Here is a 114,491-nt window from a genome sequence, read left to right on the forward strand (position 1 = left end):
GTGGAGGGAGGCCCCGCACCTGGTGGTGTGGGGCCTCGACCTCGTTTTGGTGTTGTCCGGCGGTGTCCTACTCTCCCACATCCTCTCGAATGCAGTACCATCGGCGCTGTGGGTCTTAGCTTCCGGGTTCGGAATGGGACCGGGCGTTTCCCCCACGCTATGACCACCGTAACTCGTTCCCCGAACCGTGTTTGGTTGGGTGGCTTGTTGGGTGTTCCTTTTGTGAACAACTTGTTGTTATTTTATTGTACAGGCCCCTGGTGCCGTCCCGCACCGCGTTGGTGGTGGGGGTGGTCACAGGGTTTCTGTGGTGTTGGGTTTCCAAACGGTTTGTTGTTTGGGAACCACATAGTGAACGCGAGCAGTCTTAGTGTTTATAAGAGTGTGTGTGGTGTAAGTTATCGGCTTATTAGTACCGGTCAGCTTCACGAGTCTTTAGTCCTCGCTTCCACGTCCGGCCTATCAACCCAGTGGTCTAGCTGGGGGCCTCTCACACATAAAGTGTATGGAAATCTCATCTTGAAGTGGGCTTCCCGCTTAGATGCTTTCAGCGGTTATCCCTTCCGAACGTAGCTAATCAGCGATGCACTTGGCAGTACAACTGACACACCAGAGGTTCGTCCGTCCCGGTCCTCTCGTACTAAGGACAGCTCTTCTCAAATTTCCTGCGCGCGCAGCGGATAGGGACCGAACTGTCTCACGACGTTCTAAACCCAGCTCGCGTACCGCTTTAATGGGCGAACAGCCCAACCCTTGGGACCTACTCCAGCCCCAGGATGCGACGAGCCGACATCGAGGTGCCAAACCATGCCGTCGATATGGACTCTTGGGCAAGATCAGCCTGTTATCCCCGAGGTACCTTTTATCCGTTGAGCGACGGCCATTCCACAATGTGCCGCCGGATCACTAGTCCCGACTTTCGTCCCTGCTCGAGGTGTCCCTCTCACAGTCAAGCTCCCTTGTGCACTTACACTCGATACCTGATTGCCAACCAGGCTGAGGGAACCTTTGGGCGCCTCCGTTACTTTTTAGGAGGCAACCGCCCCAGTTAAACTACCCATCAGGCACTGTCCCTGACCCGGATTACGGGCCGAAGTTAGATGTCCAAAGTGACCAGAGTGGTATTTCAACGATGACTCCACCACAACTAGCGTTGCGGTTTCACAGTCTCCCACCTATCCTACACAAGCCACTCCGAACACCAATACCAAACTATAGTAAAGGTCTCGGGGTCTTTCCGTCCTGCTGCGCGTAACGAGCATCTTTACTCGTACTGCAATTTCGCCGAGTTTATGGTTGAGACAGCGGGGAAGTCGTTACTCCATTCGTGCAGGTCGGAACTTACCCGACAAGGAATTTCGCTACCTTAGGATGGTTATAGTTACCACCGCCGTTTACTGGGGCTTAAATTCTCAGCTTCGCACTTGCGTGCTAACCGGTCCTCTTAACCTTCCAGCACCGGGCAGGAGTCAGTCCGTATACATCGTCTTGCGACTTCGCACGGACCTGTGTTTTTAGTAAACAGTCGCTTCCCCCTGGTCTCTGCGGCCCACACCCGCTCACGGACAGCTAGTGTCCTTCACGGGGCAGGCCCCCCTTCTCCCGAAGTTACGGGGGCATTTTGCCGAGTTCCTTAACCATAATTCTCTCGATCGCCTTAGTATTCTCTACCTGATCACCTGTGTCGGTTTGGGGTACGGGCGGTTGGAACCTCACGTCGATGCTTTTCTTGGCAGCATAGGATCACCGAATTCCCCCATGCGGGGGTCCCATCAGATCTCAGAATCGTCATCAAAGACAACACAACGGATTTGCCTATCGTGTTTCCTACATCCTTAGACCGGGACTACCATCGCCCGGCTCGGCTACCTTCCTGCGTCACACCTGTTAATACGTTTACATCCCCAGATCGGGTCCCACGCGCAACAAGACTCCCTGGCCCGAAGGCACGCAGAATCAAGTCTTGGGTGGTTAGTATCACTGGTTCAATAGGGGCGGTTCTTCACCGGTACGGGAATATCAACCCGTTGTCCATCGACTACGCCTGTCGGCCTCGCCTTAGGTCCCGACTTACCCAGGGCAGATTAGCTTGACCCTGGAACCCTTGATCATTCGGCGGACGGGTTTCTCACCCGTCTTTCGCTACTCATGCCTGCATTCTCACTCGTGCAGCCTCCACCACTCGTTCACACGGCGGCTTCAATGGCTGCACGACGCTCCCCTACCACTCCAAACCCCTGAACCAACTTGCGTTGGCTTGGGTAGTGTTTGAAATCCACAACTTCGGCGGTGTACTTGAGCCCCGCTACATTGTCGGCGCGGAATCACTTGACCAGTGAGCTATTACGCACTCTTTTAAGGATGGCTGCTTCTAAGCCAACCTCCTGGTTGTCTAAGCAATCCCACATCCTTTCCCACTTAGCACACGCTTAGGGGCCTTAGTTGGTGGTCTGGGCTGTTTCCCTCTCGACTATGAAGCTTATCCCCCACAGTCTCACTGCTACGCTCTCACTTACCGGCATTCGGAGTTTGGCTGACGTCAGTAACCTTGTAGGGCCCATTAGCCATCCAGTAGCTCTACCTCCAGTAAGAAACACGCAACGCTGCACCTAAATGCATTTCGGGGAGAACCAGCTATCACGAAGTTTGATTGGCCTTTCACCCCTACCCACAGCTCATCCCCTCCATTTTCAACTGAAGTGGGTTCGGTCCTCCACGCGCTCTTACACGCGCTTCAACCTGGCCATGGGTAGATCACTTCGCTTCGGGTCTAGATCACGCCACTACACTCGCCCTATTCAGACTCGCTTTCGCTACGGCTTCCCCACACGGGTTAACCTCGCGACGTAACACTAACTCGCAGGCTCATTCTTCAAAAGGCACGCCATCACCACAACAAGGTGGCTCTGACGGATTGTAAGCACACGGTTTCAGGTACTATTTCACTCCCCTCCCGGGGTACTTTTCACCTTTCCCTCACGGTACTTGTCCGCTATCGGTCATTAGGTAGTATTTAGGCTTATCAGGTGGTCCTGACAGATTCACACGGGATTTCTCGGGCCCCGTGCTACTTGGGATACTCACCAGGGAGTGCACTGCATTTCAGTTACGGGACTCTCACCCTCTACGGTCGGCCATTCAAAACCGTTCACCTATACATGCACCATTCCCCTTCCCAGTCCGGCAGAACTGGATCGGTAAGTCCCACAACCCCGCACCATGCAACGCCCGCCGGCTATCACACATGACACGGTTTAGCCTGATCCGCGTTCGCTCGCCACTACTAACGGAATCACTATTGTTTTCTCTTCCTGTGGGTACTGAGATGTTTCACTTCCCCACGTTCCCTCCACACACCCTATATATTCAGGTGCGGGTCACCACCTCGCCTTGCGACGGGTAGCGGGGTTCCCCCATTCGGACACCCTCGGATCAAAGTTTGGTTATCAACTCCCCGAGGCTTATCGCAGATTCCTACGTCCTTCTTCGGCTCCTAATGCCAAGGCATCCACCGTGCGCCCTTAAAAACTTGACCACACACATGCAGTCAAACTCACAAGAACAACACAAAATGTTGCACTCACAAAATTTTTGTACTTCTATCGAGAGAACCATGAAAACAAACACCAACCACACACACAAGTGCATGCAAGCCGGCATCCAGTTCCAGGTTCATTCATTTTCTCAAAGAAATTGCTTTCTTATAAAAGATGCTCGCGTTCACTATGTAGTTCTCAAACAACAACCCCACCACACACATCCCCACCAACAACACCAAAGTGTCCAAGTCAGCAAGTCCGTTGCGTGCGGGAAACCAGGCACAACCACAAACCCAACCCCACAAAAAAGGGGGAGGGCCTGTTGTTGTTCCAGGACCCAACAGTGTGCCAAACACTACCCACCAGAACACAGCAATCCATGATGAAACGTTCCCCGCAACCCCCAAAAGGATTGCTGTACTAATCTCGGACTGCCCCGTGCCGGCAGGCACCTGTTTCATTGATATTCCACCCTTGAGCAACCCACCGAGAAACAAACGTTCTCGCAATGGATTATTCTCCTCACACCACCGGCAGTCACCATGCGGTGCCTGTTGTGGTGTTTGGTGCTCCTTAGAAAGGAGGTGATCCAGCCGCACCTTCCGGTACGGCTACCTTGTTACGACTTAGTCCCAATCGCCAGTCCCACCTTCGACCACTCCCTCCCTTGCGGGTTGGGCCATGGGCTTCGGGTGTTACCAACTTTCGTGACTTGACGGGCGGTGTGTACAAGGCCCGGGAACGTATTCACCGCAGCGTTGCTGATCTGCGATTACTAGCGACTCCGACTTCATGGGGTCGAGTTGCAGACCCCAATCCGAACTGAGACCGGCTTTTTGGGATTAGCTCCACCTCACAGTATCGCAACCCATTGTACCGGCCATTGTAGCATGCGTGAAGCCCAAGACATAAGGGGCATGATGATTTGACGTCGTCCTCACCTTCCTCCGAGTTGACCCCGGCAGTCTCCTATGAGTCCCCACCATTACGTGCTGGCAACATAGAACGAGGGTTGCGCTCGTTGCGGGACTTAACCCAACATCTCACGACACGAGCTGACGACAACCATGCACCACCTGTAAACCGACCGCAAGCGGGGCACCTGTTTCCAGGTGTTTCCAGTTCATGTCAAGCCTTGGTAAGGTTCTTCGCGTTGCATCGAATTAATCCGCATGCTCCGCCGCTTGTGCGGGCCCCCGTCAATTCCTTTGAGTTTTAGCCTTGCGGCCGTACTCCCCAGGCGGGGCACTTAATGCGTTAGCTACGGCGCGGAAAACGTGGAATGTCCCCCACACCTAGTGCCCAACGTTTACGGCATGGACTACCAGGGTATCTAATCCTGTTCGCTCCCCATGCTTTCGCTCCTCAGCGTCAGTTAATGCCCAGAGACCTGCCTTCGCCATCGGTGTTCCTCCTGATATCTGCGCATTTCACCGCTACACCAGGAATTCCAGTCTCCCCTACATCACTCTAGTCTGCCCGTACCCACCGCAGATCCGGGGTTGAGCCCCGGACTTTCACGGCAGACGCGACAAACCGCCTACGAGCTCTTTACGCCCAATAATTCCGGATAACGCTTGCGCCCTACGTATTACCGCGGCTGCTGGCACGTAGTTAGCCGGCGCTTCTTCTGCAAGTACCCTCAACCAGTCAACGACTGGCCTTGTTCCCTACTGAAAGAGGTTTACAACCCGAAGGCCGTCATCCCTCACGCGGCGTCGCTGCATCAGGCTTGCGCCCATTGTGCAATATTCCCCACTGCTGCCTCCCGTAGGAGTCTGGGCCGTGTCTCAGTCCCAGTGTGGCCGGTCACCCTCTCAGGCCGGCTACCCGTCGTCGCCTTGGTGAGCCATTACCTCACCAACAAGCTGATAGGCCGCGAGTCCATCCAAAACCAATAAATCTTTCAACACAACCCCATGCGGGACCATGTCAATATCCAGTATTAGACCCCGTTTCCAAGGCTTATCCCAGAGTTAAGGGCAGGTTACTCACGTGTTACTCACCCGTTCGCCACTAATCCCCCCGCAAGCGGGGTTCATCGTTCGACTTGCATGTGTTAAGCACGCCGCCAGCGTTCATCCTGAGCCAGGATCAAACTCTCCGTTAATAACTAAACAGACACACACAACCACACCGGAAAAAGATGACAGCTGCGTGCACTAAATTCGAAACCAGCTAAACGATCATGCATCACCACAGGGGCGGCAACACACAACCAAATAACCAATCAAATAAATAAATTGGTATCAATAAAACTTGGCACACTATTGAGTTCTCAAACAACAACTGCATTCAAGTACTTGCCGGCCCTATAACTTCCAGGCGGGTTTTCGTCGCTGCGATGATCTAACTTTATTTCAATGGAAACCATTTTGTCCAATCCACAGCGTGTGTGGCTCGTCACTTCATGTTTTCCATAAACCCGTATTTCATATGAATAAATTCGAATCGAAGAGACGTTTATATTCAATAAATTGTAAGGTTTATTTTGGCTTCTTGCGAGGTGGTGAGCGCTGCTCCTGTTGGGGAGTGGCTCAGCGTTGCGCAAGCAACAGATAGAACAATACACAGATGCCCGCCCCCAATGCAAATCGGGGGCGGGCATCTGCCAAACATCCGGTGAACAGCTAGGCGGAGAGCTCCACCATGGCCAGCGTGCGCTTGCCGCGGCGGACCAGCAGGTACTTCCCGTGGAGCGCGTCGCCGGCACCCAGGACAGCGTCCAGGTCGGTGACCTTGACGTTGTTCACGTAGGCGCCGCCCTCCCCCACCGTGCGCCGGGCTTCGGAATTTGTCTTGGACAGGCCGGCTGCAACCAGCAGCTCGACAATGCCCAGACCGGCGGCCGGGGCCGACGCCTGCGGCAGTTCGCGGGTGGCGGATGCAAGCGTTGCCTCATCCAGTTCGCCGAGGTCGCCCTGGCCGAACAGTGCACCCGACGCTGCGATGACCTTCAACGCGGCATCCACCCCGTGGACCAGAGAGGTCACCTGGAATGCAAGGGTGCGCTGGCCTTCACGTGCCTGCGGCTTCTCGGCAACTGAGACACCAATGGCCTCAATCTGCTCGCGGGAGAGGAAGGTGAAGACCTTCAGGCGGTCCACGACATCGTCATCTGCCGTGTTGAGCCAGAACTGGTACATGTCGAACGGGCTGCACATCTCAGGGTCCAGCCAGATGGCGTTGCCCTCGCTCTTGCCGAACTTGGTGCCGTCGGAGTTGGTGATGAGCGGGGTGCCCAATGCATGGACGGAGGCGCCCTCCACCTTGCGGATCAGGTCGGTGCCGCTGGTCAGGTTGCCCCACTGGTCGGATCCGCCCTGCTGCAGCACGCAGCCGTACTGGCGGAACAGCTCAAGGTAGTCCATGCCCTGCAGGATCTGGTAGCTGAATTCGGCGTAGCTGATGCCCTCGTCGGAGTTCAGCCGTGAGGCCACGATGTCCTTCTTGACCATGGTGCCAACCCGGAAGTGCTTGCCAATGTCGCGCAGGAAATCCAGCACGGACATGGGCTCGGTCCAGTCCAGGTTGTTGACCATGCGTGCGGCGTTCTCACCCTCGAAGGACAGGAAGCGCTGCACCTGGCCCTGCAGGTAGCCGACCCACTCGGTCACGGTTTCCTTGGAGTTCATGGTGCGCTCGGCCGTGGGGCGCGGGTCCCCCACCAGGCCGGTGGAACCGCCCACCAGGCCCAGCGGCTTGTGTCCGGCGAGCTGCATGCGGCGCATGGTCAGCAGCTGGACCAGGTTGCCCAGGTGCAGGCTCGGTGCCGTGGGGTCAAAGCCGCAATAGTACGTGATCGGCTCGCCGGCGAGCAGCTCTTCAAGGGCTGCCTCGTCGGTGGAGACCTTAACCAGGCCTCGCCATTTGAGCTCCTGCCAAACATTGGCGAAGCTGGAGTCGTTCTCGGGGACGCGGAGTTCAGTTTGCAAAGACACACCCCAAAATTACCAGCACGACGGCGTTTCGTCAGATTCCGCCAGCGCGCCGCCTCCCGCTGGGGCTGGGCAGCTGACGACGGCGGGCAACCCACTCAAGGTGGGGTGCCCGCCGTCGTGCAGGTAAAGCCGGGCAACCGGCGGTGCCGTTACCGGACGATGCCCTCGGGCAGCGGCTCGGAGGTGACCAGGCGCAGGCGCCGGGTGGGGCGGGTCATGGCGACGTAGAGGTCGCCCACGCGGCCCCCGGCGCCGGCCAGCAGTGCGACCGGTTCCATGATGATGACACCGTCAAACTCCAGGCCCTTGGCCTCGTGGGGGTCGATCACCACGATGTCCTGTTCCAGGGAGCCGGCGCCGTGGCCGATGCGGGCACCGTAGACCTCGCGCAGCGCGGCCGTGGTTTCCGCCACGAGGGCGAGGGGTGCGATGACGGCCACGAGGCCGCCGCCCACCGCTGCCGTCTCCTCCGGCATGGCTGCCACGACCGCGGCGACCACCCCGTCTGCGCCGACGTGGTCAACGATGGGTTCCCATTCGCCGTCGCGCACGGCCTTGGGTGCCGAGACCACCTGTCCGGCCGCATTGGCCATGCGCACGGCGGCCTCTGCAATCTGGGACGGCGTGCGGTAGTTGACAGTCAGTTCCTCCAGCGTCCAGCGCTCCCCCATGAAGGGGGTCAGCGCCTGCTGCCAGGAGATGGCACCGGCTGCGGAACTGGTCTGGGCGATGTCGCCGACGATGGTGAAGGACTTCACGGGGCAGCGGCGGACAAGCAGGCGCCAGTGCATGGGCGAAAGTTCCTGTGCCTCGTCGACCACCACGTGGCCGTACGCCCAGGTGCGGTCGGTGAGGGCACGCTCGGCGCTGGTCTGCGCCGCGGCCTCCACGACGTTGTAGTCCGCGAGCTGCTCCGCCGTGAGCATCCCGTCCACGCCGGAGTCCTCCAGCTGCTGGTTGACGTTGGCGATGGCCTTTTCGGCATTGGCGAGGTCGCGCTTGCGCTGGGCCTCGGCACTGGCCTGGGCGCGGCCGCCGGTGGCGTCCATCTCGCCGAGGAGTTCGGCAGCCTCGTCCAGCAGGGGGACGTCCGACTCGCTCCACGGCGCTCCGGGTGCGCGCTGCAGCAGGGAGCGCTCCGCCTCAGTGAAGCCGGGGGTCACGGCGGCCAGGATTTCCGGCTTGCTGAACATGTCGTCAATGAGCTTTTGCGGGGTCATGGGCATCCAGCACAGGTTCAGCATGATGCGCACGTCCCGCGAGGAGCGGACGTCCTCGCCCAGGTAGGAGCGGTCGGCGTTGTTGCCGGCCCCGGCAGCCTCGATGTGCTCGCGCAGCTGCTCGGTGAGCTCACGCAGGAGCGTCTTGACAAAGGTGAGGCGCGCCTCGTTGTGCGGCAGGCCCGTGGCCCGCGCCTTGTCCCGGGCGCGGCGCACCTGCCGGACGGTGAGAATCAAACGGGTGCCTTCGACGTCGAGCCTGACATCCTCGCGCGGCAGGCGCTGGCGGTTGGCGACGGCGTTGGCCACCACCTGCGCCATGGCCAGGCGGCCCTTGAGCTCGGCGGTTTCTGCAGTTTCCGGCGCCGTGGCGCGCACGCCCGGGAAGAGGTTGCCGACGCTGGCCATGACCACGCCGGTTTCGCCGAGAGAGGGCAGGACGCGCTCGATGTACTTCATGAAGGCGGTGGACGGGCCCACGAGCAGCACGCCGGCGGCTTGCAGGCGTTCGCGGTGGGTGTAGAGCAGGTAGGCGGCACGGTGGAGGGCCACGGCCGTCTTTCCGGTGCCGGGGCCGCCCTGGACCACCAGTGCCCCGCTCAGTGGCGAGCGGATGATCCTGTCCTGCTCGGACTGGATGGTGCCGACGATGTCGTTCATGCGGCCCGTGCGCTTGGAGTTCAGGGCCGCCAGCAGCGCACCCTCGCCCTGGAGGTGCTCGCCCTCGACCAGCATGGTGTGGTCAAGGACGTCGTCCTCAATGGCTTTTACGGTGCGGCCCTGCAGCATGAGGTGGCGGCGGCGGCGCACGCCCATGCGCTCGAAGGCCGTTGCCTGGTAGAAGGTGCCGGCCTCCGGGGCCCGCCAGTCCACCATGAGCTGTCGCTGGTCCTCCGAGGAGAGGCCGATGCGGCCAATGTAGCGGTCCTGGCCGTCGTCCAGGTCCAGGCGGCCGAACACCAGCTTGTCATCCACCGCGTTCAGCTGGGCGAGCCGGTCCTCGTACAGTGTGGCGAAGGCGTCGCGCTCGGAGCGGTTCTGGTGGGTGCCCATGGACTTTTCCCGGCGCACCCCGCCCAGCTGCTCCACCTTTTCCGCGCGCAGCTCATCCAGCCGTGAGTACAGCCCGTCAACATAGGCGCGTTCTTTGGCCAACTCGTCGTCATACATGCAAGGCTCCTGATACGTAAGGCTCCCGCCAAAAGGCGGACCGTCCATTCTATCCCGGGTGCGCCGCCCGCGGCTGGAGTTTTGCTGTGGGCGTTGCGCCGTGCGGGATGGATGCTTGGGGGCGGGCAGTGTCCGCGGCCTGGCGGCGCAGTGGAATGCTGGCGCGCGGGTGCCCCGATCCAGACCCCCTGCACCTCACGCGGGCAGGCTCGGGACAAGCGGCTAGACGTGCAGCAGTGAGACGATCTCACGGCCGGGCAGGTTTTCCCGTCCCGGCAGGGCATCGATTTCAAGCACGACGCCGATGCCCGCCACCACTGCACCGGTGCGTTCCAGCAGGGTTGCCGCCGCGCCGAGGGTGCCGCCGGTGGCCAGGACGTCGTCAAGAATCAGCACGCGTGTGCCTGCCGGGACGTCCTCCTGGTGGAGTTCCAGGGTGGCCTCGCCGTACTCAAGTGCGTAGCTTTCCGCGTAGACGTCGCGGGGCAGCTTTCCGGCCTTACGGATGGTGATCACACCGGTTCCCGTGGCGTATGCAGCAGCCGCAGCAAGGAGGAAGCCGCGCGCCTCAACCCCGGCAACGGCGTCGAACTTTCCGGCGAACTTGGCGACGATGGAATCGACCACCAGTTTCAGTGCCGGGCCGTCCGCAAAAACAGGGGTTAAATCTTTGAAAACAATGCCCGGCTCCGGGTAGTCCGGCACGGTGGCGCACAAGCGCTCAACAACCGCGGAAACATGCGGATTATTGGCAGTTTCAGGGTTGCTCTCGGAGGGGTTCACGGGGGCGCTTAATGTCTTGTTCACCCCTCCACGGTACATCGACTCCAAAGGGGGCTTTTCCCGCAGCCAAAAAGGTGCTTATATATTCCCCGTGCAACACAACATTTCACTCCCCGGACACGGTGTCCGGCTTGTGCCGCTACGGCGTCGTCACGCGGCAGATCTTTACCCCTACATCGATGTAGACATGTGGGCCGGCATGGCCGCCGACCGTCCCACGTCCAAACGTGCCCTGGAACGGATTTTTGCGGCCAGGATCGCCGATCCCTCCGTCATTGCCTTCGCCGTGGTGGATGAGGAGACCGGCACCGTCGCCGGCACGACCAGCCTCTACGACTACGTGCCCGAGCAGTCGCGCGTGGAGTTGGGCATGACGTTTTTTGGCCGGAACTACTGGGGCCGCAACGTCAATGCCGCCTCAAAACTGGCGCTGCTGACGTTTGCCTTCGAGGAGCTCCTGGTGCACCGGGTGACGCTGCGCTGCGACGTCCGCAACACCCGCAGCGCAGCCGCCATCGTCAAGCTTGGCGCCACGCTGGAAGGCGTGCTTCGTTCCTACCGCTGGGGCCATGACGGCCCCCGCGTGGACAGCAGCGTCTACTCGCTCCTGGAACACGAATGGCCGGCATCCCGTGCCGGGCTGGTGCAGCGCCTCACCCCGGCGGACCTCCTGCCCGAGGTCACCGAGCTGATTGAGTTTTCGGAGCAGCTGGTGCGGGCCGACGCGGAGCACGCACCACTCCCGGCCTGAACTTCGAGACGGTGGGTTCGCCGTCGAGCCAAAACCGCCAAGGGTACTGGTCCGTGCCGCCGGGCCCGCTGATGCCAACCCGGGGACCCGTCCTGACATTCAGGGCGGGTTCATCCGGCAGCGTCACCGTGACTTCCCCGCCGAGGGCAGCGATCCCGTTGTGCTCGCGTGCGAACCCCATGGCCTTGGCCAGCCTCGCCGGTCCCTGCGCCAGTTCATAATCATGTTTTGCTGCGGGCCGCCGGCTTCGTGCGAGCTCGACTCCCCCGACGATTTCCCCCGCCCGCATCAGGCAACCGGAGGACAACCCCTCGGGCCGGCACACCAGGTTGGCGCTGAAGTGCATCCCGTAGCTGAAATACACGTACAGGTGCCCGGGCGGGCCGAACATGACCGAATTGCGTTCGGTCTTCCCGCGGTACGTGTGTGCGCCCGGGTCGGGATCCTCCGAGTCTGCCGGGCCAAGGTAGGCCTCCACCTCTGTCAGGCGCACGACGACGGGACCTTCCGGACTCTCATGCCGCACCAATGCGCCCAGCAAGTAGGGTGCCACCGCCGTGGCGGGGTTTTGCAGCAGCTCAAGAAGGTCGATCGGGGCGGTCATGTTCTCAACATAGCAGGGCGCCTGTTCGGCCCCTTTCCCGGCCCTGCAGGCCTTCGTTGGGAGTAGACTCCGCCCATGGAGCCACCATTCATGAAGGCCGCGTATTTCACCGAACTGGGCGGCCCCGGCGTCATCCGCCACGGTGACCAGCCGCTGCCCGGGCCCGAGGCCGGCACCGTCCTGGTCCGGGTGGCCGCCTCCGCGGTCAACCATGTGGACACTTTTGTCCGCAGCGGCGCCTACGCCACTGAGCTGCGCTTCCCCCAAGTCGTGGGCCGGGACCTGGTGGGGACCGCGGAACTCATTGGCCCGGGTGCGGCCGGACGGTTCTCCCCCGGCGACGCAGTTTGGTCAAACTCGATGGGCTTTGGCGGGCGGCCGGGTGCCGCGGCACAATTCATTGCCGTTCCGGCCGACAGGCTGTACCGCCTGCCGCCCGGCGTGGATCCGGTTCAGGCAGCCGCCGTGCTGCATTCCGGTGCCACCTCCCACCTGGCGCTCCACCGCCACGGCCGGATGTCGTCCGGCCACACTGTTTTTGTTGGCGGCGCCGGAGGTGGCGTGGGCTCTGCCGCCGTCGCCATGGCTGCGCAGGCCGGTGCCAGGGTTATCTGCTCTTCCAGCCGGGCCGACGCCGGACACTGCCTTGCGCTGGGTGCGGACGTTGCGCTGGACTACCGTTCCCCAACGTTCGCCGCCGATTTGCGCGATGCGGTGCAGGCGGTTTCCGGCGGGCGGGGCCTGGACATCCACCTCGAGACGTCGGGGCGGCACCTGCTGGAGCTCGCCGTCGACCTTCTGGGAAGGGGCGGGCGGATCATTGCCATGTCAGGAATTTCCGGCACCGACCCCGTCCCGCTGGGCAAGCTTTACACGCGAGACGGCAGCATCCTGGGCTTCGCGATCAGCAACGCAACGGTGGCCGAGCTGGCCGATGCGGCGTCTGCGGTCAACGCCCTGCTGGCGGGCGGCTTCAGGGCGCGCGGTGTCTCGCCCCGGCCGTTGGCTGGGGCTGCGGCGGCGCATGAGGCGCTGGCGGCGGGCACGGTTCACGGCAAGATCGTGCTGGTGCCGTAGCCGGGGGCCGGCCCTGCCGTGGAAGAATTCAGGCATGGCTGAAGAACTGCAGTTCACTCCCCCGTTTGAGCCCGGCATATTCGATTTCCTGGCGGCACGTGCGGTGCCCGGCGTGGAGGAAGCCGACTCCGCCAACTATTCGAGGACCCTGGCACTGGCGGGCGGGCACGGATGGTTTCATGTCCGGTGGGATGGCCGTTCGCTGTGGCTGGAATCCCGATTGGAAGACCCGTCGGATGCGGATGAGCTGACGGACAGGGTGCGGCACCTGTTCAACCTGGACCACGACCCGGCCGCTGCCGATGCCTCGTTGGCTGCCAACCCGCTGCTGGCCCCGCGCGTAGCGGCCCTGCCGGGAATCAGGCTGCCGGGCTGCGTTGACCCTGCGGAAATACTCATCCGCGCCATGGTCGGGCAGCAGATCACCGTGGCAGCCGCCCGGACCTCGCTGTCCCAGCTGGTGGCGGTCGGCACCCCGAGCCGGGTGCCGCGCGGTTCCCTGAGCCACATGTTCCCCAGGCCGGCCGAGATCGCTGCCCACGGCCGGGACATCCTGCGGGGCCCTCAGCGGCGCATCGACTCCATCGTGGCCGTCGCCGGCATGCTGGCCGACGGTTCCCTGCAGGTCGGTGCCGCCGACAGCCATGAAAGCCTCGCCGAAAAGTTGCTGCCCATCCCCGGCATCGGCCCCTGGACGGTGGGGTACGTGGCCATGCGGGTGCTGGGCGATGGGGACATATTCCTGCCCGGCGACTCGGCGGTGCGCAACGGCTACGGCCTGCTCCGCGGCGACACGCTGGAACGGGCCCGGACCATCAAGGCCGCGGAGCTGTCCCGCATCGGCGGGGCCCTGAAGCCGTGGCGGTCCTATGCCACACTGCACCTGTGGCGTGTCTCCGGGGAAGGGCAGAATGCGGCCGTGATTCGGCGCCAAGTTCCGGCAGCTCTGCCCCTGCCGGCCCAACCGCTACCCCGAACGTACAGTTGATGCCGGTGTCAGGCGCCAACATCGGCACATAGTGTACGTTCGATGCGGGCTACCGGGGCTCCCACCCCTTGGCCCTGAGCGATGCGGCAACCTTGTCCACCACGGCAGGGCGGTCTCCCCGCAGGTCTTCGCGGGAGAGGCGAATTTCCTCCCAGCCCAGGGCCCGGCTCATGTCGAGTCGCCGGATGTCCCGCTGGTACTGGCCCGGCATGTTGTGGTGGGCCCCCTCGTATTGAAGCCCTATCCGGTACTTCCGGTAGGCGCCGTCCGGCCACAGCCGCGGGATGCCCTGCTCACAACTAACGATCACGTTGAGTTCAGGTTCCGGCAGCCCCGCGTCAACGATGGCCAGCCTCATGAACGTCTCCGGCGGCGAGTCCGCCCCGACACGGATCAGTTCCAGGGCCTCCCTCGCCCGCCGCAGCCCTCGCATGCCCGGGTGGCGCCGCACGGCGTCCGCCAGGTCCCCCGCGGTGCAGATGGAGTCCTTGGGATAGGGAAAGTCATATCCGTGGCTGCAGACCAGAAAATCCCCGGCAGCCACCAGGTCGCGCATCGACAGGCACGCTGCCAGGTCAAGCCAGGTCCGAGCCGGGCTCGTCAGCCGGACACCCTCAATTTCGCAGCACTCGCCGGGTGCAAATGAGAGGCGGTGGCCCACCACGTTGACCCGCCTTGGCGCTCCGGCGGCAGTCGGATTGGCCAGATGGATGCGCCAGTCACTCTCAGCCGCGGCTGGCAGCGGAATCCCCCACAGCCGTGCCGCCGACGTGTGGCTCAAGACGGAGAGAGGGCTGGCTTCCGTATAGGCCGCCAATGCCGCAGCCCCCTTCAACGGCACGCCGGCGGGCATCCGAATGCCGCGGGAGACCACAATGAGGTCGCTGGCCCGGGTTCGTCCCCTCGGCACGCCGGCATCGTCGGAGGCCTGGATGCCAAACGACCTCCGGGACAGGTGTTGGGGCAGCTGTTTCCGGCGCATATGCCCATTGTTTCCCGAAAAATGGGTCGTTTTCGGGTTATCCACAGGCGAAGCAGGACGAACGCAATCGAGCGTACATTTAACGACGATGTTCCCACGGAACACCGGCATCAAATGTACGCTCGGCGAATAGCGGCAGCCCGGTTATTGCACCGGGAACGCGGACGGCCACGGCAGCAGCGCCGGCAGCTCCACGGAGTCGGCGGCGGCCTCGGCGCGCAGGGAGCCCATGGTGGGTGTGCGCCCGGACAGCCAGGCGGCGATGTCGGTCAGCATCCCGGAAACGGACACGGTGGTCTCCCCCGCACCCACGGTCAGGGGCGCCAGCCCCAGCGGCAACAGCTTCAATTGCAGCTCCGGGGGCACGCGCGAGCTCAGGAAGCCGATCAGGTACAGGCAGAATTCCTTGGACCAGGTCTCCGGGCCGCGACCCAGGTTGAGGTCGGCCAGGTGAATGACCAGCTCGCGCCAATACGCCAGCCCCACGCCCCGGACGTCGCCGTTGCGGTAGCTGACGGGCAGCTGCCATTGCGCATCGTCGAGCGCGCCCAGCACGGCCAGCGCCCGCGTGAAGGCGGAAGAGATGTAGGCCCGGTGCTCGTCGGCGGTGTGCCCGGCGTTCATCTCGATCGCCTGCGTCCGCCCGCCCTGGCCGCCGTCATAAAAATCGACCAGCTCGCCGCGCAGGGCGTACTCGGCCTGCCGCGCCACGGCATTCGAGACGTGCGCGATGTGGGCCAGCACGTGCCCCCGGGTCCAGCCCGGCAGATCGGTGGGCGCCAGGACGTCGGCGTCGCTGAGGCCTCCCAATTTTGCGCTCACATTGTCCGCAGCAAGCGTGAGCCGCTCCATCAGCTGCGTGTTTGAAATTTCAGTCATGGACTAAGCGTAGCGGCCGCGCGGCCCGCCGCGGGCGAAGCGGGGCATGGGAGGGCTGCGCTGGTGCCGGGAGCTGGCGGCCGGCAAGGGACAGGGCAGTAAGTCCGGCAACGGCGCCAACTGTCCCCGGGCGCAGAAAATGCCCGCACCCTTGGTGGATGCGGGCATTTTCACAGGCCCCATGCGGTTGCCTGGGAGTACGACGCCGGTCAGGCCAGGAAGGTGCGAACCTCGCCCAGCTGCCCCTCAAGGGCCGCCAGCTGCGCCAGGACAGCGGACGGTGCGGTGCCGCCCTGTGCGCTGCGGCTGTTGAGCGAACCTTCCGTGCTCAGCACGGTGCGAACTTCCGGGGTGAGGTGCGCCGAGATGCCGGCGTATTCCTCATCCGTCAGGTCCCACAGTTCCACGCCGCGGGTTTCGGCCACCTTGACGGCCGCCCCGGAGAGCTCGTGTGCGTCACGGAACGGCACGCCCTGGCGGACCAGCCATTCGGCAATGTCTGTGGCCAGTGCGAAGCCCTGCGGTGCCAGCGCCTCCATGCGTTCGGTGTTGAACACCAGCGTGGCCATCATGCCGGAGACTGCGGGCAGCAGGAGCTCAAGGGTGTCGGCCGCGTCAAAGACGGGCTCCTTGTCCTCCTGCAGGTCCCTGTTGTACGCCAGCGGCAGGCCCTTCAGGGTGGCCAGCAGCCCGGTCAGGTCGCCGATGAGGCGCCCGGCCTTGCCGCGGGCCAGCTCGGCCACATCGGGGTTCTTCTTCTGGGGCATGATCGAGGATCCCGTGGAGTAGGAATCGTGCAGGGTGATGAAGGAGAATTCCTTCGTCGCCCACAGGATGACTTCCTCGGAGATCCGGGACAGGTCCACACCGATCATGGCGGCGACCCAGGCAAACTCGGCGAAGACGTCGCGGGAGGCGGTGCCGTCGATCGAGTTCCATGCAGCAGAGTCAAAGCCGAGGTCGGCCGCGACGGCGTTGGGGTCCAGGCCCAGCGAGGAACCCGCCAGGGCGCCTGAACCGTACGGCGAGACCGCTGCACGCTTGTCCCAGTCGACCAGGCGCTGCACATCACGCAGCAGCGCCCAGGCGTGGGCGAGCAGGTGGTGGCTGAGCAGGACCGGCTGCGCGTGCTGCAGGTGCGTGCGTCCGGGCATGGCCACGCCATGGTGCGCCTTGGCCTGTGCCACCAATGCGTCCACGACGGACAGCACGCCGGCGGCGATGATCTTGGCGTGGTCGCGGAGGTACATGCGGCCCAGCGTGGCGATCTGGTCGTTGCGCGAGCGGCCGGCACGGAGCTTGCCGCCCAATGCCGTGCCCGCGCGCTCGATCAGGCCGCGCTCCAGCGAACCGTGCACGTCCTCATCGGACTCCGCCGGCAGGTAGGCGCCGGACTTGACGTCGGCCTCCAACAGGTCAAGCGCTGCGAGCATGCCTTCAAGCTCGGCCGCATCCAGCAGCCCGGCCGTGTTCAGGACGCGGGCATGCGCCTTGGAGCCGGCAATGTCGTACAGCGCCAGCCGCCAGTCAAAATGCGTCGACTTGCTCAATGCCGCCAGGGCATCCGCGGGGCCGCCCTGGAAGCGGCCGCCCCACAGTGCGCCCTCGTTCGTGCCGTGAACCACGTCTGCCATGGTTACAGGCCCTGGACGCGCTGGTCGCGCTGCGAGGCAACCTTGGAGGACATGCCCCACAACTCGATGAAGCCCTTGGCCTGCGACTGGTCGAAGGTGTCGCCGGTGTCGTAGGTGGCCAGGTCGAAGTCGTAGAGGGAGGTCTCGGAGCGGCGGCCGTTCACGATGGCCTGGCCACCGTGCAGGGTCATGCGGATGTCGCCGGAGACGTGCTGCTGGGTGTCTTCGATGAAGGCGTCCAGTGAGCGCTTGAGCGGGGAGAACCACTGGCCGTCGTAGACCAGCTCTGCCCAGCGCTGGCCAACGGTGGCCTTGAAGCGGGCCTGCTCGCGCTCGATCGTGATGTCCTCGAGGTGCTTGTGGGCCGTAATGAGGGCCATGGCGCCGGGGGCTTCGTAGATTTCGCGGCTCTTGATGCCCACGAGGCGGTCTTCCACGACGTCGATGCGGCCTACGCCCTGTGCACCTGCGCGGCGGTTCAGCTCCTGGATGGCCTGCAGCGGGGTGACCTTGACGCCGTCAATGGCGACGGGCACGCCCTGGTGGAAGGAGATGATGACCTCGTCCGGTGCCGGCGGGAATTCCGGGGTGGCCGTGTAGTCGTAGATGTCCTTGGTGGGGGCGTTCCAGATGTCTTCGAGGTAGCCGGTTTCGACGGCGCGTCCCCAGACGTTCTGGTCGATCGAGTACGGGTTCTTCTTCGTGGTCTCGATCGGCAGGTTGTGGGACTCTGCGTAGACGATGGCCTTGTCGCGGGTCAGGGCGAGGTCGCGGACAGGTGCAATGCACTTCAGGTCCGGGCCGAGGGTCTGGATGCCGACTTCGAAGCGGACCTGGTCGTTGCCCTTGCCGGTGCAGCCGTGCGCCACGGTGGTCGCGCCGAATTCGCGGGCGGCCTTGACCAGGTGCTTGACGATCACGGGGCGGGAGATGGCCGAAACCAGCGGGTAGTGGCCCTGGTAGAGGGCGTTGGCCTTCAGGGTGGGCATGGCGTATTCGTTGGCGAATTCGTCGCGGGCGTCGGCCACGTAGGCCTCGACGGCGCCGCAGCCCAGGGCGCGCTGGCGGATGTCCTCGAGCGACTCACCGCCCTGTCCTACGTCAACGGCCACGGCGATGACTTCGGCGCCGGTGGCTTCGCCGATCCAGCCGATGGCTACGGAGGTGTCAAGCCCTCCGGAGTAGGCCAATACAATGCGTTCAGTCACGTTCTTGTCTCCCTGTTTGAGGTCGGTGGTTGAGGACGGTGCGGTGTGTTTGACAACGTTACTCCACAGCATAATGCATGATTATGCATTCATGCTAAAAGATATTCAACGACCCGCCGAGCGCCGCAGAAATCAACCAGGCTGCAGGCACAAAACTGCACCCGCAACCGCCCCTCATGCCGCCCCCGGTACCGCCCAGGCCCCGCCCGAACCACAGCGAAAGTTGGCCCAACCGCCGCCCCATGGGCCAGAATGGACAGTGACATGCGGGGCCCTGCAAAGCCGCAGCCCGGCCCGCACAGGAAACACAATTTCTAAGGGTTGACCATGCACGCCAGCGAAGCCGCGACCACCAATTCCATGCCCGACCTCACCACGGGCGAGCCCCTGCTGCCGAAGCTGGCCAACGTGCCGGCGTTTACGGACTACATGGCCACCGGATGGGGCACCCCCGACCGCACCCCGCCTGTCGTGGCCGGTGCCGCCGCAGCCGCCGGCACCCACCGCGCCCGCCTCTCCGCCGAGTTCCCGGGCCAGGCGCTCATCGTCGGCGCCGGAACTGCCCCCGTCCGCGCCAACGACACCTACTATGACTTCCGCCCCGACTCGGACTTCTACTGGCTGACGGGTGCCTCCATCGAGGCCGCGGTTCTGGTCATGGCCCCCACCGGAGCCGGCCACGACGCCACCCTCTACATCCCCACCCCCTTCTACCCGGGCGACCCCCAGTTCTTCGCCAACGCCGCCCACGGCGAGATGTGGGTGGGTGCGGCCCCCGACTTCTCCGACTGGGCCCAGGCCCTGTCCCTGCCTGTCAGGCCCCTTTCCGAGCTCGACGCCGGAGTGGTTGCGGCCATGCGGGCCGGCGCAGGCGCGCTGGGGGCCGGCCTGCTGGGTGCCGACCTTCGCAGCCGCCACGGGGTCCCGGCGTCAGTGGACCTGGGCCGCGTCCTGGCGACCCTGCGCATGGTCAAGGATGACTGGGAGATTGCCCAGCTGCGCGAAGCCGTGGACCACACGATTGACGGCTTCGCCGCCGTCGTAAAGGAAATCCCGAACGCTGTCCGCGGCGGCGGCGAACGCTGGCTGCAGGGCACCTTTGACCGGCACGCGCGCACGCACGGCAACGGCGTGGGTTACGCCACCATTGTTGGCAGCGGCAAGCACGCCCCCACGCTGCACTGGGTGCGCTGCGACGGGCCGGTGCTCGAGGATGCGGCACTGCTGCTGGACATGGGCGTGGAGGCCAAGAGCTTCTACACGGCCGACGTCACGCGCACCTTCCCCGGCGGGGGCACCTTCACACCCGTCCAGCGCCAGGTCCACGACCTCGTGGAAAAGGCGCACCGTGTCGGCTTGGCAGCCGTTGGCCCGGGCCGGCCGTGGACGGACTTCCACCATGCCTCCATGGAGGTCATCGCCAACGGGCTCAGCGACTGGGGCCTGCTGCCGGTCTCCGTGGACGAAGCCCTCTCCCCCGCCGGCCAGCACCACCGCCGCTACCTGGTGTGCGGCGTTGGCCACCACCTGGGCCTGGACGTGCACGACTGCGCCCAGTCCAGCCATGATGACTACCAGGGTGCACGCATGGCGCCGGGCATGGTCCTCGCCGTAGAGCCGGGCCTGTACTTCCACGAGCACGACCTCACCCTGCCGCCGGAACTGCGCGGGATTGGCTTCCGGCTCGAGGACAACGTGCTCATCACCGACACCGGTTCCGAGGTCATCTCCGACGCACTGCCCATCACTGCCACGGGCATCGAGGAATGGGTGGCCAAGGTCCAGCGCAGCTGACCCAGCCCCAACCATCAACAACCAGCCGCCCGCTGATTGACAACGCAGTTGTTGGACCGATTCCACTGGTTTTGGTCCAACAACTACGTTGCCGATCGCGGAACAGGGTGGGTGGGACTAGGCGCCGGCTCCGGACTCGGCCGCGAATTGCAGGAAACGCTCGGCCACATCGGGGCCGCCTAGTGGTTCGCGGGTGATGACCATGACGGTGTCGTCGCCCGCGATGGTGCCAAGGATGGCCGGCATGACCGAATGGTCGATGGCCAGGGCGAGGAAGTTCGCCGCACCCGGCGGGGTGCGCAGCACGGCAATGTTGGCTGAGCCCTCCGCCGTGACGAGCAGTTCCCCGCACAGCCGGACGAGCCGCGTGTCCAGCAGTTCCTGCGACGATGCGGCGTGGACGCTGCGGTCCCCGCCCTCGCGCGGCAGCGCGTAAATCAGCCCGCCGTCCTTGCCGCGCACCCTCACGGCCCGCAGTTCCACGAGGTCGCGGGAGAGGGTGGCCTGCCCCACGACCAGGCCCTCGTCGGCCAGCAGCGACGCCAGCTCTGCCTGCGACCGCACTGCCCGGCTGGTCAGCAGTGCCTGGACGCGGGCCTGCCGGGCCGTCTTGGTGGCCGGCATGCCGGCGGGAACCTGGGGCTTGGACATGGCTAGGCCCCGGCCTGTCGGCCGGCAGCTGTCTTTTCCACGAGCCACACCATGAGCGCCTTCTGGGCGTGCAGGCGGTTCTCCGCCTCATCCCAAACGACTGACTGCGGGCCGTCGATGACGGAAGCGGAAATCTCGTAGCCACGGTAGGCGGGCAGGCAGTGGAGCACAATGGCATCGGGGGCCGCCTGGGCGAGGGCGGCGTCGTCGAGCGCGTATTCAGTGAAGAGCTCCAGGCGCTGCGCCTTTTCCTCCTCCTGGCCCATGGACACCCAGGTGTCGGTGACCAGCACATCCGCCCCGGCCACGGCCTCGGCGACGTCGGTGGTGATAAGCACGGAGCCACCGGTCTGGGCGGCGCGCTCCTGTGCTGCCTGCACGACGGCGTCCGCCGGCAGGTAGCCCTCGGGGCCCGTGATGCGCACGTGCATGCCGGCCGTGACCCCGGCGAGCAGGTAGGAGTTGGCCATGTTGTTGGCGCTGTCCCCCATGTAGGTCATGACGAGCCCGGCGAGTTCGCCCTTGTGCTCCTTGATGGTGAGCAGGTCCGCGAGCAACTGGCACGGGTGGTAGTCGTCGGAGAGGGCGTTGATGACGGGCACCTTGGAGTTGGCGGCCATCTCCTCCAGCCCGGCCTGGCTGTAGGTGCGCCAGACGATGGTGGAGACCATGCGCTCGAGCACCTTTGCGGTGTCGGAGACGGATTCCTTGTGGCCGATCTGGGCCTCGCCCGGGTTGATGATCAGCGGGTTGCCGCCCAGTGCCGCCACGCCGGCCGAGAAGGAGACGCGGGTGCGTGTGGAGGTCTTGTCAAAAATCACCGCAACGGTCTGCTGGCCGGTGGTGGTTCCGTCAGCGTTGGGCGTTCCGGCGAAGGTGCCCTTGGAGTAGGGGGCCTTTTTCAGTTCGGCGGCAAGTTCCAGGACTTCTGCCTGCTCTGCCGGGCTGAGGTCGGTGTCGACGAGAAAGTGGCGTGTCATCAGGAGCTCTTTTCCGTGGTGGTTTCGGTTGCGGCCGTGGCGGCGGCGTGGTGCGCGGCGGTGGCCGTGGCGATCAGGGCAGGCAGTGCGTCGAGGAAGGATCGCGCCTGCTCAGCCGTGAGGTTCAGCGGCGGGGCCAGGCGGATCGTGTTGGGTCGCGGGGCGTTGATGATGAAGCCGGCGTCGAGGGCGGCGGCAACCACCCCGGCGGCAATGTCCTCGGCGAGGTCAAATCCGACCAGGAGGCCGAACGCGCGGACGTCGGTCACGCCGTCGACCTTGCCCAGGCCCTCCGCGAAGATGGTGCTGACGGTGCGGACGTTTTCCAGCACGTTCTGGGATTCCAGGACATGCAGGGTGGCCAGCGCCGCGGCGGTGGCGACGGGGTTGCCGCCGAACGTGGTGCCGTGCTGCCCCGCGCTGAGCACGGTGGAGGGGCCCTCGCCAAAGGTGATGATGGCTCCGATGGGGAAGCCGCCGCCCAGGCCCTTGGCCAGGGTCATGGCGTCGGGCGTGATGCCGGATTCGATGCCGGCGAACCAGCTGCCGGTGCGGCCGATGCCTGTTTGGACCTCGTCCATGATGAGCAGGGCGCCGTGTTCGCGGGTCAGTTCGCGGGCGGCCTGCAGGTATTCGGCGGAAAGCGGGCGGACGCCTGCCTCGCCCTGGATCGGCTCGATCACCAGCGCGGCGACGGAGCTGTCCATGGCGTCGCGGAGTGCGTTGATGTCGTTGAAGGCGATGTGGCGTACGCCTGCGGGCATGGGCTCGAACGGCTCGCGGTAGGCGGCCTTGGCGGTCATGGCCAGGGCGCCCATGGTGCGGCCGTGGAAGCCGCCTTCCAGGGCGAGGATGGTAGGGCGTTCCTTGCCGCCGTGGCCGCGGGCCAGCTTGAACGCGGCCTCGTTGGCCTCGGTGCCTGAGTTTGCGAAGAACACCTTGGACCCGGCGGGCGCCTGGCTCAGTTCCAGCAGTTTCTCCGCGAGGGCGATCTGCGTGGGGCTCGTGAAGAAGTTGGAGACGTGGCCCAGGGTTGAGAGCTGACTGGCGATGACGGAGGTGACGAAGGGGTGGGCGTGGCCCAGCGCGTTGACGGCGATCCCGCCGAGCAGGTCCAGATATTCCTTGCCGTCCGCGTCCCAGACCAGGGCGCCGGCACCGCGGACCAGAACGCGCTGTGGGCTGCCGAAGACGCCCATGAGGGAATCCTTGTAGCGGGCGAGCCACTGCTCGCCGGTCCCGGTGCCGGTGACGGCGGCGGCGTTGGCGTTGGACAGGTCGGTGGTGGACGGTGCTGCCGGGGTTCCGGCGGGGTGTTCTTCAGTCATCAGTTCTCATCCTCATCGGGGAAAATTTGGGTTCCGTTGCCCTCAAAAGTCATCAATTCCAGCAGCACCGAGTGGGCACTTCGGCCGTCGACGACGGCGGCACGGGCCACACCGCCGTCGACCGCGGCCAGGCAGGCCCCCATCTTCGGGATCATGCCCGCCTCCAGGGACGGCAGCATCTCGCGCAGGGCGCCGGCGCCGAGTTCGCTGAGCAGCGAGGACTTGTCCGGCCAGTTGGCGTAGAGGCCCTCGACGTCGGTCAGGATCACCAGGCGCGAGGCATCCAGGGCAACTGCCAGGGCGGCTGCGGCGGTGTCGGCGTTGACGTTCAGGACGGTGGAGGCGTCTCCCACCTCGGGGGCCACGGTGGAGATGACAGGGATCCGGCCGGCCTCGAGGAGGTCCAGGATGGCGCCGGGGTTCACGCCGACCACCTCACCCACCAGGCCAAGGTCAACGGGCAGCCCGTCCACAATGGTGCCGGTGCGTTCGGCCTGCAGCAGGGCGCCATCCTCACCGGAGAGCCCGACGGCGTAGGGGCCGTGTTCGTTGATCAGGCCCACGAGCTCGCGGCCCACCTGGCCCGTAAGGACCATGCGGACCACGTCCATGGCTTCGGGGGTGGTGACGCGCAGCCCGCCCTTGAACTCGCTCTTGATGTCCAGGCGCTTGAGCATGGCGTTGATCTGCGGCCCGCCGCCATGGACCACCACGGGCTTGATGCCCACGTGGTGCATGAACACGATGTCCTCGGCGAAGGCGCGTCGGAGCTCGTCGTTGATCATGGCGTTGCCGCCGTACTTGACCACCACCACGGTTCCTGCGAACTGCTGGATCCAGGGCAGCGCCTCAATCAGCGTGCCGGCCTTGTCCTGCGCGGTTTCCACCGAAGTCATCATGTTTTCCTCAAGTCCTGTTGTTAGATTGCACCGAAGCGTTTCCAACCCGCTGTGGCGCCTGGCCTGTGCACCACGGCGGTGGAGCCGGAATTTTTGTAGCCCGGCGTAAAGGAGACCCGCAGGCCGCCCGCGGCCGAGGAGTCGGATAGCCGGGTGGAAAATTCCGACTCCGGCGCCCACCGGGCGGACCGGCGTGGGCGTTACGACGAGTAGGCGCTGTTTTCTTCGACGTACGCGTGCGTCAGGTCATTCGTCCAGATCGTCGCGGACGCATCACCTGCGGCGAGGTCGATCTCGACGGTGACTTCGCGGGGTTTCAAGTCCACGAGGTCGCGGGAGTCGCCGATGCCGCCGTTGCGGCAGATCTGGACGCCGTTGATGCTCACGTTGAGCTTGTCCGGGTCGAAGACGGCGTCGGTGGTGCCGACGGAGGCAAGAACCCGGCCCCAGTTGGGGTCGTTGCCGAAGATGGCGGCCTTAAACAGGTTGGAGCGGGCCACGGAGCGGGAGACCACTTCGGCATCGCGTTCACTGTCGGCGTTCAGCGTGGTGATGGCAATGTCGTGGCTGGCGCCCTCGGCGTCGGCAATCAGGGCCCGTGCCAGCTTGGCGCACACCTCGGTGAGTCCTGCGGTGAATTCGGCCATGTCGGGGAACGCCCCGACAGCGCCGGAGGACATGAGCAGGACGGTGTCGTTGGTGGACATGCAGCCGTCGGAATCGGCCCGGTTGAAGGTGACCCGGACGGCGTCGCGCAGGGCAACGTCCAGGGCCTCGGTCTCGACGGCGGCGTCTGTGGTGATGACCACGAGCATGGTGGCCAGGCCGGGGGCGAGCATGCCTGCGCCCTTGGCCATGCCGCCGATGCTGTAACTGATGCCGTCACCGTTCGGGGCGGACGTCCAGGCCGCTTCCTTGGGGACGGTGTCCGTGGTCATGATCGCGGCGGCCGCGGCAGCACCGCCGTCGTGCGCCAGGGCGGCGGCGGCGGCCTCAACACCGGGCAGGATCTTGTCCATGGGCAGCTGCTCGCCGATCAGGCCGGTGGAGCAGACGGCGACGTCAGTGGCGGAGATGCCAAGCTCGTCGGCCACCTTTTCGGCGGTCACATGCGTGTTTTGGAAGCCCTCGGGGCCGGTGCAGGCGTTGGCGCCGCCGGAGTTCAGGACGACGGCGTCCACCCGGCCGTCGCTGAGGACCTGGCGGGACCAGTGGATGGGCGCGGCGGCCACGCGGTTGCTGGTGAAGACTGCCGCGGCGGCCTTGGACGGGCCGTCGTTGATGACGAGGGCCAGGTCCGGGTTGCCGGATGCCTTCAGGCCAGCGGTGACGCCGGCGGCCCGGAAGCCTGCGGGGGTGGTCACGCTCATGGTGCTACTCCTTGAAAGGACAGGCCTGTTGTTTCAGGCAGGCCGAGGGCGATGTTCATTGACTGGACTGCTCCGCCGGCGGTTCCCTTGGTGAGGTTGTCGATGGCGGCGCAGACGACCACGCGGTTCACGTGGGCGTCGTAGGCGATTTGCAAGGCTGCGTGGTTGGAGCCCTGGACGGACTTGGTTGAGGGCCACTGGCCTTCCGGGAGCAGGTGCACAAACGGCTCCTCGGCGTAGGCGTCCTCCCAGATCTCGCGCAGCGCCGCGCCGGGGTCTTCCATGGCGGCGAACTCCGCGGACACCTTGGCGGTGGCGGTGGTCAGGATGCCGCGGCTCATGGGGGCCAGGGTGGGGGTGAAGGAGACCCGGACATCCTTGCCGGATGCGTTGGAGAGGCCCTGCTCAATTTCCGGGGTGTGCCGGTGCAGCCCGCCCACGCCGTAGGGGCTCATGGACCCCATGACCTCGGAACCAATCAGGTTGACCTTGGCGGATTTGCCCGCCCCGGAGGTGCCGGACGCCGCCACGATCACGACGTCGTCGGGCAGCAGTGCGTTTGCCGCAAAGCCGGGCATGAGGGCCAGCAGGGAGCTGGTGGGATAGCAGCCGGGAACAGCGATCCGCTTCGCCCCGCGCAGGCGGTCGCGGTGGCCGGGCAGTTCCGGCAGGCCGTAGGGCCAGGTGCCGGCGTGCTCAGACCCGTAGAACTTCTCCCACGCGGCGGCATCTTCCAGGCGGTGGTCGGCACCTGCGTCGATCACGAGGGTTTCGGCCGGCAGCTGGGCGGCGATGGCCGCGGATGCGCCGTGCGGCAGTGCCAGGAAAACGACGTCGTGCCCGGAAAGGTTCTCAACGGTGGTGTCCACGAGCACGCGGTCGGCGTAGGCGTGCAGGTGGGGCGCCAGGGAACCCAGGCGTTCGCCCGCGTTGCTGTGGGCGGTGATGGCGCCAACGCTGACGTTCGGATGGCTGGCCAGGAGGCGCAGCACCTCTCCCCCGGCATATCCGCTGGCACCTGAGACGGCTACTGAAATTGTCATAAGTCGACTATACAGCAGAATTATTCAGTAGTACCGATATTTATGCATCAATTCGAATTTTGCCGCCCGTTTTCCGTCCTATGATGATCTTGGAGCATGCCACCATCTGTGCCAGCTAAGTGATTGGGAGTTCATCATGACCGAGCAGTGCAACGCAATTGTCGCCGCAACCAAGGGAGGCCCGGACGTCCTGCAGCTTGCGCAGGTGCCCACACCCGTTGCCGGCCCAGGCCAATTGCTGGTCAAGATTGCCGCCGTGGGCGTGAACTTCATTGAAAGCTACCAGCGCGAGGGCATCTACCCCGTGCAGTTCCCGTTCACCCCTGGGGCAGAGGCCGCCGGCACCGTCGTCGCGGTGGGCCCCGGCGTCACGGACCATGCCGTGGGCGACCGCGTTGCCACCGCCGAGGGCATCGGCTGCTACGCCGAGTACGCGATCTTCCCCGCCGACGCCGCACTCCCCGTCCCGGCCGGAGTCCCCCTCGACGTGGCCGCAGCGCTCCCCCTGCAGGGCATGACCGCGCACTACCTCATGAACTCCACCTACCACGTCGAGCCCGGCCAGACGGTGCTGCTGCATGCCGGCGCCGGCGGCGTGGGCCTGCTCCTGACCCAGATGCTCAAGGAGCGCGGGGCCCGCGTCATCACCACCGTCTCCACCGAAGAGAAGGAGGAACTCTCGCGCGTCGCCGGGGCCGACGAGGTTCTGCGCTACGAGAACTTTGCCGATCAGGTCCGCTTTCTCACGGACGGCGAGGGTGTGGATGTGGTGTACGACGGCGTTGGCAAGGAAACCTTCGACGGCTCCCTTGCGTCGCTGCGCACCAGGGGGACGCTCGTGCTCTTTGGTGGCGCATCGGGCCAGGTCCCGCCCTTTGACATCCAGCGACTGAACTCCGGCGGCTCCCTGACCTTGGTGCGCCCCAAGCTCGGCGACTACCTGCTCAACGCACAGGAACGTGTCTGGCGCTCCACCGAGGTGTTCAACGCCGCGGCGGCCGGACACCTCACCGCACGGATCGGCGCACGCTTCCCGCTGTCCGCCGCCGGCGCCGCCCACTCGGCACTCCAGGGCCGGCTCACCACTGGCAAGGTCGTGTTGGAACCGTAGCTGCCTGTGCGGGGCAGCCCGCCCTGCGCGATGCCTCTTTATCGAAGGCCCCCGGTCAGTGACCGGGGGCCTTCGATGCCTGCATTGCTCCGAAGGTTGGTCCTGCTGCCCCGAGGCCGCCGAGCCGTGCAGAATAGCGGCCCTTCAGCGAATTCCCGGGAACCCACGCCCGCAGCGATCGTCAAATGTGTGCACTGCCATGTCACATTGGCCCGCAAAGTGGACATTGGGGGCAGCGGACTGTGATCGTTGTAGGCGCCAAATGCGCGCAACAGGCCCGCATGGCTACGATCCCGCTGCCACGCCCCAGCCCGTGCAGCGGCGCCCAAGGAGCTGCCCCGATTGAAGAAGTCCCCCACCACCATGCTCGCCTGCCTCACCCTGGCGGCGGCCCTGCCGCTCACTGCCTGCGGCAACAGCACCCCCTCCGCCGGCGACGCCAACGCACCGGCGCAAGCCCAGCAGTCTGCCGAGAACACCCCCGCGGCCCAGGGCCAGGTGGCTGCCGTTGAACCTGTTGCCGGAGCAAGCAGCACCCCAACCTCCCCGGTTACCGCATCAGCCTCCGCCACTCCCACCGCCCGGCCGTCGAACGCCCCGGTGTCGGATGAAAAGTCCGTAAACTCCGCCCTTGCCGCCTACAGCGAATACCTCACAGCCTTCATTGGCATCGCCGGACGCGGCGGCACCGATGAGTCCGCGCTGGCAGGGATTGCCCCCGACCTCATCAACGGAGGGGACGCCAGCAGGACGTTCTCAGAGCTGGCGGCCAACGGCAACCACGCCATGGGGACAATGAACTACAAGCTGCTGGATGTCAGCGTGAGCACGCACCAGCCCGAAAGCGGCGGCCCCATGGTCCCGTACGGCCAGGTGGACATGCAGCTTTGCCTGGACAAGACGGAGTTCAGCATCATGACCGCCGATGGCGACACGGAAGAAGCGGACGGGCCCGAGCAGGTTCTTTACAGCTCCCAGGCAGTGTGGGAGGACGGCAAGTGGGTCATCTCCAAGGACTGGTTGGCCAACGGCACCGCCTCGGAGTGCGACGCCACCCAGTGACGGCCGCACGCCGTCGCACACGTCAAGGGTGACGGCCGCACTGGCGCAACAAGAACCGAAGGGAGGGCCCGGCATGGTGCCGGGCCCTCCCTATTTAATGCAGGCTCAGGCGGCGACGCCGTCCTTGCGGTTGCGCAGCCCCCGGCCCAAGGCGCTGGCGGCCGCGCGGACCGCCCCGGCATGGGCCGCAACGATGGGCTGGGCATCAATAAGGCGGCCGTCGGCACCGTAGGAGTCGCGGGGCAGTGTGAGCTCCACGCTGTCGGCCACCACGTCCATGCGGATGAAATCCAGCACCGAGCGCAGTTGCGCAGCGGACATTCCACCGCCGTGGCCGCCGTAGCTGATGATGAACGTGGGCTTGTCCCGCCACTCGTGGAAGAGGTAGTCAATGGCGTTCTTCAGCGACGCCGGGTAGCCGCCGTTGTACTGCGGGGTGAGGAATATGACGGCGTCGGCATCCATGACGATCTCGCTCCATGCCAGGGTGTGGGCCTTCTCGTACTGGCCCAGTGCCGGCATTTTTGGTTCGTCCAGCAGCGGCAGGGCAACATCGGCGAGGTCCACGATGTCCACGCGGGCCTGGGCGGCCCCGGCTATGGGCGGCACAAGCGCTGCGGCGAGCTGGTCGCCGACGCGGACGGGGCGGACGCTGCCCACGATGATTTTGATGAGCGGGCTTTCGGTGGTGGTGCTGTCCATAGCTGTTTCCTTTCAGGCGGAGCGGAGTGGCTGGTGGCGGCTGCGCCGGGTGCTAGCCCCAGATGATCCAGCCAGCGGCAACTGCCGCGGCGACAAGTCCCAGCACGAGGCTGGGCGTGAACGGCTCCTTGCGGCGCAAGTGCAGCACAATCGCCACAACCATGGTTAGTGCCAGGCCGATGGCGGCAACGGGGGTGAGCCATGGCGCAATGCCTGTGGCCGCCGGCAACACCAGGCCAATTGCACCCACCACCTCAACCAGGCCAATCCCCTTGAGCTGGCCGGGCGTGACAAGTTCCACCCACTCCATCTTTTCGCGCACCTGGCCGTGCGGGGTGATGACCTTCATGGTCCCGGCCATGGCAAAGGCTGCGGCAAGCACGGCAGTGACGATCCAAAGGGCAACTAGCATTGTTTCTCCAAACAGAAGGTGACGAGTCGTTTCTGATTGGTGGCAACAATGAATGCGTTCGTATATATTCCGGCGCCGTCCTTGGAGTGGCAGTGCGGCCGCTCACAGGCCAGGCGGGGGCCAGCCTTCCTGGCCGAGTGCTGCCAGCGGTGCCAGGGCGATGAGTCCGCCCGCCCGGGTGGCAAGCCCGGGATCCAGGGCGATGAGATAGTCCGCCTGCAGCTGCCCGACGGCGATATATTCGGCCTCGGCCGTGTCCTCGCTGCCAAGCAGCGCCGCCACCCGCCACGTCTGGGCGCGTGAGACCCTGTCGTTGAGCAGGCGGATGCGCAGGGAGGTGATGTGGTCCAGCAGGTTCCATGCCTCAGCCGCAGGCAGTTCCTCGTTGCGCACGGCCCGGTACATGATGGACAGGCATTGTGAGCGCAGGGCCGACGGCGCCACGAGCTGGTGCCCGGCGGCGATGTCCACGTTGCCGCGGGCCAGCTCGATCGCTGCAGGCGGATCAATGACGAAGCGGGCCATTCCCCCATTATCTGCGACCGGCCGGAGTGCGGCAATGAAAAGGCCGGTTCGGGTGGTCTACCACCCGAACCGGCCCCTCGCACTGCCTATTTAGCCTTGGCGCGCTCCCCCTTGCTTTCTGCGGCGGGCGACCATGAACACGGCCCCGCCTGCCAGCAACATCAGCATGGCCAGCCCGCCGATCCGCAGGACGTTGGCGCCGGTGCTGGCCAGGTCGCCTTCATCGGCAGCCTGCGCGGTGGCGGACGGGTCGGCGGCGGAGTCGGTGGCGGCCGGGCTCGAGGCCGTGGCCGACGGGGCATCCGTCACCTTGGTGCCGCCGTCGCCGTTGCCGGTGCCGTTGTCCGTACCATTGTCAGTGCCGGACCCGTTGTCGGTGCCGTTGTCCGTACCGTTGTCAGTGCCGGACCCGTTGTCGGTGCCGTTGCCGTTGTCGGTGCCGGTTCCATCGCCGTCACCGCCATTGTCGGTTCCGTCGCCGTCACCGCCGTCGCCGTCGCCGTCGCCGCCACCCTGCTCACCCGGTGCAGCATCCAGGAGGACGGCTACCGTGCGGGCGGGAACATTGACGGTTCCGCTCGCGGCATCCCAGGTGGTTTCCTTGACCACGGCATCCGTGCCGTTCTGCTGGACGGGCGCGAGTGCGAAGTCCCGGCCCGCCAGCGTGTCAACGGTCTGGCTGGCGGCCTCGGTGCCGGCGTTGAAGACCACCAGCGCGCCGTCGAGCGCGGGATCCGCGTCTTCGCCCACCAGGTCGTCAATGCTCATGGTGATGAGTCCCGGTGTTGCCTCGGTGCCGCTGCCAGGGAAGGACACCTTCTGCTCGATGAGCTCGGCCGAGCCAAGGCGCAGCAGGTCAATCGAGGAACGCAGGCGCAGCAGGTCCAGCGCACCCGCCTCGGCGGCGGCGATGTCGGCCGGCGCCGGCTTGTTCGCGGGGTTGGCCAGCAGGGGTGCCATGGCTGCCCAGTGGTCGCCGTTGTCGGCCTTGGGCGGCAGGCCGGAGCCAAAGGTCGACTCCTGCCCGGTCCAGTCGATGCGGTTGAACCAGTCACCGGAGTTGTAGCTGTTGCGGTCCAGGGACTTGGAGCGCAACAGTTCTGTTCCAGCGTGCCAGAACGACGGCGTCTGGGCCAGCGTTGCGGTTGCCAGGGACAGGGTGTTCATGCGGACGCGGTCGGCCATGGTGGTCCCGGCCGGCAGCTTGAGCATGCCGATGTCGAACAGTGTTTCGTTGTCATGCGCATCAACGTAGCTGATGATCTCGTCCGGCTGGCTGGCGTAGCCGGCCTTGGCCCCGCGGTAGTCCAGTTCGGATCCCTTGGTGGGGTTGCCGTCGGAGGCCGTCAGCGTGTATTCGGCCAGGTTTCCGGCCAGGCCGAGCTTGACCAGGTCGGTCTGGTGGGCAAGCTCGGCCAGGGCCTGCTCCGGTGTGCCGTTGATCGCGGCACCGTTCGGGTCGGTTGCCAGGCCGGTGCCAAATCCCTGCTGGAACTTGGTGTCGCCTGCCACGGGGCTTCCGCCGTGCACGGCGTCGCGCAGCCTGTCGCTGAAGGTGCCGATGTGGGTTCCGCCCAGTTGGCCCTGGCTTGCCTGTTCAAAGAGCGCGTTGTCCGCGACCTCTCCAAAGTTCCAGCCTTCGCCATACAGCAGGATGGACTTGCCCTCCACGCCGTCCTTTTCAAGGGTCAGCGCGTCCAACGCAGCCCGGACTGCGAGCATGTTGGCCTTGGAGTGGTGCCCCATGAGGTCGAAGCGGAAGCCGTCAACCTTGTACTCGCGAGCCCAGAGGACCACTGAGTCGACCATCAGCTTTTCGGCGGCCTTGTGTTCGGTTGCCACGTTTTCGCAGCAGGTTGAGGTCTGCACCTTTCCATTGGCGTCGAGGCGCTGGTAGTAGCCGGGAACCAGCTTGTCCAGGACGGACTTGTCTGACTGCCCTGAGGCTGCCGTGTGGTTGTACACCTGGTCCAGGACCACCTGGAGGCCGGTTGCGTGCAGGGCACCAACCATTTCGCGGAACTCGGATACCCGGGCACCGCCCTCGGGGTTCACGGCGTAGGAGCCTTCCGGCGCCTGGAAATGGAGCGGGTCGTAGCCCCAGTTGTAGCCGTCAGCGTCGGCGATTGCGCCGGTGCAGGCCTGCTGTTGCTCGGACGCGGGGTCCATGGAGGCGAGGTCGCAGTCCGGAGTTTTCTGGGCTGCGCGGTCCTCCTCAATGGTGGCCAGGTCAAACGTGGGAAGCAGGTGCACGGTGTTGATGCCGGCGTCGGCAAGCTCGCGCAGCTGGGCGGTTCCGGCACTGTCCCGGGTGAAGGCGCGGTAGGTGCCCCGTTCCTCTTCCGGTACCGTGGTGTCGCCGATGGAGAAGTCACGCACGTGCAGTTCGTAGATGGAGCGGTCAACCTGCTTCTCGATTACCGGGGCGGCCGTGGTTGCCCACTGCTCAGGTGCCCAGGCGCGCGAATCCATGTCGACGGCCACCGAACGAAGCGAGTTGGTGGTCAGCGCAACGGAGTAGGGGTCCGTCACCTGGTTGGTTTCCACCTTGCCCGTTGAATGGGCGTAGACGTTGACTTCCCAGAGGTACTGCGCGTTTTCCTCCACCGGACTCGGTGCCGCAGTCCAGGTTCCGGCAGCGCCGTCCCAGGTTGCTTCGGTCCGCACGGGGTCACCCGTTCCGTCGGCAGGCCATGAAAGGAGCGTGGCCCGCTGGGCGGTCGGTGCCCAGAGTGCGAAGCTCGGGGCACCTGCAGTCCAGGCCACCCCCAGCGTCTTGTCGGCGAGGGCACCGGAGTACAGGCTGTCGAGCACGCCGGGGAGCTGCACTCCGGTGTAGGCGCTGAGTGCACCGCCGCTGGTCTGGGCAATCTGCAGCTGTTCCTTCAGCAGATCGGCGGGCGAGCCCGCAGCCTTTTCCTTGCCCACGCCGGCGGGGCGCAACACAATGTAGCCGCTCGCCAGTGTGGGGAATCGTGCCAGCTGCTCCTCGGAGAAGCCGGCAGGGTCGTGGGTCAGTGCCACGGCGTCGCCGCCAGTGACGGCGCCATCCTCCAGTTTCAGGGCGGCTGTTTCGGAATGGAACAGTTGCCAGGAAGCGTCCGCTGCCGGGACAGATCCCAGCAGGGCGGCGGGCCAGGCGAGGGTGTTTTGGTCAACCCACTGTGCCTGCAGCCGGCCGAGGCCGGGCAGCGGCGGATCCGCAACCTCGATGTCAAGGATGTGCGTTTCCAGCGTGTAGCGGAAGTTCACCATCTTGCCGTCGCTGGCGGAGAAGGAGATGTTGTCGCCGCCGGCGGCGCCGCCAACACCGTAGTTTTCATCCCAGCCCTGGCCATGTGTGACCTTGGTCGAGTAGTTTCCGGCAGGGATCTTGTCGGTGGAGAACTCGTAGACGCCGTCGCCGTCGCTGTCCTGCATGGACGTGGCGAAGCAGGCCGGCTTCCAGTCGGCAGAGCAGCCCAGGGCGGCCTGGAAATCACCGGCGAGGGTGACGATCGGGGCCTGGGAGGTGTTCTGCGCCATCTTGGTGGCGGGGTTCCAGAAGAAGGTGACAGGTCCGCCGTCGTGCGTGTAGCTGAGGTTCTTGGCGCCGCCGGAGGAATCTCCTCCGGCGCCATAGGCCAAGTCCCAGGTCCCGTTCATGGCCACCTTGTACTCGTACGCTCCGGCAGGCAGATCGAAGGTGCCGGTGTAGATGCCGTCCTCGTTCTTGCTGAGCTTGGCGGCCTCACAGGCTGGCTGCCAGTCGCCGGCGCAGCCCATGGCGAGGTTGTGGCTGCCGGGCACGGAGACCATGCTGATCTCCGGCTCGGGCGTTTCTGCCACCTCCGTTGTCACGGCAAAGCCCGCGGAACCAAACGTCGACGCGGCACTGTGGTTTCCTGCAGCATCAGTGGTGACTGCGCGGTACTCGACCAGGGTGCCCCGGGCGAGTGCATCGGCGTCATGGAAGACACGGGGCGCGGTGCTCTCGGCGGTGCCCAGCGGCGTCCAGTCGGCGGAGCCGGCCACGCGGTAGGCAAAGCTTGTCTCCGTCCAGGTGTTGGCATCCACCGTTGCACCCACGGCCGTGGCACCGGCCAGTGCGGCACCGGGGGCGGGCAGGGTCACGGCTGTTTCGGAGGCTGCTGCCGGGGCGGTGACGCCCTTGTTGGCCTTGTAGACAACGGCGCCCATGGGCGGCACGGTGACCGTGGCGGCGCCGGAAGCGTCACTGGAGATGGCCGACGTCGTTCCGTACAGCGGGGCGTATTCGGCGCCCTGCGTCAAGGTGGTCAGAGCAACGGACTTCTCCTCCGTGGCATTGTTCAAGGCAACAAGGTATTCCACCTTTTCGTCACGGTCCACGCGGGAGAAGGCGTAGATGCCTGCGCCGTCTTCTGCGTAGCGCTGGATTTGCGCGCCCTGCGCCAGGGCGGGGTTGTCCGCGCGGAGCTTGGCCAGCGCCGCAATGTGCTTGTAGAGGGGTGCGTCGGTGTCGAAACGGTCGGCGGTGCCGTTCACCTCGCCTGTGACGAGGTTCTGCTCCGCGTATTCGGCCACCTGGGTGCCAAAGAGGCTCTGGCGCGAGTTCTTGTCCTTGCCGTCTCCCGTGCCGGCAAAGCCCTGCTCATCTCCGTAGTAGACCACGGGCTGGCCGCGTGTCAGGTACATCAATTCGTGGGCGAGCTCGTCGCGTTCCAGTGGGTTCTGAGTGTTGTTCATGAAGAAGCCCACGCGGCCCATGTCATGGTTGCCCAGGAAAGTGGGCAGCGCTGTCGCGGAGCTCCGCGGCGTGGTGAAGTAGTCGTCGCCTGCGAAGAGGGACTGCAGGCCCCGGGCGGAGTTGCCCGCGGCGTAGCCAACGGCGCCATCCTGGAAGGCAAAGTCAAGGACGGAGTTCATGTCCGTCTTGCGCACGTACGGGGAAAGGATTTTTTGGTCGGCACTGTAGACCTCGCCGAACATGAAGAAGTCGTCCTTGCCCTGCTCATGGGCGTGGTCCAGGACAGCCGTGGTCCACTTTTCCCAGAACTCAAAGTTCACATGCTTGACGGTGTCGATGCGGAACCCGTCGATGCCAAAGTCAACCCAGTCCTTGAAAACGTCGATGAAGCCGTCAACCACCTTGGGGTTTTCGGTCATGATGTCATCAAGGCCGTTGAAGTCGCCGTAGGTTTCGGACTCCCCCGCCCAGGTGGAGTCGCCGCGGTTGTGGTACAGCGTGGCATCGTTCAGCCAGGCGGGCACCTTCAGGTTCTTGTCGGCTTCCTGCACAACAGGGGTGTAGGGGAAGCTGGTTGCCGGATCCATGTCCGGGAAATCCGCGGTTCCGGCGTAGTCCGCCGGATCGAACGCGGCTCCCGCGGCGTCCTTGTAGGGTGCAGTGGCCTTGTCCACGTAGCCGTAGGTGTTTTGTTCGTTGGCGATGACATCGGCCGTGTGGTTGGTGATGATGTCGAAGTAGACCTTGATGCCCTTGGCATGGGCCTCGTCGATGAGGGCCGAGAGTTCCTCGTTCGTGCCAAGGTGCGGGTCGATCTGGGTAAAATCGGTCACCCAGTAGCCGTGGTAGCCGGCGGAGGCGTCGGCGCCCTCGCCCTGGACGGGACGGTTCTTGAAACTCGGGGTCAGCCAGATGGCTGTGGTGCCCAGGCCTTCGATGTAGTTGAGCTTGTCGCGCAGGCCCTGGATGTCGCCGCCGTTGTAGAAGCCCTTGTCGGCCGGGTCGTAGCCGCTCTGCAGGCGGCCTCCGGCGATCCCGGCTTCGTCGTTGGTCGTGTCGCCATTGTTGAACCGGTCGGTCATGACGAAGTAGAAGTTCTCGTCGGCCCCGGCCTGGCGCACGGGCGCCTTCACCAGTGCGTCGTCATCGGCGGTGTATTCCCCGCGCAGGTCCAGCGGCTGGATGCCCACCAGCTTGGTGGTGTCGTTGAAGGTGACCCGGATCCGGCTGTCACCGGCCAGAACCAGCGGGATGTTGTCCTGCCCGTGGCCGTAGGCCTCGTCCCAGGAGTGGTTGACGGCCACCTTGTAATCAAAGGAGCCGGCGGGGAGGGTGAAGTCGGCGGAATAGATGCCGGGCGTTTCTGTCGGCGCCAGGTCGGTGTCGGTGCAGTCCGGCGCCCAGTCGGCCGCACAGCCAAGTTCATCCTGCAGGCTGCCGACGAGGGAAAATGTTCGCCCGTCCGCCGCGTTGGCGCGGTGGGCCGATGCCACCGTAATGGCTGGCGCTAAGAGGGCCGAAGCGGCCAGGGCGCCCGAGATCGCAAGGGCAAGCGATCCGCGGGCGCGCAGATGATGTGTCATCCGTGACTCCAATTGTGATTAGGCGCACAAGGCGCAAGGCAATGCCTGTGACGGTACCAGCGCCGGAAACCTTAATGCAAGCGTTTCCAGTAGATGACGGCAAATTGCCTCCATTGCAGAGTCATGATGTTAATCAACGCTTGGAAGCGCTTACACTACAACTGTGCCCCAAAACACAAAATGGCCCCCACAGGAACTGTTGTTCCCGCGGGGGCCATGCTCGCACCATAAAACCTGCACCTGGCGGGCTGCCACCGGGGAGCAGCACCAGGCATTGTTCCCCGAGCCGGGTTTCACGTCCGGACCGGCTGTTGACAACACCGCCGACGGCGGGGCGGCACCTTCCCGGTGCAGCCCGCCGCTGCTGCCCCGTCCCCGCCGGGCCGTCTCCCGGCCAGGCCTAAACGGTCTGTTCGGCGGCGCCCGGGTGGGCTCCGCCGTCGTGCTCCCGGTCCCGCAGTGCCAGCAAAAGGCTGGCGGCAGTGTCCGGGTCCGGAACGGTGACGGCGAACTGCTTGTCCGCCGTTGTGGTGACGATCAGTCCCGGGCCGGCGCCCATGACCACGGCCGAACGGCCCGGCATGATGCGGTAGCCCCAGCCGCCCCACTCGGAGGGGCGGATCTCGGTGACCTCGACGGCGGCAATGTCCTCGAGCTTGATGCGCTTGAGCGGGATGCGGCCGAGGGTGGAGACGATGCGCAGGCCGCGCCAGTCGACGGTCACCTGCATGTGGGCGATCATGGCCGTGGCGAGGACACTGGCGGACATGGTGACTGCGGTGACCCAGACTGCGGAGAGCTCACCTTCGGCAATGGCCGGAATGAGGATCGCGGCGGTGAGGGCAATGAGTCCGACAGGCAGCCACAGCATGACTTTTGAGGTGATGGCCTGCGACCAGGCACCCGATTCCTGGGCGCCGAGGGGCATCCGTTTCTCATGGCGCGTGGTGGAGAATATGGGCTTCGGCGCGATGAAGTACGGGACGGCACCGAACAGGAAAGAGGCCATAAGTGCTGCGAGCCCCCAGCCCAGGACGGCGTTTTCCGCGCTGCCGGCACGCAGGGTCAGCCCGGCGGAGATCAACCAGACACCGGCGCCCATGCCAGAGACCATGCCGGCAAAGCCCACGGTGCCGCGCAAAAAGGCCGGGCGCAGCGAGGGGACCAAGGAGCAGGCCAGGGCAATGGCGGCGGGAATTCCGGTCAGGAGCAAGGCGATGGACAGTGCGGCACCTTGGCTCATGAATCCGTCGGGGCGGCCCGTGCCGGACCAGTGTGAGGCCAGTTCGGCAGGCAGGCTGTCCCGCCACGCGAGCCACGAGACGACGACTGCCGCCAGCGGGATAAGCCCGGCCAGGCCGGCGGCCAACCTGCGGCCGACACTGGTTTTCTGCTGAATTTCACTCATGCTTGTGCAACTCCCCCAATCAATCGCGCAACGTCTTGCTGGGACATTCCCAGCTTGCGCGCCTCTTCCAATAGTTGTTCTGCCAGTTCAGTGATGCGGACCAGCCCGGGCCCTGCGTCCTGGCGGACAAAGGCGCCACGGCCCTGGCGCATGTCGATGATGCCCTCGTCCCGCAGTTGCTTGTAGGCACGCAGCACGGTGTGCATGTTGACCTGCAGCGCCGTGGCAAGGTCGCGTGCCGGCGGCAGGCGCTCGCCCGGTGCAAGGCTTCCATCCACGACGCCCGCGCGCACCTGGACAGCAATCTGGTCCGCAAGGGACAGGCCCGAGGCTGCATCAACACGAAACAACATGTTTGCAACACTATGCAAACAATGTGCACATTGCAAGTAACAATGGCTCCTCAAGTGGATTGGGTCAGCTGGCACACCTTACGCTCAATCAGGCGCCCCACCCACGTTTAAAAGGGCAGCCGGCCCAACCACCACACACGAAGGATTACAGTGTCCGAGAACTCACCACAGGGCGACGGCAAGACCACCAGGCAACGCCGGGGACCGGGTTTTCGCACCAGGGCCACTGCCTTTCTTCTCGCCATTCTCCTGGGCATCGGCAGTCTGGTCTGCATTGTCAGCCTTAGCAACAACTTGACTGCCAGCTACACCGCAACAGACGGCAAAGTACTCTCTACGGAGACTAAAACGCGATCGCGGATCAACCGCAAACAGCGTCATCGCAAGAAACGCTACTACTCCACCATTGAATACCAACTCAACGGCGTCACACGGACGGACCGGGTCAAAAGTGGCTCGTTGATGAAGGGCATAACCGTTCCTGTCTGGGTACAGGACAACACTGGCGATGTGCATTTTCACAAGCCCAAGCCACCAGAATTTGGGCATTGGCTGCTGGCCTTTGCCATGCCCATCGCCAGCTTGTACTTCCTGCGGATGACCTTCCGCAGGGGACGACTAGTCCGCCAATAGGCCTGCCCGGAACCGAGGCCGGGCCTTTGGCCACCCAGCAGTTATTGCATGCCGGCAAGCTGCTCGACAGCATCACAGAACGCCTGAACACAGGTGGGTCCGCCATGGCCTTCGTCGTCCACAACGGTGAGGGTGCTGCCCGGCCAACGTTGGTGCAGGAGCCACGGCGTGACGGCCGGGCCGCTGACGTCGCGCCGGCCGTGGATGAGGTGGCCGGGAACCCCTTCGAGCTCGTGAATTCGGTCCAGGATCCGTTCCCCGCCAACCAGGAAACCGTCGTTGGACCAGTAGTGGGTGACAAGGAGCGCAAACGTCATGCGGGCGCGTTCGTCGTCGATGTAGCGCCCGCGCATCTGCGGGGCATCCAGGGAGACGTGCCACGATTCCCAGCGGTCCCAGGCCAGGGCAGCAGTTTCGGCGTCCTTGCGGTCCGAACCGGCAAGACGGCGGGCGTACGCCCCGACCAGCCGTTCGCCCTGGACGGCCCCTGAAGCCTCGGCAAACTCATGCCACGCCTCCGGGAAGATCCTCCCCACGCCCTCGGTGATCCAGTCGACCTCGTCGCGGCTGGTGGTGGTGACGGCCATGAGTGCGATCCCTGTGACACGGTGGGGATGGGCCAGGGCATACGCCAGCGCGAGAGTGCTCCCCCACGAGACCCCGGTGACGATCCACCGCGTGATGCCCAGGTGCTCCCGGACTGCCTCAATGTCCTCGATCAGGGTCCGGGTCGTGTTGAGCGGCAGGTTCGGGAGGTCGTCCTGGGCCGCCGGGGTGCTGTGGCCGCAGCCCCGCTGGTCAAGGCCGATGGTCCAGAACCTGTCGGAATCATGACGCTTGCGATAGCCCCCTTTGCCCAGGGAGCCGCCGGGACCGCCATGGAGGTAGAGAACTGGGATGCCGCCGGGGTTTCCCGTGGCCTCCCAGTAGATGCTTGCGTTGGGAACATCCACACGGCCATGGTCAAAAGTCGCGCCATCAAAGGTCATGGCCCAATTCTGCCTGACGGCCCCGGCGCATTTGAATGCCGCCATACCCACACCGGTGATTTCCTGTCCGGCCTGGTTCTAGAGCTTTTCCTCCTGGTACAGCTTCAGGAGCATCGACTGAATCCATGGCGTGTAGGTGATGAGCTCATATTGCTGGCCTGCAGCGTTTCGACGCTCCTCGACGACAACGCCCAACGTTTCGGCCAGCTTCGAAACGGTCCACGCGCCCCGGGTACCTTCAAGGACGCCGATGGCGCGGAGGCGCTCGTTGAGTGCCGTCACCTTGAGCTCCTCATCACCGGCGCGCAGGTGGCCATCCTTCTTCCAGCCGTCCAACAACCTGGTCAAGGTCAGGCTGGCATCGCCCGGGTCGGCGACCGGCGGGATCGCGGGCGGCCGGGCGGGCGGCGGGGGTGCTGCTGCCGGCAGGTGCGTGGGCAGTGGGGGCGCGCCCTGCGGCACCGTCGGCTCTGCTGCCGAATCGGTTGCGGCTGTTGCCAAGTCGGCTCTGCTGGCAAATGGGGACATGACACTGAACACCGGGCCGTTGTTCCAGCGGTTGCCGGCCGCGAAAACCATGAAAAGGTCCTTCGCCCGTGACACCGCCACATTCATCAGCTTGGGATTCGCATCTATGAAACCGGCCTGCGGACTGTTCAGGCCATATGCGGCCGAGAACAGCACGATGGGCCGCTCCGCCCCTTGCAGGCGGTGGGCCGTCCCCACCGTGATTTTCTTCCACAATGCATGTGGCAGCCGGGCTGACTCGCCGGCTGCCTCCACGGCTTTGCGCAACTCAGCGGATATCAGGGATGCCTGGGCGCTGAACGGCGTCACGACGCCTATCAGCGCATCCTCAGGAACCTTTTTGTTGGGCTCGGATTCCTGTGTGTTGTAGATGTCAAAGAAGTGCGCATAGTTCGCAACGATCCAGGCGGCAATCTCCTGCGCTTCACGCAGGTTCTTCCGGCTGGACCCTTCGGTTGAATCAGTGGACCCTGCCACATCCACCCATGAGAACGCCGGGTGCAGGCCTTCAAGCTTGGAGGATCCGGCCGGCCGTCTGGCTTCCAGCATGCCCTCATACAGCAGCGTGTTGCAGAATTCAATAATGCCCGGATGGCAGCGGAAGTGCTCCGAGAGAAACAGCCCCGGGCCACCATTGCCGTAGCTCCAGCTCGAGGCGTGGCTTGCCGCCCGCATCAAACTTGAAGGTTCCGAGCAAGTGGCTCCCCGGCCCTGCAGTTCCTCAAGCCACACTTGCCCGGAAATGCCAACGTCCAGCGCAACTTCCCTGTCGGTTTGCTCGTCAATCGACCACACGGGCGACAGTTGCTTTTCATCGCCCACCACCATGACACGGGATGCCAAGGCAAAACTGGGCAGGCCCAAGGGTGTGTCCACCTGCCCGGCCTCATCCACGATAAGCAGGTCAATGCGGCCAAGGTCAAAGCGGCTTGGCCTGTCCGGACCGGCGTAGAGCCGGAAGTACTTGGGCAATTGATAAACGGTCATGACAAAGCACGGGGTGAGCGCCGCAGCCTGTGACCAGTACCGCCCCATGATCTCCCGGGTGTTGCGCCGCCGTTTGTCTGGCTCAATGAAGTTGTCGGTGAGGAGCCACTGCGCCTCGTAGTAGTGCACCGCAAGCCAAAACTCTGCATAGCGCAGTGTCACATCCAGCAGCTGGTCAAGGCGCTCCAGGCTCTCACAGTCCTTGAGCTCGGAAATGCGATCCATCGAACTGACATAGGTGCACGCTTCAACCTTCCGGCAAAGACCGGCGTAGCTGCGCGACGGGCCATCCGGACCCATCGCGTCCAGCAGCCCCAGGCGGTACTTGTCCAGCTCGGTCATGGCGTCATGAATCCACTGCTGCAGCTCCGGAATGTCGCGGGCCCCACCAAAGTAGCTGCTGGCGCAGGATACGAACCTGTCCTTTGCCCGGGCCAGGTAGGACTCGCTGCTGTACAGGGTATAGGTGTGGCTCTTATCGGCCTGTTCAACCAGGTACTGCTTCTTGGCCTGACCCAGTTTCCCTTGGGCCGGGCAATAGACGGCGAGGGACCGCAGCGACTCCTGGCCGGAATCGCCGTCGCCGTATTCCTGCAACAGCCAGCGGAAGTCCAGTGGCCCGGGCTCATCCTTGGTGACCGAGGCAAAGGAGGAAATGATGTTGGTGACGGCCTGGTTGTTGGTGGACGTGCCTACGATGACGGGTGGATCGCGGCGGTCCAAGGCGTGCCTGGTCAGCAGGTTCGCAACAACGGACTGCAGCATGGTCGTCTTTCCGGTGCCGGGCGGACCGCTGACTGCAGTGACTTCACTGCCTGATTCATCAAGGAAAGCATGGACTGCCCGCCGCTGTGAATCAGTCAGCGGGAAGCCATCACTCATGGAACCGCATGACAGCCTGGCGGAGCGAAGCAGGCCGCCATTGTCATGGATGCTCGATTCGTTGCGCCGGCTGCCGCGCCACCCGTTGACAACGTGCGCCACGGTGGCGGGAAGCACCTTCTCCCTGCCGAGCGCATCATAAAGATCGAGAATCCCACCCACGGCATTGATCCGGTCGTAGGCCTGCACGTAGCCGATGCCGTACTCAATCGACTGGTCCGGCGTCTCATGGCGCGAGGCAAAATCGGCCAGTGCTTCTCCTGCGACCGCTTCAAACAAGTCCGTGGCCAGGTCCATGGCGTCGGCAAAGGCCACAGACTGCGAAACTGTGGCCGGCATCTTGGACCGCGAGTGCTTCCAAAAGTCGCTGAGCTGCCCCACCGGCACACTCGACCCGCCCACGGATGGGGATTCCAACCTGGAGGACGGTATCCAAGGGGATGATGCAGGCTCCAGCTCGGGCTCCAGCCGTCCGTCGCTGTGGAGCCTGGCCGCCAGCAAGAGCAACCCGTCCTGGCGGACCTCACCACGGGTCAGGGAGGCATTCACCGTCACGAGCGACACTGCCACGTCAAGGGGCTTGTCGGTACCGGCATTCCGGCCGGCAAACAGTTTGGCTGCATCTTCGGAGCCCAGGTTTCCGGTCAGCAGCTGATTGCGGTCCACCGCGACAAATAGGGGATCTTTCTTGAAGGCGACCTCATCCAATGTCCCCCTGCGCAGAACGCTTGAAAAATAGTCCGCCACCCGAAATCCGTCAACCATGCCCCATCCTCATCATTCGTGGATTTCCATAATATGCACGCCCACTTGGCCTGCCGTTCACAGATGGTCACATGCCGCCCGGCATGCCCTGCCCGACTGGCCGATACCGTCCCGGCCGATTCTTGAACCGTCCGACGTGCCTGCACGTTCACGCCATTGGGTCCATGGTGGCAACGCATCGTCTTGGCGCGGACAGGGGCCGGCGCATGTGTTCCTGCACGGGAACACGACGGGAGCCGCGCGTCATTTGTGCCGCTGGCGCCGCTCCTGCCGTTCCTGCCGCTGGAAATCGCGCAGGGTTGACGGCTCGCGGAACGCTGTCTTCCTGGCCGCTATGGCGCAGCTGGTGGCTGCCAGGAGTCCCAGCGTTGACAGCATCCACAGGGGAAGGCCACCGATGTCCCCTGCTGCACCGGCGGGGCTGCCATAAGACAACAACCCGACGGCAACTGCCGCACAACACAATGCGGAGAACGCCGTGGCGACAAACAACCACAGGTATGCCCTGCTCTGCCGCAGAAGCCCCTTCGGCGCCACCGCGAGGAAGGCTGCCGGGGTGGTCAGGGCCAAGACGATTGCGGCGATGTAGGCAGGTCGGTACATGGCCTCCGTCAGCGGCAGGAAGAGCCCGCAGACCAGGACCATCGCCGCCAGTACAACGGGCACGGCCTGCCGCCACAACCCCTGTGCGTCTACTTCCATTTCCGTCTCCAAGCCGGCCTCCCGTTGTCAGCATAGCTGGCCACAAATGAAATGCGCCCGCTCCCCATAAATGCGCCCGCTCTACGGGGCGCATTTATGGGGAACGGGCGCATTTTCCATTCAGCGGCCGAACACCGGATCGAAAAGGTGTCAGCGCTGCGTGGCGCCAAACCTTTCGGCGGCCAGCTCGACGGCGGACGCACGTGCCGCCGACGCCTCATCTGCCGTCAGGGTGCGGTCGGCGGCGCGGAAGCGCAGGCCGAAAGCAAGCGACTTGCGTCCTTCCGGAATGCCGGTTCCCTGGTACTCGTCGAACAGGGCCACATCCTCGAGGAGCTCACCGGCGCCTTCGCGAAGGGTTTCCAGCACGGTCTGCGCCGGAATCTCCACAGGCACCACCAGCGCCACATCCTGGGTGGCAATGGGGAAGGTGGAGATCGGCTTGGCCACGATGACGTCGGCCGCTGCGGCAAACACCTTGTCGGCGTTGATCTCCATCGCCACCGAACGGGCGGGCATGTGCAGTTCGGCCAGCAGCTTCGGGTGCAGCTCGCCGGCGAAGCCGACAACCTCACCGCTGCGCAGCGCCAGCTCGGCGGCACGACCCGGGTGGAACGCCTGGTGCGAGCCCTGCGAAACCACAAGCTCAACACCCACGACGTCGGCCACCAGGCGGGCGGCGTCAATCGCGTCAGCCCAGTCCCAGGCACGCGGGGCGTGCCCCGGGGCCGCAGGCGAATCCTTGCCCGTGAAGACCGCGCCAATGGTGAGCGGCTGGTAGGGGATGCCGTCATACAGGGCGTCCAGGACGTCGTCGGACGGCTTGGTGCCCAGCGGCGGAATGGACGGGGTTCCCATGGAATCCTCCGGCAGGAACACCAGGCCGGACTCGAACAACGCCAGGTCGTGGAAGCCCCGCGAGTGGTTGCGCTTGGCTGTCTCGACCAGGCCCGGCAGCACGGAGGTGCGCAGGAAACCGAACTCCTCGCTCATTGGGTTGGCCAGCTTCACGGCGGTGCGCGGGGCTCCGGCCTCGGCCACGCCGAAGGTGTCGTTGGAAGCCTTCGACACGAACGGGTAGGCCAGGATTTCGGTCAGGCCGGAATCAGCCAGTGCCTGCACCACGCGGCGGCGCTGCTGCTGCGTGCGCGAGTAGCCGCGGCCGGGAGGGGCCGTGGGCAGCGTGGACGGAATGAGGTCGTAGCCCACCAGGCGGGCGACCTCCTCAGTCAGGTCCTCCTTGGTGACCAAATCGTGGCGCCAGCTCGGGGCTGTGACGGAATATCCGCCGTCGACCTTCTCCACCCCGGCACCCAGGTCCGTCAGCGAACCCATGATCTGTGATTGGGTGAACTCGATGCCGATGCGGGCCGAGGTGAAGCCGGACGGCAGGAACACGGGGGCCGCGGCCACAACGTTGTTGACGTCCGTGGACGCGGCAGACTCGGTGCCGCCGGCCAGCTCGACGAGCAGGTCCACGGCGCGCTGGGCGGCAACGTCGGCCACGAGCGGGTCAACACCGCGTTCGAAGCGCTTGGACGCCTCCGACGGCAGCTTGTGGCGGCGGCGCGAGCGGGCGATGGAGACTTCCTCAAAGTGCGCGGCCTCAACCAGCACGTTGACGGTGGCGTCCGTGACCTCGGTGGAGGCGCCGCCCATGACGCCGGCGATCCCGATGGGGCCGGTGGAATCCGTGATCAGCAGGTCCTCGGCGTCGAGCTTGCGCACCTTCCCGTCAAGGGTTTCCAGGGTCTCCCCGGCAGCCGCGCGGCGTACCGTGATGGCACCCGAGAGCTTGTCAGCGTCGTAGAAGTGCAGCGGCTGGCCCAGCTCAAGCATGACGTAGTTGGAGATGTCCACGGGCAGGGAGATGGAGCGGATCCCGGCCAGGCGCAGGCGCGAGGACATCCACGTGGGAGTTGGCGCGCCTGCGTTAATTCCCGTAACGGTGCGTGCCACGAAGCGGTCGCAGCCGGGCTTGCCGTAGACGGGCGCCTCATCGGCCAGCACGACGGCGTGGCCCTCACCATCGGGGGCGGTTACCTCCACCAGCGATGCCGGGTCCGTGAAGACAGAATCAGTGGCGTGGGCGTACTCGCGCGCCACGCCGCGAATGCTGAACGCGTAGCCGCGGTCCGGGGTCACGTTGATCTCGGCGGCCTCGTCCGTCAGGCCCAGCAGTTCCAGCGCGTCGGTGCCCAGCTCCGGGTCAAGGCCCAGGGTGGAGAGCACCAGGATGCCGTCATGGTCCTCGCCAATGCCGAGCTCGCGCACGGAGGCGATCATGCCGGCGGAGACGTGGCCGTAGGTCTTGCGCGGGGTGATGCGGAAGTCGCCGGGCAACACGGCGCCGGGCAGGGTGACAACAACCTTGTCCCCCACCTCGAAGTTGTGCGCACCGCAGACGATGCCCTGCACGCCGGAGGGGTCAATGCCGTCAATGTCCAGGGTCTGTGCGGCGCCCTCGGGCACCACGCGCACGGAGCACCAGTTGATGGTCTTGCCATTGGACTGCGCTTCGGGCTCCTTCGACAGGACCTGGCCCACCACAATGGGGCCGCTGATCTCATCAAGGGGGCGGTGGACGTCCTCTTCTTCAAAGCCGACCTTGACGAGGTCGTTCATTACATCTTCGGCAGTTGCTCCTGCCGGCACCTGCGCATACTCGCGCAGCCAAGTCAGTGGAATACGCACCGCTTAGATCTCCATCCCAAAGTGTTCGCTGAATCGTACGTCGCCCTCGATCATGTCGTGCATGTCGCCCACTTCGTTGCGGAACATGAGAGTGCGTTCAATGCCCATGCCGAAGGCAAACCCGGAGTACTCCTCGGGGTCGATCCCCGCCGCGCGGAGGACATTCGGGTTGACCATGCCGCAGCCGCCCCACTCGATCCACTGGGGGCCGCCCTTGGCACCGGGGTGCCAGATGTCCAGCTCGGCGGAGGGCTCGGTGAAGGGAAAGAAGTTCGGGCGCAGGCGGATGCTGGCTTCCTCGCCGAACATCTGCCGGGCAAAGTGTTCCAGCGTGCCGCGCAGGTCGGCCATGGACAGGCCCTTGTCGATGGCCAGGCCCTCGAACTGGTGGAACACGGGCGTGTGTGTCGCGTCGAGCTCATCCGTGCGGAACACCTTGCCGGGGCACAGTACGTAGACCGGCAGTTCGCGTTCCAGCAGCGAGCGGACCTGCACCGGTGAGGTGTGGGTGCGCAGCAGCAGGTGCGCCTCGGGGGGCTCCACGAAGAAGGTGTCCTGCATTTCGCGGGCCGGGTGGTCCGGGGCGAAGTTCAGCGCGTCAAAGTTGAACCACTCGGATTCCAGCTCCGGGCCCTCGGCGATTTCCCAGCCCATGCCCACGAAGATGTCGCAGACGCGGTCCTGCAGGGTGGAGAGCGGGTGGCGGGCACCGGCACGGCGGCGGCGCGGGGCCGCCGTCACGTCAACGGTCTCCTCGATGAGGATGCGGGCGGCGTCCTCGGCCTCAAGCACCTCGGTGCGGGCTGCGAGCGCCTTGGCAACACGGCCGCGTGAGGCGCCCATGATCTTGCCGGCGGCGGCCTTGAATTCCTTGGCGAGCCCGCCAATTTCGCGGTTGGCCAGGCTCAGCGGCGACTTCTCGCCGGTGTGCGCCAGCCGTGCCGTCTTCAGCTCATCCAGGGTCGTGGCGGCAGCGATGGCTGCGAGCGCGTTCTCGACGGCGGCACCAATGGCGGCTTCGTCAAGCGGGTCCGGGACCGCTGCGGGTTCGGTGGTTGGTTCGGGCATCTCAGCCGTCCTTTGGGGCATCTCAGACATCTACAGTTTGTACCTAAGTTCGTGTGCGAGTAGGCGGCGGGCTTGCTCCTCCCGCCTCCACCAGTCTAGTTGACGGCGCGTGCCTGCTTTGAACCCAACTCGTAACCGCTTCGCGACCCATTTGACCGCCCATCTTGTTACGCTAACGCCCATGGACACTTCCCGCTTGATACGTACGACGCCGGCCTTCCGCCTGCCGCTGTTGGCCTCCGTTGCGCTGGTCTCGGCTCTTGCGCTGGGCGGGTGCACGTCCGGAGGCCCTGCCCCCGCAACCACACTCGAGGCGCCCACCGTCACCCAGTTGGTGCCGGAACCGGCCGTGCTGCAAAAAGGTGTTGAGTGCCCGTCGTCCTTGGACGATTTCCCCAGCAATGCAGACACCGGCTATCCCGCCACGCCCCGGGGAAGTGTTCCTGCGGGGTTTGTGCCGGACCAGGTGTTTATCTGCCGCCCCGACTTGGTGACAGGCGTCATGCAGCAGGAGGAATTGAAGGGCGACTTTGCTCCGCTGCTAGCCGCACTGGCCGTCCCCAGCGACCGCGCAGAGGGGGATGGGGTGGCGTGCACCATGATTCTGGAAATCATCCCTGTCCTGTGGCTGGTCAATGCTGAAGGCGGAGCCGTCGATGCTGCCTGGCCCACAACGGAGTGTCGGCAGGCCAGCGGCAAGCCCGACACCCAGAAGGCCATCGACGGGCTGACCGTGGCCGGAACCACGGTTGTGCCGGGTTCCGGAAAGTAGCACTGTCCACCTTGTCACCTGTGAAGCACCTCCCCCGTGCAGGCAGGCTGTTGGCCTGCCTCGCATTGCTTTCTTCGGCGGCGTTGGCTGGGTGCACCATCTTCACAGGCAAGGTGACAGAGTATGTTCCCGCCCCGGCCGCGGTGCAGAAAGCAGTGGACTGCGCGGCATCCTTGGACGGCCTGCCGGAGTTCGCCCCCAACGCCACGCCGTCACCGCTGGCCGGCTCGGTGCCGGAAGGGTTTGTTCCTGTGAAGGCGGTTGTCTGCACAGCCGGTGATCGTGGTGCAAATGGCATGCCATCGATCCTGCAGGAGGAACTCAGCGGAAATTTCGCGCCCTTGCTTGCTGCCCTGTCCGCACCCAGCCTTCGCGGCGATGGCGGCACCGCCTGCCCTGCCATTGGCTTCTCCATCCCCGGACTGTGGCTGGTCAATGCAGCAGGGGAAGCCGTGCACATCATCTGGCCCACCGATGCCTGCGGCATGCCCCTTGAGACGCCAAGCGTGTCACAGGCGATCTCTGGACTGGCCGTTGAGGACGCCCATGTGGCGGCCGGCCCCGGGCAGGGAAAATGACAAGCCGCCGCACCTACGTTCAGGTGTTCACGACAGCTTGGCTGGCATGCCTGGCCCTGGCATCCGCGGCGGCACTGGCCGGTTGCACCATGGGCAGCGGCGGGTCCGCCGACTACCTTCCAGCCCCGGCCGTGCTGCAGCAATCCTTCGACTGCCCCGCGTCCGTCTTCGGCCTCCCGGGCAGTGGAGCCACTGACTCGCCACCGGCAGCAAGCCTGGCCGGATCGGTGCCGGAGGGATTTGTTCCGGAGCAGGTGTTCCTCTGCCGCCTGGCCGACGTCGAGGTGGACGCCGTGACCAGGCTCCAGTACCAGCGTCACCAGCTGGCAGGCGACTTCACGGATCTGATGACTGCCTTGGCGGTGCCCAGCACCCGCGGTAGCGAAAATCAAATGTGCACCTCGGACATGGAGATCGTCCCCGTCTTGTGGCTCGTCAATGCGCCCGGGGACGCCATCGCGGCCACCTGGCCCACCGACGGCTGCGGCAAGACCCGCGGCAAGCCAGACACCCAGAAGGCCATCGATGCACTCACGGTGGTGGACGTCCAGATCCCCCCTGTCCCCATGGAGGGCAAATGAAACATAGTCGGGCAACGGCAGTGGCACTGTCGGGGACAATGGCGCTGCTGGGCCTCACATCCTGCTCGTCCCCCTTGGCAACCCAGACATACCTGCCGGAACCGGCGGTGCTGCAGTCCGCCGTCGACTGTTCAACGGCCAACGGCTGGGAGGTGGCGTCCACCCAGCCGGCAGCATTGCTCAAGGGCAGCGTCCCGGAGGGCTTTGCCCCGGACCAGGTTGCCACCTGCACAATGGATCCGGCGACCATGGCCGTGACCGAGGAATGGCTCTCGGGAGGCTTTGGACCGTTGCTGGCAGCCTTGGCGACGCCCAGTGAACGCGGCGGCCCCGCGAGCTGTTTGGATTACGGCGAGATCCTGCCCGGTATCTGGCTCGTCAACGCTGCCGGGGAGGCCGTCAACGCCCAGTGGCCCATGGACAGCTGCGGCCATTCCCTGCCGGGCACGTACGAAGCGTTGAAGGGTCTGACGGTCGTGTCGTCGAAGACCGTTCCGGGGCAGGAGGCAGCATCATGAAATGGTCCCTGCGGATCCGCGCTGCCGCGAATGCCGTGAACCTGTCCACGGCTGCCGGGCTGCTGCTGGCGGCAGCTACACGAACCCCCGTTGAGAAGGGCCCGCAGGGGTTGATCCTTGGCACCCACTACCGGCCCAAGCTGCCTCTGGCTGGGGCATTTACCGTGGGGAACGTGATCTTCTACCGGGCCGACCGGGCGTTCATCGACTCCCGCCCGGACCTGTTGGCACACGAGGCCGGCCACGCCACCCAATACGCATGGTGCCTGGGCCTGCCCTTCCTGCCGATGTACTTTGCGTGCGCCGCATGGTCCTGGTGGCGGACCGGGGACCCCGGCAGCCGGAACTTCTTTGAACGCAACGCCGGGCTTGCCCTCGGCGGATATCGTGAACGGCCCACGATCGCGCGCCTGCCCTTTCCACGAAAAGCCTCCGCCCCGACAACACACCCAACAACACGAGCGACAGGAAACAGCCAATGAGCAACAAGCAACGTTCCATCACCGTCACCGGCCAGGGCAGCGCCCAGGCGGTACCCGACCACTTCAACATCAGCATCGGCATCGAGTCATCGCAGCCCACCGTGCGGGAGGCCTACGCCCAGGCCGGTGCAGCCGTCAACGCTGTCACCGCCGTGCTGCTTGCCAAGGGCGTCGAGCAGGGTTCCATCAGCGCAACGTCCCTGGATGTCCGTGTCGACACCCGCTGGCAGGACGGCGTCGGCACCATTGTCACCGGCTATACCGTCTCCAACACCCTGGCGGTCCCCTTGAGCTACGGCAAGGACGCTGAAGACGTCATCGCCGCCGTGGTGGACACCGGCAACAACAACGTCCGGCTCAACGGGCTCTCGCCCGTCGTTTCAGATTCCTCCGCAGCCCAGGACGCCGCACGCGAAGCAGCCTGGGCCGACGCCCTCCGGGCCGCCGAGCTTTATGCCCGGCTGGCCGGGCGCACACTGGGCGAGGTGGCCGGCGTCGTCGAGGTCAACCCAACGATGGGCGGGCCGCGCCCCATGATGGCCCGTGCCGCGATGGCGATGGACAGCGCCAGCATGCCCATCGCCCAGGGCCAGAGCGAAATCCAGGCCGCCGTCGAGGCCACCTGGCTGCTCGTGTAGCCACAAGGCTGCCGGCCCCCGCGAGGGAGCCGGCAGCCCCGCCCAGTGCTACGGGACGGTGATCTCGCGCTTGAGGATCTTGCCCGTGGGGCCCTTGGGCAGTTCGTCGAGGATGATGATGTCGCGCGGGTACTTGTAGGCGGCCACGCGCGCCTTCACGAATTCCCGGATGTCGTCGATGAGCGCCTCCGGATTGTCGGCACCTTCGGCACCGGCCTTCAGTGAAATGGCGGCACAGATTTCCTCCCCGTGCGCTTCGTCCGGCCTGCCCAAGACGGCGGCCTCCGCCACGGCAGGGTGCTCGTACAGGACTTCCTCTATCTCGCGCGGGTAGACGTTGTAGCCCCCGCGCAGGATCATGTCCTTCTTCCGGTCGACGATGAAGAAAACACCATCCTCGTCCTGCCGGCCGAGGTCGCCCGTGCGGAACCAGCCGTCGGGGATGGCGGCGGCAGTGGCGTCGGGATTGTTCCAATAGCCCTTCATGACGTACGGGCCGGCGACCACGATCTCGCCCACCGCACCCGGCTCGACATCGGCACCCGCATCATCGACGACACGCATTTGTGAGCCTTTCACCATGGTGCCCACCGAGCCGGGCTTGCGGATCCCGTCGGTCTGGTTGAAGGAAATGACGGGGGACGTTTCGGACAGGCCATAGCCTTCCAGAAGCGTGGCATCAAAGGTGGTCTCGAACTCGTGCAGGATCTCCATCGGCAGGGCCGAGCCGCCGGAGGCTGCCAGGCGCAGCGTGCTGACGTCGTAGTTCTCCCGGCCCGGCGCCTGCAGCAGCGCCACGTACATGCTGGGGACCCCTTCAAAGATGGTGACCTTGTCACGCTGGATGATCTCGAGGGCCTTGACGGGGTCAAACCGTGGCAGCAGGGTGACGGTTGCACCGGCCATCACGGCGGAGTTCAGGGCACAGGTCTGGCCGAAGATGTGGAAGAACGGGAGCCCGCCGAAAATGACGTCGCCGTCCCGGCTGTTGAAGAGGCTGACGGAGACTTCGGCGTTGCTGCGCAGGTTCTCGTGCGTCAGCTCCGCCCCCTTGGGCCTGCCGGTGGTGCCTGAGGTGTAGAGGATCACGGCGGTGTCATCCTTCTCCGCCGGCGCAACGGCCGTCAGCGGCTCGAGCGGGGCAATGAGGGCCATGAAGCCTGCATCGATGGGGATGACCTCGGTTCCGGTGTCCGCCGCCCCGGCCGCAACCTCACCCATCACGCCCTCCCAGGCGAAGGCGAGAATGGAACCGGAATCCGCCAGGTGGTAGGCCACCTCCCGGGCCTTCAGCAGCGGGTTCAGCGGAACCACAATGGCGCCGTAGCGCAGGATCCCGTAGTAGATCGGGGGCATCTGCGGCAGGTTGGGCGAGATCAGGGCAACCCTGTCCCCCGGCTTGATGCCACGCCCGGCCAGCAGGGCGGCCACCTTGGCACTGAGCACCTCCAGTGCGCCGAAGGAAATTTCAATGTCGTCCAGCTTGATGGCAACGCCCGAGGGGTTTCGCCGGGCGGAGGCACCAACGATGCTGGCCAGGTTTGTCATGACTGCTCCTTAGCTTTCAAAGTCACGGGGCCACACCGCCCCACATCTCCACCCTAACCTTTTGGACAGTGATCTGCGCCACATTCCTACCCGCGGGCAACGCGGCACTCGCGCCAACCCTTGGAATCAATTAGAATATATGTTCTAATATAGTCATGCGGTGGAACAACCAACAGCTCAACCAGCCACTTTTTCCCAAACCGGACGACGCAGGACCGGCTCCCCTGCTGCCCCTGGCCGGGCTGGTCCAGAGCGTTCAGACGCCTGAATTTGCCGGCATCACCTTCCACGAGGTTCTGGCCAAGTCGGCCTTGAACAAGGTTCCGCCCAGTTCCACCATGCCGTTTGAATGGACGGTCAACCCTTACCGGGGCTGCTCCCATGCCTGCGTGTACTGTTTTGCCCGCAAGAGCCACACCTACCTGAATTTTGATTCCGGGTCCGACTTTGATTCCCAGGTGGTGGTCAAGGTCAACGTCGCCGAGGTGCTGCGCAAGGAATTGCACAAGCCGTCCTGGCAGCATGACCACGTGGCGCTGGGAACCAACACCGACCCCTACCAGCGAGCCGAGGGCCGTTACCAGCTCATGCCCGGCATCATCAAGGCGCTTGCCGACTCGGGCACCCCGTTCTCCATCCTCACGAAGGGCACGCTGCTGGCCCGCGACATCCCCGTGCTGCGGGCAGCCGGTGAACAGGTGAGCGTGGGAATGGGCATCTCCCTCGCCCTGCTCGACGAGGACCTGGCCCACCGGATCGAACCTGGAACCCCTTCCCCCAAGGCCCGGCTGTCCCTCATCAGCAAGCTGCGCGACGCCGGCCTGCCGTGCGGAGTGATGGCCATGCCCATCCTGCCCTGGCTGACTGATTCAGCGGAATCACTGGACGCCCTGTTCTCCGCCCTGGCGGCAGCCGGCGCCACCGGGGTCACCGCCGGGGCACTGTACCTGCGGCCTGGAACGCGCGAGTGGTTTATGGCCTGGCTGGCCAAGGAGCATCCGGCACTGGTGGGCCGCTACGGCAGACTCTACGGTTCCGGCGCCTACGCTTCAAAGGACTACCGGCAGTGGCTGTCAGGGCAGGTCGCAGCGGCCAAGCTGCGGCATGGTTTTGGCACCCAGAACTTCGTCCACGACCCCCGCGTCGAGGAAGGCCTTTACCCAACCGGCAGCATGCCGCGGCAGGCGCGCCCGGCGGGCTTCCGGAAGATTGCCGCGCCGGCGGGTGGAGGCAGCAAAAAGGCGGGAACCGCGAATCTGGTTCCCGCCCTGGCCGATGCAGCCCCCACCTTGTTCTAGGCTGGGACAGCTCCGTGCCTATCCGCTCTTGCGGCGGAATTCACGCTTGTGGCTGGCTGCGCCGTGTGTTGCACTGATCTTGGCGCCGCCGGCAGCCTCAACGCTGCCGTGCTGTTTGTTTTTCTTGTTTTCCAGGGCCTGGCGAAACTTCTCTTTGGTTTCTTCGCTGGCGCCTGAGGGGGCATGTTCGTCGTGATTGCCGTTGGTCATGGCACAACCTCCTTGGGGTTATCTGCACCCAGTCTGGCACAGCACCGCCGCATTTCAACACCCGCCGCCGCAATTAATCCGTGGCGCGCCGTCCGCCAACCGTTGTCTCGATGAGGGCCTGCACGATGGGCAGGTCCGCGGGTATCCAGTCAAGGGCCAGGATCTCCTGGCCGGCCAGCTCCACCCACTGCAGCAGGTCGTGGTCCTCCAGCGGCGCAGGAGTGCCTTCCGTCACCTTGCCCAGCCACACCCGCATGGCGGCGGATGGGTTCAAGGGCCAGCCCTCCGACGTCGGACATTCCAGTTCGGCGCCCAGGCGCACCTTGACACCCAGCTCTTCAGACAGTTCCCGGTGCAGTGCCTGTTCGTGGCTTTCGCCGGGCTCCACCTTGCCGCCGGGGAATTCCCACATGCCAGCGAATTCCGGCGGCGCCGTCCGCCGGGCGGCGAGCAGGCGGTGTGGTTGGTCAAGGGAGTCGAGGAGGGCCGCGCCCACGATTTGCTTCAGAGTCGTCACCTGGCCAGTCTAGGCCGGACACGGGCCAACCGCCGTCGAACGTCTAGACTTGAAGGCGGCATCAGCATGCCAGCCGCTGCGCACCGTGGCGCCGGCCACTCCCGCCGCCGGCGGATCCGGAAAACCACCCTGCGAAAGTGCAATTAATGACCTTGCTCAAGTCCCGGCGCGACTCCGTGCCAACCCCGCCCGGCGTTGTTGGCTGGGCCATCCTGGCCCTCGCCATCGGCGGCTTCGGCATCGGCACCACCGAATTTGCCATGATGGGCCTGCTGCCCAACGTGGCAGAGGGCGTCGGCGTCAGCGTGCCCACAGCCGGACATGTCATCTCCGCCTATGCACTGGGCGTGGTGGTGGGAGCGCCGCTGCTGGTGGCCGTCAGCGCCAAGATGCGGCGCAAGACCCTGGCCCTGATGCTCATGGCACTGTTCACGGTGGGCAACCTGCTCTCCGTCTTTGCCCAGGACTACGTGACCCTGCTCATCACCCGCTTCATCGCGGGCCTGCCGCACGGCGCGTTCTTCGGCGTGGCCGCCGTCCTGGCCGCATCCCTGGTGGCCCCAAGCAAGCGCGGACGCGCCATCTCCATGGTCATGATGGGTTTGTCGGTGGCCAACGTGGTGGGCGTGCCGCTGGCCACCTACGTGGGGCAGCAATTTGGCTGGCGCTGGCTGTTCATCCTGGTGGCCGGCATCGGCGTGGTCACCATGGCGGCGATCTACGCATTCATCCCCAACCAGAAAGCACAGCCCGATGCCAGCCTGCGCAAGGAACTGGGTGCGCTGCGCCGCGGCCAGGTGTGGCTGACCCTCCTGGTTGGCGTGGTGGGCTTTGGCGGCTTCTTCGCCGTGTACACCTATGTTGCCAACACCATGACCGATGTGGCCGGATTCGCCGCCGACTTCCTCCCCGTCATCGTGGGACTGTACGGCCTCGGCATGGTGGCAGGCAGCTATGTGGGCGGACGGATGGCGGACTGGTCGGTCATGGGCAGCATCTACCTCATGATGGGCTTCATCACGGTCATCCTGGTCATCTACGCGGCCACCGTGCACGTGCAATGGATGGCTCTGCTCATGATCTTTGTGATCGGGGCGTCCGGGTCGATGCTGGTTCCGTCGCTGCAGACCCGACTCCTGGACGTCTCACCGGGCGCGCCCACGCTGGCGTCGTCGCTGAACCACTCCGCCCTGAACATGGCCAACGCCCTCGGCGCCTTTGTTGGCGGCCTGGTGATCACATGGGGCTGGGGCTTCACGGCACCGGCCCTGGTAGGTGCGGCACTGGCTGTGCTCGGCCTTGGCATCGCGCTGTTCAGCGGCTTCCTGGACAAGGTGGGGGCCCGCCGCAAGGCCACCGCCTGACCCTTCCCCGCCTCTCCCGTCGAGGTGTGGGATAACAACGGCTCCCACACCTCAACTGTTTGCGGGGCCCGCTCCCGTCCAGCCCCGGACGGGGCTCGGTTGCCGGCTAGTGTTCGGTTTGCTCCCCAGCGGCGGCTTCTGCATCCTTCCCAGCCTGTACGGCGACTTCACCGGAGTAGATGTCCGGTTCCAGGTAGATCACGGTGGCGATGGGGACGGCAGCCCTGACGCGGCGTTCTGCCTCGTTGATGACGCTGGCGATGTGGGCGCCGGTGTCGAACCCGTCGACGCCGATCTTGGCGGCAACCAGCAGTTCCTCGGGGCCGAGGTGCATTGTCTTGAGGTGGATGATCTTGTTGACGCCGGGGCCCAGCAGGGCCGCCTCCACTGCACGGACGTCCTCCACGGTGGCCGACTCGCCAAGCAGCAGCGACTTGGTCTCGACAGCCAGGATGATGGCGACAACCACCAGCAGGACGCCAATCAAGGCGGTGCCGATGGCGTCCCAAATGCCGTTGCCGGTCACGAGCGTCATGCTCACCCCAAAGAGGGCAAAGACCAGGCCCAGCAGTGCCCCGGCATCTTCCAGCAGGATGACGGGAAGTTCCGGAGCCTTGGCCGTCTTGATGAACTGCAGCCAGGTGCGCTTGCCCCGGGCGAGGTTGGATTCCTTGATGGCCACGTAGAAGGACCTGGATTCCAGTGCAATCGCGCCGATGAGGACCGCAAGGGGCACCCACCACCACTGGCCCTCGATGCCGTGCGGGTGCTGCCACTTCTGGTACGCCTCGTACAAGGCAAACAGGCCGCCGACGCTGAAGAGGATGATGGAGACAATGAAGGCGTAGATGTAGCGTTCGCGGCCGTAGCCGAACGGGTGCTCCGGGCTGGCCTGCCGCTTGGCCTTTTTCCCGCCCAGCAGCAGCAGCAGCTGGTTGCCGGAGTCCGCCACCGAGTGGATGCCTTCTGCCAGCATGGAGGAAGACATGGTCAGGAAGTACGCCAGGAACTTCATGACCGCAATGGACAAGTTTGCAACTAGCGCGGCGACGATCGCCTTGCTGCCACCTGAATGAGACACAGTGGATTCCCCCTGTTAGTGGGCGGGCCGGAGTGACGAACCGCATGGACCCTGCGTCCACGAAAAAAGTTTACCCCGCCGCCTCCCTTGCCAAGGCCGGCCGCAACGCAAACAGCAGCCTGCGCACGTGGACAGGGGCCGCCGTCGGGCATCAGGACGCAGCCCACCGGCCGCCGAAGCAAGAACGGCAGGAAGCCGCAGGATCAGTGCAGGCGGCGCTGCGCCCGGGCGCTGGCGTAGAGGCACACCGTTGCGGCGGTGCCCAGGTTCAGCGACTCCGCGGCCCCGTACACGGGGACGGCCACACGGTGGTCGGCGAGTGCCTTCTCCTCCCCCGCCAAGCCCTGGGCCTCGTTCCCGAAGAGCCACATGGTGGGTTCGGCGAGGTCGTACATGGCATCAGGAATTTCCTGGTCAAAGGATCGTGCGGCGCTCTCGTCCTGGAGCAGGTCGAGGTTCAGCTGGCCGTAGCCGTCCGCCGCGAGAATGCCGATGCCGGCAGCCTTCACCGCCTCCACCACCTCGGGCAGCTCCGCGCCGAGGACAATGGGCAGGTGGAAGATGGAGCCGGCGGTGGAGCGCACTGCCTTCGGATTGTAAATGTCCACGCTGGAGTGGGAGAAGATGACGGCATCGGCGCCGGCGGCATCCGCGGCGCGCAGCACTGTGCCGGCGTTGCCCGGGTCCTGGACGCGGCACAGCATGGCGATCAGCTTCGGCTTGGCCGCGATAACCTCGGCCAGCGGCACGTCAACAAAGTTGCACACGGCCACCACGCCCTGGGGCGAGACGGTGTCCGTCATGGCGGCCAGCACCATTTCGCTGGCAATGCGCACCTGCAGCCGTGATCCGGGTGCGGCCTCCAGCAGTTCAGGATACTTCTTCAGGCACTCCACGGTGGCGTACAGGGCCTCCACGACCGCGGTCCCGCCGGCGGCCAGGCAGTCGTTGTGCGCGCGCAGTGCCTCCCGGACAGCCTGCGGCCCCTCGGCCAGGAACTGGCGGCGCTTTAAACGGCCCGGACGCCCCACCAGCTTGGCAACATCCCTCACTCGATCTGCTCGAGGATTGGTCATTGCTTCTGCTGGGGGGCGCCCGGGTTGATTCATGCTTAGGACTTTAGCAGTCACCGTGCATGATCAAGGAACTGGACGTTCCCTGGTAAAAATGCTACTTGGCCACCGGTGCTGAGGTGTCAGCAGGCAGTGCAGCCTTGGCCAGGCCCACCAGTGCGGTGAAGGCACCGGCGTCGTTGACGGCCAGGTCGGCCAGCATGCGGCGGTCAACCTCGATCTCAGCAGCCTTCAGGCCCTGGATCAAGCGGTTGTAGGTCAGGCCGTTGGCGCGGGATGCAGCGTTGATGCGCTGGATCCAGAGGCGGCGGAAGTCGCCCTTGCGCTTGCGGCGGTCGCCGTAGCTGTACACAAACGAGTGCAGCAGCTGCTCTTTGGCCTTGCGGTACAGGCGTGAACGCTGTCCACGGTAACCCTTTGCGCGCTCCAGAACTACCCGACGCTTTTTGTGGGCGTTTACAGCCCTCTTCACACGTGCCACGTGCGTACTCCTTCAAGTTTTAAAGATCCCAAGCCAATCATGCCAGGGAAGGCTTTGTTTGGATTGGTGCCAGTCCCGGACGGGACCCACACCGATTGACTTGCGAAATTAGATGCCGAGCATCTTCTTGATGTTGCGCACATCAGCCTTGGCAACCAGGAGGTCACCCTTCAGGCGGCGCTTCAAGCTTGAGGGCTTGTGCTCCAGGTAGTGGCGGCGGTTGGCCTGCTGGCGGCGCAGCTTGCCGGAACCGGTCAGCTTGAATCGCTTCTTGGCACCACTGTGTGTCTTCATTTTAGGCATGAGGACCTATCTCCTTACGTATCCACCGGCGCTGCCTGTGGTTCTCTTGCAGCGACTGGTTGGGTCACTGTGGGGGTGTATTCACCGCTGAAAAGGATGAACCTTATTCAGCTGAGCTGGGGGTCTCGGCTGCAGGCGCGCTCTTTGCGGAGGCGGGCTTCGCGGCCGGCTTTGCTGCTGCCTTGGCGGCAGGCTTCGCAGCAGGCTTTGCTGCGGGCTTGGCCATGGGCTTCGGCATGGGGATGGGCTTGGCAGCCACGGGCTTGGGGGCGGCGACCGGCTTCGGCGCAGCGGCCGGCTTGACCGGTGCTGCGGCCTTGGGGGCGGGTGCCTTGGCCGGGGCAGGAGCCTTGGCCGGGGCGGCCTTGGGTGCTGCAGCCTTCGGGGCGGCCTTGGCAGGCACGACGGCGGGGGCCGGCTTTTCTGCCGGGACCTCCTTCACCGGGGCTGCTTCTGCGGCGGGGGCTTCCACAACTGCGGCAGTCTCCACGGCTTCCTCGGCCACCGGGGCGGCGGCGGGAGCTGGTGCATCCTCGTTCAGGTGCAGGCCCTCGGGCAGCAGGTCGGCCAGTGACTGGGTCATGGGCGCCTTGTTGTCGCGGTCCACATCAACGCGGGCGGTGCCGTTGGCAACTGCCTCGTTGTGTGCCTTGGCGTCTGCGCGCTGCTGGTTGCGGCGGGCCTCAGCCTTGGCCTCGGCCTTGTTCTTCAGCGGGCCGATGACCATGACCATGTTGCGGCCGTCAATGCGGGGGCTCGACTCGACAACGCCGACCTCGGCGACATCTTCGGCGAACTTCTGGAGCAGGCGGATGCCCATGTCGGGGCGCTGCTGCTCACGGCCGCGGAACTGGATCATGGCCTTGACCTTGTCACCGGCACCGAGGAAGCGCAGGGCGTGGCCGCGCTTGGTCTCGTAGTCGTGCTTGTCGATCTTGAGGCGGAAACGGATTTCCTTCAAGACTGTGTTGGTCTGGTTCTTGCGGGCTTCACGGGCCTTGACGGCGGCTTCGTACTTGTACTTGCCGAAGTCCATCAGTTTGCACACCGGCGGCTTTGCCGTCGGCGCTACCTCAACCAGATCCAAGTCGGATTCAGCCGCCAAACGGAGGGCGTCCTCAATGCGGACGATCCCTACCTGTTCGCCTGCCGGCCCAACCAACCGCACCTCTGGGACGCGGATTCGATCATTGATGCGTGGCTCGCTAATGTGTGGCTCCTGTTGCAAAAGAAAAGGTGAGTACCACCAGCAACGGAGAAGGCCTCCAAACTGCCGGTGCAGTGGAGGCCTCTAAGATTTGGCACACGGCCCGCGGACGGACTGCGATCAACTTCCCCCTGGGAAGTGCCAACCTGAACCAGACAACGCCACGGATGGGTCGAAAGGTGGGAGAGGACTCCACTTGCAAACTCACTGCTGCCTGCCAGTCCTGTGACTTTCGTCTTTTGGACACAAACAAATAACAGCAACGAGTCGGTCTGTGACAAGCTTAGCAGTATGAACACCCAAGATAATAATTCGGACACCCGCAACAGCTTCAACGACTACCAGGAAGAGGCGCTCAGCGACGACCAGGCCGCCTCGGTGGTGCGCGACATCGCTGAAGTTCCGGCGATTGAAGTCATTACGACGGCGGCCGTCCACCTCATGAGCGCAGCGGCAGTCAAGTGCGGCCTGGCTGCCGGACCCGACGCGGAGGAGCTGAAGGACCTGGATGAGGCCCGCAAGCTGATCACCGCCCTGGCCGGTTTTGTCACGGCCGCCGCCCCTGAAATTGGCAGCCAGCATGCCGGACCGTTGCGCGACGGCCTGCGCTCCCTGCAGCTGGCCTTCCGCGAGGCGTCCACGATTCCCGACGCCCCCGGCAAGGGCCCGGGCGAGAAGTTCACCGGACCGGTCAACTAGCCCCCGCACCCTCCCCGACCTCGCTTCACCGGGCCGGGGAACCCCCGGGCGCGCGGGCCCGCATGCTAGGTGCACTGACTTGACTTCGCATGTGGCCCGTTTCATAAATTCTGTGCGGCGGTTGCTGGATCGAATCCACGGTTTTTCCGTGTTTTCGGTCCAACAACCGCCGCACAGAGTGCTTTAAGCGGTGTCTTAGACCGGATCCGGCTCCCCTGGGAGCCCGTCGAGGTCGTCGTCGCGGCATGCGCTGCCGCCCGGCTCCCGACTCTTCCGGCTTCGCCGGTTCCACATCGCCATGGCCAGCAGCCCCGCAATGGCCAGGACCGCACAGATAGCGCCAACCACCACGAACCCGGCCCAGGCGCCGACGTTGTCGATCAATGCACCGGCAAAGGGCGCACCCATGGCGTTGCCCATGGTCATCGACGAGCCGTACCAGCCCATGGCCTCGCCGCGGCGCTTCTCCGTCACCAGGTCGGCAATGTGTTCGGCGCTGGAGGTCAGCACGGGTGCGCACAACAGTCCCGGCGGGATGGAGAGCAGTCCCAGGGTCCAGGCATCGGTGGCAAAGCCCATGGGGATGATCAGCACGGCCATGCCCATGAGCAGCCACAGCGGGTTGATCGACTTGTGCAGCGCACCGTAGATGATGCCGCCCACAATGGAGGCGCCGCACCAGAACACAAACACAATGCCAAGGTCGCCAATGAGGTCGTTTTCGCGCATGACGGCGACCATGCCGACATTGGTGCCCGAGAGCACCAGGCCGGCACCCAGTGAGGTGCCGAGAATGGCCAGCACGGCCAGGTTCACCCAGCCGAGGCTGTGCCTTGACCGCAGCCACATCCGGGCGACAGCATTCCGGCCGGTGAGGTCCGGGGCGGGGATGGCGTCCTCGGCGGGACCGGCGTCAAGAGTGCCGACGGATTGGCCGACAGCCACGTAGGCACCCTTTTGCCCCGACCTGGTGGGCGGGTTGAAACACATCAGGAAGCCGCCGGCCACGGCCACCGAGACGCCGATGACGACCAGGCCCACCGATGTGTGCGTGGTCGTGGCCAGCATGACACCGGCGGCCGGGCCCACCATGAAGGTCAGCTCGCCCCCCATGGAGTCCAGGGCATAGGCGGTGCGCCGCTGTTCCGCCGGCACCATGACGCTGAGCGCCTGTCGCACCACGGAGAAGATGGGCACGGCGAAGAGCCCGCCAATAAACGCCGCCACGATCAGGAACTGGAAGTTCAGCAGCGGAGCCGTGCTCCAGACCACGAGTTCTGCCACAACGGAGGGTACGAGGGCCCGGCGCAAACCATAGATGTCCACCATCCGTCCGCGCCACGGAGCACCGAAGGCCATGCCGATGGTGATGGCTGCGGCCACCATTCCGGCGGCGGCATAGCTCAGCCCCATGGTTTCCACCACGTGCAGGGTGAGCAGGACTCCGGCGGCTGCATGGGGGATGCGGGCGACCATGGCGATCAGCAGCAGCCGGCGCACGGGTCCGACCGCTAGAATTTCGCGGTAGGCGGCAAAGTTCACTGAGGGAACCGTCTCTCTTGTGATGCATCACAGGTGAGCGTCGGCTTCCCTGCGGCGTTTAGGTCTGTTGGTGGCGCAGTCGAAGCTGGACGGAGTCGACGCCCTGGGCGAAGACGTCGTCGCGTGCCCAATATTCCTGCAGGTGGGTGATCACACCATTCAGAGCGGACTGGTCGAGTCCGGGCAAAAGGGTGAGGGTGACGCACAGTTCCGGTCCGGTTCCGCCGCCCGATACCAACCGTCCAGACGGTTCAATATCGGTGTCCCACTGGGATTCTATGCCCTGACCGGCGCTGGCGGAAATGCCGACCACCAGGGGATGTCCCAAGTTCGCCAACGACCGCTCCAATACCTGCGCAACAGCCGGGTTGCCATAGCTGGGCAGCCAGTCCTGCTGCTGGGCCAGGGCCCACATGGCGGGGCGCCGGACCACGAACGGACGCTGCGAACCCGGATCCAGGACCATCAGCTGAGCCTCTTCGGCCACGGCGGACAGCGCAGCCCGTGCGGCATAGACAGCAACGGGCCGCGCCTCCGGATGCCACTTTGCCAGGGCGTCGGCGTGGGTGAAGGCCGGCAGGGCCCGCCGCCCGTCCGGGCCCTGCAACGTCACCAGCGCCATGTCCGATTCCTTGTCGGACACCAGCCCGTTCTCACCCACGGTGGACTCGGCCAGCTGCGCCACGATGGGAATGAACACGCGAGCCTGTGCCAGCGAGGCAACTACGGCCGCCTCCGTCCCGTCACCGGAGGCGAGCTGCGCGATGGCGGCGGCAAACGCGGCGTCCATGGCGCCGTCGTCCGCGTCAAAGTTGTGGTACTTTTCCTGCGCCGGCAGGTCCCGGCCCGCCCACGGCTGGCCGGCGGAGTCGGTGGTGCCGCCGGCTCCGGCCAGGGCCGCGGCGATGTGGCCGGGCAGGTGCTTTTTGGGCTGTTCCGTCATGGCCTAGCGGCGGCCTGCAACGTCGAGGGCTTCGGGGAGGGTGAACTGGCCGGAGTAGAGCGCCTTGCCGATGATGGCACCTTCAACACCCTCGCCAACGAGTTCGCGCAGCACACGCAGGTCCTCGAGGCTGGAGATGCCGCCGGAGGCAACCACGGGCTTGGCTGTGCGTGAGCACATTTCGCGCAGCAGTTCCACGTTGGGGCCGCGCAGCGTGCCGTCCTTCGTGACGTCGGTGACCACGTACCGCGCGCAGCCGGCGTCCTCGAGGCGGGCCAGGACCTCCCAGATGTCGCCGCCTTCCTTGGTCCAGCCGCGGCCGGCCAGGGTGGTCCCGCGCACGTCGAGCCCGACGGCGATCTTGTCGCCGAAGCGCTCGATCACCTTGGCGGTCCATTCCGGATTCTCGAGTGCGGCGGTGCCGAGGTTGACGCGGCCGACGCCGAGTTCCAGGGCGCCTTCCAGGGAGGCGTCGTCGCGGATGCCTCCTGAGAGCTCCACCTTCACAGAGAGCTCCTGGACCATTTCGCGCAGCAGCTCCACGTTGGAGCCGCGGCCAAACGCTGCGTCAAGGTCAACGAGGTGCACCCACTCGGCGCCGTTGTTCTGCCAGTTCAGGGCAGCCTCAAGGGGTGAGCCGTAGCTGGTTTCCGAGCCGGCCTCGCCCTGGACGAGGCGCACGGCCTGCCCGTCGGCAACATCCACGGCGGGCAGCAATTCCAAAATGGGGGTGGTCATGGGATCCTCAACATCGACTAGAAAACTGTGAAATCTGGCTGCGGCGCGCTTGCCGCGTATTACTGGGTGAACAGGTATGCCGCCACAAGGGACATGACGGCCAGGAAGGCAAAGCTGTACGGAATCCAGCGTGCGGTCTTTTGCTGGTAGAACGTGTAGGCGCCGCCTATGAGCAGGCCGGCGAGGGCCATCAACAACAGCGAGTACATCAGCCGGCCGCCGGTGCAGTGGCAGGGGCCGGCGCAGCGGGCCTCAGGGAGGCGACCCAGTTGCGCAGGAGGCGTGCTCCGGCGTCGCCCGATTTTTCCGGGTGGAACTGGGTGGCGCACAGCGGGCCGTTTTCCACGGCCGCGATGAACGGTGCCCCGTGCTCTGACCAGGTCACCATCGGCGGGCGCATTTTGGGCTGCAGGACCTCAAAGTCCCATTTCTGCACGCCGTACGAGTGAACAAAGTAGAAGCGCTCGTTCTCCACGCCTTCAAACAGTTTGCTGCCTTCGGGCGCCTTGATCGTGTTCCAGCCCATGTGCGGCACCACGTCGGCGGGCAGAAGTTCCACCGTGCCGGGCCACTCCCCCATGCCTTCGCGGTGGTTGCCGTGTTCAACACTGGCGTCGAACAGGACCTGCATGCCGACGCAGATGCCCAGCACGGCCCGGCCCCCGGCAACGCGGCGGCCGATCATGCGCAGCGCATCAACGTTTTTGAGTTCGTCCATGACGGAGCCGAATGCTCCGACACCGGGGACCACCAGGCCGTCGGCGTTGAGGACGTCATCTGCCTTGGCGCTGAGCGTGACGGCGGCACCGGCACGTTCCAGGGCGCGCACTGCGGAGCGGACGTTGCCCGAACCGTAGTCCAGGACGGTGACGGTGGGTTGTGCTGCTGTGGTTTCAGAACTCACAAAAGGCCCTTCGTGGAGGGGATCCCGGTGACGCGGGGATCTGGTTCGACGGCTGAACGGAGTGCACGGGCAAAGGCCTTGAACTGGGCCTCGACAATGTGGTGCGGGTCCCGGCCTGCGATGACTGTCATGTGCAGGCAGATCTGGGCGTGCAGCGTGATGGCTTCAAAAACGTGGCGGGTCAGCGAACCGGTGAAGTGTCCGCCGATCAGGTGGTACTCCTGGCCCGCGGGTTCTCCGCCGTGCACGAGGTACGGGCGGCCGGAGACATCCACAACGGCGTTGGCCAGGGCCTCGTCGAGCGGGATGGTGGCCTCGCCGAAGCGGCGAATGCCAGCCTTGTTGCCCAGCGCCACCCTCAGGACCTCGCCCAGGGAGATCGCCACATCCTCCACCGTGTGGTGGGCGTCGATGTGGGTGTCGCCGGTGGCCTTGATGTTCATGTCGATCAGCGAGTGCTTGGACAGTGCCGTGAGCATGTGGTCGTAGAACGGCACGGACGTGTCGATGCTGGACACCCCGGTCCCGTCAAGGTTGATCTCAACCATGACACTCGACTCGCTCGTGGCACGCTCCAAACGGGCGGTCCGACCCTGGCCGGGCGTAATCTCAGTCATTGCAGCAGTCCTTTGGTCCACGTGCGCATCCCTGCCCGGCGGCGCAGGGCAGCAACGGGCGCACAAACGTCTTTGTGATTGTCTCCAGTTTAGGAGAGAGGGCGAGGTATTGCCCAAACAGTCCACCCGGCGGTCGCCGCTCCGGCCGGGGACGACGCCGGAACGCGCCGACGCGTCAACCGGCGAGGATGGCGCGCATGCCGTCAAGGAACGCCGTGGTTTCGGCCTCCGTGCCGGCGGTAACGCGCAGGTGTCCCGGGATTCCGACATCGCGAATGAGGACACCTCGGGCCAGCAGCGCCTCCCATACGGCATTGGGGTCCTCGAGCCCGCCAAAGAAGACAAAATTGGAGTCAGACGGCGCGGGCGTCAGGCCCAGCTCCACCAGCCCCTCGACGATGCGGTCCCGCTGGACCTTGATGGCCTCAACATTGGCCAGCAGTGACTCGGAGTTGCGCAGGGCGGCAACGGCGGCCGCCTGGGTGATGGCCGAGAGGTGGTACGGCAGACGGACCAGGCGCAGCGCGTCGGTGACCTCCGGGGCGGCGGCCAGGTAGCCCAGCCGGGCGCCGGCCATGGCGAAGGCCTTGCTCATGGTGCGCGAGACAACCAGGCGGGGCCGGCCCTCAAGCAGGCCAAGCGCACTGCTTGTTCCGGTGTGGGAGAACTCGGCGTACGCCTCGTCAACGATCACAATGGTCCTTGAGGCCTCGCCGGCTTCGTAGACAGCCTCGACCACGTCCAGGCCAAGTGCCGTCCCGGTGGGGTTGTTGGGTGAGCACAGGATGACGATGCTGGGTGCCTGTTCCCGTACCTGCGCTGCGGCCGATTCGGCGCTGAGGCCGTAGTCCCCGGCACGGACGCCGGCAAGGTAGCTGGTTCCGGTTCCGCTGGCGAGCAGCGGGTACATGGAGTATGTGGGAGGGAAGCCCATGACGGAGCGGCCGGGCCCGCCGAACGCCTGAAGGAGCTGCTGGAGGACTTCGTTGGAGCCGTTGGCGGCCCAAATGTTCCCTTCAGCCAGGCCGTGGCCCAGGTAGGCGGCAAGTTCCTGCCGCAGGGTGGTGAATTCCCGGTCCGGGTAGCGGTTGAGGTGGTCCAGTTCGGCGGCAACGGCGGCGAGGATGGCATCCCTGGCATCCTGCGGAACACCAAAGGTGTTTTCGTTGACGTTGAGCAGGATGGGAACATCCAGCTGCGGTGCACCGTAGGGGTGCTGGCCGCGCAGGTCGTCGCGGAGGGGCAATTGTGCGAGGCGTTCGAACTGATCCATGGCTCCAGCTTATTTGCAGTGACCGGCAAACGGCGAAATCGTTTCGCCGTACGGACGCCGATGACGAAGCCCGGATGCAGGGGCTACTTGGGCAGAGGGACAAACAACTGCTGGCCCGCATGCAGGACTCCGGCCCCAAGCTGGTTCAGGGCCACGATCTCCTGCACGACGTCCCGGACATTCCGGTCCGGGTCTACCCCAGCGGCAATGCTCCACAGGCTGTCGCCCTCCAGCACGGTCACGGTGGTGGCGTAGTCGGCCATGTCGACGGTGGAGAACTGGGTGGCAGCATGGGCCGGGCTGACCATGGAACCGAAAATGATGCCCAGGCATGCGAACACCAGGGCCGCTGCCGAAACGATGGCAGGGATGCCGAAGAAGACGAGCCGGCCGCGCCGGGTCAGCTGGAGCCCGTGGAGTGCGGGCAGTGATGGTGCCGTTGCAACCATTGCGTTCATGACTTCTGGTCCTTTCGCTGTGGAGTTGGATCCGCGGCCACAAGCACCCCTAGGATCAACTTTCCATGCTTCATATCTTCGATAGAACGTATGTTCTAACTTGCTACTAGTACAGTTTTAGCATCTACGGACGACACTTGCCAAGGGCTGATAGAACAAACGTTTGAAATTCACCCCCGCGTGGCTTAAACTTGCAGTACAAGGATTGGCCGCTAGAAGCAGTCCACCAGCAGGCACTGACATTGTTTGGTGCAGCCACGAAAGGACCGATGGAACCATGGAGCTTCCCGACCCACCGCACCGCATCCCCCAGGCACCCAGCCGCGCCGGCATGAAGGGGCTCACCGTGCGGCAAAAGAAGATCCTTGAGTGCATCCAGCGCTCCATCGCGGACAAGGGCTACCCGCCGTCAATGCGCGAGATCGGCGATTCCGTGGGGCTCGCCAGCCTGTCCAGCGTCACGCACCAGCTCACGCAGCTTGAACGCCATGGCTACCTGCGGCGCGACCCCAAGCGCCCCCGGGCCATGGAGGTCCTCATCCCGCTGGTCCTGGACGACGGCAAGGTGGAAATCGAGGGCGTGAGTTCACCCAAGTCACTGCGCAGCTCCAACGGCCTGAACTTTGCCGAACTCAGCAGTTCCTCAGACACCGCGTTCGTGCCGCTTGTTGGCCGCATCGCCGCCGGCGGACCCATCCTGGCCGACCAGGCTGTGGATGACATCATGCCGCTGCCACGCCAGATCGTGGGCAGCGGAGAGCTGTTCATGCTGAAGGTGCAGGGAGACTCCATGATCGACGCCGCCATCTGCGACGGCGACTGGGTGGTGGTGCGCCAGCAGAACACCGCCAACAACGGCGACATTGTTGCGGCACTTCTTGAAGATGAGGCCACCGTCAAGACATTCCGCCAGCGCGACGGCCACATCTGGCTGCTGCCCCAGAACACCCGCTACGAGCCGATCCTCGGCGACCACGCGACCATCATGGGCAAGGTGGTCTCCGTGCTGCGCAGCCTGTAGGCGGCACTGCTCCGCGGCACGGCAACAAGGCAACTGACGCGAAGGAGGCGCCCCGGACCATGGTCCGGGGCGCCTCCTTCGCGTCTGTCCTTCTACGCTGGACCGCTGCGGTGTGCAGCAGCACTGCCCTTCCGCCGTACGCCGCCTACTTGCCGGAGAGGCGCTTGAGGGCAGACAGTGCCACGGCACGGTCCTTCGTCGCCCAGAATGGTGGCAGGGCCGCCCGCAGGAATCCGCCGTAGCTGGCGTTCGCCAGCCGAGAGTCAAGAACCGCAACCACGCCGCGGTCCTGGCTGGAGCGGATCAGCCGCCCCACGCCCTGTGCCAGCCGCACGGCGGCATGGGTGGCGGAAATGGCGATGAATCCGTCGCCACCACTCTGGGCAACGGCCCGTGCGCGGGCGGTGACGAGAGGGTCGTCGGGACGCGGGAACGGGATCCTGTCGATGACGACCAGGCGGCAGGATGCACCCTGGACATCAACACCCTGCCACAGCGACATGGTGCCGAACAGGCAGGTGTCCGGTTCGTCGGCAAACTGCTTGATGAGACCGGACATTGAGGAGTCGCCCTGGCACAGGATCTTCATTTTGAGCTTCTTGCGCAGCTTTTCGGCAGCGTCTTCCGCCGCCCGCCGGGAGGAGAAGAGTGCAAGGGTCCCGCCTCCGGCCGCGGTGATGAGCTCGGCCAGCTCGTCCAGCTGTTCCGGAGACGTGCCGAAACCGGGTTTCTGCAGGTGGGCGGCCACGTACAGCATGCCCTGCTTGGGGTAGTCAAAGGGGGAACCGACGTCGGCCCCGCTCCAGGCAGGCGCGCTGGGGCCCAGCAGGCCCAGCCCACCGGCCGTGGCCTGGAAGGAATCGCCAATGGCCAGGGTGGCCGATGTGAGCACCACCGTACGGTCCGCAAACAGTCCCTCCCGAAGCTTCATGGCAACGCTCAACGGGGCGATGTTGATGGTGGCGGGTTCATTGGGGTCGGCTTTTTGGTAGCCTTTCCCGGGTGCGAAGGTGCCGGGGCGGGAGGCCCACACCACTTCGCCGGCATCGGCAGCGGCAAGCAGGCGTTCGCACAGGTCGAAGACCAGGTTCAATCTAGACCTGGCAATGGACCGCCCGCCGTCAACGGCGGCATTCCCGTCCGGCTTGGAGTCGGAGAGGGCCGCACGCACGGCATCGCGCACCTGCTCGACGGCCTGGGACTGGGCCTCGTTGAGCCCGTTGGGCATAAGGCCTTCGGGCACCCCGGCCAGGGCAAAGTCCAGTGCCGTGGCGCCGGCATGCAGCGCGTCCACGGAGACGCCCGTGTGCTTGCGGGTGCTGGAGGCCGCGGCCTGCACCATCTGCACGGAGAGCTGGCCGGTGACGGCCCCGGTTACCCTGTCCTGCAGTTCGTGGGCCTCGTCCACCACCACGACGTCGTATTCGGGAAGCACGGCGATGCCCTCGAACGCGCTGATGGCCAGCATGGCGTGATTGGTCACCACGATGTCGGCGTCGGCACCGCGTGCCCGGGCCAACTCGGAGAAGCACTCCGTGGCGAGCGGGCATTTTGCGGCACCCAGGCATTCCATGGAAGTGACAGAAACCTGCCGCCAGGCCTTGTCGGTGACGCCGGGGACCAGTTCGTCACGGTCGCCCGTTTCGGAGTCCTGGGCCCATTCCCGCAGCCGCACCACTTCCTTGCCCAGGGCCGAGGTGGGTCCCGTGCCGGCCCCCGGCAGGTGGGCGACGCTGTTGTCCTCCCCCAGGCTGAACAGTGCACCCTCGCCTTGGTCCTCGCTGGGGAAGCCGCCGCCAAGCTTTTGTTTGCAGACGTAGTTGCTGCGTCCCTTGACCAGGGCAACATCGATGGGGCGTGGCAGCAATGGCTCCAGGGCTGCAAGCAGCCGGGGAACATCGCGGCCCACAATCTGCGCCTGCAGTGCCAGTGTTGCCGTGGCCACCACGGCGGGTTTGTCGCTGGTCAGTGAATTGACGATGAGCGGAATCAGGTAGGCAAGGGATTTTCCCGTGCCGGTGCCTGCCTGGACGAGCAGGTGCTCATTCTTCTCGATGGCCCCCACCACCCTGCGGACCATTTCGTGCTGGCCGTCGCGGCGCTGGCCGCCCATGGTTTCCACGGCTCGGTCCAGCAGTTCCAGGGCCTGCACGGAAAGTTCACTCGAAGGCTGGGCACTCTCAGGCATGCTGGACAAACGGTTCCACTTCAGCAGCCAGGTCCTCACGGACACGCACATTCACCAGCGTGCCGTGTTCGCCGTGCTCAAGGCTGATGATTTCCGAATCGCTGCGGTGCAGCTTGTTCAGGACGTCGCCGCGGTCATAGGGCACCATCAGCGTAAGGGTGACGCTGGGGTGCGGGATGCCCTCGGCAATGGCCGCAAGCAGCTCTTCGATGCCTTCCCCCGTGCGGGCCGAGACCACCACGGAGCGCGGTTCGCGCTGGCGCAGCCGCTCCACGACGAAGGGGTCGGCGATGTCTGCCTTGTTCAGGATGATGATCTCGGGGACCTGCAGCGCGCCAACCTCGCCAAAGACGTTCCGGACGGCAGAGATCTGCCCTTCGGGGTCTGGGTGGGAGGCATCCACAATGTGCAGGATCAGGTCCGCATCCGCCACTTCCTCCAGGGTGGAGCGGAAAGCCTCCACCAGCTGGGTTGGCAGCGCACGGACGAAGCCCACGGTGTCCACGAGCGTGTAGCCGAGGCCGTCGGCGGTCTCTGTCTTGCGGACGGTGGGATCAAGCGTGGCGAATAACGCATTCTCCACCAGCACCCCTGCGTTGGTGAGCCTGTTCAGCAGGGACGACTTGCCGGCGTTGGTGTAGCCGGCAATGGCGACGGAGGGGACGCTGTTGCGCTTGCGGTTGGCCCGCTTGGTCTCCCGGGCCGGTGCCATGGCGGCAATTTCCCGGCGCAGCTTGGCCATCCGGGTGCGGATCTTTCGCCGGTCCAGTTCCATCTTTGTTTCACCGGGGCCGCGGGAGCCGATACCGCCGCCGGCTGTGCCCACCCGGCCGCCCGCCTGCCGGGACATTGACTCGCCCCAGCCGCGCAGGCGCGGCAGCAGGTATTCCATCTGGGCCAGTTCGACCTGGGCCCGGCCTTCGCGGGACTGCGCGTGTTGTGCAAAAATGTCCAGAATCAGCGCCGTGCGGTCGATGACCTTGACGTTGACGACTTCCTCCAGGGTGCGCCGCTGCGACGGGGAGAGGTCGCCGTCAATGATGACGGTGTCGGCCCCGGTGGCGTGGACGATTTCCTTGAGTTCCTGCGCCTTGCCCTGGCCCAGGAATGTGGCAGGGTCAGGCTTGGCGCGCCGCTGCACCAGTCCGTCCAGGACCTCTGAGCCGGCTGTTTCAGCGAGTGCGGCCAGTTCACGCAGGGAGTTCTCGGCGTCGGCCATGGTGCCTACGGACCAGAGTCCGGCCAATACCACCCGTTCCAGCCGCAGCTGGCGGTATTCAACCTCGGACACGTCCTCCAGCTCGGTGGACAGGCTGGCCTGGCGGCGCAGCGCGTTGCGGTCGGCGAGCTCGCTCTGGTCTCCGTCAAAACGGCTGTGCTGGAAGTCGAGGGAGGAAACCGCCTGCGCGGATCCCTTCAGGGGTCGGGCGGCCGCGGTGCCTCCGTGGGGGTCCTGCGCGTCCAGGTCCTGCTCTTCCCGCACGGCGCGCACGGCCGCCGCATCCTTGGCGAGGATCCGGTCAATTACCGCCTCAATCTCGGCAGCGGAAAGCTCCGTGCCGGATTCGTTGCGGTCCTGCTGGTCGTCGTCGGATGGGTGGGGTGCAGATGCGTTGGACATGTTCTCCTTATAGTCTCTTACCCCAATCGTAGTCCGGCCCGCCCACACGCACACCTTCGCCCACCCCGTGCTGTGGATAACGGCCACTGCGGTTAGGTGCGCCTAGATACACAAACCGCGGTTTGGGCACTAATCTGGCATGACTATGGGTACTCAGGGTGCAGAGCACTATTTCAGTTCACAGCCGGCAACGCCGATGAAACGCCGACCCCTCAGCGTGGTCCTGGCCGGGGAGAAGCGCAGCCTGCAGACGGCCGGCGGCATTTTCAGCCCAGACGGAGTGGACAAGGGCACCGTCATCCTGCTCAACGAAGCACCGCCGCCGGCAGGGGAAGGGAACCTGCTGGACATTGGCTGCGGCTGGGGCCCCATTGCCCTGACCCTGGCCCTGCGCTCCCCCGCCGCGACCGTCTACGCCGTCGACGTCAATGAGCGTTCCATCGAACTGACCCGCGACAACGCGTCGGCCCTGGGGCTGGACAACGTGAAGGCCTCCACGCCCGACGCCGTTGACCCCGCCGTGCGCTTCAACACGATCTGGTCCAACCCGCCGATCCGTGTGGGCAAGTCGGAGCTGCATTCAATCCTGCTGATGTGGCTGCCGCGCCTGGCGCAGCACGGCAACGCCTACCTGGTGGTGCAAAAGAACCTGGGCTCCGATTCGCTGCAGCGCTGGCTTGCCGCCGAGCTTGCCGAACAGTTCCCGGAGGCCGGCTTCAGCGTGAGCCGCGACTCCACCCACAAGGCATTCCGCATCCTGCGCGTGGTTCGCGACCACCCCTAAGGCGCTGTGGCCCGGGCGCTGCCGGAAACCGGGCACTGCTGGATCCCCATGGCTGCCGGAGCAGCCGAAACCCTAGAGCTGTTGGAGCAGCCCGTCCGCCAGCACGCCCTCGGCGACCATGACGGCCGGCCCGCTCAGTTCCACATGCTCGCGCCCATCGGCACCGGGGAAGAACCGCACGCCCACCACGCCGCCGGGGACCGCCACGGACCAGGCATCGGGCGCGCCGGCACCGGCCCAAAAGCGGGTGGCGGCAGCAGCCGCGCAGGCACCCGTGCCGCAGGACAGGGTCTCCCCCACCCCGCGTTCGTGGACGCGCATGCTGATGTGTCCGACGTCGTCCGTCACCAGGGGATCCGCCGGCAGCACAAACTCCACATTGGTTCCGGACGGCGGAACCGGGATGACGGCCGGCGTGCCGGCCAGGTCCAGCGCAGCCAGGTCCGCGGTCTCCTCGAGGGCCACCACCGTGTGGGGGTTGCCCATGGTGATGGACAGGGCGGGCCGCGGTTCGGCCAGGCCTGCGGCCTCCACCACGGAGTCGACGCCGCGCTCGGCGGCATGGCTGGGGTGGATGAAGTCCCACGGTCCCATGTCCACCCGGTAGCCGGCGGCCGTTCGCGCCACCTTTTTGATACCGGCGCGGGTGCCGATGGACAGTTCCCCGCCGTCCTCCAGCGCCACGAGCCCCTGGGTGAGGAGGAAGTGGATGAAGACGCGCACCCCGTTGCCGCACATCTCCGAGAGTGAGCCGTCGGCGTTGTAGTAGTCCATGAACCATTCGGCATCCGGGTTCTCCGCCAGCGCGGCGGCGCCTTCCGGGAGCGCCCGCGAGCGGACGGCACGGATGAATCCGTCGCCGCCCAGGCCCCTGTGGCGGTCGCACAGGCGCGCGATCTGCTCTGTGGACAGGGGGCGGGCGCCATCGGGGTCGGCCATGAGGACAAAGTCGTTGCCGGTGCCGTGTCCCTTTGAGAAGCGCAAGCCGGTCAGCGGTGAGGTGTCGTCAGTCATTGCTTAAGGGTAAGGCACGGACAAGCTCCGCTGCGGCCGCACCGAGGTCCGGCTGCGCCCAGTCAAGCCAGTGCACGCGGGGGTCGGCACGGAACCAGGTGAGCTGGCGGCGGGCGAACTGGCGTGTCGCGACAATGGTTTCCTCGCTGGCCGCCGCCACCGTCGATTCGCCGTCAATGACCCGCAGGAACTGCTGGTAGCCGAGCGCCTTGTGCGCCGTGCGGCCCTCCCTCAGCCCCTTGGGGATGAGTGCCTCCACTTCGGCGAGCAGGCCGGAATCCACCATCCTGTGCACGCGCTGGGCGAGGCGGTCGTGAAGCTCGGCGCGGTCGCCGTTCAGGCCGATTTGGACCGTGGGGGTGACGTACTCGCGCTCGGGCATGAAGGAGCTGAACGGGCGGCCGGTCAGGGCATGGACCTCCAGGGCCCGGACCGCGCGCTTGCCGTCATTGATTCGGGCTGCGGAGACCGGATCAACTTCCGCCAGCCGGGCCAGGAGCGCGGACAACCCGTGCCGTTCCAGGTCTGTCTCCAGCGCCGCCCGCAGTTGCGGATCGGTGCCCGGGAATTCCAGGACATCGATGGCAGCCCTGTTGTACAGCCCGGATCCGCCCACCAGGATGGGCAGCCTGCCGCGGGAGCGGACGTCCGCGACGGCGGCGCGGGCCATCCGCTGGAAGTCCGCCACCGTGGTATCTTCCCGGACGCTGAGGAAATCCATCAGGTGGTGCCGGATGCCGCGGCGTTCCGCCGGCGGCAGCTTGGCCGTACCAATGTCCATGCCGCGATAGAACTGCATGGAGTCGGCGTTGATGGCCTCGCCGTTGAAGCGCTCAGCCAATTCCAGGGCCAGCTCGGACTTGCCGGAGCCCGTGGGACCTACCACGGCCACCAGGGGAAGGGCTGGCGCACCGACTGCTGCAGTGCCTGGCTCCGTTGCCTGCGCAGCCGCAGGGTTCACGCTGTCCTGACAGGGAGGACGGGCATGCCCAGGCTGACCTTCGGCCGGGCGCCGTCGGACTGGCCGCTGGCGGCCGGCACCCCGCAGGACTCTGCCTGGGCCAGATCCCAGGCATCGCCCGCGCGGGAGCGGCGGAGCCGGTACGTCTCCGGTGTGGGGTCCGCGACCAGGTGGAAGGCGGCGGCCTCGGTGATGGTGACGGTGACAAGGTCGCCGGGGCGGGGGGTTTCGGCGCCTTCGGGGACGCTGAAGTGCACCAGGCGCTGGTCCTGGGCGCGGCCGGAAAGACGGTGGGTCTCGGCTGCCTTGCGGCCCGACTGCGCCGTGACCATGACCTCGACTTCGCGTCCAACCTGTTGCGCGTTCTCCTCCGCGGCGATCCGGTCCTGCAAGGCCGTCAGGCGCAGGAAGCGCTCCTGGACGACTTCCTTGGGCAGTTGGTCCGGCAGGTCCGCGGCGGGTGTGCCGGGCCGCTTGGAGTATTGGAAGGTGAAGGCGGTGGCGAAGCGCGACTTCTCGACGACGTCGAGCGTTGCCTGGAAGTCTTCCTCGGTTTCGCCGGGGAAGCCGACGATGATGTCGGTGGAAATGGCGGCGTGTGGCATCTGCTCGCGGACCTTGTCCAGGATCCCCAGGAACTTGGCGGAGCGGTAGGAGCGGCGCATGTCCTTGAGCACCTTGTCGGAGCCGGACTGCAGCGGCATGTGCAGTTGCGGCATGACGTTGGGGGTTTCGGCCATGGCGGCGATGACGTCGTCTGTGAAGGCTGCCGGGTGCGGGCTGGTGAAACGGACGCGTTCCAGGCCCTCGATCTCGCCGCAGGCGCGCAGCAACTTGCCGAACGCGAGGCGGTCGCCGAACTCGACGCCGTAAGAGTTCACGTTCTGGCCCAGCAGCGTCACCTCTATGGCGCCGTCGTCCACGAGCGCCTGGATTTCGGCCAGGATTTCTCCGGGCCGGCGGTCGCGTTCCTTGCCGCGGAGTGAGGGCACGATGCAGAAGGTGCAGGTGTTGTTGCAGCCCACGGAGATGGAGACCCAGCCGGAGTAGACGGAATCACGTTTGGTGGGCAGCGTGGAGGGGAAGACGTCGAGGGATTCCAGGATTTCGATCTGGGCGTCGGCGTTGTGGCGGGCACGTTCCAGCAGCACGGGCAGGGCGCCGACGTTGTGGGTGCCGAAGACGACGTCCACCCAGGGGGCGCGTTTTTGGATCGTGTCCCGGTCCTTCTGGGCCAGGCAACCGCCCACGGCGATCTGCATGCCCGGGTTGGATTCCTTGACGTGGGCCAGCATGCCCAGGTTGCCGTAAAGCTTGTTGTCGGCGTTTTCGCGGACTGCGCAGGTGTTGAAGACGACGACGTCGGGGCTGGGCCCCACGGGCTGGTTGTGGCCGTCCAACTCGCCCGTGGCCCCGGCATCGTCAAAGGCGACCAGGCCGGCGGTTTCCAGCAGGCCCGCCATGCGCTCGGAGTCGTGGACGTTCATTTGGCAGCCGTAGGTGCGCACCTGGTAGGTGCGGGGCCGGGTTGCTGTGGTTGGTGCGGACGAATCGACGCTGTCTTGGATCAGGCTCACCGTACAAGCTTAAGACCTGCCGCGCCGTTCGGCTAAACCGCCCGCGCCCAACCCCCAAGACACGACAAGCCCGCCCCGCGCGTGGCCTGCAGGACGGGCGAAAGACGTGGTGTCAGTACCAGCCGACGGTTTCGGAATGGTCCCACGCCGCACAAGGCGAACCGTAGCGGCCGCCGATGTAGCTGAGCCCCCAGTTGACCTGTGTGCGGTAGTTGCTGAGCCAGTCACTGCCGGCGCTGACATACTGGCTCGCGGGATACGCCTGGGCGATGCCGTAGGCGCCGCTGTACGGGTTGGTGGCGTTGGTTCGCCAACCCGATTCACGTTCCCAGAGACGGTCCAGGCATTGGAACTGGTCCTGTCCCCACCCGTGCGATCCCAGCGCACCCGCGGCGTAGGCCTTCGCGCCGGCTGGGTCGTTGACGACCCCGCCGGGGATGTCCGGCACCAGGGGCGGCTGCGGTTCCACCACCGGAGGGGCGGGATCCGGTTTGGGCGCCGGGGCAGGTGCAGGGTCCGGCTTGGGTGCCGGCACAGGTGCAGGCTTTGGCGCGGGTGCAGGGTCCGGCCTTGGAACCGGTTTGGGAGAAGGTTGGGGTGCGGGGACGGGCCTCGCCACGGGGGCCGGCGCCGGGAAGGGCTGTTGCTCCGGCACTGGCGCGGCAGCCTCCGCGTCGTGGAGGCGGGCTGCGTCAACAGCTTGTTGCTTGGCCTGCTGGGCGGCTTCGTAGTCGGCCTGAGCCGCCTGGCCCAGCCGGTATTCTCGCTCCTGGGCGATCGTGGTGTCCTTGAGAAACGCCAGCTGCGCCACGAGGGTGTCGCTCTGGCCCTGCTGCGCCAGGATCCGCTCGTTAAGCGACGTTCGCGCTGCGACGGCGGCGTCCTTCTCCCCCGCGGCCTGCTCGGTGAGTTTCCGCTGCTCCTCCAACGCTGCCTGACGCGTTTTCTGCAGCTGTGTGGCGGCGGCCTGCGACTCGCGGGCCAGCACCGCCTTGGCGGCGGACCGCTCGCCGAGCTTCTGCATCAGGTCCACGCCATTGAGGTTCTTCGCCGATTCGAGGTCGACGATGGTGGTGATGGTGCCCAGGCTGGTGCTGCCGCTCTTGTAGCCCTGGACCGCGACGGCGACGGCTTCCTTGGTGTATCGCCGGGCCTGGCCCGCGGCGCGCTCGGCCTGTGCGTTGAGAACCTCGACGTCAGCGCTCACGGCGTCCAGTTTCTGCACGGTCCGGGCATAGTCCGCCCCGGCGGCCACGGCCGCATCTCCCAGGGCGCCGGCCTGGCTGTCAAGGGAATCCAGGAGCGCGGCGATGGTGCCGAGCTGGCGGGCGGCTGCTGCGGCATCACCCTTGGTCTTTTCCACCTCGGACCAGCTGGGGTACCCCGACGGCGGCTCGTCCTGCGCGTGGGCCGGCGCTGCCAGCAGGGTGCAGGCAAGGAACACCCCTGCCGCGGCACTGGCGGCAAGGGTGCGGCGAAGCCAGGGTGTCCCGCTAGTCATCCTGCCTGCTTTCGTCAATGACTTCTGCCACCATGCCAAAGGCGAGCGAGGGGTTGAACCCCTTGCGTGCGAGCATGCCCACCCACCGGCGGGTGTATTTGTCACGTTCTGCCCGGTCGGAGAGATCGATGGAGGTGCGCAGCTTGCGCCGGACAAGGTCCTTGCCCTGTTCCCGTTCGATGTCGTCGTCGATCTGCTCCAGCGCCTGTTCGGCAAGGTCCGGGGCGATCCCCTTCTCTGCAAGCTCACGCCTGAGCGCCCCCCGTGCCAGTGATTTGTGCATGGAACGGCTGCGCACCCACATGTGGGCGAACTCGGCGTCGTCGATCAGCTTCACCGATTCGAATCGGTCCAGCACCGCCTCGGCCACATCCTCGGGGATGTTGCGCTCGGCCAGTTTCTGCGCCAGCTGGTGCCGGCTCTTGGCCGAGTTGGTCAGCTGGCGCAGCACGATGGACCTGGCCACCGACGCGGGGTTCGCGTCGGGGTCCAGTTCCGGTGCCGGGCGGGCCCTGTTCATGACTGTTCCTAGAAGCCGTCAACAGCCTTGAGCTTGGGTGCGGCTTCCGTTTCGGCAGCAGCCGCCGCGCCGACACCCAGTTTTGCCTTGATCAGGCGCTCAAGTTCGTCGGCCAGCTCGGGGTTGTCCTTCAGGAAGCGGCGGGAATTCTCCATGCCCTGCCCCAGCTGGTCACCGTCGTAGGTGTACCAGGAACCCGACTTGCGGATGATGCCGTGCTCCACGCCCATGTCGATGATGCCGCCTTCACGTGAAATGCCAACACCGTAGATGATGTCGAATTCAGCGATCTTGAACGGCGGTGCCATCTTGTTCTTGACGACCTTGGCCTTGGTCCGGTTGCCCACGGCATCCGCACCTTCCTTCAGCGTCTGGATGCGGCGCACGTCGATGCGCACGGAGGCGTAGAACTTCAGCGCCTTTCCACCTGTGGTGGTTTCCGGGCTGCCAAAGAACACGCCGATCTTCTCACGCAGCTGGTTGATGAAGATCGCCGTGGTCTTGGTCTGGCTCAGGCGGCCGGTGATCTTTCGCAGGGCCTGGCTCATGAGCCTGGCCTGCAGGCCGACGTGGCTGTCGCCCATGTCGCCCTCGATCTCGGCGCGCGGCACCAGGGCAGCCACGGAGTCAATGACGATGACGTCCAGGGAACCCGATCCGATCAGCATGTCCATGATTTCCAGGGCCTGCTCACCGGTGTCCGGCTGTGACACCAGGAGGGCATCGGTGTCCACGCCGAGCTTCTGGGCGTAGTCCGGGTCCAGGGCGTGCTCGGCGTCAATGAACGCCGCAATGCCGCCCAGCTTCTGGGCGCTGGCCACGGCGTGCAGTGCCAGCGTGGTTTTACCGGAGGACTCCGGTCCGTAGATCTCCACGACGCGGCCACGGGGCAGCCCGCCTATGCCCAGGGCCACGTCCAAGGCGATGGACCCTGTGGGAATTACTTCAATGGGTGCACGGACGTCGTCACCCAGGCGCATGACGGAACCTTTGCCGTACTGCTTGTCAATCTGGGCAAGTGCTGCAGCCAGCGCTTTTTCACGGTCTGCGGGAGCGGCCATGATTCACCTCGGTCTTTCCTATGCGCCGTTTCCGGCTCCGGCAACTGCACTTCTGGCGCAGCCCCGGATGGTGGTTTGATGCAAACTTTACTGGTTCCTTGCCTGACCGCCGGATGCCCGGCGTGCTGCTGGTGGAACCGTTCAGCAGCTAATTAACTTGTTAGCTAAAACGCTAGTTCAAGGGTCTGACATTGTCTGCCGCCTGCAAGCCCAAACGCCGAAAATGTGGACAACTATTTTCCCTGTGCACGACTGGGCACTTTCCAATCATAGTCGCCATCGAATAGATATTCGAACCTTGTTTCGGCGTGTCGGCGGCGGGCGCAGTGTGCGGCTAGTTTTTGGGTGCGATGTCGCGGCCGAGCCAGCGCGACGGCGGCACGTCCTGTACGCGGCAGACCTCCAGCCAAATGTCCCTCGGTTCAAACCCGGCACGCAGGGCTTCACTGGCCGTATTGCCGCCAACCCCGGACAAGACAAGGTCCCTCGCCACCACCCTGGAGTAGGCGGGACTGAACTCATCATCCATCAAACGCCAAAATTCACTGACTCTCACCCGTCCATTCTTGCATGCCGGCAGGCCGGGGCCGGGCACGCCGGAACAGGTCCCGCTTAGACTTGTACCATGACAACCCCACTCCGGCCGCCCGAGTCCGCAGGTGACGGGAAAACGGCCGCCATGGAAGACCTGGACGTGCAGTTGAGCCTGCTGTGGCGCCGCGCCCGTGCCATCAACCGCCAGCTCACCAGCAGCGTCCATCCGGACCTGGAGCCTGCCGCCTACGGACTTCTGTCCGTGCTGTTGAACGACGGCGAAATGCGCCTGACGGAACTGGCCCGGCACATCGGCGTGGGCAAGCCGTCGATCAGCCGGCAGATCGCGCTGCTGGCAGGCATCGGCCTGGTGCAGAAAGCGGATGACCCGGTGGACGGCCGGGCCCAGCTGATCACCCTGACTGAGGCCGGCCGCGAGAAAATGGCAGCCATCCAGTCGGGGCGCCGGAAGGCCTTCCACGAGCGCCTCCGGGGCTGGGACGAGGGAGAACTGTCCACTTTGGCGGCCCTGCTGGCCAAACTCAACGGTGAATACACCCACTGAGGTCCGCCGCAACTGGCGGTGGTTCCCCACGCCCTGCGTATTAAATGCTGCGGGCCCCTCCTTGGCGGAGGGGCCCAAACAGCTTGGAGACTGCCCACACCGGGCAGCTTGGTTAGAAGGCGTTGGAGACGAGTCCCTTGTTCAGTTCGTCGGAGAGTTCCTCATTCAGGTCCCTGCCGTAGCGGGCTGAAAATTCCTGGGGAACAGTGTCCGGGATGGCCACGCCTTCGGCGACGGCCAGACGGTCGCTGACTTCACGCAACATCAATGAAAGCGGAACGTCCAGGGCAGAACAGATTGAGGAAAGCAGTTCCGAGGATGCTTCCTTCTGCCCGCGCTCCACCTCACTGAGGTAGCCCAGCGAGACACGTGCGTTGTGCGAGACTTCGCGGAGTGTGCGGCCTTGACGTTGCCGCACGTCCCGCAGAACATCACCAATTTCGTGGCGAAGTACCACCATTTTGCGCTCCTTCTGCTGATGCGGTTTTTCGTCTGCCAAACCCACATCCCGCCAGCGCACTACGCCGTTTACGGATACGGGTTGTTTCACCATTGGTATCGCCTTACTCCTTGTTCGATCACTGCAGTCCATTTCGCTTGGCGCCTTCCGGGAGGTTCCCGTCAGGACGCCTTGTCCGCTTGGTGTTCCCATACTAGAGCCGATGGCAACATTTTGCGTTCACTAAGACTAACTATCTGGTCACAACTTTTGTTCCCCGGCGGCCTTTATGACCTGTTCCAGCAGTGAAATGGCTTCCTGCGTGGCCGCAACCCGGATCATTTCCCGGTCTCCGGCAAAGTGGTATTCATAGGATTGCGCCTCCCCGTCAAGGGCCACACCTATATATACGTGCCCCACTTCCTTGCCCTGGTGCGGCTCCGGTCCCGCGACCCCGGTGGTGGAGATGCCCACGCGGGACCCCGCGGCTGCGCAGGCCCCGAGCGCCATGGCGCAGGCGACCTCGGGATCCACCGCGCCCCTGGCCTCCAGCAGCCAGGCCGGCACGCCGAGCAATGTTTCCTTGAGCGAATTTTGGTAGGCGATGATCCCGCCCTGCAGCATGGCCGAGGAGCCGGGCACCTGCACGAGTGTGGCGGCGACCATGCCGCCCGTGAGGGATTCCGCGGTGGCCACGGTGATGTTGGCGGCGACGGCGGCGCTGACGAGTTCGGCAAGTCCGGTGAGCACGGCTACCCCCGTGCCGATCCGGCGGACCGGCCGGCGCTGCGCAGCTGCCAGGCCTTGACGACGTAGTCCACGCCGGTGACCACAGTGACGGCCAGGGCCAGCAGCATGACCACCAGGGCCACGACCGACAGCCACCCCACTGCCGGGGTGACGGGCAGGAGGTAGACAAAGATGGCCACGGTCTGCAGCACTGTCTTGAGCTTGCCGCCCTTGGAGGCGGCCATGACGCCGTAGCGGATCACCACAAACCTCAGCAAGGTGATGCCGATTTCACGCACCAGCATGACGATCGTGACCCACCACCACAGCTCCCCCACGGCAGAGAGCATGATGAGGGCGGAACCGATGAGCAGCTTGTCCGCGATGGGGTCCGCGATCTTGCCAAAACTCGTGACGAGCCCGCGTGCCCGGGCGATGTCGCCGTCGAGCTTGTCAGTGTAGATGGCCACCACAAACAGGGCCACGGCCACCCAGCGCTGCCAGCCGTAGTCGCCGGCGTCGGCCATGAAGGCCCAGATGAAAAAGGGCACCAGCACAATGCGCAAAAGCGTCAGGGCATTGGGCAAATTCCAGTTTGAAGGGCGCGGCGCCACCTGTTCAGTCACAGTGCAAGGCTACCGGCAAAGTGTGCGGGAGCCGCATTTTTGGCCGCGTCGGCCGTCACCGTCCGGTGAGCGACCATGCGTCCTCGCCGCCCTCTTCGTCGTCACCGTCGTTGTAGTCCACGGCCTGCGGGCGGCTGGCCAGGTCATCCGCCACAAGGTCCCCGCCCCAGCCATGGTTGGCGTTGGCGTTCTCGGCCAGCGCGGCTGTCATGGGGTCCACGGGCGCAGCGGGTTCACCGCCGGGCACGACGCCGGCCCCTCCCCCCGCGTCCCCGTCGCCGCGGATGGCGGCAAGGGTTTCGGCGAGGTCGTCCGGCTTGACAAGGACGTCACGGGCCTTGGAACCTTCCGAGGGGCCCACCACGCCGCGGGACTCGAGCAGGTCCATGAGGCGGCCGGCCTTGGCGAAGCCCACGCGCAGCTTGCGCTGGAGCATGGAAGTGGAGCCGAACTGGGTGGTGACCACCAGTTCGGTGGCCTGCAGCAGCAGGTCGAGGTCGTCGCCGATGTCGTCCTCGATGACCTTCTTGGGCGCCTCGGCGGCCACGTCTTCGCGGTACGTTGCCTGCAGCTGGCCCTTGACGTGGTCCACGACGGCCTTGATCTCGGCCTCCGTGACCCATGCGCCCTGGACGCGGACGGGCTTGGACTTGCCCATGGGCAGGAACAGGGCGTCACCCTGGCCCAGCAGCTTCTCCGCACCGGGCTGGTCCAGGACCACGCGGGAGTCCGTGACGGAGGAGGTGGCGAAGGCCATCCGGGAGGGCACGTTGGCCTTGATCAGGCCGGTGACCACGTCCACGGAGGGGCGCTGGGTGGCCAGCACCAGGTGGATGCCGGCGGCACGGGCCAGCTGGGTGATGCGCACGATGGAGTCTTCCACGTCACGCGGGGCCACCATCATGAGGTCGGCGAGCTCGTCCACAATCACCAGCAGGTACGGGTAGGGGCGCATGACCCGCTTGGAGCCTTCCGGCGGGTGGACGCTGCCGGCCTTGACGGCCTTGTTGAACTCGTCAATGTGCTTGAAGCCGAAGTTGGCGAGGTCGTCGTAGCGGGTGTCCATTTCCCGCACCACCCACTGCAGTGCCTCGGCAGCCTTCTTGGGGTTGGTGATGATGGGGGTGATCAGGTGCGGCACGCCCTCGTAGGCGGTCAGTTCCACGCGCTTGGGGTCCACCATGACCATGCGCACCTCGTCGGGCGTGGCGCGCATGAGGATGGAGACGATCATCGAGTTCACAAACGAGGACTTGCCCGCACCCGTGGCACCGGCCACGAGCAGGTGCGGCATCTTGGCCAGGTTGGCCACCACGAAGCCGCCCTCAACGTCCTTGCCGACACCCATGACCATGGGGTGTTCGGTGCGCCTGGCGTTGGCCGAACGCAGGACGTCGCCCAGGACCACGACCTCCTTGTCCGCGTTCGGGATCTCGATGCCGATCGCGCTCTTGCCGGGGATGGGGCTCAGGATGCGCACGTCGGAGGAAGCCACCGCGTAGGAGATGTTCTTGCTCAGCGCCGTCACGCGCTCCACCTTGGTGCCCGGCGCCAGCTCGATCTCGTAGCGGGTAACGGTGGGCCCCCGGCTGAACCCGGTGACCGCGGCGTCCACGTTGAACTGCTGCAGCGTGTCCGTTAGTGCGGCCACCACGGAATCGTTGGCGGCCGTGGCGTCCTTCCCTGGCGGCCCGGCCGGGAGGTAGTCGGACTCCGGCAGCGTGTAGGTGACGTCACCCGAGAGCTGGAGCTGTTCCGACCGTGCCGGGATGGGCGCGGGCGGCATGGCAGGCGGTGCCGGCATTGCCTGGGTGGCGGCCGAGTTCCCGTCAAAGAAGGAGGGTTCCGCCGCGGCGACCATGCCGATCGCCTCGGTGACGGGTTCGGCGTCGTGCGCCTGTACGTCGTAGACCTCGCTTGTGGTGGGCAGGCCCTGGCGTGCCTTGATCTTGTCGGCACGGAGTTCATCGCGCGTGGGCCGGCGCATCCCGGGCCGGACGGATGGCGCGGCCGACGGCGTTTCCTGGCTTGCGTCGTCGTCCGAGCCGATGAGCGGGGTTGCGAAGGCTTCGGTGAGGGCCAGGCCCTCATCCTCTGCCGCCTCGAGTGCGGCCTTGGCCTTGGCCCGGGAGCGGCGCGGCTTCTTGGCGGGCTCCTCGTGGTCGTAGAGGTAGCTCTGGTCGTGGCCGGATGCCGTTTCACGGGACGGGGCGGTGCCCATGAGGGTCTCGTAGATGCCCTGCAGGCGGGCGGGGATGTGCCGCACGGGCGTGTTGGTCAGCACCAGGATGCTGGCGAAGGCCACGAGCGAGTACACGACGATGGCCAGGACCGGGCTGACACTGGCGACAACGCCGCCGGCCACCACGCCCACCATGCCGCCGGCGGCACTGATGCCCTCGAAACCGTCGGCGATGTTGGGGTTGCCGCCTGCCACCTGGGCGAGCGCGCAGCCGGCGAGGGTCATGATGGAGAAGCCAAGGGCGACGCGGTTGTTGGTGGCCATGTTGCCCGGCTGGCGGAACACCAGGACCGAGAACACCAGGAACATGGGCGGCAGCATGACGGAGAACCAGCCGAAGGTCCCCTCAAACACGCTTTGCACAGCTGTGGCGACAGGTCCGCCCAGGCCCCACCATTCAAAGGTGGCGGTGCCAAAGGCGAGCAGGATGAACAGCAGGCCGGCACCGTCGCGGCGCTCGTCCAGCGGCATGTCCGACTTGTCGGTGCCCATGCGGCGGATGGCACCGCCGATGAGGTGTCCGAGCCCCTGCCAGATCCCGACGACGAGGCGCACGGGCCACACCAGTTGGCCCTCCGGCGGGGCTGCGGAATTTTTGCTGCGGGGCACGGGCGTCTTCGTGGTCCTGGGGGTGCGCGAAGAACCGCCGCCCCTCTGACCGGAGGACGGACGGGCGGGGGAAGAACGAGTCGCCATGCTTCAACGGTACCTTCCCGGGCCAAGTTTGCGCAGAATTTGGCCCGGGAACGGTACGTGGTGAACTGCACATCGGGCAGGTCCGGCTGCCGGCGGGCGGGACTCCCCTCGCAGGCAGCCGGACCGGCGTCAGGCTTCCAGGACCACCGGGATGATCATGGGGCGGCGGCGCAGCTTGCGGTTGACCCACGTGCCGATGACGCGGCGCACCACCTGCTGGAGCTGGTGCGTTGTGTGCTCGGTGCTGGCCATGACGGCTTCCTCCAGGGCGGCGGCGATCTTGGGCTTGATCTCGTCGAAGACGGAGTCCTCCTCCGCGACGCCGCGGGCATGGATGTCCGGGCCGGAGACGATCTTGCCGGTGGCTCGGTTGACCACGGTGATGATGGAGATGAAGCCCTCATCGCCCAGGACGCGGCGGTCCTTGAGGTCGGCGTCGGTGATTTCGCCAACGCTGTGGCCGTCCACGTAGACGAAGCCGCACTCGACCTGGCCCACGATGGTCGCGACGCCGTCCTTGAGGTCAATGACGGAGCCGTCGTCGGTCAGCAGGACGTTGCCGGCGGGCACGCCGGAGGAGATCGCGATGTTGGCGTTGGCGATCAGGTGCCGGGTTTCGCCGTGCACCGGCATGACGTTCTTCGGCGTGAGGATGTTGTAGCAGTAGAGCAGCTCGCCGGCGGCGGCATGGCCGGAGACGTGCACCTTGGCCGTGCCCTTGTGGATCACGTCGGCGCCCAGCTTGAGCAGCCCGTTGATGATGCGGAACACCGCATTCTCGTTGCCGGGGATCAGGGAGGAGGCCAGGATGACGGTGTCGCCCTGGCCCACCGTGATCTTGTGGTCGCCGTTGGCCATGCGCGACAGCGCGGCCATGGGTTCGCCCTGGGACCCGGTGGACATGAGCACCACCTTGTTGTCCGGCAGCTCACCCACGTTCTTCAGGTCAACGACGACGCCTTCCGGCACATGCAGGTAGCCCAGCTTTTCGGCAATGCCCATGTTGCGCACCATGGAACGGCCAACGAAGGCCACCTTGCGCCCGTGCAGCACGGCCGCGTTCAGGACCTGCTGGACGCGGTGCACGTGGGAGGAAAAGCTGGCCACGATGATGCGCTTGTCCGCCTTGCCGAACAGTGCCTCCAGGGTGGGGCCGATCTCGGCCTCGCTGGTGGTGAAGCCGGGGACGTCGGCGTTGGTGGAGTCCACCAGGAACAAATCCACGCCTTCCTCGCCGAGGCGGGCAAAGTGGCGCAGGTCGGTGATCCGGCCGTCGAGCGGCAGCTGGTCCATCTTGAAGTCGCCGGTGTGCAGCACTGAGCCGCCCGCGGTGCGGATGAAAACGGCCAGCGCATCCGGGATGGAGTGGTTGACGGCAACAAACTCGCACTGGAACGGGCCCAGCTGCTCGACCTGCTCCTCCTTGACCGTGAGCGTGTACGGCTTGATGCGGTGTTCCATGAGCTTGGCCTCAATGAGGGCAAGTGTCAGCTGGGACCCGATCAGGGGGATGTCATGGCGCAGCCGCAGCAGGTACGGAACGGCGCCGATGTGGTCCTCGTGGCCGTGCGTGAGCACCACGCCCACCACGTCCTCGAGCCGGTCCTCAATGTAGGAGAAGTCCGGGAGGATCACGTCCACGCCCGGCTGGTCTTCTTCCGGGAACAAGACGCCGCAGTCGACGATGAGCAGCTTGCCGGCCATCTCAAAGACGGTCATGTTGCGGCCAATTTCACCAATGCCGCCGAGGGGGACGATCCGCAACGTGCCTTCCGGCAGTTCCGGCGGCGTCCGCAGCCCCGGTTCAGTCATTTGGGTCATGGTTACACTTCCATTCCAGCTTCCGCGAGGTCAGCCTTGATCTGGGCGATCTCGGTCTCGCCGGGCTCCACGAGGGGCAGCCGGACCACCGAGTTGGACAGGACACCCTGCCACTTAAGAATTTGCTTGACCGCAACGGCACCCTGCACGTGGCCCATGGTGGCGCGGATGACCGGGTCCAGGGCGAAGTGGATGGCGCGGGCCGTGGTGAAATCGCCTTCCGCGGCGGCGTCGATGAGGGCGCGGAACTGCTGCGGCGCCACGTGGGCGCTGACACTGACCAGACCGACGGCGCCCGCGGCCATGAGCGGCAGCGTCAGCCCGTCGTCGCCCGAGTACACGTCCAGGTCCGTGTTGGCGAGCACGCGGCTGGTGGCGGTGAAGTCCGCCTTGGCATCCTTGAGCGCAATGATGCGCGGGTGGTCCGCCAGGCGCAGGATGGTCTCGGTTTCGATCGGGACCCCGGCGCGGCCCGGAATGTCGTAGAGCATGACGGGGACGTCTGTGGCGTCGGCGATGGCCTCAAAGTGGGCCTGGATGCCAGCCTGGCTGGGCTTGTTGTAGTACGGGGTGACCAGCAGGAGCCCGTCGACGCCGAGCTTCGCGGCGCGCTGCGACAGGCTGATGGAGTGGCGGGTGTCGTTGGTGCCGGTGCCGGCGATGACGCGGGCGCGTCCGCCCACGGCGTCGAGCACGGCCTGGAACATACCAAGGTTTTCCTCGTCCGTCAGGGTGGAGGTTTCGCCCGTGGTGCCGGTGACAACCAGGCCGTCGCAGCCGCCGTCGACCAGCTTGTTGGCCAGCTCCCCGGCCGCCTTGTAGTCCACCTCACCGTCGGCGGTGAAGGGGGTGACCATTGCGGGCACCAGGGTTCCGAAGGGGCGCAGGGAAATATCAGAGACAGACATGGGTAAAACGTTACCTGCTGTTGGCGGTTTTCACGCAACGCGTCCGCGGGCTGTTGCGGCGGGGTCCCGGCTGTTCCGTGCCCGGCCCTCCTCCGGTGTGGCCGCGGCCGGCCGGGGCACCCGGCCGAAGGGCGGCGGGGCGGGGTTCAGCGGGCAAGCAGGAACGGCAGCCACTCGTCCAGGACGGGGCCGGCGGGGAACAGTGTGGAGCCGTGGTTTCGGCCGGGCAGCTCCACGAACCGGGCGTCGGGCATCAGCGCGGCGGCGTGCGCGGAATCCCCGGCCCTGCCGTAATCCTCTGTGCCGGCCATGAGCAGCGAGGGCACCGTGATGGCTGCCAGCGCTTCCTCGGGAACTGGGGCGTCGGCCTGGGTCTGGGCAAAGTAGGCGCGCAGGGCGGCGCCGTCGTTGGCGAGGAAGGCGGCGCGGGTCTGCGCGTCCAGGGGCCGTCCCATCTGCGCTTCCCAGCCCGCAACAAAGGCGGGCATGCCGCCCTCGCCGAGGGCGCCGTCGTACCCGGGAAAGAAGAGCCTGCCAATGCTGCCGGGGGCGATCCGGTAGCTGCCGCCGAGGGAGGTGAAGGAGAGCATGCGCTCCGGCGCCGCGGCGGCGAGCGAGAAGCCCATGCGGGCGCCCACCGAGTAGCCGCCGTAATGTGCGGCGGGGGCGCCGGCGGCGTCCAGGACGGCGAGGGCGTCGGCGACGAGCGTGTCCATGGCGTAGGCCTGTTGCGTGTGCGGCTTGGCGCTGCGGCCGTGCCCGCGCAGGTCCATCGTGATGACACGAAACTGGGCGCGGAAGGCCTTCGTGTAGCCGAAGCCGCGCCAGATGGCCTTGCTGAGGGCGCTGCCGTGGACCAGGAGCAGGGGCGTGCCCTCCCCCACGGAATCCCAGGCGAGCTCGACGCCGTCGGACGGGTTGTGCGTGACCGCCATGGCCGGCCTAGCGCTTGCTGCGGAAGAGGGCGATGGCGTCGCGCATGGACTTGCGGGCGCGCTTGCGGTCCCCGGCGGCGTCGTAGGCGCAGGAAAGCCGGAACCAGGACCGCCAGTCATCCGGGGCGGCCTCGGCCTCCTCCTTGTACTTTTCAAACTCGGCGTCCGCGGCCGAACGGACAATGCGGCCGCCGGGCGTGCGGGGCAGGTTGTCCTCCGGCAGGCCGCCCTCGGCTTCCAGGATCTTGGCCATGGCCTCGGTGCGGGCGCCGAACAGCACCTCGCTGACCAGGGCCCAGGCGGCCACGAACGGTATCACGAGGTAGGCGGCGCCCATGAGCTTGGCGATCCAGTCGGGATCGCCCATCAGCAGCACGGCGCGCTGGAGCATCACCACCATGTAGAACACGAGCAAAAGGGCGATCAGGCCCACCCAGATCTTGGTCTTGGTGATTTTCATTGGTGCAGCTTTCTGTGCGGGCTCAGCCGGGTTGGCCACGGCCCTAGCCTTCCAGGTCCAGGTAGCCGTCAAGGCCCAGCGTCAGGCCGGGGCGGGTGCCGACGGTGCGCACGCCCAGCAGCACGCCGGGCATGAAGGATTCGTGGTTGAAGGAATCGTGGCGGATGGTCAGCGCCTCGCCGTGGCTGCCGAACAGCACCTCCTGGTGGGCCACGAGCCCGGCCAGGCGCACACTGTGGACCGGGATGCCGTCCACGGAGGCACCGCGGGCGCCGTCGAGCTCGGTTTCCGTGGCATCCGGTGCGGCGGGCACGCCGGCCTCGGCGCGGGCCGCAGCCACCAGCTGGGCGGTACGGAAGGCGGTGCCCGAGGGGGCGTCGATCTTGCGGGGGTGGTGCAGCTCGATGATTTCCACCGAGTCAAAGTACTTGGCGGCCTTGGCGGCGAAGTGGGTGGCGAGCACCGAGCCGAGGGCAAAGTTGGGGGCGATCAGGACCCCGGTTCCCGGGTGCGCGGCCAAGAGTTCCTGCAGGCCGGCCAGGCGGGCGGCGTCCCAGCCGGTGGTGCCGACCACCGCGTGGATGCCATGTTCGACGGCGAAACGCACGTTGGCTTCGGTGGAATCGGGAACGGTCAAATCCACCACGACGTCGGCGCCGCGCTCCACCAGGATGTCCAGGGAGTCGCTGCGCCCCAGGGCGGCCACCAATTCCATGTCCGGTGCCGCATCGATGGCCGCGACGGCGGCCGTTCCCATTCGTCCCTTGGCGCCGAGCACGGCCACCTTCAGCATTTCACTCATGGCTTTAAGCCTACTGGCATTTGGCCGGCGGGTATTCCGGGGCGCCCGCCGGTGTGCGGGGGCAGAAAATGCGATTCGCGGGGCTTCCAACGGGCCACCCCTGGCGCGCGGGGCAGAAAACATATTCCGCCACCTGTCGACAGGTGGCGAATCACACTGTCTGCCCCCGAGCTGAATAATCTGCCCCCCAGAGCGCAACTATCTGCCCCCTGAGCGCCATCACCGACCGCGGCGGCGCCGGCAGTGTCGGTTTACTGTTGCGGCTCCGGCAGCTCGCCGGCCCCAACCCATTCCACAGTTCCGTCAGAGAAGAACTGTTCCTTCCAGATCGGCACCTGCGCCTTGATGCGCTCCACCAGTTCGGAGCACAGCTCGAACGCCTCGGCCCGGTGGGAGGAGGCGACGGCGGCGACCAATGCCGGCTCGCCGATCTCCAACGGCCCCACCCGGTGCGCCACCCAGACACGGACAGGGTGCCCGTCGGGGTCTTTCACGAGGTTGGCGAGGGAGGCAGCCACCTCCGCCAGGACCTTCTTGGCGAGCGGGTGCGCACTGTAGGCCAGCCGCTCCACCGAGGCTCCGCCGTCGTGGTTGCGGACCACGCCGCTGAAGGTGACCACAGCCCCGGCCGTGCTGGATTCCACCGCGGCGATGGCGGCGTCGACGGAGATGGGTTCGGCGCTCAGCAGTGCCGCAACGATTTCCACGTTAGTGTCCATGGGTTCCTGCCACCTGTTCGCAAAGATGAATGATGAGGGGGTCCAGCACGGCCAGCCCGTCCATGACGCCGGACGGCGAGCCGGGAAGGTTGACAATGACGGTGCTGCCGGCGAGCCCCGCGTGTCCGCGGCTGAGCGCGGCCATGGGTGTCTTGGCCAGGCCGGCGGCGCGGATGGCCTCCATGATGCCGGGGATTTCCCGCTCCAGCAGCGGGCGGGTCATCTCCGGGGTCTGGTCGGTGGGGCTGAGCCCGGTGCCGCCGCTGGTGATGACCACGGCGGGATGCTGCGCCAGCACGGCCCGCAGCGCAGCGCCCACGGGTTCGCCGTCGGGCACCACCACGGGGGCGGCGGCGTCAAAGCCGTGTTCGGCCAGCCAGTCCTGGATGATGGGCCCGCTCCGGTCCGGGTAGACGCCCAGGGCGGCCCGGGTGGAGGCAATCACGACGGCGGCTGCGCCCGGTCCCGCGGTTGGCTCACACGCGCTCACGGCGTGCCGCCTTCAGCCGTGGCGGTTCCTGCCGGGCTGCCGGCACCGGGGGCCACGGCGTCGAGAACCCAGTCGCCGCTCTTGCCGCCGGACTTTGCCAGGACCCGGATGCCGGAAATCTCGGCGTGCTTGTCCACTGCCTTGATCATGTCGTACACGCTGAGCGCGGCCACGGAGACGGCGGTCAACGCCTCCATTTCAACGCCTGTCACCCCGCGCGTCTTGACCGTGGCCAGGATGGTGACGGACGAGCCGCCGAGTTCGAAGTCGACCGTGACCTTGGAGATGGGCAGCGGGTGGCACAGCGGCACGAGGTCCGGCGTTCTCTTGGCTCCGAGGATGCCGGCCACGCGGGCCACGGCCAGGGCGTCACCCTTGGGCAGTCCGCCGGTTCCGAGCAGGGCCATGACCTCCGGGGTGGTGTTGACGGTGCCCGTTGCGGTGGCTTCACGCGTGGTGACGGCCTTGGCCGAGACGTCCACCATGGCGGCCGTGCCGTCGTGGCGCAGGTGGGTCAGTTCGGGCGAATCTGTGGAAGGTGTTTCAGAAGTAGTCACAACAGCCATACTTCCACTTTTGCCCCGGCCTGCAATTCGGTGCTGCCCGCCGGGATGTGGATCAGCGCATCCGCCTGAGCCAGCGAGCCCAGCAGGTGCGACGACGATCCCCCCACCTCGCGCACGGACGGGGCGGATTCAAACTCCGGGCCGGAATAGATGCCGCGGCGCACCTGGTGCTTGCCGGCCGGTGAGGACAAGGCGTGTTCCAGCGTGGCCACCACCCGGCGGCGCGGGGCGGGTGCGCCCAGCAGAACGGTCAGGGCCGGGCGCAGAAAGAGTTCCAGTGACACATAGGAGCTGACGGGATTGCCGGGGAACGCCAGCACCGGCACTCCGCGGAACGTGCCCAGCCCCTGCGGCCCGCCCGGCTGCAGCGCCACATGCAGGAATTCCATCCGCGACTGCGCCCCGGCGCTGCCCAGCGCCAGCCGCACCACCTCGAAGGCCCCGGCGCTGATGCCGCCCACGGTCACCACAAGGTCGCAGCTCGGTTCCGGCGGGCCCTCGTGCCCCGGCACCTGGCCCACCTGCGACTCCAGCAGGCGCAGGAGGGCTGCAGGGTCGTCGCTGACCATGTGGTGGTGGAGAACTTCGACGCCGGATTCCTCCAGTGCCGCTCTCAGCAGAGCACCGTTGGCGTCGAAAATCTTGCCCGGCGGCAACCCCCCGGCGGCGGCCGGGTCGCCGGGTGCCAACACCTCGTCGCCGGTGGTCAGCAGGAGGACACGGGCGCGGCGACGCACCACCAGTTCCGTGCAGCCCAGGGCCGCGGCGAGCCCCAGGTGGGCGGCGTTCAGGACGGTTCCGGCGGCGATGGCGAGCGAGCCGCGGGCCACGTCGCTGCCCCGGTCCCGGACGAACTGCCCGGCAGACGTGGCGGGCAGTTCCACTGTGGCTCCGGGTTCAGCAAAGAGCGCAGGCACGGCCCGCTCCACGGGCACCACGGCGTTGGCGCCGTCCGGCAACATGGCACCGGTCATGATGGCGGCGGCAGTGCCGGGTGCCAACGTGCCCGGAACGGCTCCGGCCGCGATGGTCTCCCCCACCACGTAAACGGTTGATTGACCACTATCAGCTGTTTCCAGTTGATCTTCGCCCACGTTGATGGCGTAGCCGTCCATCTGGGAGTTGGCGAAAGGCGGCAGGTCCACCCCTGCCGCCAGTGCCCGGGCAAGCACCCGCCCGCGCGCAGCCGACAGCGGGACCGGCGTGCCGCCGTCGTCCATCACCGGCGAAGGAAACGCGGCCCAGCTCCGGCGCAGCACTTGCTCCACGGCGTCCTGGTGTTCAGCAACTGTCCTGTGCATGGCATCCTTCCCGACGGCGCCGCCCGGCACCTTTTCCCCAATCCTAGGTGAACCGTGCCGCGGCAGCTCCCCCGCACCCGGCCCGCGCCGCCTGCCAAGCCGGAACGTCAATAATGGCGTAGCGTTAGGGGCATGGAAACTGCACCCGTCCCCCTCGGCATGCCGGAGCTGCGCCCTGACGCGGCAGGGCCGGCGGCGCCCCGTCCCGGCGGCCATGAGACCGGGCTGCTGGACCAGTTTGGCCGGGTTGCCACGGACATGCGGCTGTCACTGACGGACAAGTGCAACCTGCGCTGCCAGTACTGCATGCCCGAGGCCGGCCTGGACTGGCTGAAGAAGGACAAGCTGCTCACGGCGGAGGAGATCGTGCGGCTCGTGGGGCTGGGCGTGGACCGCCTCGGCGTGCGGGAGCTGCGGCTGACGGGCGGCGAGCCGCTGGTGCGTGCGGACCTGGTCGACATCATTGCCGCGCTGCGCAGCAACCACCCGGAGCTGCCCATATCACTGACAACCAACGGCGTGGGCCTGGCCGGCAAGGCCCAGGCGCTGGCCAACGCCGGGCTGACGCGGCTGAACGTCTCCATGGACACGCTGCACCACGACGCCTTCCTGCAGCTGACCCGCCGCCCCTTCCTGGACCAGGTGCTGGCCGGGATTGAGGCCGCGTCGGCCGCCGGGCTGGCACCCATCAAGATCAACGCCGTCCTGCTCCGCGGCATCAATGACGGCCACGCCGCCGAGCTGCTGCAGTGGTCCCTGGACCGCGGCTACGAACTGCGCTTCATTGAGCAGATGCCCCTCGACGCCGACCACGGCTGGACCCGCGAGGGCATGATCACGGCGGAGGAAATCCGCGCGCTGCTGTCCACCAACTTTGATCTCTCCCCCGACCCCCGCGCCCGCGACGGCGCCCCCGCCGAACGCTTCGAGGTCCGGGCCGCCGGCACCCCCGGGCTGCTGGGCACCGTGGGCATTATTGCCTCGGTGACAGAGCCGTTTTGCGCAGACTGCCGCCGCACCCGCATCACCGCCGAGGGCAAGGTCATGAGCTGCCTCTTCTCCCTCACCGAGGTGGACCTGCTTCCCCTGCTGCGCACCGGTTCTTCCACGCACGACGACGACGCCGTCGCCTCGCGCTGGCAGGACGCCATGTGGGCGAAGCCCAAAGCCCACGGCATGGGCCGGCCCGGCCTGGGCGATGCCGGCTTTGTCCAGCCCGACCGCAGCATGAGCGCCATTGGAGGCTAAAACCATGAACGTACGATTCTTTGCCGCAGCAGCCGCCGCAACCGGTGTTGAGGAGCAGCGGATCGACCTTGCCACCCTGGCCGGTTCGCAGCCGTTCACGCTCGCAGACCTGTCCGAATTCCTCGTGGCCACCTTTCCGGCGTCGGCCTCAAGCCACACTCCGCCGCTGGCGGACGTGCTGACCCGGTGCAGCTTCCTGCTCAACGAGGTCTCCACGCGCGACCTCACGCTGGCACTCTCTGCCGGCGACGTCGTGGACGTGCTTCCGCCCTTCGCAGGCGGGTAGCCTGCCGGCCTCCCGGCGGGACTTGGATCCAGCGCGCGGTTTCTGGAACAACCATGCGCAGGTCCAAGAGCTGCGCACGGTTGGGACACAACCACGCGCAGGATTTGGAGTGCACATTGCGAAGCTGCCAGCCGCGTGCCTGAAACACAGAAATGGCCCCCCAAATTCATGGATTCGGGCCGCAACGGCGGTCTGGCGGAGACACTGCCATGGCGTGGGTGCCCGGCTCGCGTGCACACGTCTCACGAACTGCTGGGTGCCAGCGGTCCCAGCGACAGGGCCAGGAGGGCACCCCTGCTTTGCACGCCGCATTTGGCAAAGAGCGACTTAAAGACATCCTGGATCGTGTACCTGCTGATCCCCATCCTTCGGGCCAGTGCGGCTGTGTCCAGGCCCGCTGCGCACAGCTCCAACAACTGGCATTCCCGCTGGCTCAGGGCGAAACTGCGCTCGAAAACCTCGATCCGTTCCGAGGGCAGGGCGTCCTGGATCGTGACGGCAATCGGCGCCATGGCACCGGAGACCCCCGGGGTCATCCTGCAGCTGAAAGGCTCGCCCAGACCCCGCTTCCCACATGGACGCGCGAACGGGCTGGATGGGCGTCGACGCCGCACTCCACAGCCATGAGTTGTGCAGCCACGTTCAAGACCTCGGCCGGCACTCCGTTGTAGGGGCGAGGGGCCCGCTGCAGCAAATCAAGCCACAGGGCCGCTGATTCGGTTTGGCCCACGATGGACAATTCTTCATCCAGGACCAGCACGGCCTGGCGGTGGCCGGATGTGAACCCGTCGGGGGCGCCTCCTTGAAACTCCCGGGCGGAGCAGTTCCGCAGACCCGTGGCAATGGCCGCCGACATGGTTTGCAGGCCCTGCGCCTCGGCGATGGAAAAGTCGGACCGCCCCTGTCCCCGCCACAGTTCAAGCCAACCCCACAGCCCCCAGCGGTCCGCGAAGGCAATGGACAGGACGTCCACCACCCCGTACCGGGACAAAAACCCCCACAGCGCACTGCGGCCGGGCACATCCCCCACTCGCTGCTTCAGGGACACCGCACGCGACGGATTGACGGGCAGCGCGGTCCACCTGTTGACGGCTGTGCGGTACCTGAGCGAGATCAGTGCGGGCAGCTCCCCCGCGAACGGCCCCTGGGCCATCGGCGCGACACCAACGGTCGTGACCGGGTCCGCCAGCGGCCAGACCCAGGCATCATGCCCGACGACGGCGTGCAGCTCGCCCAGCACTCCGGCACGGTAGGCGTGGCTTTCCAGGCCGGCGCCGCCCAGTTCCTCTACCCGGTCCAGGCAGCGTCGCAAGGCCCATTGGCTGGTCATGTCATCAGTATGCGCGCATTGTGCGCGCCGCATGGGGTTCCGAATCCCAGATTTAAGGGATGTCGGCCCGCGGCCCGAGTGCCTAAAGTCAATGCATCGGCTTCCCTGAAAGGACAGTGTGATGCATACCCTGCAGATTGAACACGGCATCAAGGACTTTGGCATGTGGCTGGGAGCCTATATGTCCGATCCGCTGGGGCGTGCAGCCTCAGGCGTGGTCGCCGAACGCGTGTACCGTCCGGTGGAGGACGAGCACTACGTTGCCCTGGACCTTGATTTCGCCACGGCCGCCGAGGCTGAGCAATTCCTGGGACGCCTAAAGTCCCAGGTGTGGGCAACACCAGCCGCTTCCCCGGCCCTGGCAGGCGGACCCAAGACCCGCATCGTCGAACAGGTCACCATTCCGGTGGCGCATCCTGACGGCACCGGGTAGTGGCAGTTCCGTGCCGGCAGCCGTCGGCCGGCCGCCCGGACCTTGCTCCAGCGCGTGGCTACGGAACAACCATGCGCAGGCCCAAGAGCTGCGCACAGTTGGGACACAACCACGCGCAGGATTTGGAGTGCACAACGCGAACCCGCAAGCCACGTGCCTGAAAACACAGAAATGGCCCCCAAACATGTCATTTGGGGGCCACCTCCGTGACGCAGAGGGCCTAGAGGCCGAAGGTTTCGCTTTCCTCGAACGGGCCGACCACGGTGATGGTGCGCGGGGCGGCAGCCAGTTCGCGGGCCAGCGCCTGCACCTCCGCGGCCGTGACGGCGCGGATCCGGTCCAGGGATTCGTCAATGTCCAGGAACTCACCGGTGACGATTTCGGCCCGGCCCAGACGGGACATGCGGGAGCCGCTGTCCTCGAGGGCAAGCACGATGCCGCCGGACAGCTGGCCCAGTGCCTTCTTCAATTCTTCGGCGGACACGCCGTGCTCGGCCAGCTTCTCCAGCTCGTCCGTCAGCAGGCCGATGACCTGGCCGACCTTGGCCGGGGCACAGCCGGCGTACATGCCGAAGTAGCCTGCATCGGCGTACGAGGATGCGAAGGAGTAGGTGGAGTACACGAGCCCGCGCTTCTCGCGGATCTCCTGGAACAGGCGCGAGGACATGCCGCCGCCGAGAATCGAGTTCAGCACGCTCATGACGTAGCGGCGTTCATCGGTGGCGCGCAGGGAGGGGCAGCCCATGATGATGTTGGCCTGTTCCACCTGGCGGTTCACCACGTGCAGCCCGGCTGTCCCGGTGATGGAGACCGGTTCGCTGGAACGCCTGGCCGCGGGCACTGCGCCCTCGTCAAGGGACCAGCCTGCGGTTTCCAGGGCGTCCTGGACCAGCCGGCACACGGTGTCGTGTTCAAGGCCGCCGGCGGCCGTGATGACCAGCGTCTCCGGCCGGTAGTGCTTTTGGTAGTGGGCCCACACGGATTCCCGCGGGACGGCCATGATGGCTTCGGGCGTTCCGCCGATGGGGCGGCCAAGTGCATGGTCTCCCAGCACTGCGGCAACAAACTTTTCGTGGGCGACGTCGGTGGGGTCGTCGCCGTCCATGGCAATTTCTTCCAGGATGACGTCGCGTTCCTGCTCCAGCTCTGCCGGGTCAATCACGGCTGAGGTGACCATGTCGGCGATGACGTCAATGGCCATGGGCAGGTCGGTGTCCAGCACGCGTGCGTAGTAGCAGGTGCTTTCCTTGGCCGTCGCGGCGTTGGACTCCCCGCCCACCTCATCAAAGGCGGACGCGATTTCCAGTGCCGTGCGGCGCTTGGTTCCCTTGAACAGCAAGTGTTCCAGGAAATGGGTTGAGCCGTGTTGGCCCTCGGATTCGTCCCGAGAGCCAACACCAACCCAAAACCCGATTGTCGCGCTGCGCTGGCCGGGCATGGCTTCCGTCAGGACCCGCACTCCCCCGGGCAGGACCGAGCGGCGCACAACGGCGCCGCCGGCCTGGCCGGAGATGAGCGTGGGGTCGGAACCGTCAGGTCCGTCGGCGGCACTGAGCAGCGGCAAAAGGGTGATCGCCATGAATTATTCAGCAGCACCTTCGGTAGCTGCTTCTTCAGTGGCGTCATCTTCACCGGCGATGACCGGTGAGAGGGACAGCTTGCCGCGGTCGTCGATCTTGGTGATTTCCACCTGGATCTTCTGGCCAACGGACACCACGTCATCAACGTTGTCCACGCGCTTGCCGTCGGCGAGCTTGCGGAGTTCGGAGATGTGCAGCAGACCATCCTTGCCGGGGGTCAGGGAGATGAACGCACCGAAGGTGGTGGTCTTGACGACCGTGCCCAGGTAGCGTTCGCCGATCTCGGGGACCTGCGGGTTGGCGATGGCGTTGATCGCCGAGCGGGCAGCGTCAGCCGAGGGGCCGTTCGTTGCACCGATGTAGACCGTGCCGTCATCTTCAATCGAGATGTCCGCGCCCGTGTCTTCCTGGATCTGGTTGATCATCTTGCCCTTGGGCCCAATGACCTCGCCGATCTTGTCAACGGGGATCTTGACCGCAATGACGCGGGGCGCGAACTCGGAGAGCTCGTCCGGGACGTCGATGGCGCTGGTCAGGACAGACAGGATGTGCAGGCGTGCTTCGCGTGCCTGCTTCAGGGCGGCGGCCAGGACGGAGGCCGGGATGCCGTCGAGCTTGGTGTCCAGCTGGATGGCCGTGACGAACTCGGAGGTGCCGGCAACCTTGAAATCCATGTCGCCGAAGGCATCTTCGGCGCCGAGGATGTCGGTCAGGGCAGCGTAGCGGGTCTGGCCGTCAACCTGGTCGGAGACCAGGCCCATGGCGATGCCTGCAACGGGTGCCTTCAGGGGCACACCGGCGTTGAGCAGCGACAGGGTCGATGCACAGACGGAGCCCATGGAGGTTGAGCCGTTGGAGCTCAGCGCCTCGGATACCTGGCGGATGGCGTAGGGGAACTCCTCACGCGATGGCAGAACAGGCATGATGGCACGCTCGGCCAGGGCGCCGTGGCCGATTTCGCGGCGCTTGGGCGAGCCCACGCGGCCGGTTTCACCGGTGGAGTACGGCGGGAAGTTGTAGTTGTGCATGTAGCGCTTGCGCGTGACGGGGCTCAGCGAGTCAATCTGCTGTTCCATCTTCAGCATGTTCAGCGTGGTGACACCCAGGATCTGGGTCTCGCCGCGTTCGAAGATGGCCGAACCGTGCACGCGGGGCAGAACCTCGACCTCGGCGGTGAGCTGGCGGATGTCCGTCAGGCCGCGGCCGTCGATGCGGACCTGCTCGGTGAGGATGCGCTGGCGGATGACGTGCTTCGTGACGGCGCGGAAGGCTGCGGAGAGCTCCTTCTCGCGGCCTTCGAAGTCGCCGGCCAGGGCGGCAATGGTCTCGTCCTTCAGTGCGTCCGAGGCGTTGTCGCGCTCCTGCTTGTCAGCAATGGAGAACACGTCGGTCAGCTTGGAGGTGGCTGCGACTGCAACGGCGTCGTAGACGTCATCCTCGAAGTCAAGGAAGACGGGGAACTCAACCGTGGGCTTGGCGGCGCGTGCTGCCAGGTCCGCCTGTGCCTCGCACAGGGCCTTGATGAACGGCTTTGCCGCTTCGAGGCCTTGGGAAACGATCTCTTCGGTGGGGGCCTGGTGGCCCTGTTCCTTGATGAGGTTCCAGGAGTTGTCGGTTGCTTCGGCTTCCACCATCATGATGGCGACGTCGTCACCGGCAATCTTGCCGGCAACCACCATGTTGAACACGGCGTTTTCCAGCTCGGAGTGCTTCGGGAAGGCAACCCACTGCGGGCCCTGGCCGTCGTCGATGAGCGCAACGCGCACGCCGCCGATGGGGCCGGAGAACGGCAGGCCGGAAAGCTGCGTGGACATGGAGGAGGCGTTAATGGCCACCACGTCGTAGAGCACGTCCGGGTTGATCGCCAGAACCGTGACAACAACCTGGACTTCGTTGCGCAGGCCCTTGACGAATGCCGGGCGCAGCGGGCGGTCCATCAGGCGGCAGGCCAGGATGGCCTCCGTTGAGGGGCGGCCTTCGCGGCGGAAGAAGCTGCCCGGGATGCGGCCGGCTGCGTACATGCGCTCTTCCACGTCAACCGTCAGCGGGAAGAAGTCGAAGCCTTCGCGGGGGTGCTTGCCGGCCGTGGTGGCGGAGAGCAGGACGGTGTCTTCGTCGATGTAGACCATGGCAGCACCTGCTGCCTGCTGGGCAAGGCGTCCGGTTTCAAACCGGATGGTGCGCGTGCCGTAGCGGCCGTTGTCGATAACGGCCTCTGAGTACTGAATCTCGGGACCCTCCATGAGAGAGTCACCTCCATTTCGTGGTAGATGTTCTTCGTTGAACCCCGCATCGGCGCCGGTGCGGCATTCTTTCCAGGTACCACCGGATGGTGCTGTGGTCCTGATGTACGACACCCGGTCTTCGATCGAGGCCCACGGGCCTGGGCATTCTCATGCCCTTTCCCGGAAGCCACTACCGAGGACCGCGAATGCGTGAATGCCTTGCGGTGTGTGGTGAGGCGGGGTGGTGGTGCGTGTGCGGGGCGGTGCCCGCACTGTTTCACAGCATAGCGTTCCTACACTGTGAAAGGCGGCCCTCCCACGGCCACAACACAAGTGTCGTGGCACCGGGAAGGCCGCCTTTCAAATCACGCAACTAGCGGCGCAGGCCGAGGCGCTCGATGAGCGTACGGTAGCGGGCGATGTCGGTGTCCTTGAGGTACGCAAGCAGGCGGCGACGGCGACCAACCAGGGCCATGAGGCCGCGGCGGGTGTGGTGGTCGTGCTTGTGCATCTTCAGGTGTTCCGTCAGGTCGGAGATGCGACGTGAAAGCATCGCGATCTGGACCTCAGGTGAACCGGTGTCGCCTTCGCTGGTTGCGAAAGCCTGCATGATTTCCTGCTTTACAGCGGCGTCAAGTGCCACAAGTAACTCCTATATATGTGCCGTGAACATGTGTCCTGCAGTGACCGCCATTGCTGGGGCCGCCACGGGAGAATCCAGCCACCACGGACTGCAGCCGGATTCCATCTTTCAGTTTAGTGCAGAAAGGCAGTGGATGTCGAAGCGGGTGGGCCATGACACACCCGCCGGATGCCCCGCAATGTCACGGACTCAGTCCAGGATGGCCCGGGCCTGGTCCACATCCAGGTGCATCTGCTCAATCAGGGCCTCGGGCCCGGTGTAGGCCACCATGCCCCGCAGCCGCTGCACAAATTCCACCACCACGTGCTGGCCGTAGAGGTTGAACGCCTCCACGGGCTCTTCGGGCCGGTCGATCACATACGCTTCAACCTGCCGGCTGACGCCCACAAACGTGGGGTTCGAGCCCACGGAAATCGCGGCCGGCCAGCGGTGGCCGTGCGTGTCGGTGAGCCAGCCGGCATAGACGCCATCGGCCGGGATGATCCCGCAGGCGTCCCCGGAAAGGTTGGCGGTGGGGAAGCCGAGCTCACGCCCCCGGGCGGCCCCGTGCACCACTTCCCCGCTCATGGTGTGGTGGCGGCCCAGCACGGCCGAGGCGGTGTCGACGTCGCCCTTGCGCAGTGCCTCGCGCACCCAGGTGGAGGACCAGCGCCGGTCGTGCCCCTCGTCATTGACCACCACGACGTCGAACCCGAGTTCGCCGCCCAGCTCCACCATGGTGGACAGGTCCCCCGAGTTGCCCTTGCCGAAGCGGACATCCTGGCCAACGACGACGGTGCACGCACCCAGGGTTTCGACAAAGACGCTGCGGACGAACTCTTCCGGTGTCTGTGCAGCAAATTCCAGTGTGTACGGCACCACCAGGACACCGTCCAGGCCGAGCTCGGCCATGGCGGCCAGCTTGTCGGCCAGGCCCATGATCTGTCCGGGTGCCGATTCGGGGCGGTGGATGAGTGCGGGGTGCGGATCGAAGGTCAGCGCCACGGCGGCGGCCCCGCGGGTGTCGGCCTCCGCACGGACCTGGGCGAGGACTTCCTGGTGGCCCCGGTGAAGCCCGTCAAAGTTGCCCAGGGTGACCACGGAGGGCCCAAAGTCCCGGGGAACCTCAGCCAGGGAGTTCCAAATCTGCACTACGTTTCCTCATCCAGTCAGTGGTGTGCCGGTGGATTGTGCCGGCACGGTGTGCGGCAGCCCCGCTGCCGCGTCCAAGATTACCTGTCCAAGATTACCCGCTGCGGGGCACCGGCCCCGTCCAGGGCTGGACCGGGGTCCGCGGCTCCCCGGCGGCCAGCGACAGCAGCCACCGGTCGGCCGGCTTGCCGCGGTCGTCGTAATCCCCGCGGCCGTGCCCGTCATAGTGGAAGCCCAGCTTCCAGGCCAGTTTCCGGCTGGCCCAGTTCGGCACCATGGCGATCCAATGGACCCACGCGAGGTTTAGCTGGTCGAACGCATAGTCAAGGAGCAGCCGCACGGCCTCTTCGGCGGCCCCGGTGCCGCGGGCGTGCGGGCCGAAGTTGATGCCGACGGCGGCGGCACCCGGCGCCTTGCACTGCAGGTCGATCGTGCCAAGGAGTTCGTCCGTGTCCGCGCGGGCCGCGGCGAAAATCAGGGTCCGGCCGGTCCGCCAGCCTTCCACCGTGAGTTTGTTGATGAAGAAGTCGGCGTCGGCCATGGAGTAGTCCAGCGGCACGGCGGTCCAGCGGACGGCCTCGGGGTTGCGGCAGTTTTCCACCAGGGCCGGCGCATCCGCCATGGACAGCGCACGCAACACCACCCGGTCGCCGGCAAGGACAGGCACGGCGGGAGTGAGGTCCAGGGCGCCGGATCCGGCAGGCAGGCCGTCGAACAGGTGGTAGCCGTCCCGCGTCAGTGTGAACATGAGGCCGTCCGCCACTGTCCCGTCCACGTGTCCGTAGCCGGGGATTTCGGCGGCCAGCACAAAGCCGCAGCGCCGGGCCAGGGACGCGCTGGCTTCGTTGCCGGCGGTGGTGCGCCAGTGCAGGATTTCCAGGCCAAGGTTGCCAAACGCGTAGCCGCACAACAGGGCAATGGCCCGCTGTGCGGCGCCGGTGCCGCGCCCGGCCGGGAGCATTTTGATGCCAACGCCGGCAGATCCCCCGCCGGCGGTGGAAAACACATCCTGCAAACTGAGCGTGCCCACAATGGCGGGGACGCCGTCGAGCATGTCAGTGATGGCGAAGCGGAGGTAGCGCCCATCTTCCCAGCCGCGGGCGATGGAGCCCGCAATGAGCTCCCCTGCCTCCCGCACGGTCATGGCGGGGTCGGACGCGGTCCATGTGATGTTCAGCGGATCCGTGTGGATGGAGGCAAAGGCGGACGCGTCAGCGGCGGTGAAGCGGCGCAGCGTGGTTTGGCCGTCGCTGAGCACCGGATGGCTGCGGGAGGGGCCCGTCCCGCTCACCTGGCGCACCCGCTCACTTGGCTTCGCGGTGCCGGTACAGCCAGATCAGCCCGATGACCGGCAGCAGCAGCGGGATGAAGCCGTAGCCCTTGCCGAACATGCTCCACACGGTGGCGTGCGGGAATGCCTCGGCGTCCAGCAGGCTCAGCAGGCCCACGACCAGCACACCCGCCAGCTCCACGCAGATCGCGATGGTGGCCGTCAGCGCCCACTTCGCACCCGGCTTGGCAAGCGCCACGGTGGCCACGATGTAGACGACGGCGGCGAAGGCGGACAGCAGGTAGGCCACGGGGGCGTCGGCGAAGTGTGTGGCGATCTGGTAGCCGGCGCGGGCGGTGGCCGAGATGGCGAAGACCGCATACACGGTGATCAGCAGCCGCCCGGCCCCCGTGGTGCGTCCGTGGGGCGCGTCCGCGCCTGCTGCGGCGGCGGCGTCACTTTTCGGGGCCTTGCTCGTTTTCATAGTCCCATTCCTTGTTGCAGTGCGGCCGCGGGCAGCCCGGTGCCGTACCAAATCTGTGCCATGCGTGCGAGCATGACCATGACTGTCACGCCCACGGCGCCCATGACGTAGTTCGACCAGTGCGTGCGCTCCATCATGGCCCAGTAGAACCCGGCCACGGGCAGCATGGCGGCGGTGAACATGTAGCCCCAGAACTCCCAGGCCTCCCCCGCCAGGGACTCCGGACCCAGCAGCCTGACGGCTGAACCTGCGGCGTAGACCAGGATGAAAAGTTCGACGGCGGCCAGGCTGAGGATGGTGACATCGTTGGGTTTCTTCTTCATCACCGCGGCAACGACGCAAATCAGGGTGGAGGCGATGCCGACGATGGCGCCGGTGATGAACCAGGGGTCGATTGTCACCGGGCGCCCTCCCCAGGCACGTCTGAGGATGCCCCGGCTGCCGGTTCCGGCCGGTCAGTCTTTGCGGCGGCGGCCACCGGGTCCGGCGGGAACACCAGGACCGGCTTGGCCCACTTGCCGGCATCGGCCAGCAGTGCCACGAGCGTGCCGTCCGGGGCAAAGGCAGCGGCGGGGTCTTCCTTCGTGTGGCCGCCGCCGGCGCTGGCGGGTATGCGCCGGCCGAAGGAGAGTTCAACGGCCTCTTCGGCGCTGAGTTCGCGCACGGGCATGAGCGCACGTGCGGCATCGGCGATGTCCAGGACCTGCAGGTCCTCGGCCAGCTCCTCCAGGGTGCGGGCCTGCTCCAGGAGGTACGGTCCCACGGCGCTGCGGCGCAGCGCGGTCAGGTGCCCGCCCACCTCCAGGCCGCCGCCGAGGTCGCGAGCCAGGGCGCGGATGTATGTTCCCGAGGAACAGCGAACGGTGGCGTCCACGTCAACGTACGCAACGCCGTCGTTCTGGCCGCGGCGAATGTCCAGGACGTCAAAGGAGTGGATGGTGACGGGGCGGGCGGCGAGCTTGACATCCTCGCCGGAGCGGACCCGGGCGTAGGCGCGTTCGCCGTTGACCTTGATGGCGCTGACACTGCTGGGCACCTGTTGGATGGGCCCGCGCAGGGCCGCGATGCCCGCCTCAATGGCCTCGTCCGTGACCGCGCCGGCGTCGGTGGTGGCGGTGGTCTCGCCCTCGGCATCGTCAGTGATGGTGGTGGCGCCGAGGCGGATGGTGGCCTCATAGGTCTTGGAGGTGCCCACAATGTACGTCAGCAGGCGGGTGGCCTTGTTGATTCCCACCACCAGGACGCCGGTTGCCATGGGGTCAAGAGTGCCGGCGTGGCCCACTTTTCGGGTCCCTGCCAGCCTTCGCATCCGTCCGACCACATCGTGGCTGGTCCATCCCTGCGGTTTGTCTACAATTACCAGTCCAGAAAGCACGCTTTGAAGTATATCCGCACCCGGGCCAACCGCATGGTTCCGCCGTTCCCGGCAGGCTGTCGGGAGAGCAACATCACCGGCCGGTGCGGTGCGGGACAAATACTTGTTGACCCGGCAGGGGCGCCGCCCTACGCTGAAGCCACGTGCTGCACCCGGTTCTGGTGCGGCGTCGTGTGACGGACTGCGGCTTCTGGGGGACAAAGCTCCGCTTCACCCGTTGTTTGGGTAGGCCGTCCGGCTGGATCTAAAGGGTCGCAGCCGGCATCGACACCTCCTCCGCCCGACCATCACCGGGCCCGCCCCATAGGGGAAATTATGAAGTCACGTATCGCGGCCATTGCGGCCGCCTGTTCGCTTGCCATGATTCTTGGCACCGGCACTGCCATGGCCGCTCCCGGCGGCCACGGCAACAACAACGGCCACGGAAACCACCAGCCGTCCCCCGTCACCGAGGTGGCGTCCCAGCTCATCAGCCCCCTGAAGGTGTCCTTCGGGCCCAACGGCAGCTACCTGGTGGCCGAGTCCTTCGCCGGAACTTTGAGCTCCATTTCAGCCAAGGGCGTGAAGACCACGGTGGTCAGTGCGCCCGGGCAGGAAATTGCAGGTGTCTCCTACTCGAACGGAGCCACCTACTACTTCAACAACGACCAGGGCACCGGCCCCGAGCCCGGCGGCGTGCTGTTGCCGGCCCGGCTGATGCAGATCGACAGGCATGGCACCACCCGCCAGATCACCGACCTGGCCGACTTTGAGGCCGCCAACAACCCGGACGGAAACACCGTCTACGGTGTCCGCGACGCCTCCCCCGAATGCCTGGCCCAGGCCCCCTACCTGCAGCAGATGGGCGAGGTGTTCTCACATCCGTATTCCTCGGCGCCCGTGCGCAATGGCGTGTACGTCGGTGACGCCGGCGCCAACGCGCTGCTCTACGTGAGCGACCGCGGCAAGGTGAAGCTGGTCAAGGCGCTGCCTGCCGAGGCCGTCACGATCGATGCTGCGGTGGTCGCGGCCGCCGCTGAAATGGGCATGGTCGTGCCCGATTGCATGCTGGGCCTGAAGTACTACGCCCAGCCTGTGCCCACCGACGTCGAGGTCAGCGGGCAGTGGCTGTACTACACGGTGCTGCCCGGCGTCCCCGGGGAGTCACTCGGTGTTGGCAAGGCCTACCGGATGAACCTGCACAGCGGCAAGACCCAGCTTCTCGCGCAGGGCCTGTCCGCGCCAACGGGCATCGCCGTGGACCGCAACAACAACGTCTACGTGGCGCAGCTCATGGGTGACGGTGTCAGCCGGCTCAAGAACGGACGCGCGAGCAACGTGCTGCCTGCCATGATGGCCTCGGATGTTGAAGTCAGCGGACACACCATGGCGGCGCTGACAAACGCCCTGGCTGAAACGGGCGGCAGCCTCTTCACCATGCGTCTGCGCTAACCCCGCTGCCTGACGACGGCGGCACCCTCCCGTTGCGGGCGGGTGCCGCCGTGTGTTTCCACCCCCTGCAGCGGATGGCGCCGCGCGTCTGGCCGGCAATCCCCCGGCCTCAAGATCCATGCTGCAGTTGTTGGACGTGGGCGTGTGAATTGTTGGATGCCCGGCAGTGTCAGTTGAAGGCACTGACCCCCGTCAGCTTATGGCCGAGGATGAGGGTGTGGACTTCATCGGTCCCCTCATAGGTGCGCACGGATTCAAGATTGTTGGCGTGGCGCAGCGGAGAGTGCTCGAGGGTGATGCCGTTGCCGCCCAGAATGGTCCGGGCGGTGCGGCAGATCTCGATGGCCTCCCGGCAGTTGTTGAGCTTTCCCACGCTGATCTGGTGTGGCGCCAGCGCACCCGCATCCTTGAGCCTGCCCAGGTGCAGGGCCAGCAGGAAACCCTTGTTGATTTCCAGGGCCATGTCCACAAGTTTCTGCTGGGTCAGCTGGTACCCGGCCAATGGCCGGCCGAACTGCAGCCGCCCCTTGGCATACGCCAGCGCCTCCTCGAAGGCGTCGCGGGCGGCACCCATGGCACCCCACGCAATGCCGTAGCGCGCCTCGTTGAGGCACTGCAGCGGCCCCTTCAGCCCGATGGCACCGGGCAGCACCGCGTCTGCTGGCAGGCGTACCCCGTCCAGGGTGACCTCACATTGGATCGATGCGCGCATGGAGAGCTTTGGCCCAATCACGTCCGCGGAGTAGCCGGGGGCATCGGTGGGGACCAGAAAGCCCCGCACACCTCCGTCCGTCTGCGCCCAGACCACGGCCACCTGCGCCACATTGGCCAGCCCGATCCAGCGCTTGGTGCCGTCGAGCACCCAGTCGCTGCCGTCGCGCCGGGCAAAGGTGGCCATGGATGCCGGATCGGATCCGGCTGTGGGTTCGGTCAGGCCAAAGCAGCCAATGGCCTCGCCCGATGCCAGCTGCGGCAGCCACTGCTGCTTCTGCTCCTCCGAGCCGTGCCTGTGGATGGCCGTCATGGCCAGCGATCCCTGCACCGAGACGAAGGTGCGGATGCCCGAGTCCCCGGCCTCAAGCTCTGCGGCGGCCAGCCCGTACTCCACGGCGCTGGAACCGGCGCAGCCGTAGCCGTCCAGGTGCATGCCCAGCAGCCCCAGCCGGCCCAGCTTCGGCACGATCTCCAGCGGAAAGTGCGCCCGTTCAAACCAGTCGGCGATGTGCGGCTTGATCTCCTGCTGCACAAACGCCCGCACCCTGTCCCGGACGGCAACTTCCCGGGCAGCCAGCATCGAGTCGAGGGATATCAGGTCTGTTGGTTCCACGGCGTACGTCCAATCACGAGGCAGGCAGGTGCTACCTGCCATTCAACACCACCGGCAGGCGGCTGCGGCCCCGCTGCGTGTTTGCGGGCCGCAGATGCCCGGGACGGACGACGGCGGGAGCCCGCCTTCCGCTGGAAGGTGGGCTCCCGCCGTCGTACTTCTTGAAAAAGGGAAGCGGCTATGCCTCTTCGTCTTCCTCAGGCTTCTTGTAGGGGTCCGCTTCGCCTGCGAACTCGGCGTTCGCGGAGAGCTCGGCCAGCTTGGCGTCGCGCTCCTTGGCAACGCGGAGCAGCGCTTCCAGGTTGGAGGCGTTCTCGGGGATTTCATCTGCGATGAACTCGAGCGTGGGAGTCAGGCGGACGGTGATGTTCTTGCCGACCTCGGCACGGAGCACGCCCTTGGCGCGCTCCAGGCCGATCTTGGCCTCGGAGCTGGCGGTCTCGTCGCCGAAGACCGTGTAGTAGATGGTGGCGTGCTGGAGGTCGTTGGTGACGCGGGCGTCGGTGACGGTGATGCCCTCGACGCGGGGATCCTTGACGCGTGAGCGAAGGCCTTCAGCCACCACAACCTTGATGCGCTGCGCCAGCTTGGACGCGCGGGCTGAATCAGCCATGATGTTCTCCTTCAGGTTGGAAAGACTTATGGATGGTCTGCAACCATCCTAGGGAACGGCGCGGGGCGCCCCCAAAATATTGGAGGCGCCCCACACTGTGGTGACTGCTATACGCGGGGCTTCTCGCGCATTTCGAACGTCTCGATGATGTCCTCGGTCTGCAGGTCGTTGAACGAACCCAGGCCGATGCCACACTCGAAGTCCGTGCGGACTTCGGTTGCGTCATCCTTGAAGCGCTTGAGCGAGTCAACCGTGAGGTTGTCGCCGATGAGCTTGCCGCCACGCAGCACGCGGGCCTTCGTGTTTCGGCGGATGATGCCGGAACGGACGATGGAGCCTGCAATGTTGCCGTGCTTGGAGGAGCGGAACACTTCGCGGATTTCCGCGGTGCCCAGCTGGACCTCTTCGTACTCGGGCTTGAGCATGCCCTTCAGTGCCAGTTCGATGTCATCGATGGCGCCGTAGATGACCGAGTAGAAGCGCATGTCCACGCCCTCGCGGTCGGCCAGTTCGGCAACACGCTCGGCCGGCTTGACGTTGAAGCCGATGATGATGGCGTTGTCGACCGTGGCCAGGTTGACGTCGTTCTGCGTGATGGCACCGACACCGCGGTGGATGACGCGCAGCTGCACGCCTTCGCCGACGTCGATCTTCAGCAGCGAGTCTTCCAGTGCTTCAACGGCACCGGAAACGTCACCCTTGAGGATGAGGTTGAGCGTGTCAACCTTGCCGTCTGCAACGGCCTGGTCGAAGTCTTCCAGGCTGATGCGCTTGCGGCGCTTGGCAAGAGCTGCGTTGCGGTCCGCTGCTTCACGCTTCTCAGCGATCTGGCGGGCGGTGCGCTCGTCGCCTGTGGCGAAGAAGGTGTCACCTGCACGCGGCACGTTCGACAGGCCCAAGACCTGGACCGGACGTGACGGGCCTGCCTCAGAGATGGCGTCGCCATTCTCGTCGAACATGGCACGGACACGGCCGTGGGCGGTGCCGGCAACGATGATGTCACCGACGTGCAGGGTGCCGGACTGGACCAGGACGGTGGCCACGGAACCGCGGCCCTTGTCCAGGTTCGCTTCGATGGCAATGCCTCGGGCGTCCTTGTTCGGGTTGGCGCGCATGTCCAGGGCAGCATCGGCGGTCAACAGGACGGCTTCGAGAAGCTCTTCAATGTTGATGCCGTTGCGTGCTGAAACGTCGACGAACATGGTGTCACCACCGTATTCCTCGGGAACCAGGCCGTACTCGGTCAGCTGGCCGCGGATCTTCTCCGGGTTGGCCGTGTCCTTGTCGATCTTGTTCACAGCCACCACGATAGGCACATTGGCCGCTTGTGCGTGGTTGAGCGCTTCAACCGTCTGGGGCATGACGCCGTCGTCGGCCGCAACCACCAGGATGGCGATGTCGGTGACCTTGGCACCACGGGCACGCATGGCGGTGAACGCCTCGTGGCCGGGGGTGTCAATGAAGGTGATCTTGCGATCGGTGCCTTCGTGCTCGTGGACAACCTGGTAGGCACCGATGTGCTGGGTGATGCCGCCGTGCTCGTCGGCAACAACGTCCGACTTGCGGATGGCGTCCAACAGGCGCGTCTTACCGTGGTCGACGTGGCCCATGACGGTGACAACCGGCGGACGGACCTCGAGGTCTTCGTCGCCTTCTGCTTCAAGCTCGGCGTCGAAGTCGATGTCGAAGCTGCTGAGCAACTCGCGCTCTTCGTCCTCGGGGGAAACGACCTGGACCTTGTAGCCCAGCTCGGCACCCAGCAGGGCGAAGGTGTCTTCGTCCAGTGACTGGGTGGCGGTTGCCATTTCACCGAGGTGGAACAGCACCGTCACCAGTGCTGCCGGGTTGGCTTCGATCTTGTCGGCGAAGTCGGTGATGGAGGAGCCGCGGCGCAGACGCACCACGGTGTCTCCGTTGCCGCGGGGTACGGTCACGCCACCAAGTGAAGGAGCACTCATCTGCTCCAGCTCTTGGCGCTTGGCACGCTTCGACTTGCGCTGCTTGCCGCGGCCTGCGCCGCCCTTGCCGAAGGCACCCTGGGTGCCGCCGCGTCCGCGGCCGCCCTTGCCAAAGCCACCACCGGCGGGAGCACCACCCGGTGCACCACCCGGCGTAGCGCCGGGAGCACCGGGACGACCGCGGCCCGGAGCACCGGGACGGTCAGTTCCGCGACCGGGCGCAGCAGGGCGCTCGGTGCGGTTGGGCATCATGCCGGGTGTGGGGCGGGGACCACCGGGGCGCGGGGCACCCGGACGGGGGCCGCCTGCACCGGGGGCGCCTGCCGGGCGGGGTGCGCCCGGACGGGGTGCACCTGCCGGCGGACGTGGGCCGCCGGGGCGGGGGCCAGCAGCGCCGGCTTCAGCACTGCGCGGGGCGCCCGGACGGGGCATGCCCTGCGACGTTGCGAAGGGGTTGTTGCCCGGGCGGGGTGCACCGGCGCCTGCTCCTGCGGGACGCGGTGCACGGCTGTCGCCGCCACGGTTGTCGCTGCGTTCGCTGCGGGCACCTGAACGGGGCATGCCCTGCGAGGTGGCAAAGGGGTTGTTGCCGGGACGCGGGGCCCCTGGCGTTGCAGCCTTCGGCGCAGCAGCTTCTGCTGCAGGGGCAGCCGGTGCAGCAGCAGCCGGTGCGGCTTCAGGGGCTGCCGGTGCGGCAGGTCCTGGAACAGCCTTGGCGCCGGGCTTGGCAGCCGGTGTCGGAGCCTTCGGGCCAGGAACAGCACCTGGAGTTGCCGTCGTTGCGGCAGCCTTCGGTGCAGTTGTCTTGGGTGCGGCTGCCGGGGCAGCCGGTTCGGCAGTCTTTGCTGCTGCCGGGAATGCGTCGCGAAGTTTCCTTACGACGGGGGCCTCAATGGTTGAGGAGGCAGAGCGAACGAATTCGCCCATTTCCTGCAACTTGCTCAATGCTTCTTTTGAGGTGATACCGAGCTCTTTTGCAAGCTCGTGGACGCGGGCCTTGGCCACATTTCTCCTGTCTCGGCCCGCACCGGACAGGTACGAACCGCTTAATTCTTACTGCACCATTCCATGCCGGAATGGGCGGCGTGAGAGCACATGAAATTGCTCATTTTTGGGCACTCATCGCTGGGTACTCATCGGGTTTCCATCGGTTTTCTGACCCGCTTTCGCAAAAGGGACAATTGGGTTCGTATTTTCAGGCCTGCTTGCGCAGGTCCTGTTCGGCTAACAATTCAACGTCGCGCACATCGGTGACCCCGGGAAGGGCCCGCCCAATGGCTCGTCGTTTGATGGCCAGCCGCCAACATTCCAGTCCGGGATGCAGCCATGCTCCCCGGCCAGGCATACGGGCGTGCACATCGACCAGCGCCACTGTTGTTCCAGAGTTGTTGGTTGACCTGACCAGCCGTATGAGTTGGTCCCGGGCATCTGCCTTCCTGCATCCAATGCACGTCCGCACGGCTGAGGTGGAAATATCAAGCCCGGCGTGCCCGGATGATTCCTGCGCCGCCAATGCTTTCTTCGCCACTATTTGCTGTACTTTCGGATTTTGGGTGTCAGGGCGGTTTTGGGCCCGGTTCTTCTTATTCTACCGCGCGGGCGCGCCGCAGACCTAAACCGCCGCGGCGTCCGAGACGATGTCGATGCGCCAGCCAGTGAGCTTCGCAGCCAGGCGGGCGTTCTGCCCTTCCTTGCCAATGGCCAAAGACAGCTGATAATCGGGGACAACCACCCGGGCCGAGCGCGCCGCCCCATCGACGATGGTGACGGAAATCACCTTGGACGGTGAGAGTGAATTGGCAATAAAGACTGCCGGATCTTCGCTGAAGTCGACAATATCGATCTTTTCGTCGTTCAGTTCGGTCATGACCGCACGCACGCGCGATCCCATTTCACCGATGCAGGAACCCTTGGCATTGACACCGGGCTTGTTCGCCTGGACGGCCATCTTGCTGCGGTGTCCGGCTTCGCGGGCCAGGGCCACGATCTCCACCGTGTGGTCGGCAATCTCGGGGACTTCCATTTCGAACAGCTTTCGAACCAGGCCGGGGTGAGACCGCGAGAGCGTAATGGAGGGGCCCTTCAGGCCGCGGTGCACCTCAACAACAAAGGTGCGGATGCGGTTGCCGTGCCGGTAGTCCTCACCCGGGACCTGCTCGTTGGGTGGCAGCACACCCTCAACAGCACCCAGGTTCACCTGGATCATGTTCGGGTTGTTGCCCTGCTGGATCTGGCCGGAGACCAGCTCCCCTTCCTTGCCGCGGAACTCGCCGACCACGGCGTCGTCTTCGGCGTCGCGCAGACGCTGCAGAATGATCTGGCGTGCGGTGCTGGCAGCGATGCGGCCAAAGCCCTGGGGCGTGTCGTCGAATTCGCCGATCTTGGCGCCGTCGTCGTCAATCTCAGCTGCCCAGATGGTGACGTGTCCGCTCTTGCGGTCAAGCTCGGCACGGGCTTCCTCATGGGCGCCGGGAGACTTGTAGTACGCCATCAGCAATGCCTGCTCGATGGTGGGGATGAGCATGTCCAGGGGAATTTCCCTCTGACGCTCCAATTCGCGCAATGCGCTCATATCAATGTCCATGGTCAGCTTCCCTCTCCAGCGGCCGCGTCGCGGCCCGTTGGTTCAAATTCCAAATCAAGCTCGGCCTCGTCGAGGCGGGCAAATTCCAACTCCACAACACCACGGCGGATGGCGGTGAACAAGACTTTTTCAGGTTCACCCTGCTTGGGCTTCATGCCCTTCTTGACGGGCAGTTCGGGCTTGAACAGTACACCGTCGTCATCCACGGCCAGAATCCGGCCCATGAAGTTTTCACGGTCGGCGGCGTTGACTTTCACCATGCGCCCCAGTGCCCGGCGCCAGTGGCGCGGCTCCGTCAGCGGGCGGGTCGCACCCGGGGAGGAAATTTCCAGGTCGTAGGCGCTGCCGTCATCGTTGGGGTCGGAATCCATGACATCGGAGAGTTGCCGGGCGATGGTTGAAATGGCATCAAGGCCCACTCCCCCCTCCTGGTCCTCCGGAAGGTCAACAATCACTGAAACAGTGCGGTGGTTGCCGGCGAAGTGAACCTTCACTTCCTCCAGAAACAACTCTGCCGCAGCCACCGTGGGCTCAAGAAGGGCGTGGACCCGCTGCGCCTCAGCTGTGGAGTCCAAAGCTGAGGGGGAATTCCCTGAGCGTGCGGCCTTGCCTGGCCTGTCTGGCTTGGTCATAAAAACGCACGCCTCCCTATTGATGTTGTTGTAGTTATACAGACTACCGAGTTTCCACCCATGGCGCAGGACGAATTGGGTG

103 protein-coding genes and 3 rRNA genes are annotated in these 114,491 nt (G+C 65.7%); 23 read left to right on the top strand and 83 right to left on the bottom strand.

Annotated features, from left to right (window positions below; genetic code table 11):
* Positions 1 to 54: 54 nt before the first annotated feature.
* From rrf to JOF48_RS00035, 7 genes are all read right to left on the bottom strand, one after another.
* Positions 55 to 171, bottom strand: a 5S ribosomal RNA gene (gene rrf, locus JOF48_RS00005).
* Between the two features lie 217 nt (positions 172 to 388).
* Positions 389 to 3,535, bottom strand: a 23S ribosomal RNA gene (locus JOF48_RS00010).
* Between the two features lie 141 nt (positions 3,536 to 3,676).
* Complete coding sequence (locus tag JOF48_RS00015; RefSeq protein ID WP_209676077.1) at positions 3,677 to 4,000, bottom strand: hypothetical protein; 324 nt, start codon at positions 3,998 to 4,000, stop codon at positions 3,677 to 3,679.
* Positions 4,001 to 4,116: 116 nt separating this feature from the next.
* Positions 4,117 to 5,649, bottom strand: a 16S ribosomal RNA gene (locus tag JOF48_RS00020).
* The 16S, 23S and 5S rRNA genes sit together here, the layout of an rRNA operon.
* A gap of 520 nt (positions 5,650 to 6,169) precedes the next feature.
* The gene (gene tyrS, locus JOF48_RS00025) at positions 6,170 to 7,480 is read right to left on the bottom strand and encodes a tyrosine--tRNA ligase (protein ID WP_209676079.1); all 1,311 of its coding nucleotides are present in this window, start codon (positions 7,478 to 7,480) and stop codon (positions 6,170 to 6,172) included.
* Positions 7,481 to 7,629: 149 nt separating this feature from the next.
* A complete protein-coding gene (locus JOF48_RS00030; RefSeq protein WP_209676081.1) occupies positions 7,630 to 9,870 on the bottom strand; it encodes a HelD family protein in 2,241 nt (746 codons plus the stop codon).
* A 222-nt stretch (positions 9,871 to 10,092) separates the two neighbouring features.
* The gene (locus JOF48_RS00035; RefSeq protein ID WP_342591318.1) at positions 10,093 to 10,653 is read right to left on the bottom strand and encodes an adenine phosphoribosyltransferase; all 561 of its coding nucleotides are present in this window, start codon (positions 10,651 to 10,653) and stop codon (positions 10,093 to 10,095) included.
* Positions 10,654 to 10,744: 91 nt separating this feature from the next.
* On the opposite strand from JOF48_RS00035, the gene JOF48_RS00040 reads away from it, so the two are divergent.
* A complete protein-coding gene (locus JOF48_RS00040; protein WP_209676085.1) occupies positions 10,745 to 11,404 on the top strand; it encodes a GNAT family N-acetyltransferase in 660 nt (219 codons plus the stop codon).
* Here the strand turns inward: JOF48_RS00040 and JOF48_RS00045 are convergent.
* On the bottom strand, positions 11,334 to 12,008 hold the full coding sequence (locus JOF48_RS00045; protein WP_209676086.1) for a DNA-3-methyladenine glycosylase: 675 nt from the start codon (positions 12,006 to 12,008) through the stop codon (positions 11,334 to 11,336). The two genes, JOF48_RS00040 and JOF48_RS00045, sit on opposite strands and share 71 nt — an antisense overlap.
* Positions 12,009 to 12,083: 75 nt before the next feature.
* Between JOF48_RS00045 and JOF48_RS00050 the strand changes: the two genes are divergently transcribed.
* Together JOF48_RS00050 and JOF48_RS00055 are read left to right on the top strand one after the other, a co-directional pair.
* The gene (locus JOF48_RS00050; RefSeq protein WP_245346335.1) at positions 12,084 to 13,085 is read left to right on the top strand and encodes a zinc-binding dehydrogenase; all 1,002 of its coding nucleotides are present in this window, start codon (positions 12,084 to 12,086) and stop codon (positions 13,083 to 13,085) included.
* 34 nt (positions 13,086 to 13,119) lie between these two features.
* Positions 13,120 to 14,073 (top strand): DNA-3-methyladenine glycosylase family protein, encoded by a 954-nt coding sequence (locus tag JOF48_RS00055; protein ID WP_209676087.1) that lies wholly within the window; start codon positions 13,120 to 13,122, stop codon positions 14,071 to 14,073.
* Between the two features lie 49 nt (positions 14,074 to 14,122).
* Here JOF48_RS00055 and JOF48_RS00060 read toward each other — a convergent pair whose 3' ends face one another.
* From JOF48_RS00060 to JOF48_RS00075, 4 genes are all read right to left on the bottom strand, one after another.
* A complete protein-coding gene (locus tag JOF48_RS00060) occupies positions 14,123 to 15,055 on the bottom strand; it encodes a hypothetical protein (RefSeq protein WP_209676088.1) in 933 nt (310 codons plus the stop codon).
* 144 nt (positions 15,056 to 15,199) lie between these two features.
* On the bottom strand, positions 15,200 to 15,934 hold the full coding sequence (locus tag JOF48_RS00065) for a maleylpyruvate isomerase family mycothiol-dependent enzyme (RefSeq protein ID WP_209676089.1): 735 nt from the start codon (positions 15,932 to 15,934) through the stop codon (positions 15,200 to 15,202).
* 209 nt (positions 15,935 to 16,143) lie between these two features.
* Entirely contained in the window at positions 16,144 to 17,568 is a 1,425-nt protein-coding gene (gene argH, locus JOF48_RS00070) for an argininosuccinate lyase (protein ID WP_209676091.1), read from the bottom strand.
* Between the two features lie 2 nt (positions 17,569 to 17,570).
* On the bottom strand, positions 17,571 to 18,776 hold the full coding sequence (locus JOF48_RS00075; RefSeq protein ID WP_209676093.1) for an argininosuccinate synthase: 1,206 nt from the start codon (positions 18,774 to 18,776) through the stop codon (positions 17,571 to 17,573).
* A gap of 327 nt (positions 18,777 to 19,103) precedes the next feature.
* Here JOF48_RS00075 and JOF48_RS00080 point away from each other — a divergent pair, with 327 nt between their 5' ends.
* Positions 19,104 to 20,570: an aminopeptidase P family protein gene (locus tag JOF48_RS00080; protein WP_342591110.1), complete on the top strand. Its 1,467-nt coding sequence runs from the start codon at positions 19,104 to 19,106 to the stop codon at positions 20,568 to 20,570.
* A 117-nt stretch (positions 20,571 to 20,687) separates the two neighbouring features.
* Here the strand turns inward: JOF48_RS00080 and JOF48_RS00085 are convergent, their stop codons facing one another.
* From JOF48_RS00085 to argC, 6 genes are all read right to left on the bottom strand, one after another.
* Positions 20,688 to 21,221, bottom strand: coding sequence for an arginine repressor (locus JOF48_RS00085; RefSeq protein WP_209676095.1), 534 nt, complete (start codon positions 21,219 to 21,221; stop codon positions 20,688 to 20,690).
* Positions 21,222 to 21,223: 2 nt separating this feature from the next.
* On the bottom strand, positions 21,224 to 22,201 hold the full coding sequence (argF, locus tag JOF48_RS00090) for an ornithine carbamoyltransferase (protein WP_209676097.1): 978 nt from the start codon (positions 22,199 to 22,201) through the stop codon (positions 21,224 to 21,226).
* Complete coding sequence (locus JOF48_RS00095) at positions 22,201 to 23,529, bottom strand: acetylornithine transaminase (protein WP_209676099.1); 1,329 nt, start codon at positions 23,527 to 23,529, stop codon at positions 22,201 to 22,203. Before JOF48_RS00095 ends, argF begins: the two co-directional genes overlap by 1 nt.
* Entirely contained in the window at positions 23,529 to 24,425 is an 897-nt protein-coding gene (argB, locus tag JOF48_RS00100) for an acetylglutamate kinase (RefSeq protein WP_209683944.1), read from the bottom strand. The genes JOF48_RS00095 and argB overlap by 1 nt, the downstream gene beginning before the upstream one ends.
* A gap of 203 nt (positions 24,426 to 24,628) precedes the next feature.
* Positions 24,629 to 25,798, bottom strand: coding sequence for a bifunctional glutamate N-acetyltransferase/amino-acid acetyltransferase ArgJ (gene argJ / locus JOF48_RS00105; protein ID WP_209676101.1), 1,170 nt, complete (start codon positions 25,796 to 25,798; stop codon positions 24,629 to 24,631).
* Positions 25,795 to 26,841, bottom strand: coding sequence for an N-acetyl-gamma-glutamyl-phosphate reductase (argC, locus tag JOF48_RS00110; protein WP_209676102.1), 1,047 nt, complete (start codon positions 26,839 to 26,841; stop codon positions 25,795 to 25,797). Before argC ends, argJ begins: the two co-directional genes overlap by 4 nt.
* Before the next feature lie 136 nt (positions 26,842 to 26,977).
* Here argC and JOF48_RS00115 point away from each other — a divergent pair, with 136 nt between their 5' ends.
* A complete protein-coding gene (locus tag JOF48_RS00115) occupies positions 26,978 to 27,952 on the top strand; it encodes a quinone oxidoreductase family protein (protein WP_209676103.1) in 975 nt (324 codons plus the stop codon).
* A 342-nt stretch (positions 27,953 to 28,294) separates the two neighbouring features.
* Positions 28,295 to 29,014, top strand: a complete 720-nt coding sequence (locus tag JOF48_RS00120) for a hypothetical protein (RefSeq protein ID WP_209676104.1) — start codon at positions 28,295 to 28,297, stop codon at positions 29,012 to 29,014.
* 105 nt (positions 29,015 to 29,119) lie between these two features.
* Here JOF48_RS00120 and JOF48_RS00125 read toward each other — a convergent pair whose 3' ends face one another.
* The 6 genes from JOF48_RS00125 to JOF48_RS00150 form a co-directional block, all read right to left on the bottom strand.
* A complete protein-coding gene (locus tag JOF48_RS00125; RefSeq protein WP_209676105.1) occupies positions 29,120 to 29,716 on the bottom strand; it encodes an NADPH-dependent FMN reductase in 597 nt (198 codons plus the stop codon).
* Between the two features lie 52 nt (positions 29,717 to 29,768).
* Complete coding sequence (locus tag JOF48_RS00130) at positions 29,769 to 30,128, bottom strand: DoxX family protein (RefSeq protein ID WP_209676106.1); 360 nt, start codon at positions 30,126 to 30,128, stop codon at positions 29,769 to 29,771.
* 102 nt (positions 30,129 to 30,230) lie between these two features.
* Positions 30,231 to 30,653 (bottom strand): PIN domain-containing protein, encoded by a 423-nt coding sequence (locus tag JOF48_RS00135; protein ID WP_209676107.1) that lies wholly within the window; start codon positions 30,651 to 30,653, stop codon positions 30,231 to 30,233.
* A 90-nt stretch (positions 30,654 to 30,743) separates the two neighbouring features.
* Positions 30,744 to 36,944 (bottom strand): pullulanase-type alpha-1,6-glucosidase, encoded by a 6,201-nt coding sequence (gene pulA, locus JOF48_RS00140; RefSeq protein WP_209676108.1) that lies wholly within the window; start codon positions 36,942 to 36,944, stop codon positions 30,744 to 30,746.
* A 400-nt stretch (positions 36,945 to 37,344) separates the two neighbouring features.
* Complete coding sequence (locus tag JOF48_RS00145; protein WP_209676110.1) at positions 37,345 to 38,352, bottom strand: DUF1648 domain-containing protein; 1,008 nt, start codon at positions 38,350 to 38,352, stop codon at positions 37,345 to 37,347.
* Positions 38,349 to 38,705 carry a GntR family transcriptional regulator gene (locus tag JOF48_RS00150; RefSeq protein WP_209676113.1) on the bottom strand — a complete coding sequence of 119 codons (357 nt, stop codon included), beginning with the start codon at positions 38,703 to 38,705 and terminating at the stop codon, positions 38,349 to 38,351. Before JOF48_RS00150 ends, JOF48_RS00145 begins: the two co-directional genes overlap by 4 nt.
* 150 nt (positions 38,706 to 38,855) lie before the next feature.
* Here JOF48_RS00150 and JOF48_RS00155 point away from each other — a divergent pair, with 150 nt between their 5' ends.
* A complete protein-coding gene (locus JOF48_RS00155; RefSeq protein ID WP_209676115.1) occupies positions 38,856 to 39,338 on the top strand; it encodes a hypothetical protein in 483 nt (160 codons plus the stop codon).
* Positions 39,339 to 39,379: 41 nt separating this feature from the next.
* On the opposite strand, the gene JOF48_RS00160 is transcribed toward JOF48_RS00155, so the two are convergent.
* From JOF48_RS00160 to pheS, 5 genes are all read right to left on the bottom strand, one after another.
* On the bottom strand, positions 39,380 to 40,327 hold the full coding sequence (locus tag JOF48_RS00160) for an alpha/beta fold hydrolase (RefSeq protein WP_209676117.1): 948 nt from the start codon (positions 40,325 to 40,327) through the stop codon (positions 39,380 to 39,382).
* 78 nt (positions 40,328 to 40,405) lie between these two features.
* Positions 40,406 to 43,489: an AAA domain-containing protein gene (locus JOF48_RS00165; RefSeq protein ID WP_209676119.1), complete on the bottom strand. Its 3,084-nt coding sequence runs from the start codon at positions 43,487 to 43,489 to the stop codon at positions 40,406 to 40,408.
* 243 nt (positions 43,490 to 43,732) lie between these two features.
* On the bottom strand, positions 43,733 to 44,191 hold the full coding sequence (locus tag JOF48_RS00170; protein ID WP_209676122.1) for a hypothetical protein: 459 nt from the start codon (positions 44,189 to 44,191) through the stop codon (positions 43,733 to 43,735).
* Positions 44,192 to 44,341: 150 nt separating this feature from the next.
* Entirely contained in the window at positions 44,342 to 46,885 is a 2,544-nt protein-coding gene (pheT, locus tag JOF48_RS00175; protein ID WP_209676124.1) for a phenylalanine--tRNA ligase subunit beta, read from the bottom strand.
* Positions 46,886 to 46,888: 3 nt separating this feature from the next.
* Positions 46,889 to 47,953 carry a phenylalanine--tRNA ligase subunit alpha gene (gene pheS, locus JOF48_RS00180; protein ID WP_425353690.1) on the bottom strand — a complete coding sequence of 355 codons (1,065 nt, stop codon included), beginning with the start codon at positions 47,951 to 47,953 and terminating at the stop codon, positions 46,889 to 46,891.
* Between the two features lie 181 nt (positions 47,954 to 48,134).
* On the opposite strand from pheS, the gene JOF48_RS00185 reads away from it, so the two are divergent.
* The 6 genes from JOF48_RS00185 to JOF48_RS00210 all read left to right on the top strand — a co-directional run bounded on the left by JOF48_RS00185 (position 48,135) and on the right by JOF48_RS00210 (position 51,522).
* Positions 48,135 to 48,725 carry a hypothetical protein gene (locus JOF48_RS00185; protein ID WP_209676130.1) on the top strand — a complete coding sequence of 197 codons (591 nt, stop codon included), beginning with the start codon at positions 48,135 to 48,137 and terminating at the stop codon, positions 48,723 to 48,725.
* 113 nt (positions 48,726 to 48,838) lie between these two features.
* Positions 48,839 to 49,303 (top strand): hypothetical protein, encoded by a 465-nt coding sequence (locus JOF48_RS00190; protein WP_209676131.1) that lies wholly within the window; start codon positions 48,839 to 48,841, stop codon positions 49,301 to 49,303.
* Positions 49,300 to 49,884 (top strand): hypothetical protein, encoded by a 585-nt coding sequence (locus JOF48_RS00195; RefSeq protein ID WP_209676134.1) that lies wholly within the window; start codon positions 49,300 to 49,302, stop codon positions 49,882 to 49,884. Before JOF48_RS00190 ends, JOF48_RS00195 begins: the two co-directional genes overlap by 4 nt.
* Positions 49,881 to 50,402, top strand: a complete 522-nt coding sequence (locus JOF48_RS00200; RefSeq protein WP_209676135.1) for a hypothetical protein — start codon at positions 49,881 to 49,883, stop codon at positions 50,400 to 50,402. Before JOF48_RS00195 ends, JOF48_RS00200 begins: the two co-directional genes overlap by 4 nt.
* On the top strand, positions 50,399 to 50,884 hold the full coding sequence (locus JOF48_RS00205) for a DUF4157 domain-containing protein (RefSeq protein WP_245346336.1): 486 nt from the start codon (positions 50,399 to 50,401) through the stop codon (positions 50,882 to 50,884). The genes JOF48_RS00200 and JOF48_RS00205 overlap by 4 nt, the downstream gene beginning before the upstream one ends.
* Positions 50,881 to 51,522 (top strand): SIMPL domain-containing protein, encoded by a 642-nt coding sequence (locus JOF48_RS00210; RefSeq protein ID WP_209676137.1) that lies wholly within the window; start codon positions 50,881 to 50,883, stop codon positions 51,520 to 51,522. Before JOF48_RS00205 ends, JOF48_RS00210 begins: the two co-directional genes overlap by 4 nt.
* Before the next feature lie 48 nt (positions 51,523 to 51,570).
* On the opposite strand, the gene JOF48_RS00215 is transcribed toward JOF48_RS00210, so the two are convergent.
* The gene (locus JOF48_RS00215) at positions 51,571 to 53,070 is read right to left on the bottom strand and encodes a long-chain-fatty-acid--CoA ligase (protein ID WP_209676139.1); all 1,500 of its coding nucleotides are present in this window, start codon (positions 53,068 to 53,070) and stop codon (positions 51,571 to 51,573) included.
* A gap of 155 nt (positions 53,071 to 53,225) precedes the next feature.
* Here JOF48_RS00215 and JOF48_RS00220 point away from each other — a divergent pair, with 155 nt between their 5' ends.
* Entirely contained in the window at positions 53,226 to 54,368 is a 1,143-nt protein-coding gene (locus JOF48_RS00220) for an Rv2578c family radical SAM protein (protein WP_209676141.1), read from the top strand.
* An 18-nt stretch (positions 54,369 to 54,386) separates the two neighbouring features.
* On the opposite strand, the gene JOF48_RS00225 is transcribed toward JOF48_RS00220, so the two are convergent.
* Both JOF48_RS00225 and JOF48_RS00230 read right to left on the bottom strand, forming a co-directional pair.
* A complete protein-coding gene (locus JOF48_RS00225; protein ID WP_209676143.1) occupies positions 54,387 to 54,578 on the bottom strand; it encodes a DUF5302 domain-containing protein in 192 nt (63 codons plus the stop codon).
* A gap of 73 nt (positions 54,579 to 54,651) precedes the next feature.
* The gene (locus JOF48_RS00230) at positions 54,652 to 55,095 is read right to left on the bottom strand and encodes a (deoxy)nucleoside triphosphate pyrophosphohydrolase (RefSeq protein WP_209676145.1); all 444 of its coding nucleotides are present in this window, start codon (positions 55,093 to 55,095) and stop codon (positions 54,652 to 54,654) included.
* A gap of 146 nt (positions 55,096 to 55,241) precedes the next feature.
* Here JOF48_RS00230 and JOF48_RS00235 point away from each other — a divergent pair, with 146 nt between their 5' ends.
* Positions 55,242 to 56,459, top strand: a complete 1,218-nt coding sequence (locus JOF48_RS00235; protein WP_209676147.1) for an MFS transporter — start codon at positions 55,242 to 55,244, stop codon at positions 56,457 to 56,459.
* 106 nt (positions 56,460 to 56,565) lie between these two features.
* Here JOF48_RS00235 and JOF48_RS00240 read toward each other — a convergent pair whose 3' ends face one another.
* The 5 genes from JOF48_RS00240 to infC form a co-directional block, all read right to left on the bottom strand.
* A complete protein-coding gene (locus JOF48_RS00240; protein WP_209676149.1) occupies positions 56,566 to 57,540 on the bottom strand; it encodes a cation diffusion facilitator family transporter in 975 nt (324 codons plus the stop codon).
* 203 nt (positions 57,541 to 57,743) lie between these two features.
* Positions 57,744 to 58,649, bottom strand: a complete 906-nt coding sequence (locus JOF48_RS00245; protein WP_209676151.1) for a TrmH family RNA methyltransferase — start codon at positions 58,647 to 58,649, stop codon at positions 57,744 to 57,746.
* A gap of 61 nt (positions 58,650 to 58,710) precedes the next feature.
* The gene (gene rplT, locus JOF48_RS00250) at positions 58,711 to 59,094 is read right to left on the bottom strand and encodes a 50S ribosomal protein L20 (RefSeq protein ID WP_203312955.1); all 384 of its coding nucleotides are present in this window, start codon (positions 59,092 to 59,094) and stop codon (positions 58,711 to 58,713) included.
* A gap of 108 nt (positions 59,095 to 59,202) precedes the next feature.
* Positions 59,203 to 59,397: a 50S ribosomal protein L35 gene (gene rpmI, locus JOF48_RS00255; protein ID WP_038467906.1), complete on the bottom strand. Its 195-nt coding sequence runs from the start codon at positions 59,395 to 59,397 to the stop codon at positions 59,203 to 59,205.
* 103 nt (positions 59,398 to 59,500) lie between these two features.
* On the bottom strand, positions 59,501 to 60,565 hold the full coding sequence (infC, locus tag JOF48_RS00260; RefSeq protein ID WP_425353691.1) for a translation initiation factor IF-3: 1,065 nt from the start codon (positions 60,563 to 60,565) through the stop codon (positions 59,501 to 59,503).
* A gap of 330 nt (positions 60,566 to 60,895) precedes the next feature.
* Between infC and JOF48_RS00265 the strand changes: the two genes are divergently transcribed.
* Entirely contained in the window at positions 60,896 to 61,303 is a 408-nt protein-coding gene (locus tag JOF48_RS00265; RefSeq protein ID WP_209676154.1) for a DUF1844 domain-containing protein, read from the top strand.
* Between the two features lie 195 nt (positions 61,304 to 61,498).
* On the opposite strand, the gene JOF48_RS00270 is transcribed toward JOF48_RS00265, so the two are convergent.
* From JOF48_RS00270 to JOF48_RS00305, 8 genes are all read right to left on the bottom strand, one after another.
* Complete coding sequence (locus JOF48_RS00270; protein WP_209676157.1) at positions 61,499 to 62,845, bottom strand: MFS transporter; 1,347 nt, start codon at positions 62,843 to 62,845, stop codon at positions 61,499 to 61,501.
* A gap of 58 nt (positions 62,846 to 62,903) precedes the next feature.
* Positions 62,904 to 63,788 (bottom strand): SseB family protein, encoded by an 885-nt coding sequence (locus tag JOF48_RS00275; protein WP_209676160.1) that lies wholly within the window; start codon positions 63,786 to 63,788, stop codon positions 62,904 to 62,906.
* A gap of 3 nt (positions 63,789 to 63,791) precedes the next feature.
* Positions 63,792 to 64,526, bottom strand: coding sequence for a bifunctional 1-(5-phosphoribosyl)-5-((5-phosphoribosylamino)methylideneamino)imidazole-4-carboxamide isomerase/phosphoribosylanthranilate isomerase PriA (gene priA / locus JOF48_RS00280; RefSeq protein WP_209676163.1), 735 nt, complete (start codon positions 64,524 to 64,526; stop codon positions 63,792 to 63,794).
* A gap of 59 nt (positions 64,527 to 64,585) precedes the next feature.
* A complete protein-coding gene (locus JOF48_RS00285; protein ID WP_203312959.1) occupies positions 64,586 to 64,735 on the bottom strand; it encodes a hypothetical protein in 150 nt (49 codons plus the stop codon).
* Positions 64,735 to 65,430 carry an imidazole glycerol phosphate synthase subunit HisH gene (hisH, locus tag JOF48_RS00290; RefSeq protein WP_209676166.1) on the bottom strand — a complete coding sequence of 232 codons (696 nt, stop codon included), beginning with the start codon at positions 65,428 to 65,430 and terminating at the stop codon, positions 64,735 to 64,737. Before hisH ends, JOF48_RS00285 begins: the two co-directional genes overlap by 1 nt.
* On the bottom strand, positions 65,427 to 66,047 hold the full coding sequence (gene hisB, locus JOF48_RS00295) for an imidazoleglycerol-phosphate dehydratase HisB (protein WP_209676169.1): 621 nt from the start codon (positions 66,045 to 66,047) through the stop codon (positions 65,427 to 65,429). Before hisB ends, hisH begins: the two co-directional genes overlap by 4 nt.
* Before the next feature lie 175 nt (positions 66,048 to 66,222).
* Positions 66,223 to 67,320: a histidinol-phosphate transaminase gene (locus tag JOF48_RS00300; RefSeq protein ID WP_209676180.1), complete on the bottom strand. Its 1,098-nt coding sequence runs from the start codon at positions 67,318 to 67,320 to the stop codon at positions 66,223 to 66,225.
* 83 nt (positions 67,321 to 67,403) lie between these two features.
* The gene (locus JOF48_RS00305; RefSeq protein ID WP_209676183.1) at positions 67,404 to 67,778 is read right to left on the bottom strand and encodes a LysM peptidoglycan-binding domain-containing protein; all 375 of its coding nucleotides are present in this window, start codon (positions 67,776 to 67,778) and stop codon (positions 67,404 to 67,406) included.
* 277 nt (positions 67,779 to 68,055) lie between these two features.
* Here JOF48_RS00305 and lexA point away from each other — a divergent pair, with 277 nt between their 5' ends.
* On the top strand, positions 68,056 to 68,799 hold the full coding sequence (gene lexA, locus JOF48_RS00310) for a transcriptional repressor LexA (protein ID WP_425353692.1): 744 nt from the start codon (positions 68,056 to 68,058) through the stop codon (positions 68,797 to 68,799).
* Between the two features lie 145 nt (positions 68,800 to 68,944).
* Here the strand turns inward: lexA and JOF48_RS00315 are convergent, their stop codons facing one another.
* Both JOF48_RS00315 and hflX read right to left on the bottom strand, forming a co-directional pair.
* Entirely contained in the window at positions 68,945 to 70,987 is a 2,043-nt protein-coding gene (locus JOF48_RS00315) for an ATP-dependent DNA helicase (RefSeq protein ID WP_209676186.1), read from the bottom strand.
* Positions 70,980 to 72,608 (bottom strand): GTPase HflX, encoded by a 1,629-nt coding sequence (hflX, locus tag JOF48_RS00320; protein WP_209676198.1) that lies wholly within the window; start codon positions 72,606 to 72,608, stop codon positions 70,980 to 70,982. The genes JOF48_RS00315 and hflX overlap by 8 nt, the downstream gene beginning before the upstream one ends.
* 139 nt (positions 72,609 to 72,747) lie before the next feature.
* Between hflX and JOF48_RS00325 the strand changes: the two genes are divergently transcribed.
* The gene (locus tag JOF48_RS00325) at positions 72,748 to 73,392 is read left to right on the top strand and encodes a class I SAM-dependent methyltransferase (protein ID WP_245346338.1); all 645 of its coding nucleotides are present in this window, start codon (positions 72,748 to 72,750) and stop codon (positions 73,390 to 73,392) included.
* Positions 73,393 to 73,464: 72 nt separating this feature from the next.
* Here JOF48_RS00325 and dapF read toward each other — a convergent pair whose 3' ends face one another.
* The 7 genes from dapF to JOF48_RS00360 all read right to left on the bottom strand — a co-directional run bounded on the left by dapF (position 73,465) and on the right by JOF48_RS00360 (position 80,582).
* Positions 73,465 to 74,406 carry a diaminopimelate epimerase gene (dapF, locus tag JOF48_RS00330; protein WP_209676201.1) on the bottom strand — a complete coding sequence of 314 codons (942 nt, stop codon included), beginning with the start codon at positions 74,404 to 74,406 and terminating at the stop codon, positions 73,465 to 73,467.
* Positions 74,399 to 75,301, bottom strand: a complete 903-nt coding sequence (gene miaA / locus JOF48_RS00335; protein ID WP_245346630.1) for a tRNA (adenosine(37)-N6)-dimethylallyltransferase MiaA — start codon at positions 75,299 to 75,301, stop codon at positions 74,399 to 74,401. The genes dapF and miaA overlap by 8 nt, the downstream gene beginning before the upstream one ends.
* A gap of 62 nt (positions 75,302 to 75,363) precedes the next feature.
* The gene (miaB, locus tag JOF48_RS00340) at positions 75,364 to 76,944 is read right to left on the bottom strand and encodes a tRNA (N6-isopentenyl adenosine(37)-C2)-methylthiotransferase MiaB (protein ID WP_342591111.1); all 1,581 of its coding nucleotides are present in this window, start codon (positions 76,942 to 76,944) and stop codon (positions 75,364 to 75,366) included.
* A 112-nt stretch (positions 76,945 to 77,056) separates the two neighbouring features.
* A complete protein-coding gene (locus JOF48_RS00345; RefSeq protein WP_209676207.1) occupies positions 77,057 to 78,445 on the bottom strand; it encodes an aggregation-promoting factor C-terminal-like domain-containing protein in 1,389 nt (462 codons plus the stop codon).
* Positions 78,438 to 78,965, bottom strand: a complete 528-nt coding sequence (locus JOF48_RS00350; RefSeq protein ID WP_209676209.1) for a regulatory protein RecX — start codon at positions 78,963 to 78,965, stop codon at positions 78,438 to 78,440. Before JOF48_RS00350 ends, JOF48_RS00345 begins: the two co-directional genes overlap by 8 nt.
* Before the next feature lie 8 nt (positions 78,966 to 78,973).
* Positions 78,974 to 80,026, bottom strand: a complete 1,053-nt coding sequence (gene recA, locus JOF48_RS00355) for a recombinase RecA (protein WP_209676211.1) — start codon at positions 80,024 to 80,026, stop codon at positions 78,974 to 78,976.
* Between the two features lie 334 nt (positions 80,027 to 80,360).
* Entirely contained in the window at positions 80,361 to 80,582 is a 222-nt protein-coding gene (locus JOF48_RS00360) for a DUF3046 domain-containing protein (protein WP_209676214.1), read from the bottom strand.
* A gap of 69 nt (positions 80,583 to 80,651) precedes the next feature.
* Here JOF48_RS00360 and JOF48_RS00365 point away from each other — a divergent pair, with 69 nt between their 5' ends.
* Positions 80,652 to 81,125: a MarR family winged helix-turn-helix transcriptional regulator gene (locus tag JOF48_RS00365; protein ID WP_209676217.1), complete on the top strand. Its 474-nt coding sequence runs from the start codon at positions 80,652 to 80,654 to the stop codon at positions 81,123 to 81,125.
* A gap of 112 nt (positions 81,126 to 81,237) precedes the next feature.
* Here the strand turns inward: JOF48_RS00365 and JOF48_RS00370 are convergent, their stop codons facing one another.
* From JOF48_RS00370 to JOF48_RS00430, 13 genes are all read right to left on the bottom strand, one after another.
* Positions 81,238 to 81,678: a helix-turn-helix domain-containing protein gene (locus JOF48_RS00370; RefSeq protein ID WP_209676220.1), complete on the bottom strand. Its 441-nt coding sequence runs from the start codon at positions 81,676 to 81,678 to the stop codon at positions 81,238 to 81,240.
* Between the two features lie 147 nt (positions 81,679 to 81,825).
* Entirely contained in the window at positions 81,826 to 82,314 is a 489-nt protein-coding gene (locus tag JOF48_RS00375) for a CinA family protein (protein ID WP_342591112.1), read from the bottom strand.
* Positions 82,315 to 82,316: 2 nt separating this feature from the next.
* On the bottom strand, positions 82,317 to 82,919 hold the full coding sequence (pgsA, locus tag JOF48_RS00380; RefSeq protein WP_209676223.1) for a CDP-diacylglycerol--glycerol-3-phosphate 3-phosphatidyltransferase: 603 nt from the start codon (positions 82,917 to 82,919) through the stop codon (positions 82,317 to 82,319).
* Positions 82,920 to 82,974: 55 nt separating this feature from the next.
* Positions 82,975 to 85,857: a DNA translocase FtsK gene (locus JOF48_RS00385; RefSeq protein WP_209676225.1), complete on the bottom strand. Its 2,883-nt coding sequence runs from the start codon at positions 85,855 to 85,857 to the stop codon at positions 82,975 to 82,977.
* Between the two features lie 129 nt (positions 85,858 to 85,986).
* Positions 85,987 to 87,678 (bottom strand): ribonuclease J, encoded by a 1,692-nt coding sequence (locus JOF48_RS00390; RefSeq protein WP_209676228.1) that lies wholly within the window; start codon positions 87,676 to 87,678, stop codon positions 85,987 to 85,989.
* Between the two features lie 2 nt (positions 87,679 to 87,680).
* Positions 87,681 to 88,586 (bottom strand): 4-hydroxy-tetrahydrodipicolinate synthase, encoded by a 906-nt coding sequence (dapA, locus tag JOF48_RS00395; protein ID WP_209676231.1) that lies wholly within the window; start codon positions 88,584 to 88,586, stop codon positions 87,681 to 87,683.
* 146 nt (positions 88,587 to 88,732) lie between these two features.
* Positions 88,733 to 89,521 carry an alpha/beta fold hydrolase gene (locus tag JOF48_RS00400; RefSeq protein WP_209676233.1) on the bottom strand — a complete coding sequence of 263 codons (789 nt, stop codon included), beginning with the start codon at positions 89,519 to 89,521 and terminating at the stop codon, positions 88,733 to 88,735.
* A gap of 7 nt (positions 89,522 to 89,528) precedes the next feature.
* A complete protein-coding gene (locus JOF48_RS00405; RefSeq protein WP_209676237.1) occupies positions 89,529 to 89,981 on the bottom strand; it encodes a hypothetical protein in 453 nt (150 codons plus the stop codon).
* 43 nt (positions 89,982 to 90,024) lie between these two features.
* Complete coding sequence (dapB, locus tag JOF48_RS00410) at positions 90,025 to 90,783, bottom strand: 4-hydroxy-tetrahydrodipicolinate reductase (protein WP_209676240.1); 759 nt, start codon at positions 90,781 to 90,783, stop codon at positions 90,025 to 90,027.
* Positions 90,784 to 91,034: 251 nt separating this feature from the next.
* Positions 91,035 to 91,502, bottom strand: coding sequence for a molybdenum cofactor biosynthesis protein MoaE (locus tag JOF48_RS00415; protein ID WP_209676243.1), 468 nt, complete (start codon positions 91,500 to 91,502; stop codon positions 91,035 to 91,037).
* Positions 91,492 to 91,992 carry a MogA/MoaB family molybdenum cofactor biosynthesis protein gene (locus tag JOF48_RS00420; RefSeq protein ID WP_209676246.1) on the bottom strand — a complete coding sequence of 167 codons (501 nt, stop codon included), beginning with the start codon at positions 91,990 to 91,992 and terminating at the stop codon, positions 91,492 to 91,494. The genes JOF48_RS00415 and JOF48_RS00420 overlap by 11 nt, the downstream gene beginning before the upstream one ends.
* On the bottom strand, positions 91,989 to 92,558 hold the full coding sequence (gene moaC, locus JOF48_RS00425; protein ID WP_209676249.1) for a cyclic pyranopterin monophosphate synthase MoaC: 570 nt from the start codon (positions 92,556 to 92,558) through the stop codon (positions 91,989 to 91,991). The genes JOF48_RS00420 and moaC overlap by 4 nt, the downstream gene beginning before the upstream one ends.
* Positions 92,546 to 93,859: a molybdopterin molybdotransferase MoeA gene (locus JOF48_RS00430; protein WP_209676251.1), complete on the bottom strand. Its 1,314-nt coding sequence runs from the start codon at positions 93,857 to 93,859 to the stop codon at positions 92,546 to 92,548. The genes moaC and JOF48_RS00430 overlap by 13 nt, the downstream gene beginning before the upstream one ends.
* Positions 93,860 to 94,018: 159 nt before the next feature.
* Here JOF48_RS00430 and moaA point away from each other — a divergent pair, with 159 nt between their 5' ends.
* Both moaA and JOF48_RS00440 read left to right on the top strand, forming a co-directional pair.
* A complete protein-coding gene (moaA, locus tag JOF48_RS00435; RefSeq protein WP_209683956.1) occupies positions 94,019 to 95,107 on the top strand; it encodes a GTP 3',8-cyclase MoaA in 1,089 nt (362 codons plus the stop codon).
* 4 nt (positions 95,108 to 95,111) lie between these two features.
* The gene (locus tag JOF48_RS00440) at positions 95,112 to 95,393 is read left to right on the top strand and encodes a MoaD/ThiS family protein (protein ID WP_209676254.1); all 282 of its coding nucleotides are present in this window, start codon (positions 95,112 to 95,114) and stop codon (positions 95,391 to 95,393) included.
* 242 nt (positions 95,394 to 95,635) lie between these two features.
* Here the strand turns inward: JOF48_RS00440 and JOF48_RS19415 are convergent, their stop codons facing one another.
* Entirely contained in the window at positions 95,636 to 95,929 is a 294-nt protein-coding gene (locus JOF48_RS19415; protein ID WP_245346340.1) for a helix-turn-helix transcriptional regulator, read from the bottom strand.
* Positions 95,926 to 96,723: a LuxR family transcriptional regulator gene (locus JOF48_RS00445; RefSeq protein WP_245346341.1), complete on the bottom strand. Its 798-nt coding sequence runs from the start codon at positions 96,721 to 96,723 to the stop codon at positions 95,926 to 95,928. The genes JOF48_RS19415 and JOF48_RS00445 overlap by 4 nt, the downstream gene beginning before the upstream one ends.
* Positions 96,724 to 96,844: 121 nt before the next feature.
* Here JOF48_RS00445 and JOF48_RS00450 point away from each other — a divergent pair, with 121 nt between their 5' ends.
* Positions 96,845 to 97,156 carry a hypothetical protein gene (locus tag JOF48_RS00450; RefSeq protein ID WP_209676257.1) on the top strand — a complete coding sequence of 104 codons (312 nt, stop codon included), beginning with the start codon at positions 96,845 to 96,847 and terminating at the stop codon, positions 97,154 to 97,156.
* Positions 97,157 to 97,376: 220 nt separating this feature from the next.
* Here JOF48_RS00450 and JOF48_RS00455 read toward each other — a convergent pair whose 3' ends face one another.
* From JOF48_RS00455 to truB, 8 genes are all read right to left on the bottom strand, one after another.
* Positions 97,377 to 98,735, bottom strand: a complete 1,359-nt coding sequence (locus JOF48_RS00455) for a M16 family metallopeptidase (RefSeq protein WP_209676260.1) — start codon at positions 98,733 to 98,735, stop codon at positions 97,377 to 97,379.
* 3 nt (positions 98,736 to 98,738) lie between these two features.
* Entirely contained in the window at positions 98,739 to 100,979 is a 2,241-nt protein-coding gene (locus JOF48_RS00460) for a polyribonucleotide nucleotidyltransferase (RefSeq protein WP_209676262.1), read from the bottom strand.
* A 355-nt stretch (positions 100,980 to 101,334) separates the two neighbouring features.
* Entirely contained in the window at positions 101,335 to 101,604 is a 270-nt protein-coding gene (gene rpsO, locus JOF48_RS00465; protein WP_209676264.1) for a 30S ribosomal protein S15, read from the bottom strand.
* 189 nt (positions 101,605 to 101,793) lie between these two features.
* A complete protein-coding gene (locus JOF48_RS00470) occupies positions 101,794 to 102,735 on the bottom strand; it encodes a bifunctional riboflavin kinase/FAD synthetase (RefSeq protein WP_209676266.1) in 942 nt (313 codons plus the stop codon).
* Positions 102,736 to 102,829: 94 nt separating this feature from the next.
* The gene (locus tag JOF48_RS00475; protein ID WP_209676268.1) at positions 102,830 to 104,026 is read right to left on the bottom strand and encodes a GNAT family N-acetyltransferase; all 1,197 of its coding nucleotides are present in this window, start codon (positions 104,024 to 104,026) and stop codon (positions 102,830 to 102,832) included.
* 13 nt (positions 104,027 to 104,039) lie between these two features.
* Entirely contained in the window at positions 104,040 to 104,489 is a 450-nt protein-coding gene (locus JOF48_RS00480; protein ID WP_209676270.1) for a hypothetical protein, read from the bottom strand.
* Complete coding sequence (locus tag JOF48_RS00485) at positions 104,486 to 104,884, bottom strand: hypothetical protein (protein ID WP_425353729.1); 399 nt, start codon at positions 104,882 to 104,884, stop codon at positions 104,486 to 104,488. The genes JOF48_RS00480 and JOF48_RS00485 overlap by 4 nt, the downstream gene beginning before the upstream one ends.
* A gap of 2 nt (positions 104,885 to 104,886) precedes the next feature.
* Positions 104,887 to 105,864, bottom strand: coding sequence for a tRNA pseudouridine(55) synthase TruB (truB, locus tag JOF48_RS00490; RefSeq protein ID WP_209676277.1), 978 nt, complete (start codon positions 105,862 to 105,864; stop codon positions 104,887 to 104,889).
* Between the two features lie 315 nt (positions 105,865 to 106,179).
* On the opposite strand from truB, the gene JOF48_RS00495 reads away from it, so the two are divergent.
* Complete coding sequence (locus tag JOF48_RS00495) at positions 106,180 to 107,295, top strand: ScyD/ScyE family protein (protein WP_209676280.1); 1,116 nt, start codon at positions 106,180 to 106,182, stop codon at positions 107,293 to 107,295.
* 169 nt (positions 107,296 to 107,464) lie between these two features.
* Here JOF48_RS00495 and JOF48_RS00500 read toward each other — a convergent pair whose 3' ends face one another.
* The 6 genes from JOF48_RS00500 to JOF48_RS00525 all read right to left on the bottom strand — a co-directional run bounded on the left by JOF48_RS00500 (position 107,465) and on the right by JOF48_RS00525 (position 114,409).
* Positions 107,465 to 108,664 (bottom strand): acyl-CoA dehydrogenase family protein, encoded by a 1,200-nt coding sequence (locus JOF48_RS00500; protein WP_209676283.1) that lies wholly within the window; start codon positions 108,662 to 108,664, stop codon positions 107,465 to 107,467.
* 136 nt (positions 108,665 to 108,800) lie between these two features.
* A complete protein-coding gene (rbfA, locus tag JOF48_RS00505) occupies positions 108,801 to 109,235 on the bottom strand; it encodes a 30S ribosome-binding factor RbfA (RefSeq protein WP_209676285.1) in 435 nt (144 codons plus the stop codon).
* A 107-nt stretch (positions 109,236 to 109,342) separates the two neighbouring features.
* The gene (infB, locus tag JOF48_RS00510; RefSeq protein WP_209676289.1) at positions 109,343 to 112,198 is read right to left on the bottom strand and encodes a translation initiation factor IF-2; all 2,856 of its coding nucleotides are present in this window, start codon (positions 112,196 to 112,198) and stop codon (positions 109,343 to 109,345) included.
* Between the two features lie 190 nt (positions 112,199 to 112,388).
* Complete coding sequence (locus JOF48_RS00515) at positions 112,389 to 112,721, bottom strand: YlxR family protein (protein WP_342591113.1); 333 nt, start codon at positions 112,719 to 112,721, stop codon at positions 112,389 to 112,391.
* 84 nt (positions 112,722 to 112,805) lie between these two features.
* Positions 112,806 to 113,777: a transcription termination factor NusA gene (gene nusA / locus JOF48_RS00520; protein WP_209676292.1), complete on the bottom strand. Its 972-nt coding sequence runs from the start codon at positions 113,775 to 113,777 to the stop codon at positions 112,806 to 112,808.
* Between the two features lie 2 nt (positions 113,778 to 113,779).
* A complete protein-coding gene (locus JOF48_RS00525; protein ID WP_209676295.1) occupies positions 113,780 to 114,409 on the bottom strand; it encodes a ribosome maturation factor RimP in 630 nt (209 codons plus the stop codon).
* Positions 114,410 to 114,491 lie beyond the last annotated feature (82 nt).

This window comes from Arthrobacter stackebrandtii (assembly GCF_017876675.1).
Classification (GTDB): Bacteria; Actinomycetota; Actinomycetes; order Actinomycetales; family Micrococcaceae; genus Specibacter; species Specibacter stackebrandtii.

Coding starts and splice junctions, on each gene's coding strand:
- JOF48_RS00445 (WP_245346341.1), bottom strand. CDS start 96,723: ATGACCAGCCAATGGGCCTTGCGACGCTGCCTGGACCGGGTAGAGGAA.
- JOF48_RS00455 (WP_209676260.1), bottom strand. CDS start 98,735: ATGGCGATCACCCTTTTGCCGCTGCTCAGTGCCGCCGACGGACCTGAC.
- pheS (WP_425353690.1), bottom strand. CDS start 47,953: ATGCCCGAACCAACCACCGAACCCGCAGCGGTCCCGGACCCGCTTGAC.
- JOF48_RS00135 (WP_209676107.1), bottom strand. CDS start 30,653: ATGGCCCGCTTCGTCATTGATCCGCCTGCAGCGATCGAGCTGGCCCGC.
- JOF48_RS00285 (WP_203312959.1), bottom strand. CDS start 64,735: ATGTACTCGCTGTTGTTGATGGCCCTCGCCGGCCTGCTCATAGGCGGC.
- rbfA (WP_209676285.1), bottom strand. CDS start 109,235: ATGGCTGATTCAGCCCGCGCGTCCAAGCTGGCGCAGCGCATCAAGGTT.
- JOF48_RS00130 (WP_209676106.1), bottom strand. CDS start 30,128: ATGCTAGTTGCCCTTTGGATCGTCACTGCCGTGCTTGCCGCAGCCTTT.
- JOF48_RS00145 (WP_209676110.1), bottom strand. CDS start 38,352: ATGAGTGAAATTCAGCAGAAAACCAGTGTCGGCCGCAGGTTGGCCGCC.
- JOF48_RS00150 (WP_209676113.1), bottom strand. CDS start 38,705: ATGTTGTTTCGTGTTGATGCAGCCTCGGGCCTGTCCCTTGCGGACCAG.
- JOF48_RS00170 (WP_209676122.1), bottom strand. CDS start 44,191: ATGGAAGTAGACGCACAGGGGTTGTGGCGGCAGGCCGTGCCCGTTGTA.
- JOF48_RS00030 (WP_209676081.1), bottom strand. CDS start 9,870: ATGTATGACGACGAGTTGGCCAAAGAACGCGCCTATGTTGACGGGCTG.
- dapB (WP_209676240.1), bottom strand. CDS start 90,783: ATGAGTGAAATGCTGAAGGTGGCCGTGCTCGGCGCCAAGGGACGAATG.
- JOF48_RS19415 (WP_245346340.1), bottom strand. CDS start 95,929: ATGACCCCGGGGGTCTCCGGTGCCATGGCGCCGATTGCCGTCACGATC.
- JOF48_RS00165 (WP_209676119.1), bottom strand. CDS start 43,489: ATGGTTGACGGATTTCGGGTGGCGGACTATTTTTCAAGCGTTCTGCGC.
- JOF48_RS00385 (WP_209676225.1), bottom strand. CDS start 85,857: ATGGCGACTCGTTCTTCCCCCGCCCGTCCGTCCTCCGGTCAGAGGGGC.
- JOF48_RS00200 (WP_209676135.1), top strand. CDS start 49,881: ATGAAACATAGTCGGGCAACGGCAGTGGCACTGTCGGGGACAATGGCG.
- moaC (WP_209676249.1), bottom strand. CDS start 92,558: ATGGCTGTTGTGACTACTTCTGAAACACCTTCCACAGATTCGCCCGAA.
- JOF48_RS00220 (WP_209676141.1), top strand. CDS start 53,226: ATGCGGTGGAACAACCAACAGCTCAACCAGCCACTTTTTCCCAAACCG.
- JOF48_RS00065 (WP_209676089.1), bottom strand. CDS start 15,934: ATGACTGAAATTTCAAACACGCAGCTGATGGAGCGGCTCACGCTTGCT.
- nusA (WP_209676292.1), bottom strand. CDS start 113,777: ATGGACATTGATATGAGCGCATTGCGCGAATTGGAGCGTCAGAGGGAA.
- JOF48_RS00160 (WP_209676117.1), bottom strand. CDS start 40,327: ATGACCTTTGATGGCGCGACTTTTGACCATGGCCGTGTGGATGTTCCC.
- hisB (WP_209676169.1), bottom strand. CDS start 66,047: ATGACTGAGATTACGCCCGGCCAGGGTCGGACCGCCCGTTTGGAGCGT.
- argF (WP_209676097.1), bottom strand. CDS start 22,201: ATGACACGCCACTTTCTCGTCGACACCGACCTCAGCCCGGCAGAGCAG.
- JOF48_RS00440 (WP_209676254.1), top strand. CDS start 95,112: ATGAACGTACGATTCTTTGCCGCAGCAGCCGCCGCAACCGGTGTTGAG.
- JOF48_RS00060 (WP_209676088.1), bottom strand. CDS start 15,055: ATGCGCCGGAAACAGCTGCCCCAACACCTGTCCCGGAGGTCGTTTGGC.
- rpmI (WP_038467906.1), bottom strand. CDS start 59,397: ATGCCTAAAATGAAGACACACAGTGGTGCCAAGAAGCGATTCAAGCTG.
- JOF48_RS00050 (WP_245346335.1), top strand. CDS start 12,084: ATGGAGCCACCATTCATGAAGGCCGCGTATTTCACCGAACTGGGCGGC.
- JOF48_RS00185 (WP_209676130.1), top strand. CDS start 48,135: ATGGACACTTCCCGCTTGATACGTACGACGCCGGCCTTCCGCCTGCCG.
- JOF48_RS00265 (WP_209676154.1), top strand. CDS start 60,896: ATGAACACCCAAGATAATAATTCGGACACCCGCAACAGCTTCAACGAC.
- JOF48_RS00095 (WP_209676099.1), bottom strand. CDS start 23,529: ATGACTGAAGAACACCCCGCCGGAACCCCGGCAGCACCGTCCACCACC.
- JOF48_RS00045 (WP_209676086.1), bottom strand. CDS start 12,008: ATGACCGCCCCGATCGACCTTCTTGAGCTGCTGCAAAACCCCGCCACG.
- JOF48_RS00080 (WP_342591110.1), top strand. CDS start 19,104: ATGCACGCCAGCGAAGCCGCGACCACCAATTCCATGCCCGACCTCACC.
- argJ (WP_209676101.1), bottom strand. CDS start 25,798: ATGAGCGTGACCACCCCCGCAGGCTTCCGGGCCGCCGGCGTCACCGCT.
- JOF48_RS00390 (WP_209676228.1), bottom strand. CDS start 87,678: ATGACCCAAATGACTGAACCGGGGCTGCGGACGCCGCCGGAACTGCCG.
- JOF48_RS00015 (WP_209676077.1), bottom strand. CDS start 4,000: ATGAAACAGGTGCCTGCCGGCACGGGGCAGTCCGAGATTAGTACAGCA.
- moaA (WP_209683956.1), top strand. CDS start 94,019: ATGCCGGAGCTGCGCCCTGACGCGGCAGGGCCGGCGGCGCCCCGTCCC.
- JOF48_RS00495 (WP_209676280.1), top strand. CDS start 106,180: ATGAAGTCACGTATCGCGGCCATTGCGGCCGCCTGTTCGCTTGCCATG.
- pulA (WP_209676108.1), bottom strand. CDS start 36,944: ATGACACATCATCTGCGCGCCCGCGGATCGCTTGCCCTTGCGATCTCG.
- JOF48_RS00205 (WP_245346336.1), top strand. CDS start 50,399: ATGAAATGGTCCCTGCGGATCCGCGCTGCCGCGAATGCCGTGAACCTG.
- JOF48_RS00415 (WP_209676243.1), bottom strand. CDS start 91,502: ATGGACACTAACGTGGAAATCGTTGCGGCACTGCTGAGCGCCGAACCC.
- JOF48_RS00460 (WP_209676262.1), bottom strand. CDS start 100,979: ATGGAGGGTCCCGAGATTCAGTACTCAGAGGCCGTTATCGACAACGGC.
- JOF48_RS00235 (WP_209676147.1), top strand. CDS start 55,242: ATGACCTTGCTCAAGTCCCGGCGCGACTCCGTGCCAACCCCGCCCGGC.
- JOF48_RS00215 (WP_209676139.1), bottom strand. CDS start 53,070: ATGACAAACCTGGCCAGCATCGTTGGTGCCTCCGCCCGGCGAAACCCC.
- lexA (WP_425353692.1), top strand. CDS start 68,056: ATGGAGCTTCCCGACCCACCGCACCGCATCCCCCAGGCACCCAGCCGC.
- JOF48_RS00245 (WP_209676151.1), bottom strand. CDS start 58,649: ATGAATCAACCCGGGCGCCCCCCAGCAGAAGCAATGACCAATCCTCGA.
- JOF48_RS00195 (WP_209676134.1), top strand. CDS start 49,300: ATGACAAGCCGCCGCACCTACGTTCAGGTGTTCACGACAGCTTGGCTG.
- JOF48_RS00365 (WP_209676217.1), top strand. CDS start 80,652: ATGACAACCCCACTCCGGCCGCCCGAGTCCGCAGGTGACGGGAAAACG.
- JOF48_RS00305 (WP_209676183.1), bottom strand. CDS start 67,778: ATGAACGCAATGGTTGCAACGGCACCATCACTGCCCGCACTCCACGGG.
- dapF (WP_209676201.1), bottom strand. CDS start 74,406: ATGACTGACGACACCTCACCGCTGACCGGCTTGCGCTTCTCAAAGGGA.
- JOF48_RS00430 (WP_209676251.1), bottom strand. CDS start 93,859: ATGCACAGGACAGTTGCTGAACACCAGGACGCCGTGGAGCAAGTGCTG.
- JOF48_RS00275 (WP_209676160.1), bottom strand. CDS start 63,788: ATGACGGAACAGCCCAAAAAGCACCTGCCCGGCCACATCGCCGCGGCC.
- hflX (WP_209676198.1), bottom strand. CDS start 72,608: ATGTCCAACGCATCTGCACCCCACCCATCCGACGACGACCAGCAGGAC.
- JOF48_RS00500 (WP_209676283.1), bottom strand. CDS start 108,664: ATGGCAGGTAGCACCTGCCTGCCTCGTGATTGGACGTACGCCGTGGAA.
- argH (WP_209676091.1), bottom strand. CDS start 17,568: ATGGCAGACGTGGTTCACGGCACGAACGAGGGCGCACTGTGGGGCGGC.
- JOF48_RS00225 (WP_209676143.1), bottom strand. CDS start 54,578: ATGACCAACGGCAATCACGACGAACATGCCCCCTCAGGCGCCAGCGAA.
- JOF48_RS00210 (WP_209676137.1), top strand. CDS start 50,881: ATGAGCAACAAGCAACGTTCCATCACCGTCACCGGCCAGGGCAGCGCC.
- recA (WP_209676211.1), bottom strand. CDS start 80,026: ATGGCCGCTCCCGCAGACCGTGAAAAAGCGCTGGCTGCAGCACTTGCC.
- priA (WP_209676163.1), bottom strand. CDS start 64,526: ATGACCACCCCCATTTTGGAATTGCTGCCCGCCGTGGATGTTGCCGAC.
- JOF48_RS00370 (WP_209676220.1), bottom strand. CDS start 81,678: ATGGTGAAACAACCCGTATCCGTAAACGGCGTAGTGCGCTGGCGGGAT.
- JOF48_RS00350 (WP_209676209.1), bottom strand. CDS start 78,965: ATGAACAGGGCCCGCCCGGCACCGGAACTGGACCCCGACGCGAACCCC.
- argC (WP_209676102.1), bottom strand. CDS start 26,841: ATGACAATTTCAGTAGCCGTCTCAGGTGCCAGCGGATATGCCGGGGGA.
- JOF48_RS00085 (WP_209676095.1), bottom strand. CDS start 21,221: ATGTCCAAGCCCCAGGTTCCCGCCGGCATGCCGGCCACCAAGACGGCC.
- JOF48_RS00400 (WP_209676233.1), bottom strand. CDS start 89,521: ATGGCGGTCACGCACAACCCGTCCGACGGCGTCGAGCTCGCCTGGGAT.
- JOF48_RS00125 (WP_209676105.1), bottom strand. CDS start 29,716: ATGGACAGCACCACCACCGAAAGCCCGCTCATCAAAATCATCGTGGGC.
- JOF48_RS00315 (WP_209676186.1), bottom strand. CDS start 70,987: ATGCCTGAGAGTGCCCAGCCTTCGAGTGAACTTTCCGTGCAGGCCCTG.
- JOF48_RS00115 (WP_209676103.1), top strand. CDS start 26,978: ATGACCGAGCAGTGCAACGCAATTGTCGCCGCAACCAAGGGAGGCCCG.
- JOF48_RS00325 (WP_245346338.1), top strand. CDS start 72,748: ATGACTATGGGTACTCAGGGTGCAGAGCACTATTTCAGTTCACAGCCG.
- JOF48_RS00450 (WP_209676257.1), top strand. CDS start 96,845: ATGCATACCCTGCAGATTGAACACGGCATCAAGGACTTTGGCATGTGG.
- dapA (WP_209676231.1), bottom strand. CDS start 88,586: ATGTCTGTCTCTGATATTTCCCTGCGCCCCTTCGGAACCCTGGTGCCC.
- JOF48_RS00345 (WP_209676207.1), bottom strand. CDS start 78,445: ATGACTAGCGGGACACCCTGGCTTCGCCGCACCCTTGCCGCCAGTGCC.
- JOF48_RS00405 (WP_209676237.1), bottom strand. CDS start 89,981: ATGAAAATCACCAAGACCAAGATCTGGGTGGGCCTGATCGCCCTTTTG.
- JOF48_RS00055 (WP_209676087.1), top strand. CDS start 13,120: ATGGCTGAAGAACTGCAGTTCACTCCCCCGTTTGAGCCCGGCATATTC.
- JOF48_RS00300 (WP_209676180.1), bottom strand. CDS start 67,320: ATGGATCAGTTCGAACGCCTCGCACAATTGCCCCTCCGCGACGACCTG.
- JOF48_RS00480 (WP_209676270.1), bottom strand. CDS start 104,489: ATGAAAACGAGCAAGGCCCCGAAAAGTGACGCCGCCGCCGCAGCAGGC.
- JOF48_RS00525 (WP_209676295.1), bottom strand. CDS start 114,409: ATGACCAAGCCAGACAGGCCAGGCAAGGCCGCACGCTCAGGGAATTCC.
- argB (WP_209683944.1), bottom strand. CDS start 24,425: ATGACTTCGGTGGAAACCGCGCAGGACAAGGCCGGCACGCTGATTGAG.